This is a genomic window from Methylovorus menthalis, from assembly GCF_020523625.1.
GTDB classification, from domain to species: domain Bacteria; phylum Pseudomonadota; class Gammaproteobacteria; order Burkholderiales; family Methylophilaceae; genus Methylovorus; species Methylovorus menthalis.
Window position 1 is genome coordinate 1,468,520 of sequence record NZ_JAJAQH010000006.1, and the last position, 113,946, is coordinate 1,582,465.

The following is a 113,946-nucleotide window of genomic DNA, read 5'->3' on the forward strand; positions in this document are numbered from 1 at the left end:
CCAGACACATATGGTCAATGTGCGTTTGCTGGCGAGCAAGCAGATCAATGGCCGCAACCTGCGCATTATCGAACCGGCCAACCGGGATGCCGCTGATTGCCAGTTACTTTACATCGGCGAAACGATGGCCCCCGGCATCCGCCAGACCCTGTCCAGACTTGCCAACAGCCCCGTGCTCACCGTGGGTGAAGGCAGTCAAAGCCAGGCCATGATACAAATGAACGTAGAAAACAAACGCCTCAGCTTTAATGTGGACCTGGCACAGTCCAGGCGCGCCAATCTCACGATCAGCTCAAAACTGCTAAGGCTTGCAAAGACTGTACGCAAGGAAGACGATGGCTCTTAAAGGATTCAACATCAGCTCGATACGCACCAAGCTGCTGATTTTACAATTTATCGTCACCGCTACCGCGCTTGTGGTTGTCTTTGCCGTCATGCTGGTATTCCAATATCAGAGCGCGCTGACCGATATCGAAAACGACCTCAACGCCCAGGCCGAGATCCTGAAAAGTAATCTCAGCGCCGCCGTGGTATTTGAGGATGAAAAGACCGCCGATGAAATATTGTCCAGCCTGCGACTGGTGCCCAGCATCAATCGCGCCGAGGTGTATCTCAACAATGGCAAGCGCTTCAGCCAATACGCCAAAGTAGCAAACCCCCATGCACCAGATATCCGGGTTCCCTATACCGGCCTGCATCGCATGAACCGCCGATATGTGCTGATACTGGAACAAAAACCGCTGGCGATTCTGTATATCGAGATCAACCTTAACAAGCTCAATGCACGTCTTGGCCTGTTTGCCCTGGTGGTATTGATGGCTGGCCTGCTCGCCATGCTGGCCGCCCGCCTGATTGCCGCGCGGCTTAACCTGCTGATCACCGAGCCCCTGAGTTCGCTGACGGCCTTTGTCAGTCGCGTCTCGGCGGAGCAGAACTATGGCCTGCGTTCCAATATGGCCAGGCGCGATGAATTCGGCACGCTAGCCCGCGGCATAGACGGCATGCTGATGAGCCTCTACAACCATGGCAAGCGCCTTGAAGACGAGCTTTCCCAGCGCAAACTGGCCGAAGAGCAGCTAGACAAACTGGCCTATTACGACACTGTCACGTATTTGCCCAACCGGCATTTTTTCAATGAACAACTGGCCCTGCTGCTGGAGCATGCCGCGCAGCGCCAGCAGTCCTGTTACCTCATGTTTATTGACCTGGATAACTTCAAGACCGTCAACGATACGCTGGGGCATCTGGCGGGCGACAGCCTGCTACGGGACGCGGGTAGCCGCATCCTGCAAACCCTGGTGGCGGGCAGCATTCTGTGTCGCATAGGCGGGGATGAATTCGCCATTATTCTGCGCGACCAGCCGCTCTCGGCAATTGATGCCACGGCCAGCGCCATCATCGCGCTGTTCTCGGAGAAGTTCGTCATTAATACGCACGAGGTATTTGTCGGCGCCAGTATCGGCATCAGCAATTTCCCCGCCGATGCCGACAATGTATCCGGGCTGTTGCGCAACGCCGATACCGCCATGTACTGGGCCAAGGCCGATGGCAAGAATACCTTCCGCTACTACTCGCGTGAGCTTGAAGAGTCTGCCCATCAGCAGGAAAAGCTCATGTCCATGCTGCAAAAAGCATTGCCTGCGCACGAGTTGGAGCTTTGCTACCAACCAATTATGGCGCTGGAAACCCGCAAGATCGTGGGCTTTGAAGCCTTGTTACGCTGGCGCCAGCCCGAGCTTGGCAATATTCCGCCTGATGTCTTCATCCCGCTGGCAGAGGCTTCCGGGCTCATCATGCAGATAGGTGACTGGGTACTGGAAACCGCTTGCCGCCAGGCTAAAACCTGGCAGGAACGTTATACAAGCGACTTGATCATGAATGTGAATTTTTCCGGGCGGCAGTTTCAGCATCCGAATATCGTACAGAACATCGTCAACATGGTGAACAAGGTGGGGCTGGATTCCAGCCTGCTCAATATCGAGCTGACGGAAAGTGTGCTGATGGACCAATCCAGCGTCATGATCGAGAAAATGCATATGCTGCGCCAGGCCGGGCTGGGCATTGCGATTGATGATTTCGGCACCGGCTACTCATCCATGAGCTACCTGCGGCAGTTTCCCATCAATACCATCAAGATTGATCGCAGCTTCATCAAGGGCTTGCCCGATGACCCGGAAGGCAGTGCCATTGCCCAGGCGATACTGGCGCTGGCAAAAACACTCAAACTCAGCGCAGTGGCTGAAGGCGTGGAAACCCTGGCACAAGCTGACTTCCTGCGTGCCAACGGCTGCGAAAAAATCCAGGGTTATCTGTTCAGTCCGCCGGTAACGGCGGACGATGCCGAGCGACTGATTTGCCAGCAGCTCGGCCGGGAGATGGTGTAGTTAAGGACTTGCGGAAGCCAGCTTAACGCTTGGTCGCGGGCCGACGCGAACGTGGTGCGGGGATATCTGCATCCTGGCGGATACGGCGTGATTGCGTTGGTTTGCGCGCAGGGCTGGTGCTGGTTTTTCTGCCATCGGCACGGCCTGCTGCATCCGGGCGAGCACCATATGCCGGACGAGCTGCACTGCCTTCGGGACGTGGTTCACGCTCAGGCGCAGCACGACGCGCTTTCGGGGTAAATACCTGACCGGCTTTTTCTTTTTCGCGTGCGGTACGCTGGCGCAAAGGAGCGGTAGGTAAAGGGAGGCCAGCCCATTCCAGAAGGCCCAGCACTTCCTTGGGGTCCAGATTCAGCATCTGACCACGCTTCAAACGTGGAGGCAGATTGACCGGGCCAAAACGCACGCGCATCAAGCGGCTCACTGGCTTCTGGAAAGCATCAAACAAACGGCGTACTTCACGGTTACGGCCTTCGCGCAAGACCACCTGATACCAGTGATTGGCACCTTCACCGCCCTGGGGACGAATGCTGTCAAAACTGGCTGGGCCATCTTCCAGCTCAATGCCTTGCGTCAGCTGCAGCATTTCACCTTCAGTCAGCTCGCCAAAAATCCGCACGGCATATTCACGTTCCACTTCGTAACGCGGATGCATGAAACGGTTGGCCAATTCGCCGGAGGTAGTAAAAATGAGCAAGCCGGAAGTATTGATATCAAGACGGCCAATGGCAATCCATTTGGCACCACGCACACGTGGCAGCTTGTCGAACACCGTGGCCCGTTTTTCCGGGTCATCCTGGCTAACGATTTCGCCTTCGGGCTTGTGGTAGATCAACACCTGCGCCAACTCTGCTTCAAACGGCAGATGCACTGGGCGGCTATCAAAACGCACCACATCCCCGGGAACCACCGCAGCACCGACTTCGGCCACCTTGCCGTTGATGGTGATGCGGCCGCTTAGGATCAGTTCTTCCATTTCGCGGCGTGAGCCTAGGCCCGCCAGCGCGAGCAGCTTGTGCAAACGCTGTGGTACTGCATCCGGGTCTACACTGACAGAAGCGGCGGGTTTGATATTTCCGGGGTTGCGTTGCTGTTTGAAGGGACGTGCCATCTGAATCTTGCCTGAATAATTAAGTGCTTATTATACGGGCAACCAGAGCGCTAAAAAATTAAAACTTGCAGGACCTACTCGGGTTGCGGCGGCTCAAACAGAATATCCTGCTGGCTGAAGTTCTCCATGGCGGGCAATTCAGACAGCGAACGCAGGTTCAGATCATCCAGAAAGGTCTTGGTGGTGGCATATAAAGACGGCCGCCCCGGCACATCGCGCTGGCCGACCACATCGATCCAGTTGCGCTCAATCAGCTGGCGCATGATATTCGGGTTAACCGCCACGCCACGAATTTCCTCAATATCGCCGCGCGTCACCGGCTGGCGATAAGCGATGATGGCCAGCGTTTCCATCGCAGCGCGTGAATAGCGCTGCTGGCGCTCGGGATTAATGCGGGAAAGATAAAGCGAAAACTCCGGCCGCGCCTGAAAGCGCCAGCCGCTGGCGACTTGCACCAGCTCCAGGCTACGCGGCTGCCAATCAACCTTAAGCTCATCCAGCAGCATGCGCAAGGTCGCACGTTCCATGCGGCCATCAAAAGGGCGCAGCAACTCGTCCAGCGAAAGCGGCTGCCCGGCGGTGAGCAAGGCGGCTTCCAGTATCTGTTTCATCTGCGCCGTATTCAGCGGTTCCTGCAACACCTTATCGCTCCTGTGCCTGCAAATAAATAGGCGAAAATGAGGCCTGCTGCGTGATCTTGACCAGCCCTTCGCGCGCCAGCTCGAGAATCGCCAAGAAATACACGACCAGCTTGGGCAGGCCGTCATTCACCACGTCAAACAGCTCCATGAATTCCACCATGCCATCGCGCTGCAATCGGCGCAACACCAGGCTCATGTGCTCGCGCACCGAGAGTTCGGCACGGCCGACCCGGTGATGCTGAAAATGGCTGGCGCGTTGCAATACCGATTGCCAGGCCGTCATCAGGTCTTCAAAACTGATGCCGGGTGGCCCTGCCACGGCAATCTGCTCAAAATAGGAATGCGCCACCAGAATCTCCTGCCCTACCTGCGGCATGTCATCCAGTCGCTGCGCGGCTAGCTTGATGGCTTCGTACTCCATCAGGCGGCGAACCAGCTCGGCACGGGGATCATCTTCCTGTTCAATATCGGCGGGCTTGGGCAGCAGCATGCGTGACTTGATCTCGATCAGCATCGCTGACATCAACAAATAGTCAGCCGCAAGCTCCAGCTTGGTGGTCCGCATTTTTTCCACATAATCCATGTACTGGCGCGTGAGCTCCGCCATGGGGATATCCAGAATATCCAGATTATGTTTGCGGATCAGGTAGAGCAGCAGATCGAGCGGACCTTCAAATGCCTCAAGATAGACTTCCAGCGCATCGGGCGGAATATAAAGATCCTGCGGGATGGTATCGAGTTGCTCGCCATAGATACGAACGTCAATTGCGAGCTGGGTCTGCATCAGTGAGCGACGGTGTGCGAAAACACGTGAATGACGATAACACCGCTGATGATGAGCGCAATGCCGAGAATGGCGGGCCAATCAAGCGATTGCTTGTAGAACACCCAGCCCAGGATGGCCACCAGCACGATGCCCACGCCAGCCCAGATGGCATACATGATGCCTACCGGAAACACACGCAGGCTGACCGTCATGAAATAAAACGCGGTGCCATAGCCAGCCACGACCAGCAGTGAGGGCACCAGGCGGGTAAAGCCCTCGGTAGATTTGAGGGCCGTGGTGGCAATCACCTCGGCCACAATCGCAATGCTGAGCGCAAGCCAGTGGTTCATATCCGGTTCAAGAGTAATTCAGGCCCATGACCTCGCGAACATCCCGCATGGTCTCGCGTGCCAGTTTGCGCGCGCGCTCGCAGCCTTCGGCCACCACATTCTTGACCAGGGTCGGGTCCTCAGCATACTGCGCGGCACGTTCCTGTATGGGCTTCAGTTCTTCCAGCACGCTCTCAATCACGGGTGTCTTGCACTCAATGCAGCCGATACCGGCGCTACGGCAGCCTTGCTGCACCCACTCGCGGGTTTTATCGTCGGAATACACTTCATGCAGCTGCCATACCGGGCATTTTTCCGGATCACCCGGATCAGTACGGCGAATACGTGCCGGATCGGTCGGCATGGTCTTGATCTTCTTGGCGACCACGTCCGGCGATTCGCGCAATGAAATCGTGTTGTTATAGGATTTGGACATTTTCTGACCATCCAGCCCAGGCATCTTCGAGGCCGGGGTCAGCTTGTATTCCGGTTCCAGCAGGATGATCTTGCCGCCGCCTTCGAGGTAACCCAGCAAACGCTCCTTGTCGCCCAGGCTCATGCCCTGCTGCTCATCGATCATGGCACGGGCCGATTCCAGCGCTTCATCATCGCCGCTTTCCTGATAACGGGTGCGCAGCTCTTCGTACAAGGCACCGCGCTTGTTGCCCAGCTTCTTGATCGCGGCATGGGCTTTTTCTTCAAAGCCTTTTTCGCGGCCATAGATGTGATTGAAACGACGGGCGATCTCACGCGTGAATTCAATATGCGGAATCTGGTCTTCGCCCACCGGCACCTGGCTGGCCTTGTAAATCAGGATGTCGGCACTTTGCAGCAAGGGATAGCCCAGGAAACCGTAGGTGGAAAGATCCTTGCTGGCGAGCTTTTCCTGCTGATCTTTATAGGTAGGCACGCGCTCCAGCCAGCTCAAGGGAGTGATCATCGACAGCAGGGTATGCAGTTCGGCATGCTCAGGCACGCGCGACTGAATGAAAATGGTGGCGCTGGCGGGGTCCACACCGGCAGCCAGCCAGTCAATCACCATTTCCCAGACACTTTCCTCAATGACTTCGGGGGTGTCGTAATGAGTGGTCAGGGCATGCCAGTCAGCCACAAAAAACAGGCACTCATGCTCGTGTTGCAAGCGTGTCCAGTTTTTCAGCACGCCATGATAATGCCCAAGATGTAGATTGCCTGTGGGACGCATCCCCGATAAAACACGCTCAACCGCCATGATGTCTAGAAGTCCAAAAAGTGAATTGTTATTTGAATAGCCAAGATATTAAGCCGATCGAGGCGTTTATGAAAGGATGCATGATCTGCGAAAGCACGCCGGTAAACAGCAGCACCAGCAAAATAACGAAGCCGTAGCGCTCAATGCCTGCGTACTTCTCTGCCAGGCGATCGGGTAGCAGACTGACGGCAATACGCCCGCCATCGAGCGGTGGCAAAGGCAACAGGTTAAGGACCATCAGTATCACATTGATCATGATGCCGGCCTGCGCCATCAGGCTTAAAGGCACCGCCATGCTCGGTGAAAGTGCGGGGGCAAATTTCCAGATCAGGGCCCAGATGAGCGCCATGATGAGATTGGAAGCGGGGCCTGCGGCAGCCACCCACAACATGTCTTTTTTAGGGTGGCGCAAGCGCGAAAAGTCCACGGGCACGGGCTTGGCCCAGCCAAACAGGATGCCACCGAAAAACAGGGTGAGTGCCGGGATCAGGATGGTGCCGATCGGGTCGATATGCCGCAGCGGATTCAGCGTAATGCGGCCAGCCTGATGGGCCGTCATGTCGCCAAAATAGCGCGCGGCATACCCATGCGCTGCTTCATGCACGGTGATGGCAAAAATGACAGGCAGCGCATAAATCGCAATTTTCTGGATGAAAGTGAGTTCCATGGCGAACGAGGATTTCCTTAAAAGGGTAGGCTTTATTCAGTGAGGCCAAAAGGTGCCAGACTCCCGGCACCGGCTCTGACCAATATGGGGCTGTCGCCGGTGAGATCAATCACCGTGGTCGGCGTGGCGGAGCAGGCGCCGGCATCGATCACCAGGTCCAGCTGGTGTTCCAGCCGGTCACGGATTTCCCAGGCTTCATTCAGCACATCTTCCTCTCCGGGCAATTGCAGCGACATACTCAGCATGGGCTCATCCAATGCCTCTAGCAGGACTTGCGTCACGGCATGATCCGGCACGCGCAGGCCAAGGGTGCTGCGCTTGGGATGCTGCAGACGACGCGGTACTTCACGGGTCGCCTTGAGGATAAAGGTGTACTGCCCCGGCGTATTGGCCTTGAGCAGCCGAAACTGGCTATTGTCCACCTGGGCATACACAGCAAGTTCGCTCAGGTTGCGGCATACCAAGGTAAACAAATGGTCTTCATCCACGCCGCGGATGGCGCGGATTCTATCCTGCGCATCCTTGTTACCCAGCATGCAACCCAAGGCATAACTGGAGTCAGTAGGATAGGCGACTACCCCACCATTGCGCAGAATCTCCACGGCCTGCGCAATCAGGCGCGGCTGGGGGTTCTGCGGATGTAAAACAAAATATTGGGCCATTCAGACGTGCCTGTCGTTAAAGTGGGGTGACTACAGAAGGTAAGGGAGTGAGCTTTTCCAGCTCTGGCCAGTCCTGCCAGACCGGCACGCATCCATGGGGAAGATCGGGCAAGCGCCCCATCTCGATATAGGTGTGGCCGGGACCATGATAATCCGATCCCAGCGAGGCTCGCAGGCTGAATTGTCGCGCCAGCTTGCCAAATTCCTGAAACTGGTCCGGCGTGTGGCTGCCAGTGACCACTTCAATCGCGCTGCCGCCCAGCGCGCGAAACTCTTCCAGCAGCAACAGCATGTTGGTGCGGCCAAGATCATAGCGCCCGGGATGCGCCAGCACAGCAACGCCACCGCTCTCAATGATCCAGCCCAGCGCTTCATCCAGGTCAGCCCAGTGATGTTCGTAATAGCCCGGTTTGCCTTTGACCAGAAAGCGCTTGAATACCTTGCGCGTATCGGCGGCATAGCCAGCCTCGACCAGATAGCGGGCAAAATGGGTGCGGCTGATAATACCCTTGGCATGCCGATAAGCGCCTTCTAGGCTGCCCTCGACACCCGCCGCCTGCAAGCTCGCCGCCATGCCTTGCGCCCGGATATGCCGACCAGCGCGAATACGGGCCAAACCTTCAGCCAGCGGCTGGTAAGCCGGATCGATGCGCAAACCCACAATATGCAGCGTGCGGCGTTTCCAAGTCACCGAGATTTCAACACCGGAGATAAATTGCATGCCGTGCTCATGAGCCGTCTGGCGTGCCTCTTCCAGGCCAGCAACATCGTCGTGATCGGTCAGCGCGAGCAGTCTGACCCCTTGCGCTGCCGCGTGGCGCACCAGTTCTGCCGGGGTCAGTGTACCGTCGGAAACCGTGGAGTGGCTATGCAGATCAATCAAGAAACGCGTCTCGAAAACATCTTGCAGCAGGCCATGTCAGGCTGGCAATGAAGAACATGAAGTGTAAAGTCTTGTGGCACAAGACGAATCATAGCAAAATACCGATAGGGCTAATACCTCACGCATGCAAATGCGACAACTCATCCTCACGCGTAAGGCTTGTTATGAAGTTTCTTTTTGACCTCTTCCCGGTCATTCTGTTTTTCATCGTCTTCAAGATTTCGGGCATATACGCCGCGACAGCGGTAGCGATGATCGCCACCGTGTTGCAAATTGCCTGGGTGAAGTTCAAGCATGGCAAGGTAGATAACATGCTGATTGCTAGCGGTGTAATCATCATTGTCTTCGGCGGCGCCACGCTATTGTTGCACGACGAAAACTTCATCAAATGGAAGCCGACCATTCTTTACTGGGTATTCGCCATTGCCATGGTGGTATCGCAATTTTTCTTTGGCAAGAATGCCATGCGCGGGCTCATGGAAAAACAGATCACCATGGCCGACAGTGTATGGAGCAAACTCAATCTGGCCTGGGCGCTATTTTTCACCCTGCTGGGATTCCTCAATCTGTATATCGCCTTCCACTTCCCCACGGATATCTGGGTCGATTTCAAACTGTTCGGCACCATGGGCCTGATGTTCCTGTTCATCATCGGCCAGACCCTAGTCCTCAACAAATACATGGAAAGCAACGAGTAATGTGGTATGCCATTGTGGCGCAAGACACGCCTGAAAGCCTGCAAAAACGCCTGCAAGCCCGGCCAGAACACCTGGCAAGGTTACAAGCCCTGCAAGATGCAGGGCGCCTGCTGCTGGCGGGGCCCTTCCCCGCTATTGACAGTATAGACCCAGGCCCGGCGGGCTACAGCGGCAGCCTGATCGTGGCTGAGTTTGCCACATTGCAGGAGGCGACAGACTGGGCCAATGCAGATCCTTTTGTGGCCGCCGGTGTCTATCAGCATGTCAGCGTAAAACCCTTCCGCAAGACCCTGCCCGCCTGATGACTCTGCTCGAAGAAATCCGCAGCCGCCTGGCGGTACTGGAGCCTGTTGATCTCGTCATTCAGGATGACAGTGCACTGCACGCTGGGCATGCCGGGAATGGCGGTGGCGGTCACTTTAATGTGCGTATCGTCAGCTCGCAATTTAGCGGCAAATCACCCATAATCCGACATCGGATTGTTTACCAGGCACTCGCAGACTTGATACCCACCAGAATTCACGCGCTCAGCATTCGTGCCGTCGCGCCCGATGAAACCAATCCCTAATCAACACCTCTCATTAAAATGACAAGGAAGCCTTACATGAAAATCACTTTAAGCGCCCTGCTGGCATTCGTTGCCATCAGCATGTCCACCGCAGCCATTGCGGCTGACACTGCCGTTGCCACCGTCAACGGCAAGCCGATCAAGCAGTCGCTCTTTGATTACATCACCAAGGATGCGGCTGCCCGCGGCCAGAATGTGGATGACAATGTACGCAATGTCATCATCAATCGTCTGGTGAGCAGCGAACTGATCTACCAGGAAGCCCAGCGCAGTGGTTACGACAAGCAAGCCGACTTCGTTGCGAAGCAAGAACTGGCAGGTCGTGAATTGCTGGTAAACAGCTACCTGGAAGACTACCTGAAGAAAAATCCGGTGAGCGACGCCGCCGTCAAAGCCGAGTATGAGAAATACAAACAGGAAGTCGGCGACAAGGAATACAGCGCACGCCACATCCTGGTATCCACCGAAGCAGAAGCCAAGGACATCATTGCCCAACTGGGCAAAGGCGCTGATTTCTCAAAGCTGGCCAAGGAAAAATCCAAGGATCCAGGCGGCAAGGAAAATGGTGGCGATCTGGGCTGGTTTGCACCAGGCAGCATGGTCAAGCCATTCAGCGAAGCCGTTGCCAAGATGAAAAAGGGTAGCTACACCACAGATCCAGTACAAACCCAGTTTGGCTGGCACGTGATCAAGCTGGAAGATGTGCGTGATGCGCAACCCATGCCGTTTGAAAAAGTACAGGCCGCGCTGAAGAAGCAATTGCAACAGCGTCAGCTGGAAAAACTGCTCTCTGACCTGCGCAGCAAGGCCAAGATTGTAGAAAACCCTGCCAAGAAGTAAGCCTGGTAAACTTGGGTTTTCTCATGCTTGACGAGTAGCAAGATAAAAAAGACCTGCTGAAGCAGGTCTTTTTTTATGTGTCGCTTTTATGGTCGCGCAAATGATGCATGGCTTTGCAATACCGCGCTTGCAGATGTCGCCGGGTGCTTTACACTTGAGCTCATCCTTTTCTTATTAGCCAGTCCCCTCTATTTATGTCCGCCATCCATTATCAGGTTCATCTCAATCAGCCCACCACCCATCTGTTTGAAGTGGAGTGCACCATCAGCAAGCCTGCCTCGCAGGGCCAGCAGGTGTCTCTGCCGACCTGGATACCGGGCAGCTATCTGGTGCGGGACTTTGCGCGCCATATTGTCAGCATGGAGGCCATGTCGCACGGCAAGTCCGTCGCGATTGAGAAAATCAGCAAACATCGCTGGCAGTGCGCGCCCTGTAAAGGCCCGCTTACCCTGCACTACCAGGTATATGCCTATGATCTCTCGGTACGCACAGCTTATCTGGATGGCGAGCGCGGCTACTTCAATGGCTCCAGCCTGTTTGTATGCGTGGATGGTCAAGAACATGCCCCTTGCCAAATAACCCTGCACGCTCCGGATATCAAGGGTTGGCAAGTCGGTACCGCACTCCCCGCCATCAAGGTGAATCGGGCTGGATTCGGCCTGTACGAAGCGCCTGACTACCGAGCGCTCATCGACTACCCGGTGGAAACAGGCAAGCTCGATATCGTGACGTTCAAGGCGGCGGGTATTCCACATCGCCTGATTGTTTCAGGCGAACATCAAGCGGATCTGAAACGGATTGCGCGTGATCTCAAAAGGCTGTGCGAAACGCATATCGGTTTTTTTGGCAATGCACCATTTGATCGCTACGATTTCATGCTGTATGCCGCGGGCGATGACCAATATGGCGGGCTGGAGCATCGCGACTCCACCAGCCTGATCTGCCCGCGCAGCTGGCTGCCTTCAGCAGGAGTTGAGACTGACACCAGCCGCTATCAGGATTTCCTGGGGCTATGCAGCCATGAGTATTTTCATGCCTGGCATGTGAAACGCATGCGACCCCAGGCCTTTGTGGAACCAGACCTGGGGCGGGAAGCCTATACGCGACTGCTCTGGGTGTTTGAGGGGTTTACCGCGTATTACGACACCCTGATGCTGGTGCGTAGCGGCCTGATGTCGCCGGAGGAATACCTCAAGGACTTGGCAAAAACCATCACCCGCTACCTGCGTACCCCGGGCCGCCATGTGCAGCGCGTGGATGAGTCCAGCTTTGATGCGTGGATCAAGCTCTACAAACCGGATGAAAACACACCCAACGCGCAGATCAGCTATTACCTGAAAGGCTCGCTGGTGGCACTGGCGATCGACCTCACCCTGCGCAGCAAAGGCAGCTCGCTGGACGTGTTGATGCAGGGTCTATGGCGCGATTACCAGCTGACTGGCGCGGCCGTACCGGAAGAGCAGATGGATGCGCTTATCCTGAAACACACCGGGCACAACCTGCGGAAAGCCCTCGAAAAACTGGTACGCGACACAGAGGACCCAGCCTTCCGTAAACTGTTTGCCAAACTGGGCATCAATTATCAGGAGACTGCAAAACCCGCAGGCAATCAAAGCCTGCGCAGTGCCTGGGGCCTGCAACTGGCGAACGAACAGGACACCCGCATTGCGCATGTTTACCGCAACAGCCCCGCCGAAGAAGCCGGGCTGGCCGCACAGGATGTGATTATTGCCGCCGACGGCATCAAGGTCAGCGCCAAACAGTTACAGGATCAGGTTACCAGACTGGCAGAAGGCGCCAGCCTCAAGCTGCATTTTTTCCGGCGCGATACCTTAAAACAATCCCGCATCGTCAAACGCACCGAAACAGTGGCCGAATGTGCTCTGACCATCCTCGCCGAAGATAATCCATTGCGTGCCTCCTGGCTGGCCACGCCAATGATTTCGCGCCAGCAGCAAGACCGCAAACGCAAATCCGGCATGCCAGCCTGATCAAATTGTGAAATAATAAGAATAATTATCATTTGTTGAACAAACCGATGTCCGACCTTTCACAACTGCAGCCCGGCACCCATGCCGTGATCTGCGGGATAGATGCTGATGAATCCCTGTTTCAACGGCTTGCCGCCCTGGGATTCCGCATCGGCAAAAAAATTGAAGTCATCCGTCGGGCCAGCTTTAACGGCCCCTTGCATGTTCGCATCGGCACGACCGATATCATCCTGCGCATCACTGAAGCGCGTCGCATACAGATTAGCCAACAATGAAACGTATCGCCCTGCTCGGCATGCCCAATACGGGCAAATCCACCTTTTTCAACCGCGTCAGCGGCGCCTCGGCGCGTGTCGGCAACTGGCCGGGCATCACGGTAGACCTGATGGCCGCCAAGCTGCTACTAGGCGGCCATATTGTCGAGATCATTGATCTTCCCGGCATTTATGACCTGCATGGGTTTTCGGACGATGAGTCTGTGGTCAGGCATTTTCTTGAAAACAATGACGTCGATCTTGCCGTGATCGTGCTCAATGGCTCGCAGATAGACCGCCAGCTTTCACTGGCCTTGCAGGTAAAAGCGCTGGGCCTGCCGTGCATTCTGCTGCTGAACATGAGCGATGAGGCAAAAAAATCCGGCATCACCTTCAACCTGCCGGGCATGCAGCAGCAATTGCAGATGCCGGTCATGCAGATCAGCGCCAAGCACGGCAACGGTTGTCCGGAGGCCTTGAAAGAAGCAGCCCGCCATCTGGCCGAGCAACATCCAAGCCCCGCCGAGATTCGCGAACAATTGAAAAACGACGACACCATCGAAAACCAGATGGAAGCCATCGTCAAAAGCACCGTGCATTACCCTGCCCAGCTGGATGACCTGGTCACCTCACGGATAGACCGTGTGCTGCTGCACCCATGGTTTGGCCTGCCTTTGTTTTTTGCCGCCATGTATCTCTTGTTCCAGCTGATCTTCACGCTGGGAACGCCCCTGCAGGAAGGCATCGCCTGGGCGCTGGATCTGTTCCGTGCCGATGTACTGGAACCATTACTGCAGCATGCACCCAGCTGGTTCAGCGGCCTGATGCTGGATGGTATCTACAACGGCATAGGTACGGTCGCTGCCTTCATCCCCATTATCGTTCTGTTTTTCCTGGTGATGACCATGGTGGAAGATAGCGGCTATCTTTCGCGCGCCGCCTTTCTGGTGGATGCGCTGATGGCCAAGATGGGCCTGGATGGCCGCGGCTTTGTGATGATGCTGATGGGCTTCGGCTGTAATGTACCAGCCTTGATGGGCACCCGCGTCATGCGCTCACGCAATATGCGCCTGCTGACCATGCTGGTCATTCCGCTCTCGCTTTGTTCGGCACGCCTGCAGGTATTCCTGTTCATGACGGCCACGCTATTCACACCCAAGCAGGCACCGCTCGTGCTGTTTTCGCTCTACATGGTGAGCTTTGCCACCATCTTCCTCACCGCCATTATTTACAAGGGCCGCTATAGCAGCACGGAGCCCTTTATTCTGGAGCTGCCGCCTTACCGCTTTCCTACCCCGCGCCAGATCTGGCTGCGCGGCTGGCAAGAGGTGCGCCACTTCCTCACCCGCGCCAGCAAGTTCATCATCATTGGTGTGCTGCTGGTCTGGGCACTGACCAATTTCCCCAGCGATGTTCCTGCCGCCAGCGCAGGCACCATTGCCGGCATGATAGGCACCTGGCTCGCGCCAGTGCTGAACCCGGTTGGCATTGATGGTCAACTGGCGATCGCGCTGATTTTCGGCTTTGTGGCGAAGGAGATCGTGGTAGGCGCGCTTGCCGTGATTTACGGCCTGCAAGGCGATGCCCTGATGCAAGTAATGGCCACCAAGCTCGACTGGGTGCAAGGCATGAGCTTCATGCTGTTTACGCTGATCTACACCCCTTGCCTCTCCACCATTGCCACGCTCAAGAACGAGTCCAAAAGCATAGGCTTCATGATGCTCTCGCTGCTATGGTCGCTGGGCCTGGCGTGGGTAGTGAGCTTTGTGTTTTACCAGACGGCGCGCGCACTCGGATATTAGCCGCTAGCAAACACCTTGTCTAAACCACAATGGCAAAAGGCCCGAGCCGCCATGGCGTCGGGCCTTTTGTTTTATTGAACGGGTATTCCTGACGGGCGCAGGTCACTTACAGATCATTTAACTTACAGATCACTTAACTGCGGAACATGAAATACACCGCTCCCAGCAGGCACAAGCCCGCCCACAGATAATCCAGCTTGAGTGGCTGATGCATGTAATACACGGCAAATGGCACAAACACCATCAGCGTGATGACTTCCTGCAATACCTTGAGCTGGCCCAGGGAAAGAACGGTAAAGCCTGCGCGATTGGCAGGCACTTGAAACATGTATTCAACAAACGCCACCAGCCAGCTGAGAAACGCAGCGACATACCAGGGTTTGTCGTTCAGACTTTTAAGGTGGGCATACCATGCAAACGTCATGAAGACGTTTGACATGGTCAGCAACAGCACTGTCTTGGCAATGACCGGCATGGAGATGATCTAGCCCACCCGACAGGCCAGCCTAGATGGCCGCCTCGTCCGTTTCGCCAGTACGAATGCGCACCACTTGCTCGACATTGGATACGAAAATCTTGCCGTCACCAATCTTGCCGGTGCGCGCGGCCTTGATAATGGCTTCCATGGCAGCTTCCAGCAGGCTGTCAGCGATGATCAGCTCGACCTTGATCTTGGGCAGGAAATCCACCACGTATTCAGCACCGCGATAAAGTTCGGTATGGCCCTTTTGACGGCCAAAGCCTTTAACTTCGGTCACGGTCAGGCCATTTACGCCAATTTCGGACAGCGCTTCACGAACCTCATCCAGTTTGAACGGTTTGATGATTGCTTCAATCTTCTTCATTTGCTTAATCCCCTAGCCTCTTTTTAGTTGATTCAGTTTTTACTCACGAATCTGGAAACAACAGGATAACGCCGGTCCAGACCGAACCCGCGCTCTGTCACTCTAACGCCTAGCGGCGACTGCTGCCGCTTGTATTCATTGCGATCAATCAGGCTGAGTACACGCGCCACATCCTGCTCGCGATAACCCATGGCGACAATTTCCTGACGGCTGGAGTCACGCTCGACGTAAGCCTCCATGATGGCATCCAGCACATCGTATGGCGGCAAGCTATCCTGATCAGTCTGGCCATGCCGCAACTCGGCCGATGGTGGCCGGATGATGATGCGCTCAGGGATCACCGGCGATAGCGTATTGCGATAGCGTGCCAGCCGATACACCAGCGTCTTGGAAATATCCTTCAACACGGCAAAGCCGCCCGCCATGTCGCCATACAAGGTTGAATAGCCTACGGCCATCTCGCTCTTGTTGCCTGTGGTCAGCACTATGCTACCAAACTTGTTGGATAATGCCATTAAAAGCGTACCGCGTATGCGGGCTTGCAGATTCTCTTCCGTCGTATCAAAGCTGGTACCAGCAAACGGCTCAGCCAGCGTCTCACAGAACTGGTCAAACAGCGGCTTGATCGGTAACTCGGTATATTTGACACCCAGTTGACGTGCCATTTTGCGCGCATCGTCCACACTCATATCCGCCGTAAACTCCGACGCCATCATGACGGCATGCACCTTGTCTGCCCCCAGGGCATCCACGGCAATCGCCAACGTCAGCGCAGAATCGATCCCGCCGGACAAGCCCAGCACCGCGCCGGGGAAACCATTCTTTTGCACATAATCACGTAGGCAGAGGGTGAGCGCCTGATAGGCAGACTCCTCGCGCGTGAGGCCAGGGGATATTTCCGCAGGCAGAGGATTGGCACGGTTTTTGGTACTCAAATCAATACTTACCAGTGCCAGCTGCTCGGTAAAGGCTGCCAATTGCTGCACAGGCGCACCGCAGCGATCAATCACCACCGAGTTGCCATCAAATACCAGTTCATCCTGCCCGCCCACCATATTGGTATAAATCAGCGGCAAGCCGGTTTCTTCTACCCGTTTGCCCAATACCTTGTAGCGTTGCTGCTGTTTTTCCAGATGGAAAGGCGAGGCATTCAGCACCAGCAACAGTTCGGCACCCGCCTGCTTGCTGGCTTTGGCCGGACCGGGCTCCCAGACGTCCGCACAGATCAGCACACCACAGCGTACGCCCCGATGTTCAAACACCTCGGCTTTATGGCCCGGCGAAAAATAGCGCACCTCATCAAACACACTGTGATTGGGCAAGGCATGCTTGTGATAGGTCGCTACAATGTGTCCGCCCTGCAATACCGAAGCGGCGTTGTAACAGCGACCATGCTGGCGATGGGGGTGCCCGACCACCACGGTGATATCCGGCAGCGCCTTTGCCAAAGCCTGCAATTCACGCTGGCAATGGCGGGTAAAGTCTTCGCGCAACAACAGATCTTGCGGCGAATAACCGCTCAAGGCCAGCTCTGGCGTTAACATCAAGCTGGCTCCGGCCGCCTTGGCCTCATGCGCATAACTCAATATTTTGGCAGCATTTCCGGCGAGATCGCCCACCACACAATTGATCTGGGCAATGGCGATCTGCATCAGCGATTTACTAATAGCTTCCACCTGCATCTTTGATGAGTTGTACGATTTCTGCCTTACCGCCCTTGAGGGCATAAACCAGGGCTGTCAGTCCGTATTGATCCTTGGTTTTCACATTGGCGCCACGTTCGAGCATCAGCTTGACCATGGAAACCGAGCCGTTGTCCACCGCCAGTTGCAACAAGGGCGTGCCCTCAGAATCACGATGGTTGACGTCAGCGCCGTTGTCCAGCAGCACCGTAGCAGCATCAACGTTGGATTTCTTGACCGCCCAGGTGAGCGCTGTCCATTTAGAACTATCTTGCTCATTGACCTTGGCACCACGCTCCAGCAGCAGCTTCACTGCCTCGGCATTGCCTTCGCGAGCCGCCCACATCAAGGCAGTGGCACCGAAACGATCCCGGGCACGCAGGTCTGCACCGTTATCAATCAAGGTAGTGATGGTGGGCAAGTCGCCATTTTTTGCGGCATACATCAGCACGCTTTTGCCATCGTCACTCTTGGCGCTGGCGTCTACGCCGTTTTTCACCAGCAGGTCCACCATCTCGCTATAGCCAGAGGTAGCAGCCATGCCGAGCGCACTCCAGCCCGATTCATCGCGAATCTTGGGGTCGGCACCATGCTCGAGCAGCACTTTTGCGGTCGCTACAAAGTTCTTTTTGGCGGCCATCATCAGTGCCGTCCAGCCGCCGTTATCTTTGGCATTAACGTTGGCGCCCTTTTGCAACAGCAGCTTGACGACCTCGGCCTTGTCCTTACGCGCGGCATACATTAGTGCGGTAACCCCATCGGCATCCTTGGTGTTGGGGCTGGCACCGCTATCCAGAATGGCCTTGACCGTGGCGATATCGCCTTTGGAAGACACCGTCAGCAGATACGGAATCTGTTCCGCTGCCTGCGCGGTTGGCAAGGCCATTGGCAGCACCAGCGCTGGCGCAATCAGGGCCAGCAGAAGTTTTCGTGCAAACTTTTCAGGATAGCGCCGCATGTAATTCCTTTGTCATCAATTCGCTGAGGTCGCGGCCTTGATGGCCGCTTGTACTGCTTCGCCGAGTCCGGCCGGGGAGCTGGCGACGATAACGCCTGCCTGCTCCAGCGCGCGTATCTTGTCTTCTGCCTTGCCGCTGCCACCGGAGATAATCGCCCCGGCGTGGCCCATGCGCTTGCCCTTGGGTGCCGTCTGGCCAGCGATATAGCCCGCCACCGGCTTGGTCACATGCTGTTTGATGTACTCGGCAGCGGCTTCTTCATCGGCCCCGCCAATTTCGCCCACCATGATGATGGCTTCAGTCTCGGGGTCTTGCTCAAACAATGCCAGGCAATCAATAAAATTCATGCCGCGTATCGGGTCGCCGCCTATGCCGACACAGGTCGATTGACCAAGACCAAGTGCGGTGGTCTGGTGTACAGCTTCATACGTGAGGGTGCCGGAGCGGGAAACAATGCCCACCTTGCCACGCAAGTGGATGCTGCCCGGCATAATGCCGATCTTGCACGCATCCGGCGTGATCACACCCGGACAGTTGGGGCCGATCAGGCGCGTGCCATTTGCCTTGAGCGCGGCCTTCACATTCAGCATGTCCAGCACGGGAATGCCCTCGGTAATGCAAATGATGAGCGGCACGCCTGCATCACATGCTTCGAGGATGGAATCGGCGGCGAATGGCGGCGGCACGTAGATGACCGAGGCATTGGCGCCGGTTTCACGCACGGCATCGCGCATGGTATTGAATACCGGTAAATCCAGATGCTGCTGGCCACCCTTGCCGGGCGTCACGCCGCCTACCATTCGGGTGCCATACGCCAGCGCCTGCTCGGAATGAAAAGTACCCTGCTTGCCGGTAAACCCCTGGCACAGGACCTTGGTATGTTGATCAACCAGAATTGCCATGATTACGCTTTCACTGCTGCATGATTGACGGCACGCACCGCCTGTTGGGCGGCATCGGTGAGACCGGCTGCCGAGATAATCGAGAGACCGCTTTCGCTCAGCATCTTTCTGCCAAGCTCAACGTTTGTACCTTCAAGACGGACGACAACGGGAATCTGGATGCCAACTTCTTTCACGGCGGTGATGATGCCCTCGGCAATAATGTCGCAGCGCATGATGCCGCCGAAGATATTCACCAGGATAGCCTTGACGTTACTATCAGCCAGAATGATTTTGAACGCGCGCGCCACGGTGGCAGCCGTCGCTCCACCGCCCACATCCAGAAAGTTGGCCGGCGCGCCACCATGCAGCTTGATCAGGTCCATGGTCGCCATTGCAAGCCCAGCGCCGTTGACCATACAACCAATGTTGCCGTTGAGTGCAATGTAATTTAGGCCGGCGTTGTGTGCTTCGGCTTCCTTGGCATCGTCCTGGCTCCAGTCGCGCTGCTCGGCCAGGGCTTTCTGACGGTAAAGCGCGTTATCGTCGACGCTCATCTTGCAATCCAGTGCCACCAGCGCACCTTCGGCAGTCACCACCAGCGGGTTGATCTCCAGCAGGGCCAAGTCGTTTTCCTTGAAGAGCTTGTACAATCCCTTGGCAAGACGCACAAAGGCGGCAATCTGCTCACCGGCCAGACCCAGGCCAAACGCCAGGTTGCGCGCCTGAAAATCGACCAGACCATTCAAGGGGTCGCACACTTCCTGCAGAATTTTTTCAGGCTGGGTAGCGGCGATTTCTTCAATATCCATGCCGCCCGCAGCAGAGGCTACCATCACCACACGCTCCAGGCTGCGATCCACCAGCAGGGAGAGATACAGCTCACGCGCAATCGGCAAGGTCTGCTCCACCAGCACTTGCAATACAGGCTGACCATCCGGCGCGTTCTGATACGTGACCAGCGGCTTGCCGAGTAAGCTGGCGGCCACCGCTTCAACATCCTCATACGACTTCACCACCTTGACGCCACCCGCTTTGCCTCGGCCACCCGCGTGAATCTGCGCCTTTACCACCCAGGCATCACCACCAATGCTCTTGGCGGCCTCAACGGCGGATTGGGGATTCTCTGCGACCTGACTCTGGGGAATGGGCAAACCGTAGCGCTGCAATAGGCTTTTGGCCTGATACTCATGCAAATTCATAGAAGGGGCTTAGTGTGGATGCAATACCGCATTTTCGCGCAATTCGGCCTATTGCGCCAGTGCAGATAACGCCCGGGAAGCCGCATGCAGAGCCCGCGCAATGTATAATGCCAGCCTTACTCACTTAAGCTTATCACCGCCATGCGTCTCGTTGTTCAAGGCTCCGCCATCAGCTTCTCGCACCTAGCGCACCTGCACCAGCTCAGCAGTGCCCAGCAGGGGCTGCAATTCACGCAACTGGCCGAACACGCCTACAGCCTGCCGCGGCAAACCGAAGCCCTGCAAGTGGTCGTCGATTTTTGCCGCGAACAGCAGATAGACTGCGCCTACGTCGATGACAAACACACGCTCAAACGCTTTGCCCTCGCGGTGATGGACATGGACTCCACGCTCATCAGCATTGAGTGCATAGACGAAATAGCCGATATGTACGGCCTGAAACCGCAAGTCGCCGCCATTACCGAAAGTGCCATGCGCGGTGAAATCGAATTCGCCGAAAGCCTGCGCCGCCGGGTGGCTCTGCTGGAAGGTCTGGAAGACTCTGCCCTGCAACGCGTCATCGACGAGCGACTGCAACTCAACCCCGGCGCCCAGACCTGGATAGACGCCTGCCGCGAAAACGGCATCCACACCCTGCTGGTCTCCGGCGGCTTTGACTTTTTCGCCGACAAGGTAAAAGCCATACTGGGTCTGGATTACGCCCAGGCCAATTCGCTTGAGATCATCAATGGCAAACTGACCGGCAAGGTATTAGGCAGCATCGTAGACGCCCAGGCCAAGGCCGATTTCCTCATCGCCACCCGCAACAAACTCGGGCTGAACGCTGACCAGGTAGTAGCGATAGGCGACGGTGCCAATGACCTCACCATGATGTCGGTTGCCGCCGCGGGCGTCGCCTACCACGCCAAACCCGTCGTGCAGCAGCAAGCTAGCTATGCGCTGAATCATGTGGGGCTGGAGGGCTTGGTAGCATTGTTTGCCTGAAGTAAGAACGCTCTTGCTCCATAAAAAAAGCGCCTCATCGAGGCGCTTTTTTTACAACTTGATTTCAAGCTACATGACTGATCAATGCTTCTTTGGATGCAAAGGCAACCACACTACTTCGCCTGCTTTCATATCAGGCACGATGAGGTATTTTTCATCCTTGCTAAGGGCAATATCAGCAGCTGCCTTGAAACCGTCTTTCAGTAGTTTCACTTCGTCGTCGTGGCCCAGCTCAAATACCTTGCCGTTTTTCCAGTCGCTGACGTAGATAACGCCTGAGCTGGCGTGCACCAGGCCATCACCACCGCCGAACCCTTCCGCGAGCTTGGTGAGTTTTTTGGATTTCATGTTGTAGCTGTAGAGGATGCCGGAGGCAAAGTCGACTTCCAGCAGTACATCGCCGGTGTCATCCACGACCAGGCCATTCGGGCTCAGCACCTTGGGGTCCTGCTTGCCGTCGATCACCAAGCTTACCTTGCCTGCCTTGTCCAAACGGTAAATGGCGCCACCGCTGCCGGTATTGATGTCGCCGCTGTCACTGACATAGAGATTGCCCTTGGGATCAGGCTCGATGTCGTTGAGGAATTGCGGGGTGACGGGGAAAGCGGTGGCCGCGGCAAACACTTCCCACTTGCCGTCGGGTTTGACTTTCAGCACCCGGGCCTTGTCGGTAACATAAATATCCTGCCCGATGATGGCCAGACCTTTGGGGTCGTCCATGCCGGTCGCGAATACGCTGACTTTGCCATCGGGTGAGATCACGCTGATCTGGCCGTCGCCATCTTTGCCGAATTCGCCAATTTCAGAGACAAATACGCGGCCATCCTTGGTTTGCAGCACGGATTCCGGCGTTTTGAAGCCACCGATTTTCTTGCCTTCGTGGGCATGCGCGAGGGGCGCGAACAGCACGGACAACGCGAGTACAAGCGGGGTGAGACGTAGAATGCGGGTCATGGCGTATATCTCCTGGGTTGGTTATTTAGGACTTTTTATGGAAGGCAGCACGCTTACCATGGAACATGGGGTAGCCGTTTCGTTTGAGGGAATGCCATTCCTCACGGCATCGCTGAATGCGGGGTCGGCTTTCATCTTGGCCACCACTTGTTGCATGGCGAGCTTGTAGGATTGCTCCACCTGATAGGCAGGTACTACATCGAGAAAACCGCTTTTTTCTGATTCGCCAACGTAGGTGCCAATCGGCTTGCCGCTACCACTATAAGCGCTGGCAATAATGGTGCCGTAGAAAATCTTCATGTGCGGGTTGTAGAACATCTTGGGTTGCAACTTGACCAGCGTATTGCCCACCAGATTGCTCTCGCACATGCCCACCTTGCCAAACTCGGCACCCATCACTTCTTTGGCAACCGGCTCTACCGCCGGGCCCTGGGCAAACCAGTAGTCGTTGTAAAACTGCCAGAGCTTGATGGGGTGCTGGTATTCCTGCGGATTGATGTAGATCAGCATATCGGCGGGCTTGGCGGCTTCATCCGCCAGCGCCATGGCTTGCATGGGCAAGAGCCCCGCGACCAGCCAGGAGAGTAAATGCAGTCTATGGTTCATGGTACTTTCCTTCATTAAAAACGATTATTTGCCCTGATAGCGTATGCGATACACCAAGCCAGAACGGTCATCCGACACATATAACGCACCATCCGGGCCAATCAGTGTATCTACCGGGCGGCCCCAGGCGGCATTGCCTTGCAGCCAGCCAGTAGCAAAATCCGTGACTTCAACGGGTTGATTCTGCTTGAATTTTACACGTACCAGTTTATATCCCGAGGGATTTACCCGATTCCAGGAGCCATGCAAAGCCACAATGGCATCCTCCTGGTAATCCTTGGGAAATCCGCTTTGATTCAGGAAAGTCATGCCCAGTGGCGTCGAGTGCGCGTCAAACGTGATCGCAGGCGGCTGCATGGCAGCGCAGAATCCGGCTGGCCCTTCAAAGTTGGGATCCGGCACGCGCTGGCCCCAGCAATGCGGCCAGCCATAATTCTTTCCTGATTCAATCTGGTTCAGATGCTCAGGCGGAATATCATCATTTACGCGCCCACCACGGGTTTCCGAGCGCATATCTGCGCCATTATTGGTGGCAAACATGGCCTGGGTTTGCGGATGCCAGGCAAACCCTTGCGAATTGCGCAGCCCGCTCGCCCATACGGCTGACTGGGCATGCCGCCCCAGTGTTACTAGTGCACCGGCAGGCTTGCCCTCTGCGGTATAGCGAAGAATAGCCGCGCGACCAGGGTCTTGCTCCCGGCAAACATTGCAACTTGAACCCACATTGAGATAAAGATAGCCATCCGGCCCCTGCTTGATGGTCTTGAGGGTATGTCCACCCGTTGCCAGTCCGCTGATAATGGGCTGGGCTTTGGCAGGCTGGGTTTGCGCAGCGGGCCATTTGCCGCCCTGCTGCTCAAGCCGGACCACACCATCTTGATTTGCCACCAGCAATTGCTTGCCAATAAACGCAATGCCGTTCGGTGCATTCAGCTTGTCTGCCACCACCACCGTTTCGTCGGCTTTGCCGTCCTTGTCGCGATCAGGCAGCATCAGCACCTGGCCGCCCATACCCGTGGTGAGATACAGATTGCCATCCGGGCCGAATGCTATCATGCGCGGCCCGCTGAAATAGCCTTCACCCGGATTTATGCGGGCAAAGACATTCAAGCTGAAGCCAGCGGGCAATCGCACGGCACTCGACACATCTGCCGGAACTGGCGCTTCGGCTGCCTGATCAGCATAGCTGCAGGCAGGCGTTACGCTCATGGCTATCGCCAGCAGCATGAAAAATTCGACTAATGGCCGGTGGATACTCGGCTTGGACATTCACTTACTCCTGTATCAGGTACTTAGACTTGATTATGTCAGTACGTCGGACCAGATATTCTGTGCCCAGTAGCGGGCATAGTCCGCCTCAAGTTCGGAAGGCGCATCAGAGACACCCCCGCCCTCGGCTGACAGCATGATTTTTTTTGCCGGGTTGTAGCGATACACATTGGCGACGTGCATGGCCATGTGGTCACTGACATAGCTGTAGCAGGTGTTGGCAAACACGGGCGATGTATCCACGGGCTGCTCGGTCAGCGCTGCCAGCACGGCGTTGGCACACACCCGGGCTTGCGATGTGGCCATGTGTGCTGACTTGGGCAAAGCCGCCGATACCGCATCACCTATGATATGGACATGCGGAACCACCATTGATTCATATGTCAGAAAATCCACCTCGCACCAGCGCTTGTCGATATTGTTCGCCTGCGCCAGTTGCGCGGGGATTCCAGCACGCTGTGGCGGGATCACATTCAAGACATCACCCTTGATGCTTTCAAACTCGGTCATCAAGGTGCGTCCAGCAACATCCACTTCAATGACTACGCTATTGGGCCGGTAGTCAATCATGTCAGGGTAGAGATCAGCCCAGGCTTTGGTAAACAAGCCCTTCTTGGAGACAATTTCCGGATTGGCATCCAGCACGATAATGCGGGCCTTGGGCTTGTGCTGCTTGAAGTAAAACGCCACCTGGCACACCCGCTCGTAAGGCCCGGGCGGGCAGCGGTAAGGCGCTTTGGGGATACTCATCACAAACACGCCATCGTCCGGCATGCTCTCCAGCTGGCGGCGCAGATTGACGGTCTGCTCACCAGCTTTCCAGGCATGTGGCACCTGCTTGCGCGCAGCGTCACTCTCCATTCCTGGCAGCGCATCGTAAATAAAATCCACGCCAGGCGCGAGGATGAGTTTGTCATAGCCAAAATCACTACGACCCAGTATCACCTTTTTACGCTCAGGATCAATGGCCACCACTGAGTCACGCACCCACTGCAGACCATGATTTTTCTTAAGTGCGGCATAGCTGAAGGTGAGGTCATCCATGGTTTTGCTGCCGCCCAGCACCAGATTACTCAGGGGGCAGGAGACAAACTGCGAGCTTGGCTCTACCACCACCACATCGACCGTATCACCGCCCCACAGCTTGAGATACTTGGCCGCAGCAGCGCCCGCGTAGCCACCGCCAACCACCACCACTCTGGGCTTGGGCCTTTCAGCAGCACGCAACAAAGGAGAGCAGCCGGTCAGCAGCGCAGCCGCCGACCCGAGCTTGAGGAAATTGCGTCTATCAATGGTCATGAGAAGGCTCCAGCTTCATGGAGGGCGGGAGCTTGCCAGCGACCCGAGGCTGCGTGGCAAAAAACGCGGCCAGACCCACAATTTCATCTTCCGTCAGCCCTTTGGCATGGCGTTGCATCACGGTAGCTTGACGCTCGCCGGAGCGAAACGCCTTCATCTGGCGAATGAAATACAGGCTATCGAGACCGGCCAGCACGGGCGTTCCACCCACGCTATTACCATCGGTGCCATGGCACGCAGCGCAGGAAGCAGCCAGCACCTGGATATGCGGAGAATATTGAGGGGTTTGCGCAAAGGCGCTGCCAGACATACACATGAGGACTCCCAAGACAGGAATCCGGTAAGGAGCTATCAGTTTCATGGGCTACCAATCGTTGCAGGATTGGGCCAAGCGGCCGGGAAATGCAAAAGAGCGAAGCCTGTGATCGAGTACGGGCTTCGCTCTTTATGATTATAGCGGGTTAAACACCAGCTTTAACTGCATGGGCTTGATAACAAGCCTAGTTACATTGGCCTTCGCAACCATCATCCTTGGCGCCAGCGGCTTCCAGCACTTCCACCATCTTGGTATTGCCAGTGTCTCTTACGGCACGCACGATGGAAACACCACCACGCATCTTGATATTAACGTCAGCGCCCTTGGAAATCAGGTATTTGACGACATCGGTATAGCCATCATAAGCCGCCAGATGCAGAGGCGTCATTTTGGTCATGGGGTGCTGGTAATTCACATCAGCGCCTTGCTCAACCAGATATTTCACCACGGCCAGCTGACCTTTGTTGGCGGCAATCTGCAATGCCGACCAGGCGAAGTATTTGTCGTTGATATCCACCTTGTGTTCGCTTACGTATTTCTTTACCAACTTGAGCTTGCCGGTACCCAGTGCATCGGTGTACTCAACCTGCTCATCGCCTGTCAGCGCAAAGGCCGAAAACGGAATACAGAGTGCTGCTGCCAACAGGATTGCCTTGATTGTTTTCATGCTGTTCTCTCTCTAATCTTATTATCGTATTTTAATTAACATCCACGTTCACACATCAACCGATGAACTTGCGTGCATTACGGAACATACGCATCCACGGCCCATCTTCACCCCAACCATCAGGATGCCACGAATGCTGCACAGTACGGAATACACGCTCCGGATGCGGCATCATAATGCTAAAACGCCCATCGCGCGTAGTGAGACCGGTAATGCCCTGTGGCGAACCATTGGGGTTGAATGGATAGGTTTCCGTCGCACTCCCCGTATTGTCAACGAACCGTATACTGACCAGTTTGTCGGCAAGTACGCTGTTGACCGCACTTTCACCAGAAAATTCCGCAAAACCTTCACCATGCGCGACGGCAATCGGCATGCGACTCCCTGCCATGCCGCTGAAAAACAGCGAAGGTGAGTCCATGATTTCCACCATGGCAACGCGTGCCTCAAACTGCTCGGAACGGTTGCGCACGAAATGCGGCCAGTGGCTAGCGCCGGGGATAAGATCACGCAGGTTGCTCATCATCTGGCAGCCATTGCAGATACCCAGCGCGAAAGAATCCTGACGCTGGAAGAACGCTGAAAACTCGTCGTTGGCGCGGCTATTGAAGAGAATGGACTTGGCCCAGCCTTCGCCAGCACCCAGCACATCGCCATACGAGAAGCCACCACAGGCCACCACACCGGCAAAATCCTTGAGGCTGACGCGGCCACTGATGATGTCGCTCATGTGCACATCCACCGACTGGAAGCCAGCACGATCAAACGCTGCCGCCATTTCCACCTGGCCATTGACGCCCTGCTCTCGCAGCACCGCCATGCGTGGACGCACACCGGTAGCGACATAAGGCGCTTCGATCTTGTTGGCGATATCAAAGGTCAGGTACTGGTGCAGACCGGGGTCTTGCACATCGAGAATACGATCGTATTCCTGCTGGGCACAGACCGGGTTATCACGCATCTTTTGCATCTGGTAAGTGGTCTCGGACCACATGCGATGCAGATCGGTACGCAGCTCGGCAAATACCACTTCACCATGCTTGCGGATGATGATGCCGTGATTGTTGTTCACTGGCGCGCCGAGCACATGCGCACAGCCTTGCAAGGCCTGATTGAGTTGCTCGGCAATCGTCGATGCTTCGGCGGCTGGCACCTGAACCACGGCACCCAGCTCTTCGTTGTAAAGCACGCTGACGGCATCCCCAGACAACGCAGAAAGATCAATATCAATGCCACAGCGACCAGCAAACGCCATTTCCACCAGGGTGACAAACAGGCCGCCATCCGAGCGGTCATGGTACGCCAGCAGCTTGCCAGCGGCATTCAGCGCCTGAATCTGCTCAAAGAAAGCCTTCAGCTGCTCTGGTTTATCCAGATCGGGCGCTACGTTATCGGTAGCACCATACACCTGGGCCAGGGCAGAACCGCCCATGCGGTTGCGGCCATTGCCCAGATCAATCAGGATAAGCTTGCTATCGCCCAGATCGGTCCGCAGTTGCGGCGTCAGGGTCTGGCGCGCATCGGGTGTCGGGGCAAATGCGGTGACCACCAGCGAAATCGGGGCAGTCACGGCTTTTTTGTCGCCGCCCTCTTCCCACACAGTTTTCATGCTCATGGAGTCCTTGCCGACAGGGATGCTGATGCCAAGTTGCGGGCATAGCTCCATGCCAACGGCACGCACGGTATCAAACAGTGCAGCATCCTCCCCGGGATGTCCGGCAGGGGCCATCCAGTTGGCAGAGAGTTTGAGGTCAGACAGCTGCTCAATGCGGCTGGCAGCAATATTGGTAATGGATTCGGCAATCGCCATGCGGCCGGAAGCCGGGGCATCAATCAGCGCCAATGGCGCTTTCTCGCCAATGGCAAAGGCTTCGCCACGGTAAGTTTCGTAACCCGCCAGCGTCACCGCCACATCGGCCACTGGCACCTGCCATGGGCCCACCATCTGGTCGCGGGCGATCAGGCCCGTCACCGTGCGGTCACCAATCGTGATCAGGAAAGTCTTGTCGGCCACACCCGGCAGGCGCAGCACGCGCTCGGCCGCTTCTTTCAGCGACACCTTGGCATCAAATGGCCTGAGATCACGCTCCAGATGCGTCACGGTGCGCGTCATCTTGGGCGGCTTGCCCAGCAACACGGACAAATCCATATCCACAGGCTTGTTTTCAAAATGGCTATCGGCCACGGTCAGGTGGCGTTGCTCGGTGGCATGACCAATCACCGCAAACGGGCAGCGCTCACGTTCGCAAATCTCGGCAAAGCGCGCCAGATCTTCCACCGCCACCGCCATGACATAGCGTTCCTGCGCCTCGTTACTCCACAGCTCACGCGGCGCCATGCCAGGCTCTTCGTTATGCACATTGCGCAGCTCAAACAGGGCGCCCACACCGGCATCATTCACCAGTTCGGGGAAGGCATTGGAAATACCACCGGCACCGACGTCGTGAATGCTGAGGATAGGATTGTCATCCCCCAGCTGCCAGCAGCGGTCGATGACTTCCTGCGCGCGACGCTCAAGTTCAGGGTTGCCACGTTGCACCGAGTCAAAGTCCAGGTTTTCGGTATTGGCGCCGGTATCCATACTGGATGCCGCGCCACCGCCGAGGCCAATCAGCATGGCAGGACCGCCCAGCTGAATCAGGCAGGCGCCCGAAGGAATCGGATTCTTTTTCGAATGCTTGGCCGAGATATTGCCCACACCGCCCGCCAGCATGATGGGCTTGTGATAGCCACGCAGCTCACCCGCGGCTTCCAGCTCCAGCGTACGGAAATAACCGGCGATATTGGGGCGGCCGAATTCGTTGTTGTAGGCAGCGCCACCCAGCGGTCCGTCGATCATGATCTGCAGGGCAGAAGCAATACGCGATGGCTTGCCGTTATCGGTTTCCCATGGCTGCTTGAAGCCAGGAATATTCAGGTTGGAGACAGAAAACCCGGTCAGGCCAGCCTTGGGCTTGGAGCCTGAACCCGTGGCACCTTCGTCTCGAATTTCACCGCCAGCACCGGTAGCAGCACCGGCAAATGGCGAAATCGCCGTGGGGTGGTTATGCGTTTCCACCTTCATCAGGAAATGCATGTCTTCTTCGATGTAGCCATATTCGCCATCGGCCTGCGGATAAAAGCGGCGGGTGCTTTCACCCTGCACAATCGATGCGTTATCGGAATACGCCACGACGGTATTGCCGGGATTCAGCTGGTGGGTATTGCGGATCATGCCAAACAGCGATTTGTCCTGCTTGACGCCATCAATCACCCAGTCGGCATTGAAAATCTTGTGACGGCAATGCTCGGAGTTGGCCTGGGCAAACATCATCAGCTCAACATCGGTCGGGTTGCGGCCGATGCGGGTAAAGTTTTCCAGCAGGTAATCCACTTCGTCCGGCGACAGCGCCAGGCCCATCTCGCTATTGGCCGCTTCCAGCGCAGGCTTGCCGCCAGCGAGAATATCCACCGTGGCCAGCGGAGCTGGCTCGGCAATGTGATAAAGACGGGCCGCATCTTCGAGCGTCGGGAAAACAGCTTCGGTCATGCGGTCATGAATCACCGCTTTCAGCGCCTGTTTTTCAGCCTCGGTCAGGGGAGTGCCATCGGCTGTGGCGGCATAGTAGGCCACACCGCGCTCCAGGCGCTGCATGCTTTCCAGCCCACAGTGGCGGGCAATGTCGGTAGCCCGTGATGCCCATGGCGAAATCGTGCCGGGGCGTGGCACCACCAGCAGCAACTCGCCTTGCGGCTGCTCTTCGTGCAGCGTGGGGCCATAGGTGAGAATCTTCTTCAGGGTGTCCTGCTGGACGGTCGTCAGCGCGGTTTCGGACCAGGCAAAATGCCAGAACTCGGCATAGAGATGGCTGATACGCGGGGCAGTTGCCTTGAGCGCAGTGAGAATTTTATCGAGACGAAAATCGGAGAGTGCTGCGCTGCCGCGAAGGCTGATCATTTGGAGGCTGGACATGAATAAATTCAGGACGTTGGCAAAAATGTAATTTTACCAGAAACCGCCGCCTATTCCTCGCCTGTTGCCTGCTAAAATCCAGCGCATCATGACCGCCCTGCGAGGACATCGCCATGCATCAAGGCCACAGCACCTGCACACTGGTTTTTGCCAGCCGGCTGACCCCACTGCTGTTAACCGGCTGTGCCAGCAACACACCGTAATCCAGCACCATGCTGCTGAAGCCATGCTACCAGTTTGCTGATAGCAGCAAAAATGCGAGTTGGTGCGTGCTGCAAAGGTTGGCAGAATCCTACCCCAACCGCACCAGCACGGTGGATCAGACCGAGCATGGCTGGGATATACGTCTGCGTGCCGATCAGCGCGTGATGCTTGTGCTGAGCATGTCTGGCGCCAAAGGCCAGAAAACGATAGGGGAATTGTTTTTGGCAGAGGAAGATATGGCACAGGCGGCCTGGATTGGCCGCATTACCTCGGCTGCCCTGCCCTGCAAGGGCAAACCGGTCTATTGATCAAGCAGCCCCGCCTTGGATTGCACGAGGATGGCAAAGCATTTGTGCGCTAGCCTTCCGCCTCCGGCGGCACTTGATAGGCGGTGTATTTGGCATTGCTGCCACGCGCCAGGTCAGCCGGATATTTCTTCGCGTTGAGGTCTATCTTGGCGTTGGCAGCGGCGATCAGGTCTATGCCGCACACTTCGGCAATCCGCAGCAGGTAGACGAAGGTATCCGCCAGCTCATGGCCAATCTCAGTCTTGCGGGCATCCTCCATGGTAGCGCTTTCCGCCGGGGTATCCCATTGAAAATGCTCCACCACTTCCGCCGCTTCCACGATCATCGCCATCGCCAGGTTTTTGGGCGTATGAAACTGCGCCCAGTCGCGCTCGGCAACGAAGGCATTCACCCGGGCGCGCAGTTCATCCAGGCTGTCACTCATCGGCAGGCTTCTCCTTGCGGTTACTGCCCGCCACCATGCGGATCTCAAACAAACGACATTCCAGCGGGCCGTTGAACAAGGGCGTACGCTTGGAAGGCGCCAGTCGCATCAGCTTGGGCATGCGCAGGTCGTTGGTCAGAAAGTAGGCATTCCAGCCGGCAAACTTGCGTTTGAGCGCTTCGCCCATTTTCGGATAAAGCGCGGCCAGCTCTTCGTCTTCACCAATACGCACACCATAAGGCGGGTTGGCAACCAGCACACCAGCGTCGGCAGGTGGCGGCACTTCAACCATATCGGCATGGCTCAATTGCACGGCTTCCAGCAGCCCGGCCTCTTGCAGATTTTGCTTGCTGACGCGCACGGCGCGCAAATCCTGATCACTGCCGTAGATTTTCTGGAAGGTCACAGGCTTGGCCTGGCTTTGCGCTTGCTGACGCAGGCTCTTCCATTTGTCTGCATCAAAATTCTTCAGTTTTTCAAAGCCGAAATGACGGCGGCTGCCGGGCGCAATGTGCAAGGCCATCATGGCGGCTTCGAGCAAAAATGTACCGCTGCCGCACATCGGGTCTAGCAGCGAGGTGCCCGGCTGCCAGCCGGATAGCTTGAGAATGCCCGCGGCGAGGTTTTCACGCAGCGGCGCTTCTATGCTGGCTCGGCGCAAACCGCGCTGGTAAAGCGCATCACCGGAAGTATCCAGGTAAAACTGAAAATGCTCGGCGGCCAGATAGGCGTGTATGCGGACATCAGGCTCTTTGGTGTCAATATAGGGGCGGCTGCCCACGGCCTGGCGGAATCGGTCGCACACGGCATCCTTGATGCGCAAGGTGGCGAATTCCAGACTTTTCAATGGGCATTTGACGCCGGTAACCTTGACCATGAAGTTGCGACCCACATCAAACCATTCGGGCCAGTTGAACTTGAGCGCGGCCTGATAAAGATCATCTTCGCTGGCATAGTTGCCACGCACCACTTCTAGCAGCACACGCGTCGCCAGGCGACTGTGCAGGTTGACGCGGTAGCATACCGCCATGTCGCCGCCAAACGAGGCGCCGCCATCGGTCACTTGCACGGCGCGCGCGCCCTGTTGCTGCAGCTCTTCGGCCAGCAGCGCTTCCAGCCCGCGTGGGCAGGTGGCAAAAAATTGATGGGATTTCATTCCGCGGACTCTCTTTCCAGCAGCAAACGATTGGGGGTATTCGGATTATGGTCGCGCAAGCGCTCAATGAAATCCATGAATTCGATCTTGTATTCGGCTTCCAGCGCACGCGCGCGTTCGCGCAGCGAGCTCCAGCGCAGATCCTGCGGCGCACGCTTGAAGGCAAATACGATGATATTGCCAGGGCGGCCGGTCGGCATGACCAGCACGCGCTGATGAAAACTTTGTTCGATGCGTTGCAGGTAGACATCAAAATTGCGGTCCGAGCCCCACAGATTGACCACCAGCATGCCATCCAGCGTGATCGCTTCAAAGCAGTCGTCAAAGAAGGACTGGGTACAGAGGTCTTGCGGAATGCCGCGGCTGTCAAAGGCGTCGATCACCAGCACCTGCATGCTGTCAGCGTTTTCGGCGACATACACGGCACCATCGGCCTGCACAACTTCAAAGCGGGCCTCGCCCGAGGGCAGGTATTCGTCATGCGGCACAAAAAAGTGACTGCGCGCCACCTCGATGATACGCGGGTTGATCTCGATCACCTTGCAGGCAATCTGCGGCAGATATTGGTAAATGTACTTGGGCACCGAGCCGCCGCCAAGACCTATCATGACCAGATTGCGCACCTGCTTGTTGAACAGCAGAAACACCATCATGCCGCGCGTGTATTTCAGTTCAAGATCATAAGGTGCCTTGACCCGCATGGAGCTCTGTACGGTATCCGAGCCCAGGTGCAGCGAGCGCACGCCGTCGATCTCGCTCACATCCACGCTGTCTTCATGCGTAATCGCCCGGTGTATGCTGCGTGCGATATTGCGGCCCATCCTAAACATGGTCCACCTCGGCTACGGGTGCCTCCACGCCGTTGAATCTGGTGTCCAGTTCCATCATGAGCGTATCCACCTGACGAATTTCCAGCTTGACGCGGGTACCCGGCGCCAGCTCAGGCAGACTGTGCACCTTGGTGATGTAAGGCAAGTTATCCAGCCGCACCAGATTTTCGCGCCATACCGTGGCGCCTATTTCCTGGACGTTTTCCTGCACCAGATATTGCAGGCACCAGTAGCGCTCCATGCGCGTCTGGAATTCGTTGTAGGCATTGTAAGTCTGGTCAAAATTACGCATGGCCGAGGCCAGCAGATCGCTGTTCGGCGGATACACCGGCGGCTCAGCGCGCAATACCGATATCACCTGGCGCTGGTTGATCAGGTCCACCGCGCGACGCAGAGGCGAGGTGCTCCAGGCATATTGCCCCACGCCCAGGCCCTGGTGTGGCTCAGCCTGCGTGGTCATGTAAACCTTGCCACCATTCTGGGCGCGGTAAATGCCGGGAATGGCATGTTCTTTCAGCAGCAGACCCCACTGGCTGTTGGCTTCTATCATCAGCTCGGCCACCAGCTTGTCCATGGGCGAACCACGACGGCGCGCCCCGATCTGCACCTTGCCGTCAGTGACATAAAAGTTGTAATCGAGCTGTGGCGGGCGGGTCGGGTCGTACTTGCCACGGGCTTTTTCCAGCGCCTCGGCCAGGTTGAACAGGAACAGCAGGCGCGCCCAATAGGGATGGCCGCTATCCTCCGCCAGCGTAGCTTCGTTGAAATAGGGTTCCAGCGCATCATGGCGCAGGTTTTCCACAATACGCACGCGCTCCACGCGACTTTCGCGATGCACAATGCTGAAATCTGCCGCCACATCCAGATACAACGACAGCGCAGGCCGCGCATGGCCTGCATTCAGGCTGAAAGGCTCAATGGCTTCTTCCGGCAGCATGGTGATCTTGTTGCCCGGCATGTATACCGTGGACAAACGATGCAGCGCGATGGCATCCAGCGGTGAATCCGGCAAAATACCCAGCGCCGGAGCGGCAATATGAATGCCGACACGGGTGAGGCCATTGCCCAGCGGCGTTACCGATAGCGCATCGTCGATTTCGGTGGTCGTGCTGTCATCAATGCTGAAGGCCTCGACCTCGGCCAGCGGCAGGTCGTCGACTAGCGGCAAGGCTGCCACCGCATCGAACCCAGTGCCTTTGGGGAAGTATTCGCGCAGGAAAGCGCCCAGGTGGTAATCGTGTATGGAGGCAATGGCGCCGGCAGCGGCCAGCACTTGCACGTGCCCGGTATGTGTCTCGGCTGCCGCCTGCTCCAGCGCTTTCCATTCCATGCTGTTTTTGTCTGGGTCGTAAAACAGCATGTCCAGCTTGCTGCGGAACTCTTCGGGGAATTCACCCGCCTTGAGCTGCTCGGCAAAGGTGGCAATTTTTTCTGCTTGCAGGCGCTTCTTTTCAATCGCCGCCAGCGCCGCATTCAGGGTATCGGCAGGCGCGGCCTTGTAATGTCCTTTGCCCTTGCGATAAAAATACACAGGCGCGCTGTGCAGGCGAATAGCCACCGCCGCCGATTGCACCGGCGTGGGTTTTTGTCCGTAGTAATCCTGGGCCAGCTCATCAAAGGCAAACTCGTCCTCGCCGCAGCATTCCCACAAAAACGGGATATCCAGCTGCTCGGCCTCGGCATTGGCGGCTTCCATGAAACCGGACAGGGATTGCTCAAATTTCATGAGCACGTTGGCAGACTTGATCTTGGAGCGTTTGCCGGTCAGGGCCTCGACCTGCAAGGAGCCGGGATTCTCGGTCATGATGGCGGCAACCTTGAAGCCACCATCCTCTTCGTAAAATACATTCATGCGTGTTTGATTCTTTTTCCGCCCTTGTGGGCATGTGGTTGACGTTTCCGGCGTTATCTCTGACACTTGAAGGCTATGTAATCCCTTAAAGCCTATGGAAAACGCAGAACAACTGATTCGGGACGCCGGACAACGTCCTACGCCTTCACGTATTGCCGTACTCAATGTACTGGCGGGCGCTCAGCACGCCCTCACCCATCCGGAAATCCTGCAGGCTCTGGGCAGCGAGGCATCCTTTGACCGGGTCACTCTCTACCGCGTTCTGGACTGGCTGCTGGAGCATGGCCTGGCGCACGCTATTATGGGGCATGACCGGGCTCGCCGCTTCCAGCACACGCAAAAAAATACGCTGCATCAACATGCTCACTTCAAATGCACCTCCTGTGGCAAGGTATTTTGCCTGGAAGGCGTGCATGCCAGATTGCCTGCGCAGATACCCGAGCATTTTACCGTCGATTCCATCGAACTCAACATTAAAGGCTGTTGCGCCGACTGCCAGCGCGCGCAGGCCTGAGTCTCACCCCCCTGCCACTGAAGCGTGGCAGCCAGTTCCAGCCTCCTGTCACCGCCCTATCCACTGCAGCGTTTTCACCTCCAGCAACAGCACGCCAAAAATGCAACTATGTTGCATTTTTTAACAGCAGACATTAGCATGCACTTAATCGCAACATTGTTGCAAAACCATACAACCCCAGCTCATCCACATGCCACAAGACCTGACACCGCAACGGCTACTCGCCATGCCCGCCAACGACTATATGAACGGCGAGCAACTGGCGTACTTTGCCCATCTGCTGCAAAGCCTCAGGGCGGAAATCAGCGATAACGCCGCGCATACCGGCGAGCACCTGCGCGAAACCGAAGATGCGGCTGATCCGGCCGACCGGGCGACCCAGGAAGAAGTCCGCACGCTGGAACTGCGGGCACGCGATCGCGAGCGCAAATTGCTGAAGAAGGTCAATGCTGCCCTACGCCGGATTGAAGATGGCAGTTATGGCTACTGCGAAGAAACTGGCGAAGCCATCGGCCTTGCGCGCCTGCTGGCACGCCCCACTGCCACGCTGTGCGTGGAAGCCCAGGAAAGACACGAACGTCGCGAACGCCAGTTCGGGCATTGAGCACCACCGATACCAGCCACATTCCCTAGCGAAAGACATCCCATGAAAAAACTTCCCGTGACCGTGCTCTCCGGCTTTCTCGGCGCCGGCAAAACCACGTTGCTCAACCACATTCTCAATAATCGCGAAGGTCGCCGCGTCGCGGTGATCGTCAACGACATGTCCGAAGTCAATATTGACGCCCGCCTGGTACGCGAAGGCGGCGCGGCACTATCGCGCGCCGAAGAAAAGCTGGTGGAGATGAGCAATGGCTGCATCTGCTGCACCCTGCGCGAAGACCTGCTGGTGGAAATCCGCCGCCTGGCCGCCGAAGGCCGCTTTGACTACCTGCTCATCGAATCCACTGGTATCTCGGAGCCTTTGCCAGTCGCCGAGACCTTCACCTTCCGCGATGAAAACGATGTCAGCCTGTCGGATGTATCGCGTCTGGACACCATGGTCACCGTGGTCGATGGCTACCATTTTCTGCGCGACTACAGCTCGCGTGACTTTCTGGCGGACCGTGGAGAAACCATGGGGGAAGAGGATACGCGCACCGTGGTCGACCTGCTGGTCGAGCAGGTGGAATTCTGCGATGTGATCGTCCTCAACAAAACCGATCTCATGACGCCTGCCGACATCGGCCAACTGGAAGGCATACTCAAGACACTGAATCCGCGTGCCGGCATCGTGCACAGCAGTTTCGGCAAGGTGCCGCTGGATCGCGTGCTGAATACCGGCCGCTTTGACTTCGAAGCCGCACAGGATGCCCCTGGCTGGCTGAAGGAGCTGCGTGGCGAACACGTGCCTGAAACCGAGGAATATGGCATCAGCAGCTTTGTCTACCGGGCGCGCAAACCGTTTCATCCAGAACGCCTGTGGGCATGGCTGGGCCAGGAGTGGCCAGGTGTGGTCAGGTCCAAAGGCCATTTCTGGCTGGCCAGCCGTCCTGATTTCTGCGCCAACTGGTCACAAGCGGGCGCGATTTCACGTAATGAACTTGCGGGCATGTGGTGGGCAGCCACGCCGGAAGACTACTGGCCGCAGGATGAAGAGGCCCTGACCATGATCAAGAGTCGCTGGCTGGACCCATGGGGCGACAGGCAACAGGAGCTGGTACTCATCGGCATGAACATGGACGAATCCGCGATACGCGCAGGCTTTGATGCCTGCCTGCTGACCGATGAAGAAATGGCCAGCGGAATATCCGGCTGGCGCAACCTGCCCGACCCTTTCCCGCCGTGGCATGCCGCGCATGATGTGGAACAAGACGCGGCATGACGCGTTTTCCAGCGCGAACTTCTGCGGCTACAATAGAACTTGAGCGATCACGCCAGGTCAGGTAACAGCCTGGTTTGATGCAAGTCCCGTAACCGACAACACTCGGCTGCCCCTTTAAACTTTGCCTTTTGGCCCTCAGCAACAGGTCACCCATGAGCCACGATCCCCGCATTCCCGTCACCCTGCTCACCGGTTTTCTCGGTAGTGGCAAAACCACCCTGCTCAACAAGCTGCTCAACAACCCCGGCATGAAGGATACGGCGGTGGTGATCAACGAGCTGGGCGAAGCCGGGCTGGACCACATATTGGCCCGCACCGTGGAAAGCGAGCATGTCGCCGACAATACCGTGTTGTTGAGCTCGGGTTGCCTGTGCTGCACGCTGACCAATGAGCTGGCAGATACCCTGCGCGATCTCTTCTTCAAGCGGGCGCTTTCCGCCATTCCCGAATTCAAGCGGCTCGTGATCGAAACCACCGGCATGGCCGACCCCGGCCCTATCCTCGCCAATCTGATGAATGAACCGGTGATCAGCTCCACCTACCGACTGGATGCCGTAGTCGTCACCATCGACAGTCAATATGGCATCCAGCAGATTGAAAAGCACGGTGAAGCACGCAAACAGGCCGCGGTGGCCGATGTGCTGTTGCTGACCAAATCTGACCTAGCCACACCCGAACAGCAGGAAGCGCTGGCAGCGATGCTCACTGAGCTCAACCCCGGTGCCACACAGCATCTGATCAGCCATGGCGAGATTGACCCCATGCACCTGATTGATGTTGGCCTGTTCAGCCAGGATGGCAAGCAGGCGCAACCTCAACGCTGGTTGCGCGCACCCACGCGCTCCAAGGCGGGCCGCGGCATGTTGCCCAAGGCCGTGCACGATGATGAGATTGTCAGTTTCACCGTCACCCTGCCCAAGCCGCTGACCTGGGATCAACTGGAGCCGGTGCTGAAATGGCTTTGCGCGACGTTTGGCGAGCAATTGCTGCGACTCAAGGGCATTATCCACGCCGAAGATCAGCCTGCGCCGATTGCCGTGCATGCCGTGCAACATACGCTCTACCCGCCTACCTTGCTGGAAGGCTGGGACGAAGACGAGCCACTGACGCGCATTGTCTTCATCGGCAAAGGCGTCGACGAATTGCGCGTGCGCGATGCGCTGATGCAACTCTAGGACAATTGCCCCGAAGATATGCCCAGGCTTTAATTTCGCCTGGGCTGGTCAGGCATACCCAGACCACCTTGGACACACCCCCTGAAAAGCAGCAATTTTGCCCCCGCCGGCCTCCAGAAAATGCATACGCCAATATGACATTTTTATGAACGTTCGGCCGCTAAGCCGCTCCAATCCGCATATTCGATTCCACACGGACAAAGCTTTACTGCTCAAAGGCTTGTCACGTCACGAAAACGTGCTATATTCCGCTCCTTTCGCCATTTCGGGCAGCCTTCGGAGGCCTATATGAAGTTCAGATTTCCTGTCGTCATCATTGATGAAGATTTTCGCTCGGAGAACTCCTCCGGTCTCGGCATACGCGTGCTGGCCAAAGCCATCGAAGAAGAAGGCTTTGAAGTGCTGGGCGTGACCAGTTATGGTGACCTGACCTCCTTTGCGCAGCAGCAAAGTCGCGCCTCGGCCTTCATCCTGTCGATTGACGATGAAGAGTTCGTCGAAGAGAAGCCCGAAGCGCTGGATAACCTGCGCAAATTTGTTGACGAAATTCGCTACCGCAATGAGGAAATCCCGATTTTCCTGCATGGCGAAACCCGCACCAGCCGCCATATCCCGAATGAGATCCTGCGCGAACTGAACGGCTTCATCCACATGTTTGAAGATACGCCGGAATTCGTGGCCCGCTACATCGTGCGTGAAGCGCGCACGTATCTGGACAGCCTGCCGCCGCCGTTCTTCCGCGCGCTGACCCACTACGCAGCCGATGGCTCCTATTCCTGGCACTGCCCCGGCCACTCCGGTGGCGTGGCCTTCCTGAAATCCCCCGTCGGCCAGATGTTCCATCAGTTTTTTGGTGAAAACATGCTGCGTGCTGACGTCTGCAATGCCGTAGACGAACTGGGCCAGCTGTTGGACCATACCGGCCCGGTTGCCGCTTCCGAGCGCAATGCGGCCCGCATTTTCAACTGCGACCATTTGTATTTCGTGACGAATGGCACCTCGACCTCCAACAAGATCGTGTGGAACTCCACCGTCGCCCCCGGCGATATCGTGGTGGTGGACCGCAACTGCCACAAGTCGGTGCTGCACTCCATCATCATGACCGGCGCCGTGCCGGTGTTCCTGATGCCAACGCGCAATCACTTCGGCATTATCGGGCCGATTCCCAAAGAGGAATTCGCTTGGGAAAACATCCAGAAAAAGATTGAAGCCAACCCGTTCGCCACCGACAAGAATGCCAAGCCACGGGTACTGACGATTACGCAGTCCACCTACGACGGCGTGCTCTACAACGTGGAAGAAATCAAGGAAATGCTGGATGGCAAGATCGACACCCTGCATTTTGACGAAGCCTGGCTGCCACATGCCACCTTCCATGACTTCTACGGTGACTATCACGCCATTGGTGCTGACCGCCCACGCTGCAAGGACTCCATGGTGTTCTCCACCCAGTCCACGCACAAGCTGCTGGCGGGCCTGAGCCAAGCCTCACAGATTCTGGTGCAGGATGCGGAAGACAACCGCCTGGACCGCGATGTGTTCAATGAAGCTTATCTGATGCACACCTCCACCAGCCCGCAATATTCGATTATTGCCAGCTGCGACGTGGCAGCCGCCATGATGGAAGCGCCGGGTGGCAAAGCCCTGGTGGAAGAATCCATCATGGAAGCCCTGGATTTCCGCCGCGCCATGCGCAAGGTGGACGAAGAATGGGGCAGCGACTGGTGGTTCAAAGTCTGGGGCCCGGACGATTTGTCTGAAGAAGGCATTGAAGAGCGCGAAGCCTGGATGCTGAAAGCTGGCGAACGCTGGCACGGTTTCGGCAATCTGGCCGAAGGCTTCAACATGCTGGACCCGATCAAGGCCACCATCATCACCCCCGGCCTGGATGTCGATGGGTCGTTCTCGGACGAGTTTGGCATCCCCGCGGCCATCGTCACCAAATACCTGGCCGAGCACGGTGTTATCGTGGAAAAGACCGGCCTTTATTCGTTCTTCATCATGTTCACCATCGGCATTACCAAAGGCCGCTGGAACACCATGGTCGCCGCCTTGCAGCAGTTCAAGGATGATTACGACAAGAACCAGCCGCTGTGGAAAGTATTACCGGAATTTGTTGCCAAGCAGCCACGCTATGAGCGTATTGGCCTCAAGGAGTTGTGTACCCAGATTCACGAGGTGTATCGCGCCAACGATGTTGCACGCCTGACCACCGAAATGTATCTGTCCAACATGATTCCGGCCATGAAGCCGACCGATGCCTTTGCCCGCATGGCGCATCGCAAGATTGACCGTGTGCAGATCGACGAGCTGGAAGGCCGCATTACCGCCGTGCTGCTGACGCCTTACCCACCTGGCATTCCATTGCTGATTCCCGGGGAGCAGTTCAACGCAATTATCGTGAATTACCTGCGTTTTGCCCGCGATTTCAATGAGCGCTTCCCTGGCTTTGAAACCGATGTGCATGGCCTGGTAAAACAAGTGGTGGATGGCAAAGCGTATTACTACGTGGACTGCGTCGCTGCTTAACCAAACCCATGACGCGCTGACCGTTCTGGTCGGCGCGCCTCATGCGGCACATTCAACTTCGCTTGATATATCAGGCGAGTGCTTCATACTTCCTGCAAGCAAATTTCTGCACTCCCCTATTCGCGGGTATCTTTCGCCTCAAGTTTGGCCTGCAAGGCCAGAGCAATGCACATTGCGACGTAGACCCAGTGCCCCCGTACCTCCTGACGAAACAGCCGGAGAGTGGGATACCAAGGGCTATCATCCCGGGTCGTCATCCAGCGCCAATCAGCCATGTGATGCGGCAACATCAGCCAGCATGGCTTGCCGAGGGCCCCTGCGAGATGGGCGACAGCGGTATCCACCGAAATGACCAGATCAAGGCCGGTGATGACAGCAGCCGTATCTGCAAAATCCACCATGACCTCGGGCAACCCCTTCATCCCTAACGCCTTTTCACTGGCTTCACTCGCAGGGGTTTGCTGCAGACATATGAAATGCACGTTGGAAAATTGACGCAAAGGACTCAGGGTAGTCAACGAAGGGAGGGAGCGATCGGTGTCATTTTCAAATTTGGGATTACCTTTCCAGACTAGGCCGACTCGAAACCCATCGAGAGGCAGCAATGCTTGCCATTGCGCGGCAAGTTCTTCATCTACCCGCAAATAAGGCGTATCTGCGGGAATATTATCGATACGGGTGTCGAATAAGCCCGGCAGGCTCAGGAGCGGGCACCAGTAGTCGCATTTCGCCTTGCTCGCCTTTGTCCATACCTGCTCGAATAACGATTGCATGGCAAACAAGCGCTCCAAGGCGGGCGGGCAGACAATATGCAAACGCACAGACCATTGCTGCTGCAGCAAAATGGCGTAGCGGCAAAACTGCAGCGCATCGCCATGACCACCTTCGCAGACCAGCAGGAGGGTTTTACCGCTGAGCGGCTCTCCTTTCCAGCGTGGGGCATCAATGAAGCCCGCCTGCGCTGGCATGGTACGCGCTTCAAGGCAGGCCCAGCCTTCTTCAAACCGGCCTTGCCTCAGCAGCAGATAACTCAGATTGAATCGCGCTTTGCGATAATCCGGGTCCAGCGTCAATGCCTGGCGATGACAACGCTCGGCCTCATGATCGCGCTGCATGGCAGTGTAGAGAATCCCCAGATTAGTCCATGGCCCCAACTGGTCAGGATGCTGCTGAATAGCTTGCTGATAAATGGCCTCAACCTCATCAAACCGGCTCTGGCTCTGCAACATGACTCCCAGATTCAGTGCCGCATTCAGCAAGGAGGGGGCCAGCGCCATGGAGCGCCTATATGCTTCTTCCGCCGCATCAGGGCAACCCCGCTGTTCCAGCACATAGCCAAGATTACAATGCGCTTCAGCATAGTCAGGATCGCTCTCCAGCGCCTGGCGCAATGCCTGCTCAGCCTCTTGCCAATGCTTGATACGCATGTAAGCCAGGGCCTGAGCAAACCAGGCGGTGGGCTCAGCCTGTGACTTCTTCTCAATATCGGTCATATTTTCAGCCACCATGATGAATCATCCGTGATTAAGTCTGGATCAAACGATCGTATGTCAGGTACCGATAGATGAGACCATTCACACTGACATGGCGTTCTTCTTCCACCTGCTTCCACTGAGAGTAATCAATGGTGGGGAAAAAAGCATCACCAGAAAAACTGGCCTCAATCTCAGTAATATACAGCCTGTCTGACTGTGCCAGGCCTTCGCGGTATAGTTCAGCGCCCCCGATCAGGAACACTTCGTCATCCCCTGCGGACTGCGAAATGGCATCCTGCAGGGAGCTTACAATCCGAGCGCCTTCAACGCGATAGTCAGCATTGCGCGTGACAATGACGGTGGTGCGGCCCGGTAACAGGCGGTTCAGCGACTCATAGGTTTTGCGGCCCATGATGATATGATGGCCCATGGTCAAGGCGCGAAAGCGTTTAAGATCTTCAGGCAAATGCCATGGCAAGGTATTATTAACCCCGATGACGCCATCATGCGCGATGGCTACGATAAGAGATAGTTTAGGCATGTCGGTATTATAACGGCTGCCTGCTCGCTAGAAATCGAATTACTGATGATAAATCAACACATCACCGATCTCCCACCCAGCTCATCACCTGGTTTTAGCTTGGAGATCTACCCGAACATGGATATTGCCCCCAACATGGAGATTGATTAGTTGCGCATTGCTTATCCCAGATCATTCCTGAAGTTGCTGTTGTTTGGTTTTGCCCTGACCATGCTTCCCTTGTTGTTTGCCTTTGGTAATGCCGCCGTTTACCTGGACCGGCTAGCCGACAAAAGTCGTACGACAGTCGCACAGTCCGTGCAGGCCACCCGCGCAAGCCGCGCCATTGCCGAACAACTGATGCTGATGGAGCGCAGTGCCCGCCAATATTTTGTACTGCACGACGTGCAATTACTGGTGAACTTCACCCGCGCGCACGAGCAATTTGCTGATGCTATTGAAGAACTCAGTGGGCTCAGCATCACCGCCAGCCAGGCGGAGGCGCTAAGAGCGATCAACCAGCAGGAAGACAAGCTTTACGACACCGTAGTGCAACTGCAACCCACCCCCGAAACCGCCAAGGCAGCCATTGCCGAATTCCTGGATTTATCCGATCAGGCGCAGAATATCCTGCGTGAAAACAATCGCCTGATTGATCGCGAATCCGCGATTCTGGCGCGCACCGCCGAACAAACGCAGGAAATGCTGATCAGCCAGACCATGACGCTGATTCCCGTCGCCCTGCTGGTCGCAGCCGTCATCACGTTTCTGGTCGCCCAGCCGATCAAACGCATGGATGCCGCCATCAGGCGGTTGGGAGAAGGCAAATACGATGAACCCATCAGCATCGATGGCCCCGGCGACCTGCATACTCTGGGCATACGGCTGGACTGGCTGCGCGCCCAACTGGACGAACTCAACCAGCAAAAACAACGCTTCTTGCGCCATGTATCGCATGAGCTGAAAACTCCTCTCACCGCGATTCGCGAAGGCAGTGAGCTACTCAGCGACGAAATTGGCGGTGCCTTGAGTCCGCAGCAGAAAGAAATCGCCAACATCCTGCGTGAGAGCAGCATGCGCCTGCAAAAAATGATAGAAAACCTGCTGAATTACTCCGCGGTGCAATATCAAAAACCACAGCTGGTATTAAGTGGGTTTGACTTCCCCACCCTGCTGGAAAATGTATTGAATTCTTATGCCTTGACCATGAGCAGCAAGCAGATCACCATCGAGCGCGATTGTGAGACCGTGCACCTCAAAGCCGACGCGGAAAAAGTCGCCACCATCGTCGACAACCTGATCTCGAATGCCATCAAGTACACGCCAAAATCCGGCACCATCCGCTTGCGCACACGGCAAACTGATGACAGTCTGGTGTTTGAAGTCCATGATGGCGGCCCGGGTGTCATGGCGGCAGATAAGGCAAAACTGTTCGATCCTTTTTACAAAGGGAACGGCGTGTATGAAAGCCTGGTCAGTGGAAGCGGGCTAGGCTTATCGATTGCCAAAGAATATGTAGATGCGCACGGCGGCGAGATCATGCTGCTGCCTTCGGAACATGGCGCCCACTTCCAGGTGCGCCTGCCGCTGCATCCGGCCAGCAAAGCCGCCTAGCAAACCAAGCCTTGCCCTTATTGCCGTCCTTCATGGCATGTCAGCAGTATGTCTTGCCGCCGTTTTCGGCCCAGACATATCGGCGTTTATACGAATTTTTAGGAGAATATTCCATGAAGACTACCGTCCCTTATGGGGGCCTGCCCCGATTAGCAGTGCCGCTATTTGCAGCTCTGCTGTTAAATGCCTGTGCCCCCGCCTCCACAAAACCCCAGGCACCGATTGCCGAGCCTGCGCAGACGCATCACGAACATACCAGCAAAACCGAGGTCAAATCCGAGACTCCGGTAGTCAGCAATAATGCATTGCTGGATTACGCGCAGTATTTCACCGACTTGCCAGCCGATACGCAAAAAAAGGAAGTCGCGATCCTGAGCACTACCAATGGCAAGGAAAAACTGCCCCTGCTCACCCGTAGCAAGCTGGCGATTGCCTATGCATTGCCTTCCAGCAAAACGCGTGATTCGCAGAAGGCCCAAATCTTGCTCGATGAATTATTGACCGAGAAAACGCTGTCTGCCGACGAAAAGAACCTGTTTGGCGTATTGCGCGACTTTGTCGGCGAAAACATCCGGCTGCTGGGGCGTCTGCGCGACGAGCAAAAGCGTGCCGACACAGCGCAGACCGGCATGATGAATCTTCAGAAAAAACTGGATGACCTCAAGGATATTGAAAAAACCATGATAGATCGTGACCAAGGACCCAAAAAATGAGTGCTTTGGCTTTATCGCCCGTGACTGGCCGCAAGATTCTGGCAGTAGACGACGACCCCGACATTCTTAAATTGCTGGAAATGCGCCTGGTGGCCGCTGGTTACCAAGTTGTCACTGCCGCCAACGGCGAAGAGGCGCTGGCGCATATCGGCGTCAGCAGGCCTGCCCTGGTTATCAGCGATTTGCGCATGCCCCGTATGGATGGCCTGGCGCTGTTTGATGCCATTCATCAGGCTGACCCAGCCCTGCCGGTGATCCTGCTTACCGCGCACGGCTCCATTCCAGAAGCGGTGGATGCCACCCGGCGCGGCGTTTTCGGCTTTTTGACCAAGCCTTTTGACAGCAAATCCTTGTTGCAACAGGTTGAAGCCGCGCTGCGGTTGACCGCTGGTGCCCATGTGGCCGCCGATAGCACGGAAGATCAAAGCTGGCGCGAAGCCATCATCACGCGCAGTCCGCACATGGAAAACCTGCTGAGTCAGGCAAAGCTGATGGCGATGTCGGATGCCAGTGTGTTTATTCAAGGCGACAGTGGCACTGGCAAAGAGCTGCTGGCCCGCGCCATACACAAAGCCAGTCCACGCAGTCGCCGTCCCTTTGTGGCGATCAACTGTGGCGCGATCCCGGAAGCCCTGCTCGAGTCTGAGCTGTTTGGGCATACAAAGGGGGCGTTTACCGGCGCCGTCAGGGATAATAAAGGCCTGTTCCAGAGCGCGGAAGGCGGCACGATTTTCCTCGATGAAATCGGCGACATGCCCATGCCCTTGCAGGTCAAGCTGCTGCGCGCGCTGCAAGAGCGCGTGATACGGCCTGTGGGTTCCAACACCTCGATTGCAGTGGATGTGCGGATTATTTCGGCTACCCATAAAAATCTGGCCGAGGAAATGAAAGCCGGGCGCTTCCGTGAGGACTTGTATTACCGCATCAATGTGGTCTCGCTGGATATTCCGTCCTTGGCTGGCAGGCGCGAAGACATTCCCCTTCTGGCCAATAACTTCCTCAATGCCTTGAGCACCAAATACGGCAAGAATCTGAATGGATTTTCACCCGATGCCATGGAACTGCTGATTGCGGCACCGTGGCCGGGCAATGTGCGTCAACTGCAGAACATCGTCGAACAGACGGTGGTGCTCTCGACTACCCCACTTGTGTCCACCTCGCTGGTGCAAAAAGCCCTGCAGGACGATATTGGCGGCATCGTGCCATTTGAGATTGCGCGCAAGAATTTTGAGCGGGATTACCTGATCAAACTGCTGAAAGCAACCAACGGCGGCGTCACGCAAGCTGCGAGACTGGCACAACGCAACCGCACCGAGTTCTACAAGCTTCTGCAACGGCATCAATTGACCCCGGCGTTGTTCAAAGACGACACCAGCGGCCAAGCTGCCTAGTTTTCGCGACACCCATACCTCTTTAAATTCAATACCTTAAAAAAACACCCAAGTGGAGCGTCGCTATTCAGCGACGATTTCACGGTGGCTCAAAATCCCACGAAATACATTAATCATTTGATTTAAAACAATATTTTCATGTTGGCACGCTACTTGCCATATCTCTTGTGAGCAAAGCGTAACGCTAAAGTAAACAACATGAAAAACGAGCCACACACATTCACTTCAAACACTCGAGCCCTGACGCTCGGTCTCGCCCTGTGCGTTTACAGCGCCTCTGGCATAACAGCCAACGCTGATCGCCCGCTGGTGCAACCGTTTGCCAGTGCCTTCAGCAAGCTGGACAACAATCGGGATCATCGCCTGAACCATGATGAGGCCGTTCAAGACCAGGACCTCGCACAACACTTTGAAAATGCCGATATCGACCGTAATGGCAGCTTGAGCGAGCAGGAGTTTGAACAATTCAAGCAGGCTGCCCAGCAGTCGCGATTGGAAGCTTTTCTGGACGATACCGAAGTCACCGAAAAAATTCGCGATGAGTTGGTTCACGACAGCCGCACCAAGTCGCTCAACATCAGCGTGGAAACTTACAAGGGTGAAGTAATACTGAGCGGTTTTGTCGATACAGATCAGCAAGCGCACCGTGCCGTAGAAATTGCATCTTCGGTACAGGGTGTGCAAGCGGTTAAAAACAGTTTGGTTGTTAAGGGGTAAATCCACATGCTTAAAAACAAGATGAAAAAAACACTCACACACGCCTGCGCGGCCTTCGCACTGGCATGCGCATTCAACGGCACAGCACAGGCCGATGGTTTCATGGAGGTCAATGGGCCATCCATTCTCGGTGGTGCACTGGGCGGCGGTGCCGGAGCCATCGTCGGCTCCTCCATCGGTGGTCGCGATGGCGCGATCATTGGCGGTGCCATCGGTGCAGCTGCTGGCGTCGCAATTGCTTCACAGACGCCACGCTATCAGGCCGAGCCTCGCTATCGCCCAGCACCACGGGTTTACTACCAACCTGCGCCTCGCGTCTACTACCAGCCAGCTCCACGTGGCTACATGGTTTACGAGCGCGATTGGCGCGGCCCACGCCATCATGATCATGGGCACGACAGGCATTACCGTTATGGACATCAAGGTTACGGATACTAAGGGAGGGCATTACTATGAAAAATCCAAATCCACGCAAGACGCATCCACTGGTACTGGTTGCTGCCGTTGCACTGACCATCTTCAGTTTGCTTGGCAGCGCAGCAATTACTGGCCTGATCCCAGTGCATTCAGAAAAACAGGATGCGGCGCAAAGCCTGACTGATGGCCGTCACCATGACGCCGCCATTGCCAAGCCCCAGGCCGCTGCTGCGCCGGTTCCAGATCAGCATTCTTCAGCTTGCAGCAGCTGCGGCACGATTGTTTCGATACGCACCGTAGAGAATGAAGCCATGGACCATGTATTGCAGAAACCAGCCTTGCAGGCTCGTGATAACGACAAGCTGACGGCTTACATCATCCAGGTGCGCATGGTGGATGGCGTCACCCATACCATTACGCAATACGACCGCCCACGCATGGCGGTGGGTGAGCAAGTCCGCCTCAGCATAGGCCGCCAGCTTAACGCCTGATCGTTTCCCCGTGGCGGGCCTCTAATCCCCGAGGAGGTCCGCCCTTTTTCTTCCCCCGCTGCCTGGCGACAGGCAATAAAAAACGCCCTCACGGGCGTTTTTTATTGGATAGCATCAATAGCGATCGAGCTGCTGATTATTCCTTGCCGATTTGATAGATCTCGCTGTGCGATTCCACGATCTTGCCGGAAGTCGCGTCTACTTCTACCTTGATTTCCTTGCCATCCTTACCCACGATGTCGAACTCGTAAGTGGCAGCGCCATCTTCTTCGATTTCGTATTCGACTTCGGTGATTTCACCTGGATGGGCTTCCAGTGCAGTCTTGCGTGCATCTGCTTCGCTGACCTTCATCTTGGCTTTGAACAGTGGGTCTTCAGCAGACTTCACTTCTTGCTCGATTTCAGTCACTTTGCCGCTCAGCGCGTTGCACTCAACATCCCAAGCCTTGCCATCAGCGGCTTCGATATCGAATTCATAAACCGGAACCTTTTTCTCCAGCTTCATTTCCACCTTTACCACGGTACCTGGCTTGGCCTTGGTCGCAGCAACTAGGCACTTCTCCAGGCTAACCTTGGTCTTTGGGATCACCAGATCGGCAGCAACCGCGCTATTTGCGGCAAATGCCAGGGCTACCAGTGCAGCACCAACAGATAATTTTTTCATAGTAACAACTCCATAGTGATTAAAAAAACAGTCAGCAAGAATTTGCAAGCAAAACCAATGCCGACAACAGCTTACAGCCAGATTATGGCATTTATTATAGTTATTGGAATGTGATGCCTGTGCAGGAAAAGTAAAGCTTCCCGCCAAGCTCAAACAGCGACAGGTGCCTTGATGGGCGGATATGGATCGTAATTCTGCAAACTGAAATCATCGTAGCGGAATGCGAAAATATCACGCACGTCCGGGTTGATCTGCATGGTGGGCAAGCTGCGCGGCGTACGCGACAATTGCTCTTTTACCTGATCAAGATGGTTCAGATAAATGTGTGCATCCCCCAAAGTGTGCACAAAATCGCCCATCTTAAGCCCACACACCTGCGCCACCATCATGGTCAGCAAGGCATAGGAGGCAATATTGAAAGGCACACCCAGGAAGATATCCGCACTGCGCTGGTACAGCTGGCAACTCAGCTTGCCATCAGCCACATAAAACTGGAAGAAGGCATGGCAAGGCGGCAGTTTCATCTGGTCGACATCGGCCACATTCCAGGCGGATACGATCAGCCGACGCGAATCCGGGTTGCGCTTGATGGCTTCCACCACATGAGTGATCTGGTCAATATGACTGCCATCAGGCTTAGGCCAGTTACGCCACTGGTAGCCATACACCGGCCCCAGATTGCCTGCGGCATCGGCCCACTCGTCCCAGATGGTGACGCCGTTTTCCTTGAGGTAGGCAATATTGGTACTGCCCTGCAAGAACCACAGCAACTCATGGATGATGGACTTCAAATGCACTTTTTTGGTGGTGAGCAGCGGAAAACCAGCCGCCAGATCAAACCGCATCTGGTAACCAAATACGGACAGGGTACCGGTACCGGTTCTGTCTTCTTTCTTGTGGCCATGCTCAAGCACATGGCGCATCAGATCATGATAGGTTTGCATAAGGTGACGGCTTTCCGCGTAAATCCAGCCTAATCGGCGGTGTGGTCAACAATGAATTGCTTGATGGCCTGCACATCGGCATCCATCACTTCAAAGCGCTGCGGCAAGTCTTCCAGACCTTGCAGGCTGGCGGGGCGCTCAGGCTTGTGGCCCAGAGCCTCCTGAATGGCATCTTCAAACTTGACCGGCAATGCCGTTTCCAGCACCAGCATGGGCGTGGCGGGATCGCGCACTTGCAACGCCACTTTCAGGCCATCGGCAGTGTGGGTATCAATGGTGACGCCATACTTGGCTTGTGTATCACGGATGGTCTGCATGCGGGCAGCATGGTTGCTGCTGCCCGAGACAAACCCGTAATCCGCTACCTGGGCGAACAGGCCATCCTCATTCAGATCAAAGGCACCGCCCTGATCTACCTTGCTCCACAAGTCACGCACCTTGGCGGCATCGCGTCCGGTGAGATCAAACACAAAGCGCTCAAAATTGGAGGCCTTGCTGATGTCCATGGAGGGGCTGGAGGTGTGATAGGTATTGGCCGAGCCACGCGGACGGTACACGCCGGTCTTGAAGAACTCGTCCAGCACGTCGTTTTCGTTAGTGGCGACCACCAGTTTATCGATAGGCAAGCCCATCATGCGCGCCACATGGCCGGCACACACGTTACCAAAATTGCCGGAAGGCACGGAAAAGCTGACTTTTTCCGGGTTGCTGCTGGTCACCGCAAAGTAGCCCTTGAAGTAATACACCACCTGCGCCGCAACGCGTGCCCAGTTGATGGAATTCACAGCGCCGATCTTGTGCTTGGCCTTGAAAGCAGCGTCATTGGAGACCGCCTTGACGATATCCTGGGCGTCATCAAACACGCCGTTGACGGCGATATTGAAAATGTTCTCATCCTGCAGGCTGAACATCTGGGCCGTCTGGAAGCGGCTCATTTTTTTGTGCGGCGACAACATGAACACCTTGACGCCTTTTTTGCCGCGCATGGCGTACTCAGCCGCGGAGCCGGTGTCACCAGAGGTGGCACCCAGAATATTGGTGGTCTCGCCTTTTTTCGCCAGCACATATTCAAACAGATTGCCCAGCAACTGCATGGCCATATCCTTGAAGGCAAGGGTCGGGCCGTTGGACAAGGAAAGCAGATAAAGATTGTCTTCCAGTTTGAGCGTAGGCGTGATGTCCTCCGCGCTCTGCTCAGCGCGTGTGTAGGCATACACGTCCGCACGGTAGGTCTTGTCGACAATCGCGCGCAGATCGGCTGGCGGAATATCATCCACCAGCAGCGAAAGAATGCTGAATGCCAGATCACTGTAATTCATGCCGCGCAGGCGTGTCAGGTCCGCATCGCTCAGCTGTGGATAGTGCTCGGGCAAATACAGGCCGCCGTCCGGCGCCAGGCCACCCAGCAGGATTTCGGTAAACGAGAGTGCAGGCGACTGCCCGCGGGTACTGATGTACTTCATTATCGGCCCAGTTCTTCCATACGCAATTTGGTGATCTTGCCTGCAATGGCAGGCAAGGCTTCAATCGCAGCGATCGCGCTATCCATGTTTTTCTCTACCGTGACATGGGTGAGGATGATGATATCGGCCTGATCCTCGCCCTCTTCCGGCTCTTTCTGGATCATGGCGTCGATCGAAATATCGCGATCCCCCAGTATGCGAGTTACTTCCGCCAGCACGCCGGGCTTGTCCATGGCGCGCAGGCGCAAGTAATAGGCGCTGCTGATGTCGCTGATTGGCAATACCGGTAGATCCTGCAGTTGCTCATCTTGGAAAGCCAGGTAAGGCACACGCTGGTCAATCGCCGCATCCATCATGCGCGCCACATCCACCAGATCAGCCACCACGGCACTAGCGGTAGGCTCGGCACCGGCACCGGCGCCGTAATACAGGGTAGGCCCTACGGCATCACCCTTGACCACCACGGCGTTCATGGCGCCATTCACATTGGCGATCAGGCGCTTTTCAGGAATCAGGGTCGGGTGCACGCGCAACTCCACACCGGCTTCGCTGCGTTTGGTAATGCCCAGCAGCTTGATGCGATAGCCCAGTTCTTCGGCATACTTGATGTCGATAGCATCCAGGCGGGTAATGCCTTCGGTATACGCTTTATCAAACTGAGGATGCGTGCCAAAACCAATGGCAGACAGAATCGCCAGCTTATGCGCGGCATCAATGCCTTCCACATCAAAGGTGGGGTCGGCTTCGGCATAACCCAGGCGTTGTGCTTCTTTCAGCACATCGGCAAAGGTCAGCCCTTTTTCACGCATCTCGGAAAGAATGAAGTTGGTGGTACCGTTGATAATGCCGGCAATCCACTCAATGCGGTTGGCACTCAGGCCCTCACGCAGCGCCTTGATGATGGGGATACCACCAGCCACCGCCGCCTCAAAGGCCACGATTACGCCCTTGGCGCGCGCTGCAGCAAAAATCTCCTTGCCATGCAGTGCAATCAGCGCCTTGTTGGCGGTGACGACGTGCTTGCCATTGGCAATCGCCTGCAACACCAGTTCGCGGGCAATGGTATAGCCACCAATCAATTCCACCACCACATCAATCGTGGGGTCACTCACCACGGCAAATGCATCATCCGTCACCTCGGCCTTGCCCTGCGTGATTTGTCGGGCCAGCTCAAGATTGCGGTCAGCTACACGGGTAATGCGGATATCACGACCGGAACGACGTGCAATTTCTTCATGATTACGGGTCAGCACGGTGTATGTACCGCCGCCTACCGTACCAATACCCAACAAGCCTACATTGATTGATTTCATATTCACGCTGATCTTCTGAATTAAATAGTTGTTCTCGCGCGGCCAGTCTGGCCACGCGAGCGGCCGCTTCAAGCGGCGATACTGTCTGTGCCGTGTTTCTTGCGATAGCCCTCAAGGAAACGGGCAATACGCTTGATCGCTTCGGTCAGGTCATCCACATTGGGCAGGAAAACGACGCGGAAATGATCCGGTTTTTTCCAGTTGAAACCACTGCCCTGCACCAGCAGGACTTTTTCTTCCAGCAACAGGTCAAGAATGAACTGCTGGTCATCCTTGATCGGATAAATCTTGGGGTCCAACCGCGGGAACAGATACATGGCGGCTGCCGGTTTTTCACAGGTAACACCAGGAATAGCCGTCAGCAACTCATAGGCCAGGTCACGCTGCTTGCAGAGTCGTCCGCCCGGGGCCACCAGATCGTTAATGCTCTGATAGCCACCAAGCGCTGTCTGGATAGCCAATTGCCCAGGCACGTTCGCACAGAGGCGCATGGAGGCCAGCATGTTCAGGCCTTCAATATAATCGCCAGCATGCCGCTTTTCACCGGACACCACCAGCCAGCCCGCACGATAGCCACAGGTACGGTAATTCTTGGACAAGCCATTGAACGTCACGAACAACACATCATCAGCCAGTGAGGCAATGGACGTGTGCGTGTTGCCGTCGTACAGCACCTTGTCGTAAATCTCGTCGGCAAAAATCACCAGGCCATGATGACGGGCAATCTCGATAATGCCTTCCAATGTTTCACGCGGATACAGCGCACCTGTCGGGTTGTTCGGGTTGATGATGACAATGCCGCGCGTGTTGGCGGTGATCTTGGACTCAATGTCCTTGAGATCAGGCAGCCAGCCGGTGTTTTCATCACACAGGTAGTGGCGAGCCGTGCCGCCAGCCAGGGTCACCGCCGCTGTCCACAATGGATAGTCGGGCATGGGCACCAGTATCTGGTCACCGTTATTCAGCAAGGCCTGCATCGCCATCACGATCAGCTCGGACACGCCGTTGCCGATGATGATGTCGTCAATGGTCACGCCCGCAATACTCTTCTGCTGGGTGTAATGCATGATGGCTTTGCGTGCAGCAAACAGGCCCTTGGAATCGGTATAGCCGGAAGCCTGATCCATATTGTGGATCACGTCCTGCAGAATCTCTTCGGGTGCCTCAAAACCGAACGGCGCAGGGTTGCCAATATTGAGCTTGATGATGCGGTGGCCGTCTTCTTCCATTTCGCGCGCGCGCGCCAATACCGGGCCGCGAATGTCGTAGCACACGTTATTGAGTTTGGAAGACTTGAGTAATGGATCCACGGCGGAAAACCTGACGAAAAAAATGTGTTATCTTACATTGTCATAGCCTTATCAGGCAATTTAAAGCCAGGACTGACAACCAATGAAACTGCATTTGACCCAGGCGGCTGGCAACCAGCTGATTACCGGACATGCGCCCGAGTGGGTAGAGGTGAATGCCCAGCGCTATCACAGCAGCCTGCTGGTGCTCCCCAACCTGCTGGTGACCGATTGGCAGGTGACCGAATTTGATGCGCTGACCGTACAGGATTTTGAACGCATCGCCGAGCTGGCGCCCGAAGTCGTATTGCTGGGCACTGGCGATAAGCACCGCTTCGTACATCCCCGCCTGACAGCATCGCTTACCGCACGCGGCATCCCGGTGGAATGCATGACCACGGCCGCCGCCTGTCGCACTTACAACATCCTGATGGCAGAAGACCGTCACGTCGCAGCGGCCTTGCTGGTCAACCCCACGGCCAACTGACTGAACGACTGAACCTTTGTCAGCGCAGCATGCCTGCGCTTTCATTTTGCTTGGAGTTTACCCGGCGGCGCACTCTCGGAAAATCAGAGGCGCACAGCCGGGAAGGGGTTACAGACCGCGACGCGAGAACGTCAGCGTGGCGTTGGTACCGCCAAAGCCAAAGCTGTTGGACAGCGCAGTCTGGATATTGGCGTTATCAATACGCTGGCGCACGATATTCAGGCCTTCAGCAGCCGGATCCAGCGTTTCAATATTGGCAGAAGCTGCAATGAAGTTGTTTTCCATCATCAGCAGCGTGTAGATCGCTTCATTCACACCCGCAGCGCCCAGCGCATGGCCGGACAATGACTTGGTAGAAGCAATCGCAGCATTGCTATCGCCAAACACGGCGCGGATAGCTTCCAGTTCCTTCAGGTCACCCACGGGGGTGCTGGTACCGTGAGTATTGATGTAATCCACACCACCTTCCACGCCCTGCAAAGCCAGGCGCATGCAGCGCTCGGCACCTTCACCACTTGGGGCCACCATGTCGTAGCCATCGGAAGTCGCACCATAACCGACCACTTCCGCATAAATCTTGGCGCCGCGCGCCTTGGCGTGCTCGTATTCTTCAAGCACCACAATACCGCCGCCGCCAGAGATCACGAAACCATCGCGGTTGGCATCATAGGTACGCGATGCTTTTTCGGGCGTGTCGTTGTACTTGCTGGAAAGCGCGCCCATGCCGTCAAACATGAAGGACAGCGTCCAGTGCTCTTCCTCGCCGCCACCGGCAAACACGATATCCTGCTTGCCAAGCTGAATCTGCTCAAGCCCGGCGCCTATGCAATGCGCGCTGGTTGCGCAGGCAGAACTGATCGCGTAATTGATACCCTTGATCTCGGCACCGGTTGCCAGGCAGGCGGAAACACCGCTCGCCATGGCCTTGGTCACCATGTAAGGGCCAACACGACGCACGCCCTTTTCACGCAAGGTATCAATCCCGTTCATGATGCTTTCATGCGAAGCACCACCCTGTCCCACGATCAGGCCAGTACGAATGTTCGAAACCAATTCCTTGGGCAGGCCAGCATCCGCAATCGCCTCCTGCATGGCCAGCCAGGCATAGGCGTGACCCTTGGCCATGAAGCGCATCAGCTTGCGGTCAATCAATTCCTCCACGTTCAGGTTTTTGATCGACCCGGCAACGTGCGAACGCAGCCCCTGATCAGCATATTCCTGCTGAAAAGTAATACCGGAACGGCCTGCATGCAGGCTGTCCAGCACTTCGGATTTATTATTGCCTAGGCTGGAGACGATCCCCATGCCAGTTACTACAACACGACGCATCTCGTGATTCCTCACATTATTGAGTTCAGCTTGCCAGATGAACCTTTGAGTCTAGGGTAACCGTGTGACAAAGTCGTTTTTTCATGTCCGGGCTCGAATAATCAGCCCCGGATGCAGACGATGATACAGCCACCCTGCTTTGCTCTGTTAAGTTAGTCTGCTCTGTACTTCAGAGCATTAGTTTAGAAATTGTCGGTGCGGGTGAACAAACCTACGCGCAGATCCTGCGCATTGTAAATTTCACGCCCATCAATTTCCATATGGGCATCGGCGATGCCCATGACCAGTTTACGCATAATGACGCGTTTCAGATCAATACGATACGTGACCAGCTTGGCGGTAGGCAATACCTGACCGGTAAACTTCACCTCGCCAGCGCCCAGCGCACGGCCGCGGCCAGCACCGCCCATCCAGCCCAGATAGAAGCCTACCAGTTGCCACATAGCATCCAGACCCAGGCAGCCAGGCATGACAGGATCACCTTCAAAATGGCATTGAAAGAACCAGAGATCAGGCTTGATATCCAGCTCAGCCACGATCTGGCCGTGGCCGTATTTGCCGCCATCTTCGGTAATCGACACAATGCGATCGAACATCAGCATGGGTGGCAAGGGCAGCTGCGCATTGCCAGCGCCGAACATTTCGCCCCGGCCACAGGCCAGAAGCTCTTCAAAAGTGAAACTGTTTTGTTTTTGCATGTAATTCTGCTTGTAGGATGCTGATCGGTAAAAAAACAGTATTTTCGCCGGAAACGCTTCGAAACGAAAGCCCTTTGAAAATAAACTATATTTTGCAAGGGGTATACCGATCTGTTTACACCCCTCGGGAATCTGGCTAAGATGCCGTAACATTTTTTTACATTCACCTCTATCTACCATCAGGATCAAGTCAATGAGTGACCGTCTTTTAGCCGATTGGCAAGCGCATGCGTTAAACCTGGAATCCGAAATCAACAAGGTGGTCGTCGGTCAGGAGTCGCCAGTGCGGCTGATTACCACCGCCATTTTTGCGCGCGGTCACGTGTTGCTGGAAGGCGATGTCGGCGTAGGCAAAACCACCCTGCTGCGTGCCTTTACCCGCGGCATTGGCGGCGGTTACCAGCGTATTGAAGGCACCATCGACTTGATGCCCAACGACCTGGTATACCACACTTATCTGGGTGAAGATGGCCGCCCGCATGTCAGCCCTGGTCCACTGCTATCTGAAGGCGAAAACCTGGCCGTATTCTTCTTCAATGAAATCAACCGCGCCCGCCCGCAAGTGCACTCGCTGCTGCTGCGTGTCATGGCAGAGCGCACCTTGTCCGCCTTCAACAAGGAACACCACTTCCCGCACATGCTGGTATTTGCTGACCGCAACCAGGTGGAAAAAGAAGAAACCTTTGAAATCCCGTCCGCCGCGCGCGATCGCTTCATGATGGAAATCCCCATCGTGGTCCCTAGCGATGCCGATGTGATGGAATCGCTGATGTTTGATACGCGCTTCCACAACGTGGATGCGCTGGTAGAACGCGTTCCCGCAGGTATTCTGCAGTTTGATCAATTGAATGAATTTGCGGCACTGGTGCAGGATAAGGTGCAAGCCAGCCCAGCCCTGCGTCGCTACGCCCTCAATCTGTGGCTGGCGACCAAGACACCAGGACAATATGGCATACAGATCAGTGGCGTGGATATCAACCGCCTGGTGATCGCAGGCGCCAGCCCGCGTGGTATGGCAATGATGCTGCGCGCTGCGCGCGTCAATGCCTGGCTCAATGGGCGCGATGCCGTGCTGCCGGAAGACATACACGCCGTGTTCCACGAAACCGTGGCGCACCGCCTGGTATTCAGCCCGGTCTATGAAATGCGCCGTACCGAGATTGCACGCGAATTGCTGTCCGGCATCGTCAATGCCATCAGTGTTCCTTAAGTTAAGCTGTGCTGATGCCAAGAATGTCCCTGACCACCGCCATGCACCACATGAGTGAGCAGAGCAGACACGTCAGGAATGACGCCATTGATATTTACGCCATAGTTGACCGCACATGACCCACGCACTTGCCAAGGAATTCACCTACCAGATCGGCTGGCGCTCACGTGGCCGCCACGCTGGTCGTCACGCCAGCGTGCAGCGCGGGCTGGGCATGGACTTCGTCGGTCATGCACCACTGATCTCCTACCCAGACCCTCGCCGCATCGACTTGCGCCTGACCTTGCGCGATCCTGCCGAGCAGGTTTTTGTGCGTATTTTCAACCAGCGCAGTGCCACGCCCATTTATGTGGTGTGCGACCTCTCTGGCTCCATGGGCTTCAGCGGTGAGCACCACAAGCTGCAGATTGCCGCTGAGATTACCGCCTCGGCGGCTTATTCGGCCTCGCGGGTCAACGACCCATTCACGTTCATCGGCTTTGACCAGCAGGTGCGCGAGGACTGGATTTCCCACCCCAGCACCCGGCTGCAAGGCGCTTACCAGATGGCCGAACGCCTGCGCGATTACCAGCCGCCACAAATCGGTGGCGATGGCCTGGCGCAAGTGGTGCCCTACCTCGCGCGCGAGCGGGCACTGATTTTCCTGGTATCCGACTTTCACATGCCATTGAATGTGCTGGAAGAAGCCCTGGTCGGCATGCAACGCCATCACGTGGTGCCCATGGTGCTGTGGGATGCAGCGGAGTATCGCAAGCTGCCAGAGTTTGGCGTGACGCACATTACCGACAGTGAAACCGGTGAGCGCCGCACGGTATTTTTGCGCGGCGACATGCACGCACGCATACAGGCAGCCTTTGCCGAGCGCCGCGCGGCGCTTAGCGCACTCTTCATGCGCTACGACCTTCCACCCTTTTTCATGGAAGACGGCTTCAAGCCTGACGCCTTAACCGACTATTTTTACCAGTTTGTGGCTGCTTAATGATGATCAACTCCCGGATGCTATCCCTGATATTGGTACTGCTCAGCTTGCATGGCATGCCCGCCGCGCTCGCCGACAACAAACCCAACCCACAAGTCCTGGTGACCGAAATCAACCCGGCACGCGACGTCGGCTACCACGTCGGTGATATCCTGCATCGCACCATCATCCTGAAGGCACCCGCCAGCTACAAGCTGCTGGACACCTCACTGCCCCTCAAGGGCACGGAAAAAAAGTATCGCGGGCAGAATCAGGGCGTGGAAGTCCGCTCGGTAGATATTAGTGAAAAGCAGCAAGGCGCATTCAATATCTACACGCTCAAACTGCAATACCAGGTATTTACCAACAATGTGGTGGTGAAGCCGAGCCAGCTGCCTGCCGAATACGTCAAGTTTGGTGGCGAAGGCCGTGTATTTCAGGTGCGCATACCGTACTGGAGCTTCCGGATTTCTCCGCTGGCGGTATATGGCTCGGTAAAAATTGAGAACGACATGAGCCAGTTACGCGGCCCCTTGTTGCTGGATAACAGCCAGCAACGCCTGAGATTGTGGATTGCGCTCGGCACGCTGGCATTATCGCTGCTGGGGCTGCTTTATATTCTGGGCAACCGCCGTTGGCTGCCTCGCATGGGCGGTGAGTTCGCTCGCGCCTATCGCGACATCAAGAAAATCCGCAAACAGAACCTGGGCCTGGAAACCGGCATGACGCGCATGCACCATGCCCTGAACCAGAGTAGCGGCGGCAGCGTGTTCAGCGCCGATGAGATCATTGCTCGCAAGCCTGCGTTTGCCAGCATGCGCGATGAGCTGAACCAGTTCTTCCGTCTGTCGCGCAGCGTGTTTTTTGATGCCACGGCCAAGCATCAGGTGCAGGGTGACCCCCAGCAATGGCTGCAACAGTTTTGCCGCCATTGCCGCGATTGCGAACGAGGGTTGAACAAGTGAATTTCGTCACACCCTGGGTGCTGTTGTTTTTGCCGCTGGCACTGGTGCCGCTGCTACTGGATCGCCAGCACAGCAAGAGTTATTCGTGGATGCAGCTGATCCCGCGCGATGGCTTGTCAGACTTGCTGGGGCTGTTGCTCAAGATACTGGCGGCCATGGCGCTCATGTTCATCATCCTGGGCATCGCCGGACCTGCCACACCTTCCCAGCCGATTGAGCGCACCGGTATCGGCGCCCAGCTGGTGCTCATCATCGACCGCAGTGCGAGTATGGACGACCCGTTTTCTGGAGCAATTGCCAGCGGACGTGCAGGTGAATCCAAAGCCGCCGCCGCCGAACGCCTGATTACCCGTTTCGTTAACGAACGCAAAAACGATATGTTTGGCATGGTGACCTTCAGTAACTCCGCCATGCATGTGCTACCGCTGACGGAGAGCAAGGAAGCCATTCTGGCCGCCATCCGAGCAGCTGGTGGCTCAGCCCTGTTCCAGACCAATATCGGTAGCGGCCTCACCACCGGCTTAGCCCAATTCGACAAGACGCCCGACTCTGGCTCGCGCGCCATTATCCTGCTATCGGATGGCGGTGGCCGCATAGGCGCAGCCACGCAGGAGAAAATTCGCGACTGGCTCGACCGCATGCATGTCACGCTGTACTGGATCGTGCTACGCCAGCCTGGCTCCATCAGTATTTTTGATGAGACTTACAAAACGCCGGATGACAGGCCACCGCCACCCGCGATTGAGTTGAATGATTATTTCAAGACCCTGCGTTCGGGCTACCAGCCGTATGAAGCGGAAGACCCGCAATCGCTGGCTGCCGCGATACAGGACATCAATCGCAAAGAGAAAAAACCCATCAAGTACATCGAGCAGATTCCGGGCAAGGACTATGCGCCATGGTGTTATGCCATCGCCGCTTTTTTGATTGCCCTGTTGCTTGCCGTTAAATTTATCGAGGTCAGAACATGGCATTGAGTGCTAAAAAATGGACGCTGATCCTGGGCATCGCCGCAATCGCCAGCGCAGGTGTGGCTGCGAGCGAAGCTTACCGAATCAAGCAAATCGCAGCGTTTAATGCGGCCATCGGCAAAGGCGATCCGCCACAAACCGACAAGCAATCATACGAAGCCAAATTTGCCGTCGCCTACTGGCAAGCCAAGAACGGCAGGTTACAGGAAGCCACCTTGTTGTTCAGCCAGCTCAATGACCAGGGCACGGATACACAGCGCTCAGCGGTGCAATTCAATATGGGCAATATATTCTTCCTGCGTGGGCTCGCCATCAACGGCACCAACATGACCGTGCGCGACCAGACCGAATATCTGCTGACTCAGGCCAAAACCGCCTATCAGCAATCCTTGCGGCTGGATAACCACTTCTGGGATGCCCGCCATAATCTGGACCGCGTGCTCACCATGCTGCCAGCGCACCCGACGCCAGGTGTTGGCGATTCTGATTCGCCCGGTCTGATCATGGGCAATATTCCGGTTGGGCTACCTTGATCATGTGGCGCACTGAGCTGCTTAAACGCTTTGGGTATTACCTCTGGCACCGCCGCGATGCCGCCATGCTGGCAATGGCGTTTGTGCTCGTGCTGGCAGCGGCATTCAAACCCACGGTGCCTATCCCTCGCAATATCTACAGCTATGTGTTTGTGGTGGATATCAGCCAGAGCATGAACGTGAAAGGCATGTACTGGCATGGGCAGGAGGTTTCGCGCCTCGATTACACCAAGAATATGCTGCATGACATTATTGGCCGCCTGCCCTGCGGCAGCCGGGTCAGCATCTCGCTGTTTGCGGGGGTCAGTGTGGCCGCGCTTTATACACCGATTGAGGTTTGTGCCAACTACTCGGCTATCCAGGACACCATCGACCATATGGAATGGCGCATGGCCTGGTCCGGCAATAGTCGACTGCGTGATAGCACAGAGTCACTGAGCCGTTTGTTGCGCGCCCTGCCTGAAGCTTCGCAAGTGGTGTTTTTTACCGATGGCGAAGAAGCTCCCAAGCTGCATGCCTTCAACACGCGCGATCTGAGTACCTTTCAGGGCGGCGGCTGGTTGATGGTGGGGATCGGCAGTATGGACCCGCACCCCATCCCAAAAATGGATGAATCCAACAAGGTCATTGGCTACTGGTCAGCAGAGAATTTCACCATGCAACCGGGGATCGCCCAGATTTCGCAACAGAATTTTGGTAACCGCGATGACAATGTGGCCCCGTCAGAAAATGACCGTTACGCTTCCCGCCTGGACGAGGAATACCTGCAGCAGCTTTCCAAGGAAATCCACGCCACCTACATCCGCGGCGATAGCCTGCAAGCGGTGCGTAGCGCCATGAGCGAACTCAAGCCTTCCCGCCGTGATTTTTCGCCCATGCAGATCGACTGGATACTCGCCTCGTTGGCTGCGCTCGCCATTATTGGTGCCTACACCCCGCAACGGCTGGTGCATCTATTCAAGCGGCTGCGCTCAGCCAGAGCCGAACGTCGTCAGCGCGGCGCGGGCTCGACAGGTGTCCGCTCGTAAGCCCAGCGCAATTGCACGCGTAAACGGCGCAGGGCTTCAGACTCTGCGCTATCAGCAAGCAAAACAACCACCTGCGGCCAACGCTGGCCTTCACAGCGAAAACGGATCACGCTGAGCGCACTGGTTACCGTGCTATCCGGCAATATTACGATTTGCAGCGCTTCATCGTTCAGGCGCCACGCCTGCCAACCATGTTCTACTGACCAGCGCAAACCAACCCAGGCTTCCGGCACAGATCGCCAGGCTTGACGACGCAGGTGCCACACGCTTGCGACTACGATACCCACGCCTCCCACCAGCTTCATCCACCACACTACAGGCACGATCAACAATAGAAGTAGCGCACTGCTGCAGGCCGCCATGAGGATGGCCGCGAGCCGGGGCGATGGACGAAGGTCGACTTGCAGGGGCTTCACGCTATAATGTCCCATTCGATTATTGATGGCTTACTATCATGACGCAATGGCAAGAATTCTTACAGTCCCGCGGCGCCTCCGTCGTCGATGGTCGCATACATGACTTCGGTGCCCCGGCCAAAGAGCTGGCCGCCACCCGCCACGATCATGTCATGGCCGATCTCTCACATCTGGGTTTGCTGCAGGTGGATGGTGAAGATGCCGTCACATTTCTGCAGGGCCAGCTCACCAATGATATCAACCTGCTGAACGGAAGCACCAGCCACTATGCAGGCTATTGCACGGCAAAAGGCCGTCTGCTTGCCTTGTTTCTCGTCTTTGCCCATGAAGGCCATATCCACCTGCAATTAAATGGCAGCTTGCTGGAGCCCATACTCAAGCGTCTGAAGATGTACGTGCTGCGCTCCAAGGTTGTGATTCAGGATGTCTCAACCAATATCGTGCGCATCGGCGTCGCAGGCAGCAATAGCGAGGCCATTCTGGGGGCCATGTTTGAGTTTGTGCCAAAAGAAATCCACGGCATCAGCACGCAGGAAAACGCCACCCTGATCCGCTTGCCTGGCACGCTACCCCGCTTTGAGATTTTCACCGCACAGGATAATGCGCAGGAACTGTGGCAGGAACTGGAACAGCACTTCGACCCGGTAGGCCAGACCGGTTGGGACTGGCTGGAAATCGAAGCAGGCATTCCCGAGATATACCCGGCGACACAGGAAGCCTTTGTACCGCAGATGGTGAATCTGGATGCGCTGGGCGGCATTAACTTCAAGAAAGGCTGCTATACCGGCCAAGAAATCGTCGCCCGTACTCATTATCTGGGCAAGGTAAAGCGCCGGTCGCTGATTGGTAGCCTGCCGGCGGCGGATCAGATTCCCGCGCCAGGCGATGAAGTGTTTGTCGGGGAAGGTGAAGCCGCCGTCGGCCAAGTGGTCCGTAGCAGCGGTATTGCCGGAACAGAGGGCCGAGTGCTGGTGGAACTGCGTCAGGAAGCTAGCGAGGGTAAAACCGTGAGCTGGCATCAACAGCCGATCACCTGGTTGCCTATGCCTTACCCTTTCCCCCCAGACAGAAAATAAGGCAGAATAAAGAAGCCCGCGGTTAGCGGGCTTCTTTATTCTGGATGATGCTTGCGTCAAGCATCTAGCAAGACGGTTCAGCCATTTTTGAAATTACTGAAAATCACTTGATTACGGCCCAGCGCCTTGGCCTGATACATGGCGTAGTCCGCCCGTTCAAGTACCTGCTCGATGCGTTCGCCATTCTGTACCATGGCAACGCCCAGGCTGGCGGTAAGGTGTATCGGTAGATCCTTGTGGGCCACGGGGCGGGTTTCGAGTGTCTCACGTATCTTCTCTGCCAGAAGGCGGGCATTCCGCTCATTGCAATCCTTGAGCAGGATGAGGAACTCTTCTCCGCCCCAGCGGCAGACAAAGTCCACTGATCGCAAGCAGGAGCTAATAATCAGCGCAACTTCGGTCAGCACATGGTCACCGGCGAAATGGCCATGGCGATCATTAATCTGCTTGAAGTGATCAATATCGAGCAGGATCACCGCCAGGTCTTTGCCGTAGCGTATGCGCTCCTGCATGATGACATCAATAATGATCTCGAAAGCCTTGCGGTTAGGCAAGCGCGTCAGCGAGTCCGTGGTCGCCATGGTTTCAATCTGGGTCTGATAGCGTTTCAGCGCGAGGTTGGTGAGATACACCGTCAGGGCCGTTAACAACAGAGACACGCCAAGATTGAGATACAAGGTATTGCGAATAACTTGCGTGGCTTCGCTCTCATTTTTTTCTACGATGAGATACCACTTGAGCTCGGGAATATAGCGGGTATTGATCAGGCGATCACTGCCCTTGTAGCGGTACTCAAATGAGCCAGTCTCTTGCGAAGTAATTTGTGGCAACAGTGCATGCAACTCGGGCAATTCGCGCACATGGCTACCGGAGATATGCTGCTTGCTGCCAGACAGCATGACGGTACCTTCTGAGGTGATGAAATACACCGAGCGACGGAATTTTTCCTGGTAACCGTCAATCAGGGCTTTGACCGAATCCACCGTCAGGCCAACACCCACCACGCCAATATAGTTTTTCGCATAATCGTAAACACGGTAATTCACGAAAATCGTCAGTGCATCCTGATGCGCAAGGTCTTTGTCTACATTGATTTCATAGGGCTGATTGAGATCACGCACGCGGAAATACCATAAATCACGTGGCTCGTTCTCCTGCACTTTTTTCAGAACACCGTTACCGTAATAGTATTGCCGGGTTTTTTCTGACACGAAAAAGCTGATGAACGTACCGTAGGTACTCTGGATTTCCTGCAGATATTTGCTGATGGACTCCACGCGGCGCTCGCCATCCAGCACCCAGTCGCGCAGGAAGGTATCCGATGCCATCATGGATGAAATAAAGACTGGCCTGACCAGATCGCGCTGAATCTCGGAATAGACATTGTCCGCCGTGAGCGGCAACTCGTTATCGCTGATGGCACGGTGAATAGAGGATTTGGACACGGAATAGCTCATCAGCGAAATGCTGATGCCGCCCATCGCCAAGACAAGCGTCAATAAAAAAATGAGCTTGTGTCTATTCATGATGAATTTACCCATGAAGTCGAACTCTTATTTTTGTGGTGCAGTGGCTGGCGCAGGCGGCGTTTTATCAATCACCTGATAAAACACTTCATCCTGCTTGATCATCCCCAGCTCACTACGGGCGCGCTCTTCAATGGCAGCAAAGCCCTGTTTCAGATCACGCACTTCTGCGTCCAGTGTATCATTTCGCGCTTTCAACTGAGCGTTCTTGTCTTTCTGCTCACTGATTTGCCGGTTCAAGTCCCACACCCGCAACCAGCTGCCTTTGCCCAGCCACAGGGGATACTGCAGCGTCGCAATCAGTATGACAAAAATAAGGGTTAAAAATCGCATGGATACGTTTTAAATAACAATGCGCAGTCTGCCAGGCAAACTGCGCATGTTGATTTAATCCGGCAAGTGCTTAGCGAGCCAGATGATAGAAGGCATCGATGCCAGCGTAGCTGGTTGCGTCGCCCAGCTCTTCTTCAATACGCAAGAGCTGGTTGTACTTGGCGATGCGTTCGGAACGCGACAGGGAGCCGGTTTTGATCTGCAAGGCATTGGTTGCTACCGAGATATCGGCAATCGTGGTGTCTTCGGTTTCACCGGAGCGATGCGAGATCACTGATGTGTAACCAGCGCGCTTGGCAGTTTCAATAGTCTGGAAGGTTTCGGTCAGGGTGCCGATCTGATTGACCTTGATCAGCACAGAGTTGGCCACGCCCTTCTGGATGCCTTCACGCAGAATCTTGGCATTGGTCACGAAAAGATCATCGCCCACCAGCTGCACGTTTTTGCCCAGACGGTCGGTCAGCAGTTTCCAGCCATCCCAGTCGTGTTCGGACATGCCATCTTCAATGCTGATGATGGGGTACTTGTCTGCCCAGGTGGCGAGATAGTCGGTGAACTGTGGGGAAGTCAGTTGCAGGCCTTCGGATTCCAGGTGGTACATGCCATCCTTGTAGAACTCGGAGCTGGCGCAATCCAGACCAAGCAGGATGTCGCGGCCTGGCTCGTAGCCCGCAGCGGAAATGGCTTCCAGAATCAGCTGGATAGCGGATTCATTGGATGGTAGATCAGGGGCAAAGCCGCCTTCATCACCTACTGTCGTGGCCAGACCCTTTTTGTGCAGGATTTTCTTCAACGCGTGGAATACTTCAGCACCTGCGCGTAGCGCTTCACGGAAGCTTGGCAGGCCAGCTGGAATAATCATGAACTCTTGCATGTCTACGCTGTTTTCAGCGTGGGCACCGCCGTTGATGATGTTCATCATGGGGGTAGGCAGTTGCATGAAACCGGAACCACCCAGGTAACGGTAGAGTGGCAGGCCGGATTCTTCTGCGGCAGCACGGGCACATGCCATGGAAACCGCGAGGATGGCATTGGCACCCAGACGGCTCTTGTTTTCAGTACCGTCGAGATCAATCAGGGTGGTGTCGATAAAGCTTTGCTCTTCCACATCCAGGCCAACAATCGCTTCGGCGATTTCGGTATTCACATTTTCAACCGCTTGCAGGACGCCCTTGCCCAGGTAGCGACCAGTGTCACCGTCACGCAATTCCACGGCTTCCTTGGTGCCAGTAGAAGCACCGGAAGGCACAGCAGCACGGCCAATAATGCCGGACTCCAACAGCACATCCGCTTCTACAGTCGGGTTACCGCGGGAATCAATAATCTCGCGGGCAATGATGTCTACAATTGCGCTCATGCTTTTTCTTCCTTTATATAAAAACTTGAATGGTTCTGCCCCGTGGACAGCTACATGCCAATAAACAAACGGTACTTAGGGTATGACGTATGGGAATTCCGGTACTGCCTGCGGACCTCTCCGCCCCGGCAGTCCACTGCTATAAAGTATGCTCGATAAACCCGGCTTTTTTAACCACCCGGTCCAAGTCGACCAGCACCTGTAGCAAGTCTTTCATCTTGGGCAATGGCCAGGCATTCGGGCCATCGGACAGCGCCTTGCTTGGGTCTGGATGGGTTTCCATGAACAGACCGGCAATCCCACTGGCCACGGCCGCACGGGCCAGAACAGGCACAAACTCGCGCTGGCCACCGCTCTTGTCGCCCTGACCACCGGGCTGCTGCACCGAGTGGGTGGCATCAAACACCACCGGGCATTGTGTCTCGCGCATGATAGCAAGTCCGCGCATATCCGACACCAGCGTGTTGTACCCAAACGAAGCACCGCGCTCGCAAACCATGATGGTATCTGCGCCGCCGTTGGCTTCCTTGGCTTTTTGCACGACCTGCTTCATGTCGCCTGGCGCCAGGAACTGGCCTTTCTTGATATTCACCGGCTTGCCGCAAGTGGCAACCGCGGTAATGAAATCCGTCTGACGGCAGAGGAATGCGGGCGTCTGTAATACATCAACCACCGCAGCCACATGCGGCACCTGCTCCTCGGTATGCACATCGGTCAGAATAGGCACGCCTATCTGCGCACGCACATCGTCCAGGATACGCAAGCCTTCTTCCATGCCAAAGCCGCGAAACGTCTTGGTCGAGCTGCGGTTGGCCTTGTCGTAGGACGATTTGTAGATAAACGGAATCCCGATCGCCGCGGCGATTTCCTTGAGCTGGCCAGCGGTATCAATCGCCATTTGCTTGGACTCAATGACACATGGGCCAGCGATCAGAAAAATCGGATGCTCGATACCAACATCAAAACCACATAATTTCATACATTTACGCCTTTAATAATTGCCCATGCTCACCAGAGCAGATCCCCCATCATGCAGTCTGCGATGGAAGACTCAGGGGAGACATGCTCCCCTTTAAACCAGCCTATTTGTTTTTTCTGGCTAATGCTGCCTTCACATAAGCCTTGAACAGCGGATGCCCGGTACGCGGATTGGACGTGAACTCCGGGTGGAACTGGCATGCCACGAACCACGGATGCACATCCTGCGGCAACTCGATCATTTCACAGAGATTTTCCGTGGGTGTACGTGCCGAAATCACCAGGCCTGCTGCCTGCAATTGCTCAACGTAATGATTGTTGACTTCATAGCGATGGCGATGGCGTTCATTGACTTCGCTGCCATAAATGGCGGCCGCCATGGTGCCCGGCTCGATAGGGCACTTCTGCGCACCCAGGCGCATGGTGCCGCCTAGGTCTGAGTCTTCGCTGCGCACTTCCACATTGCCACTGGCGTCTTTCCACTCGGTGATCAGGCCAACCAAGGGATGCGGCCCTTCCGGATTGAACTCGGTGCTGTTGGCATCGGCAAGACCGGCCACATCACGGGCAAATTCAATCACCGCCAGCTGCATGCCAAGGCAGATACCCAGATAAGGTACCTTGTTTTCACGGGCATAGCGGATAGCGGCAATCTTACCTTCAGTACCGCGCTTGCCAAAGCCACCGGGGACCAGAATCGCATCCATAGCCTTCAGCGCACCGGTGCCGCTTTTCTCGATATCTTCCGAATCAATATAGTGAATCTTGACCTTGGATTCGGTATGGATACCTGCGTGTATCAAGGCTTCAGTTAACGACTTATAGGATTCGGTCAGATCAACATATTTGCCGACAAAGGCAATATTGACTTCATAGCGCGGGTTTGCCAGCGCATGCACGATCTTGTTCCAGCTGGAAAGATCGGCGGCGCGCGCCAGAATATTCAGCTTGTGGCAGACAATCTCATCCAGCATCTGGTCATGCAGTAGACCGGGAATCTGGTAGATAGAGCTAGCGTCGATAGCCGAAATCACGGCTTCTGGTGCGACATTGGTAAAGAGAGCAATCTTGCGGCGCTCATCATCCGGAATCGCACGATCAGCACGGCACAGCAGGATGTCAGGCTGAATACCGATTTCGCGCAACTCTTTTACCGAGTGCTGCGTAGGCTTGGTCTTCAGCTCGCCTGCTGCTGCAATCCATGGCAACAGGGTGAGATGGATATAACAGGCGTTGGACTTGCCCTCTTCAATTCCCATCTGGCGAATCGCCTCCAGGAATGGCAGGGACTCGATATCGCCCACGGTACCGCCCACTTCGACGATGGCGACATCGGCACCTTCGGCACCACGCTTGATGTGAGCCTTGATCTCGTCGGTGATATGCGGAATGACTTGTACCGTCTTGCCCAGATATTCACCGCGACGTTCTTTTTTTATAACGGTTTCGTAAATCTGGCCAGTAGTGAAGTTATTGCGTTTGGCCATGCGGGCGCTGATAAAGCGCTCATAGTGGCCAAGGTCGAGGTCGGTTTCAGCGCCGTCGTCGGTGACAAACACTTCACCGTGCTGAAACGGGCTCATGGTGCCCGGGTCGACGTTAATGTAGGGATCTAGCTTGAGCATGGTAACTTTGATACCACGCGATTCGAGAATTGCGCCTAAGCTTGCGGCTGCAATGCCTTTACCAAGTGAGGAAACAACCCCGCCGGTAACGAATACGTATTTGGTCATGTGATGGAGCTTTTCGGACATTGCGGACGGAAGCGTATTTTACTGGAAACGGCCATTCGCCACAAATGACAATTGGCCTTGCCCAGCGCCCCCATGCGTCCAGCCATCAGGTGTGCGCGGCACTCACCCAGCGATTGAGCAAGCGCCTGGCAGACAGCATGACTTCGGTGGCGGTGAGGCCGACAGGCCCCTGACCATGGGCCACTGCCGCATCGGCAGCCGCCCCATGCAAGTACACCGCCAGCAAGGTAGCTTCGAGCAAATGCATGCCCTGTGCCGCCAGCGCGACAATGATGCCAGTCAAGGTATCCCCCATGCCCGCACTGCCCAGCCCGGGGTTGCCGCTTGCGTTGATCCACCAGCGCCCATCCGGTGTCGACACCACCGTGCCGCAGCCCTTGAGCAGCACAATGGCCTGATAGCGCACTGCCAGCGCTTGGGCAGAAGCAATGCGGTCTGCCTGCAGGTTGGCAGTATCGGTAGCCAGCAAGGTCGCTGCTTCGCCAGGGTGAGGTGTCATCACCACCGAACCGGCTGCTCGCTCAGCCAAACGCCGTTGCAAATCGGTATCCGCCGCCAGCAGATTCAGTGCATCGGCATCCAGCACCAGCGGCGCCGGGTTTGCCAGGGCCTGCTGCAAGGCAGCATGCGCTTCACTGGAATGCCCCATACCGGGCCCCACCGCCAGCGCATGCACAAATGGCAACTGATCAACTGCGCGCAGCATCAATTCCGGATAATCCGCATCCAGCGCAGGAGCAGCCGGGTCCAGCAGAACGGCATAAACGCGCCCAGCGCCAAGTAGCAGCGCCGCACGGGCCGTCAGCAATGCAGCACCTGTCATGCTGGCAGCACCCCCAATCACCCCCGCACTGCCATTGCTGCCTTTGTGACTATTCAGGCGCCTGCGGGCAGGCAAGGTGAAAGGCGCATCCAGCAAGGTACCGTCGGCTTCTGGCAAAGGCGGCAAGCCGAGCAAATCCACATGCACTTTCCCGGCATGGTCCGGGCCATCGAGCGTATAGAGCCCGGGTTTGCGGCCGAGAAAGGTAATGGTATGGGTCGCACGAACAGCGGCACCCAGCACCACGCCGGTATCTGCGGCGAGGCCGCTGGGAATATCAATCGCCAGCACGGGCACCGGCAGCGCATTAATGCGAGCCACCAGGTCTGCCATGTCGCCGGTGAGCGGCCGTTGCAAGCCAATGCCAAACAAACCATCAATCACCAGCTGCCATGACTGCGAGCCCGCCGTCGGCCACTGACTCAGCACCTCACCACCGCACTCCAGCCATCCATCATAAGCATGCGCGGCATCCGGCGGCAGACTATTGCGTTGCCCGGTAAATACCACCGTCACCTCATGCCACCAGGCCTTGAGATAACGCGCGGCGACAAACGCATCGCCGCCATTGTTGCCGGGGCCTGCCACCACCAGAATGCGGTGATGGCCTTCAGCCAATAGTGAGCGCGCCAGGGTAGCCACCGCATGCCCGGCCCGTTCCATCAAAGGTTCTGCTTTATGCTGAAGTTCCAGCGCACGCAGGGTGTCTGTCAGATATAGCGCTTGCATGTTGACTCTCGAATATTCGTTTTTGCCTGGCCTGTAAACACCATGTGCAACGTCATGCGGATGACGATACGGACAAGGGCATTGACTCTGCCCAAGCCCCATAGCCCTTGAACTGTTCAAACACCTCCGCCATTTCGGCTTCAGTAAGCAACACCGGCTCGCCAATCTGCAAGGCTCGCCAATATTGCTCACACAGGGTTTCCACCTCTTGCGCGACATCCAGCGCCTGCTTGAGGGTGGCGCCGAGGGCGATCATGCCGTGATTTGCCAGCAGGCAGGCCCGCCTATCCTGCAAGGCCAGCAAGGCTGCATCCGACAAAGCCTGTGAACCAAACAGCGCGTATGGCGCACAGCGAATGTTGCTGCCACCAGCCACGGCAATCATGTAATGAAAAGGGGGAATGTCGCGACGCAGGCAAGCAAGACTGGTAGCAAAAGTGGAGTGCAGGTGGATCACCGCGCCGACCTCGGGCCGCGCCTGCAAGATATCCCGGTGAAAACGCCATTCGCTGGAAGGCTTGCAGCCCGCCTTGTGTTTGCCCGCCATGTCCATCAGCACCATGTCGTGCGGGGTCATGGCATCGACTTCCATGCCCGAGGGCGTGATGAAAAACCCTTTATCGCTACGCACGCTGACATTACCGGAGGTGCCGCGATTAAGCCCCAACTCCACAAGCTTGCGGCAGGTGTTCAACAGGTTTTCGCGCTGACTGAGCATGATGGTGTTCACTCCCGGAACGTGAACTGCGATCTTACACGGATTGCCGCCGCTTGACTGCGGGATACCCGCGGGCTGGGCATACGCAATATGCTAGCCAGGCATGCCCCGACCATCCGCACTGAAAAGCTGGCGCAATACCGCCGGGGTGGCGATGCCACGTTCGGTAATAATCCCCGTGACCAGCCTGGCAGGCGTCACATCAAATGCGGGATTGGCGGCCTGACTGCCTAGTGGCGTAATCCGTATGCGCTGCATGGCATGGCCTGTCGGCTTGTCATGCAGGCCATCACTGGCACTATCCATCACCAGCCCTTGCATGTAGTGCACCTCATCTGCATCGCGCTCTTCTATCGGAATCTCGCGGACGCCATCCTGCATGCCCCAGTCTATGGTGGGTGATGGCACCGCCGCATAAAACGGCACGTCATTATCATAGGCCGCCAGCGCCTTGAGATAGGTGCCGATCTTGTTGCAGACATCGCCTGTCGCCGTCACCCTGTCCGCCCCCACGATCACGCAATCCACCTTGCCATGCTGCATCAGGTGCCCACCCGCGTTGTCGCTGATGATGGTATGCGGCACGCCATGCTGCGCCAGCTCCCAGGCGGTCAAAGCCGCGCCCTGATTGCGCGGCCGGGTTTCGTCTACCCACACATGCACCGCCAGCCCGGCCTCATGCGCGGCATATATAGGTGCCAAGGCTGTTCCCCAATCCACGGTTGCCAGCCAGCCCGCATTGCAATGCGTGAGTATCTGCAAGGGCTGCGCCGCAGAGCCGCGACCACGCGCACTCGCCAACGCACGCAGCATTTCCAGACCATGCTGGCCTATGGCCTGATTCAGCGCGACATCTTCATCGCAAATCACCACCGCCTCTCGCCAGGCAGCCGCTGCACGCTCATCCACCGGCAATGCCAGGAGCAAGCGCTGCATGCGCCGCACCGCCCAGCGCAGGTTTACCGCCGTTGGCCGACTCTGCAACAAGGCTTCACCTGTGCGCTCAATGTCGGCATCTTGCGCCCCATCCCCATTAGCCAGACCCAGCGCCATGCCATACGCTGCTGCCGCACCTATCAACGGCGCACCGCGCACCTGCATGTGCTTGATGGCATACACCATGGCATGCAGTGTAGCGATACGGACGATATGCAAACGGTGCGGCAACTGGGTCTGGTCGATAATCTCCACAGCCCCGCCCTCTACTACCGGCCAAATTGTGCGAAAAAAAGCTTGATTTATTTTCATTTCAAGGGGCGCCCAATACGAAATATTCCTATCCACAAAATCTGTGGATAATTGTGTGGATAGCTGTGACTTAAAAATGTAACCATTGCATTTATAAGGACTTTTTAAAATCGCTTATTTTTTGAACTTATTTTCAACTTATTGATTTGTATAAGTAAATTCGTATGTTATTGGATTTGTATCATTTTTTTACAAGAGTTAATGTAACACTTTAGGTGGTGTGTATAAATGAACCGCAAAGATCACCTTTTGGTGCAGGTTGCAAGTGTTTTTTGAGCATGTGCTACATGTTTCCTAATCTCTCCAAACCACCATGCCTCTCCTTCGAACTAATGAGTTTTCTCCCCCACATCCCGATACACTAATTCTAATCATACTGCCCGTTTACTCCACTTGGCATTTGCAAAACCTAGACTTGGCACATGCATAATTCGGGAAAAATTCCCGACCCGTCTTTAAAAGCCTATTAGTTTAAAAATGGCTGTTAGCAACCAAACTGGTTGGATAAAAACAACCAACTTGGTTCAAACCAACCAATAAACCTCGGTAGGTGTTTACAAGTTTTTACAAACAAAAAATGTCAAATCTATTTGAATATTAAAGAATATTTACCATTATAGTTACATAATTTTACATTTGGCACGGCTTTTGCCCCTTCATTCTCATAGTGGAGGGATGTCAATGCTAAACAATAATACTCATAACCAATCAACAAAAAACTATATAAACATCAGCTCAAGCCCTGCCCTAAAGGGCAACGTGATTAGACAACGGGAAAGCAGTCAGCCATTACCCACTCGCCAGAGAACCGGGAAAATTTCCCGAGCTGTAGGTGCCTATTGCATGGCCCTTTGCGCACATGCTTACGCACAAGACATTGAGGCAGAATATTTGGCTGAATCTACGCAGCCGACGGTAAACCTACCCAGAACCGCCGAAAGCTATAACGTTTCAAAGGGCGTGCTACTTGCTGCAGGCACTGACGAAACTAATGGCATGCCAACTCAGGCGACAAAAGACGCCAATACCTTGCCCGGCGAAAAGCCCGAACTAAAACTCCAGGCCATAGAAGTTCGCGCCAAGCGCTTTTATGAAATTGGCCCCCTGCCTGGCCTGGGACTGACCAAAGAAGAGATCCCCGGCAATGTCCAAAGCCTTAACGCAAAAGACATCAAGGATGCACATGCGCTCAGCCTGACCGATTTGATGAATTCGAGACTGCAATCCGTTAGTGTCAATGATTACCAGAGCAACCCTTTTCAGATGGATCTGAATTACCGTGGCTTTACTGCAAGTCCACAACTCGGCACTGCACAAGGCATTTCTGTTTTCCTCGACGGCATCCGGGTTAACGAACCTTTTGGCGATGTGGTCAACTGGGACATGCTTCCGCTAAATGCACTGGCGGGGATGGATATTTTCCCAGGTTCCAATCCCATTTTTGGCTTGGGGACCTTGGGTGGTGCGCTATCCATGCGCACTAAAAGCGGTTTTTCTGAGCCCGGCGTCAATGCTGAAATAGTGACAGGCTCCTTTGGGCGTAAACAGTTGCAAGCGTCTGGCGGTTGGAATAATGGGGTTATTGCTGGTTTTCTTTCAGGTAATTTTTTCCTGGAGGATGGCTGGAGAGATGACTCGCCAAGCCGCGTAAACCAACTCTTTGGTAAAGCTGAATGGCAAAATGAAAAACTCAGGTTCGGCCTTTCCATGCTCTATGCCGGCAACAAGCTGACAGGCAATGGCTTACTGCCACAGCAAATGGTAGACCAGGATCCTAGCCAGGTTTACACATCTCCAGATGTAAGTCGCAATCGGCTCATGCAGTTTCAAGCAACGGGAACCTGGGATGTCAGCGACACCTTCAGCATCACCGGGCAGATATATAACCGCAACAGCAAACGCAAAACCAGCACGGCTGATGTCAATGAAAATTTTGGTGGCGCGGGTGCAGATGCCAATAGATCAGGCAATGTGGTGACAGACAAATCCAGTGATCAGCAATTATTGCCAGGGTTGTCTGATATCAACCAGGATGGCAGACCTGACTACAACAACTATGCCGTCAATGTGGCTGCAGATGAGTTTGGCAACCCCCTGACAAAGTCGGGACAAATCTGCACGGACCCCGCTGACGCTTGCGTGAATGATCTGGCTTATGGCACTCGTTTTGATACTCCGGCCGTGATTGGTCAGGGGCAGGTAGACGCTGTGGACGGCTCAGGCGCCAAGGTCTGGAACTGGACCACAGACCCGCGAGTAGGATTGGAAGATACGAATGTTCGCTCGAATCTTCCTGATGTATTCAATGCTCCCGCCACGGCTACCTATAATCAGTTGATTGACGCCGCCCGGAAAAACCGCGCGATAGTCTATGCCACAAATATCGACAGATCCGGCCTTGTTTATGATTCTCCTACCGTGCATCCGGGTACAGGACAGCCCACGTATAACTACAACCCCATCCTCAATCCGCAAAACGTCATTGGGGGGTATACAGACGACAAGGGATTTTATAACTATTACTATGAGCTTCCGGTGATCGCTTCCACGGGTCAAACCGTGCTGGGCATAGGACAAGGGGTATATCTAAATGGCATTGTCACCCCTGTCAAACGCGATGCAAATGGTCAGATTATTTACCGTGACGGTAAGTATGCAACGCTGGCAGGCTTATCCAATGCGACCGGTTCCGCTGATGGAACGCCTACCGCCCTTTTTACGGATACCCAGATTGATCAGATAGGCAAGGGAGCCTCGCTCCAATTCAACTGGAATCTGGATAAGCATAAGTTCATGGTAGGCACGTCCATAGACAAGGCCGATGCAACTTATGACAGCAAACAGTATTTAGGATTGCTGGATAGAAACCGCCATGCATATACAGACCCCAGCCAATTGGGCTGGGAATATGACAAAACCACCGCAGACAACGGGTTTGGCCTGAATGACTTTGCAGGTAACTCCACGACTAAAAGTATTTATGCCAGCGAAACCTGGAATCCCATCAAGAGCCTGAGCATCACTACATCTGCGCGTTTTAATCATACCCGAGTCAATAACGAACTTGCCGTTAATAACCTTTTCCGCTTTTCTAGCGTCAACGATGTATTGAGACTCCTGCAGAACCTGCAGGTCTTGTGTCCAGACACCAATCAGAATGGTGTCGCCGAAGCTTCAGAATGCCCCACTGGCTTAGGCACCATACTCCCCTTTGACCCCAATAATGCTGCGGGTATCGGCAGCTTGATAGGCACGAGTACGGGAGAAACACTTGCCTCCATGCGCGCAACAGAAAAGGAAAGTTTTACTTATCGCTCATTTAATCCTGCGTTAGGCGCGACCTGGCAAGCCAATGAGCGGCTAAATGTCTATGGCAACATAAGTCGTGGCGCTCGCACACCAACGGTCATCGAACTTGGTTGCGCTTACGACGACACACCAATTGCGACTAAATTCTCTAACGGCGTTCCCGTCGAGTTCAGACCTCGCTCCATTGCGGAGCAACGCACATGCACATTGCCAGGGGCCATGTCCGGCGACCCTTATTTAAAGCAGGTGCGCTCGACCAGCATGGAGGTGGGAGCTCGCGGTGCGCTCACGCAAGACCTGGAATGGAATGCAAGCCTTTACCGTACCGATTTGCAAGATGATATTTACTTCGTGAGCGTAAATGCCCAGAGCAGTTTCTTCCAGAATATAGGTGAGACCCGCCGCCAAGGGCTCGAAATGGGTTTGAAAGGCAAAATGGGCAGAGCCAGTTTCTCCCTGAACTACAGCCTGACCGATGCAACCTTCCAGTCTGCCTTTGACATGCTAAGCCCCCATAACAGTAGCGCGGGCAATGTGATTGATGTCAATGAGCGAACCGGCGAAGGCTCCTATGGCAGGATAAGGGTCAATCCTGGCAACCGGATTCCCGGCATTCCACTTCATAACTTCAATGCCAACTTCAGTTACAACCTCACCGAAAAATGGGTTGTCAGCCTGGGCGCGGTGATGCACTCCAGCATTTTTGTACGTGGCAATGAAAACAATGAACACCAGGCGGGAGCAGCGAAACCCATTGTAAGCCCCTATTGCGTAGACCCGAACACCTCTCAGCAATACACCTGTGAAATTCCCCGTGCAGATTTCGGGCCCGGCAAGCTGCCTGGCTATGCCGTATTCAACTTCAAAACAAGCTACAAGCTTGCTCCTGAGTGGACGCTAGGCTTGATCGTCAACAATCTGTTTGATCGCGAATACGCCAGTGCCGGGCGTCTGGGGCTCAATGCGTTCTCCCCCTCGATCCGTGGCTTTGTCGGAGCCAATGGTTTTAATTACAACAGCAGCGATTGGCAAGGCTCGAGTTTTGTCGGCACGGGAGCACCGAGAGCGGCTTGGGTATTTCTTAGTTACGAGTTTCAGCCTCAAGGCCGGTAAATTATGACGAATGAATTGTAAATGGCATTTACAGCCACCTTCCGGATTCATCCCACATCAAACTTAGAACTCGCAAAGCACTAATGGTGATGTTGGTGAATTGGTGCTGCAGGCAGCCATAAATGCCTGCCAATTGTAATGTATTGGAGACAAGAATGAAAAAGTCGATTATGCAAGCTGCCATTTTGGCCGCCTTGGGTATCAGCGCTACACAAGCCTCCGCAACTGGCTTTGTAACCCTGCCTACCTCTGGTACCAGCGCTTATGTTCAATGCAGGGTAGCAGGGAACTTCGGCTCCCAGTCCGACAACACTCTACCGACAACAACAACGGACAATGCTTGCGCCATATTGGATGTCGCATCATCACCATACAATGCAGTATCTACCATTAACAGCGTTCCCGAAACAGGTTACAGCCTGGTGGTTGGCTCTGCAGTCACAAGTAGCATCACTGCATTTTCCGAAACCGTTGCTACATTGAATGAGCGTGTTTTTCGTAACGCGACAACTGGTGAGTGCATCTACGCAAAACAAGTGCTGATGTCGTCCAGCACGACTCATGATTACAACCCACAGTTATCAGGCACGCAAGGTCTTGAAGTCAATGACTTTGCCTTTGGTGGCTATAGTGGCACCGTGTCTGCGGCCTACTCCAAGGGGAATACATCTACCTTATCGTCGGCGTATCGTATTGGGCGTACATTTACCTCAGTGCAAATGCAATCTGCTTCCCCATTCACCTCTCCAGCAACTGGGTATTTGGTATTGCCCACCGCAGGTGGGACAGCTGGCACCGAGATAAATGGTGTGGGCCAAACACTGTCGCCTCCAGGTAGCCCAACAGCGGCCCAACAGCAAGCTCCGTTTAGTGCTAACTGGGTCGACTACACTGTAGATACATCTGGTGTAGCGGATGAAGATGGGTTCCCCAACATTAATTCGCCCATTATGTATATCAAGCAATCTTGCACCAGCGGCAGTGCTCCAGCCTTGGCTAATAGCTTCAAAATTCGCCAGACCGGTCAGGAAAGCCAGCCATGGGTCACCATCACGACCTCATCGCGCGCTCCAGGTACTACTCTCACCCCCTAATCTTTAGTTATTAACGGGAACGTTCGCGCAGCGGAAACACTACGCTGCGCGAACATTAACTGGATGATGTCTGGAATGACTTTATTACGTATGAAGTTTCTATTGAAAACACTTGCCATTGCATTTTTCAGCATGATTGCCAGTACCAGCGCCCTTTCGCAATCAGGCTTTTCACCGCTGCCGAATGCGGAAAATGGGCAATCAGCCTACATATTATGCAATCCAAGCGGCCGTTTTGGGCTTGGGGAGTCGCTGCCTCCGCAGGGGCAAAATAACGATACCTGCTCAGTGAGTAGCCCTGCGTTAATAAACAGCGCCGCCAGTGCGCCAATGAGTGGTTATCGACTGATTGGGGTTCTTGTCAGCGATGTACAGATACCAGCCAAATTTGCCGGATCTAATGATGTTGCAGCCATCATGACTGATGCTATTTGGAGGAATGATGCCAATACCGAATGTATTCTTGGCATCCAATTAGAAATGAAAGATGCGCCATTGAATAATGGTGATTATTTTGAAATTAACGATATCGTCCGTAGTGGATTTAGCAATAAACAGATATCTGTAGCCTACTTTCACAAACCCCATACAGGCTCGTCTGGTGGTAATACGGAAGTATTGTTTCGCGCTGGCAGATCCTTCACTAGCTCCCTGCCAGAAGAAGCTAATCCATTACCGATGATAACTGGAGCGCCAATAGCCAGCTCAGCATTCAGTGACACGAATTCTGCTGCATATAGTGATAACTGGGTGACTTTCACAACCGATATTAGTTTTCACGATATTGACGGCTCCAGCAGGGCTATCTCATCAATTTTTTATATTCATTACCCATGCGACGCACGCGATCCTGTTGTAAAGCCTGACGCGATACGGCTGAGGTCCGCAGGACATGGCAAGCAAGACAGAATTGAAGTCGCCGTGGCAGGTTTGGTTCCAGCCGATGGGGAAGTAGAGAAATACTAATGGTACGCAGACTGAGGATTACTAGAATGAAAAAAGTGCATTTACGGCCACATTAAGCATTCAGCCGGCGTCTTCCCAGAGCATTGTTCAGACACTTGTGGAGAAACTGGCGGAATTGGTGCTGCAGGCAGCCATAAATGCCTGCTCATTGTAACGAGAGATCGCATGAATAAAAACTGTATTTCGCGCATGCGAATTACTTCATTCCCTATCAAGTTTGGTTAGGTAGTGAAATGCTTTTAATCAACGATCTTTAAAACTGACTATGAGGATGGAAAAAATGGCTATCAAAATATTTAACCCCACCGAAACGACATATACAGGGACAACATCCGCCGATCTGATTATCGGAAATAACCTAGGTAACGAAATATATGGTCTAGGCGGAAATGACCTGATTTTGGGGTTGGGTGGTGATGACTTTATCGACGGTGGTGAAGGGAATAATGTCATTGATGGTGGTACTGGCAATGATTACCTTCAAACAGGTAGCGGAAACGATGTCGTTTTGGGCGGCGAAGGTGACGACATTGTTGAAGCTGGAGATGGTAATAACATCATAGATGGTGGAAGCGGAAATGATTTCATTTCGTCAGGAAGTGGCAATGATCTTGTAAATGGCGGCGATGGTGATGACCAAGTGTTTGCTGGCGCTGGAAATAATGTCGTTTACGGCGGCGATGGCAACGACTCTATCAATAGCCTTGAGGGTGATGACATCATTTATGGTGGTGACGGGAATGATCAAATCCTCGCGGGTGATGGTGACGACATCATCAATGGCGGTGCCGGTGCAGATCTTATCACTGGCGAAGGCAGCACAGCAGGCGACGAATCCGTCGTGGGGAATCAATATTACGTTACTGACAATGACACCATTCAGGGCGGGGAAGGCAATGATACATTCCTGATCACCGGAGAGTTTGATGGTGTTTCCGTGATCAATGGTGGCACCTCAGAATTGGATAATGAAGGCGAAGAAGCCATCTATGTCGATGTTGAGGATGATGAGGAAACCGGTGTCCTGTCTGCATTTAATACAGAAACCGGGGAAATTGAACCACTAACCACCCTCGCACAAGCAGAGCAAGCCGAAACAGATGTTCGTCTTAATATTGTCACTCGTCCCGGTTCTAGTGCCATCAGCACTTTTGGAACGACTGTTGCTGGTTACAACGCAGTAGACACTATTGAGTTCAACCACAGTGGTGATTATGACGAGTCACTTGAATTCACAGGGATCGAACGTATTGAACTGGCGAGCGGCGTCAATATCACCCTCTCCGCCGAGCAACTGGAAGAAAACGGCGAATCCTTGAGCCTGGGTGAATTGAATCCAGGCACCCATATTTATGGGGTTGCCGGTGGTCCTACTGAGTCTGTGACTATTGAGCTCGAGTATGAAGAAGCAGAGTTCGAGCCTGCCAGCACTATTGTGGGAGCAGAGGAAGTCACCTACGAAAAAGCCGCTGTCGAGTTTGACGACTTCTCGGTGGCCGAGCTTTTCCATAACGTCGATATTATCTATGACGCTAGCGAAGGCGAGGCAGGCAGCTTTACTCGTATCGACGGTGCCAATGAGTCCGCCGGTGCGCACGAGATCGTCTATGGTAGCGAAGGTGTAGATTACGCGACCATGCGTCTGGGCGATGACACCTACTATGGTAACGGCGGCAACGACCTGTTGATCGGCCATGGCGGTGCGGACCATCTGGATGGCGGCGAAGGCGATGACATTTTCGTGATCGGTGGATTTGGCAGCGGCGTGCAGGGCACAACCTCCAAGGCAGATGACGGTAATCCCGAGTGGATTGCCACGGGTGCCAAGCATGATGTGATTATTGGTGGTGAAGGTACCGATACCTTGCGCGTGACTACCGGGATTGGCGCTAACAGCCAGGCAGCAGGCACTGTGGTGCTCAACGACGACAACTTCCAGGAAATGGAAGTAGTACAAGTGGGTGGCACTGTTGGACGCTTAAATGTGGAAAACACAGACCTGCAATTGCTGAACGACCATTACTACTTCAACGCCAATGGTAGCGTGTCCAATCTTTCCAATACGCTGGGCAACAACGGCGGCACCATCAACAATGTAGTGATTGATGCTTCCGGTGTTACCGCCAATGGCCTGACCTTTGAAGGTAATGCCAATACCCAGACCTTCATCGGCACGACCCAGGATGACCGTTTCGTCGGCAACGGCGGCAACGACACCCTGACCGGCAACGATGGCTCTGACACCTTTGTCTTTGGCAAGGTGCACACCCAGGTCGTTACTGGTGCGTCGACTACCGTGCAGGAGTATGTCGATACGGCGTTCAACCTGACTGGCGTAGACACCATCACGGACTTCCTCAGCGGCACGGATTTCCTGGAGCTGAATACTGACCAGTTCTCTTCCCTGGTTGGATTTGGCGCAGGCAATTTTGTGGTGGGTGCGGGCGCGACAGCGGCCGATGCCAACGACTACCTGCTGTTTGATAGCAACACACACACCCTGAGCTACGATGCCGATGGTAACGGCGTTGGCGCTGCGATCAACATCGCGGTGCTGACTGGCGTGACCTCGCTTAGCGTGGATGACATTGTTGTAGTTTAACAAGCGGTATGGGGCGGGCATGCGTGCCTGCCCCTTTACTGATGTGATGAAGATACCAGTCGCGCGTTTACAAGCACTGCCCCATGGGCAATCCATAAGTCTGGCATCCGCCATGCTGCATATTGCTTTTGCCTGGATTACATATTGATGCACCCATACAGAATACTACTGTTGCTCCTCTGCCTGCTGGCTTGCCCGTCTGCCTGGAGCGCAGGTTTTGAGCCTATGCCGCTGAAGGGCTTTACCGATGAGCATGGGCAAAGTGCCTATCGCCTGTGCAATGCCAGTGGCAACTTTGGTTTTGGTCACACAATTAGTCCGCAAGCTGGCCGATACGACACTTGCGCAGTGTTTCCACATTCGCCGCTTGAGGCACCACTACCCGGATTCACGCTGGTTGTTTCTGCCATGCGGGAAGCCACTCTTCCAGCCTCGCCTGATGCTAGCGAGAAAACCCTGGCCACCCTAACCGACATGCTATGGCGCAATGCCGACAAAAGCGCTTGCCTCTATGGAACGCGCCTCATCATGCGGCATGGCGACCATGCCGACTATCAGCCAGATACGCCTGGCACCCAGTTACTGCATGTGCAGGACATCACGCGCGGCGGCTTTAAAGACCAACCGGTGGACATTGCATATAGCCCTCAGCCCAACATTGCCAAGCCACTTTACCGGGCAAGCCGCAGCTTCAGTTCGGTACAGTATCGCGGTAAGCATGAAGACGCTGCTAGCGGATACCTGGCGTTGCCTGCCTTGGCGCCCCATCCAACCCCGGCGATTGTCGGACTTGCCGATGTTGATTCCGGCAAGGTACCCAGCCTCGCCGAACAGTCAGCCGCCGTCGACAGCAATTGGGTAACGTTTACCACCTATCTGACGGCAGCCCGGCAAAGCAAAAAAATAAGCGCTGTCTCAAGCCTGTTTTATATCAAGTCGACCTGCCCTGCCGAACCGCTTGAGGCGAAGGCTGGCGCGATTCGATTGCGCCAGACCATGCCCCCATTCATGGAGCTGAGCCTGCCTGGATTTGTGCCAGCTGGCGGCCATGTTGACACCCCTTGAACTGTTAATTGAAAGCTGATTGCCATGCTGCATACCCCTTTACTTTGCCTTTCCAGGTCTTTGCCTATCCGTCACACAGCGCAAGTCACCCAGCGTGCACGCGGCTTCACCCTGCTCGAACTCCTCGTCGTCATGGTCATTATCGGTTTGCTGGCAGGCTATGTCGGGCCGAAATACTTCGCCCAGATTGGCAAATCGGAAGTAAAAACCGCCAAGGCGCAGATAGACGCCCTGGGCAAGGCGCTGGATCAATATCGGCTGGATACCGGGCATTACCCGACGACAGAGCAAGGGCTGGCGGCACTGAATGGCGCGCCTTCGGATGAGCCGAACTGGCAAGGGCCCTATCTGCAGAAAACCGTGCCGAATGACCCCTGGGGCAAGGCGTATCAATATAAATACCCGGGCGAGCATGGCGAGTATGACCTGTGGTCGTTTGGCAAGGATGGCCAGGCGGGTGGCAAAGATGAGTTTGCCGATGTGGTGAACTGGTAGATATGGCATGCCATGTCGCTCGATTAATGGTGCAGGCGCTGTATGAAATTTGAACTGAAAGTGGCTCGCGGCCAGCAGATTCAATCGCTGGTGCTGGATGCTGGCGATGCCTTGCAGGCACAGCTGCAGGCCGAGGCACAGGGCTATAGCGTGCTGGCGACCAAAGCGCAGGGCAAGCTGGCCGTGGCGCGGGGCTTTAGCAAGCAGAAATTCAACCTGATGCTGTTCAGCCAGGAGCTGTTGTCGCTGCTGGACTCAGGTTTGAGCCTGGTGGAGGCGATAGAGGCGCTGGCGGAAAAAGAAGCCAATGCCGAATCCAAAACCATCCTCACCCAGGTAATGGCAGCGTTGTATGAAGGCCTGCCGCTATCGAGCGCGCTGGAGCGCTTTCCGCAAGTATTCCCCGCGCTGTATGTGGCGCTGATCCGAAGTAGCGAACGCACGGGCGACATGGTGCAGGCACTGGGTCGTCATGTGACGTATCAGGGCCAGCTGGATGCCGTGCGCAAGAAGATCGTCACCGCCTCCATTTACCCGGTGCTGCTAATTATTGTCGGCGGGCTGGTGATGCTGTTTTTGCTGGGGTATGTGGTGCCCAAGTTCAGCACGATTTACGAGAGCGCAGGCAATGACCTGCCGTGGATGTCGCAAGTATTGCTGGCCTGGGGCCGTTTGCTGCAAGAGCACGGCCAGGAGGTATTTCTCGGCTTTATTGCCATGGTCAGCGTGCTGGCCTATGTGCTGAGCCGCCAATCCGTGCGGGCGGCCATCATGAATCAGGTGTGGAAGATCCCCGCGCTGGGTGAAACCATGCGCATTTATCAGTTGGCGCGTTTTTACCGCACGCTGGGCATGCTGCTGCGCGGCGGCATTCCGCTAGTCACCGCCATGCAGATGGTGTCTTCACTGTTGCAACCGGCGCTACGTAACAGCCTGGCATTGGTCGAGCGCGACATCCGCGAAGGCAAGCCGCTCTCCAGCGCCATGGAAGAACATGGCATGACAACATCCATCGCCATCCGCATGCTGCGCGTGGGTGAGCGCACCGGCCGTATGGGCGAGATGATGGAGCGCATAGGCGTGTTTTATGACGAGGAAATCGCCCGTGCCGTCGACTGGTTCACCCGCTTGCTGGAACCACTCTTGATGGTGGTGATCGGCCTGGTGATCGGCGTGGTGGTGGTGCTGATGTATATGCCGATTTTTGAACTGGCGGGGAATATTCAATGAATCAACCTATGGACGCCATCTTATCGCCCGTGCTCGATCAGCTTGCCACGGAAAGCACAGCCAACGACACCATGAGCCCGCCTGCCACGCTCACGCTGACACCTCTCACGCTGACCCAAGTGGAGCAGGCGCGCCAGCTCGCCAGCCAAAGTCAGCGCCATGTGCTGGATGTGCTGGAAGAACTTTCCACGCTGGATGCCGATAGCTTTGCCCAGGCACTGGGCGCCTTGCTGCACTACCCCGTGTTGCCCATGGCCGAGCTGCATGCGCTGACACCGGATTTTGCGCTGCTGCCGTATGCCGAAGCCAGCAAGCAGGAATGCATTGCCCTGCGCGATGATGATGGCCAGCTGCATATGGTCTGCGCCAACCCGCTGGACCCTTATCTGCATGGTCGCATGGAGCTGCGCCTGGCGGAGCCTGCCCGCTGGGCGCTGGCGCACCGCAAGGATTTTGCTGCCTACCTCGCCCGCTTTGAAGAAAGCATGCGTGCCATGGATGGCATTTTGCCGGAGCATGGCGATGCTGAAAGCGGCAACAGCGGTATTGAAGATATTTCGCTGCGCTCCATTTCTGAAGACACCAGCCCGGTGGTCAAGCTGGTGCGCTCGACGCTGTATGACGCCCTCAAAGCCGGTGCCAGCGATATCCACATGGAAACCGACCCGCACGGCCTCACCATCAAATACCGCATTGACGGTGTGCTGAACATGGTGGGCAGCGTGCAGGGGTTGACGCAGGCCGAGCAAGCGATTTCGCGCATCAAGGTCATGTCCGAGCTGGATATTGCCGAGCGGCGCGTGCCGCAGGATGGCCGCTTCAAGGTGATGGCGATGGGACGCGAGGTGGATTTGCGCGTCTCCATCATGCCCAGTGTGTTTGGCGAAGACGCCGTGTTGCGGATTCTGGACCGCAAGGCGGTGACCGATCAGGCCAAGGGGCTCAGCATGGAAGTGCTGGGCTTTGAAGAATCCATCATGGCCCGCTTCCGCCTGCTGGCGGAGGAGCCCTATGGCATGCTGCTGGTCACGGGCCCTACTGGCTCGGGCAAGACCACCACGCTGTACGGCATCATCTCCGAAATCAATAACGGCCAGGACAAGATCGTCACCATTGAAGACCCGGTGGAATACCAGTTGCCGGGTGTGCTGCAGATCCCCGTCAACGAGAAAAAAGGCCTGACCTTTGCCCGTGGCCTGCGCAGCATTTTGCGGCACGACCCGGACAAGATCATGGTGGGCGAAATCCGCGATTCCGAAACCGCGCAGATTGCTGTGCAGTCTGCCCTCACCGGCCACCTGGTGCTGACCACGGTGCACGCCAACAATGTATTTGACGTGATCGGCCGCTTTACCAATATGAACGTCGACCCCTACAGCTTTGTGTCCGCCATCAACGGCATCATGGCGCAGCGGCTGGTACGCATCATCTGCCCACACTGTGCGGTGGATGACACCCCGGACGACGAGCTACTGGCCAAATCCGGCGTGACAGCAGAGATGTTGCCCGAATTCCACTTCCGTACTGGTCAAGGCTGTGGCCATTGCCACGGCACCGGCTACAAGGGTCGCAAGGCGGTGGCCGAATTGCTGGTGTTCAATGATTTGATCCGCGAACTCATCGTCACCCGCGAACCCGTGCGCAAGGTAAAAGAAGCCGCCCGCATCAACGGCACCCGCACCATGCGCGAAGCCGCGCTGGATATGGTGCGGCGTGGCGAAACCACCCTACTGGAGATCAACCGTGTCACCTCGCTGGTCTAGCCTTCCCACTGGCTTCTCCTCTGGCCTCGCCTCGCGCCTGCCAATCATCGGCGACATCTGGCGCGACGAATTGCGCGTGCTGGTACAGCCGCACCAGCTGGTGCTGACGCGCCTGAGCGGCTGGCGAAAAACGCGAGTGGTTTACGAAGATGTCATCGCCGTTGTCCGGCAGTCATCCGTCCATAGTGAGTCGAATACCCCTGGTATGGTGAACGGCGTGCCCCCTACCCCATGGCAAGCTGCACTGCATCAACTGGCGGTCACGATGCGTGATGCCCAATGGCAAGGTTGCCAGCCGCGCGTGATCCTTTCGAATCACTTTGTGCGCTATGTGCTGATCCCATGGAATACCAGCCTGAGCAAGCCGGATGAGCAGCGTGCATTTGTAAGGCACTGCTTTACGCAAGCTTATGGCGAACCAGCTCGGCAATGGGACATCCGCACCAGCGCAGCGGGGTATGGCAAACCATCTATGGCCAGTGGCGTGGAGCCCGATCTGCTACAAGCCTTGCGTCTCTGCTTTGCAGAGGCAGGCATGCATTTACAAAACATACATCCGCTCATGATGCAGGCCATCAACGAAACACGACGCCAGTTAGGCAAACAGACCAAAAGCCAACAGGCTGAAAAAAGTCTCTGTCTAGCCGTGCTTGAACAGGGAAGACTGGCTGTGCTACTTCAGCAAAACAATGACTGGCGCAGCCTGCAATGCCACGCCGCGAGTATTGATGCCTTGCCCGCCTTGATCCAGCGCGACGCCATTATCTCCGGGCTCGAAAGCGATCACTGGCCACTGGTGGTGTATAACGCCGAGCCTGGCATGCCAAGGCTGAATATCACAGGACGAAAATTGCATCAGCTTAGCCGTGAAATTCCGTTTCTACGTCAACCTGACCTAGCAAAGGTCGCTTCATGAAAACTCTGGCACTCAATCATGGACGCACGGTTTATCCTCAGGCCTCACTGAGCCGCATGCTGTTGTTAATCGGCGGGGCAGTTGCTGTGACGAGCCTCATTGCTCTGCAGCAACTGAGTGAGCGTCAGCAAAAGCTGGAACAGGACATGCAGCAACTACAGCAACCCCACACCGCCAGGTCAACGCTGAATCTGAGCGGCAAGGAAAATGCCGCCAAACGTGATGAAATCGCTGCCGTCAAAACCGTGATGGCCGAGTTGGCCCTACCATGGCAGCCGCTGTTCAAAACCCTGGAAAGCCTGAATACCTCCGAGGTCAAGCTGCTCGCCATTGAGCCCAATGCCAGGCAACGCAAATTACGCATCACAGGTGAGGCCAAGGATATCAATGTGATGCTGGCGTATGTACAAAAACTGGCGATTCAGCCTGTCCTGCAGGATGTATTTTTGCTGACGCATGAACAGTCGGAGGGCAGCGCCATGTCCGTACATTTTGTTGTGGAGGCTGCATGGGTTCAGTAAACCAGCAGGCCATCATGACATGGCTGCATTACCATGCACGCCAGCTAGGCTGGCAGGGCATGCTGGGGCTGGCCTTGCTATTACTCAGCGGCGTGCTGCTCCTCTTCTGGCTATTGCCGGGTAAAGCACATATAGAGCAGCGTGAGCAGGAGCTCGTCGTGCTGCGCGAGTCCATGCCGCAACATCAAGGCCGCTTTGCTGATCGCTCACCGCAAGCAACACTCAATACCTTTTATGGCTTTCTGCCCACAGAAAATGAGGCAACGCGCCTCTTGGGTGTCATGCTGACAACGGCCAGCGAGCATGGCCTCACCCCCGAGAAAGCCGACTATGCACTGGTACGTAGCCCGGCAGCCGCATTTACCCGCTACCAGATCAGCCTGCCCGTGCGCGGTAGTTATGTCGAGATTCGCATGTTTGCTAACCAGGTATTGCAACGTATACCGTCGGCGGCGCTCAACGAAATTACTCTCAAGCGGCAAGACATCCACGCGGAAGCCCTGGAAGCCCGGCTGCGGTTTACCGTTTTTCTGCGTAGAGGCCAGCCATGAGTGAACGCAAGCCTTTATCGCGCTATGGGATATGGATTGCGCTTGCTTTAACGATAGGGGCGACCCTATGGACCTCATTCACTGAGCCAGAACCAGAGGTCGCAAACATAACGCCCAGAGCCTATAGCCATAAACCTGCTCCCAGCAAACTGGGAGAGCAGTTATTCGCCTCTGGCTCGCGGGCCGACGACACCAGTCAGGATACCGATATTGATATCAGCAGACTTGCAGGGCGTATCTCCGATGAACCTGTTGGCAACTTGTTCGGCTTGGACGTGCCCTCAATGCAGCAAGCCTCTCAGCCACAAGAAGCGGCGGTGATTCCGCAGACACCAGCCCTGCCATTTACGTATGCAGGCAAGCTGGTCGATAACGGCAAGCTGATCATATTCATCAGTGAAGGAAACCTGAACTACACGGTTCGCGAAGGTGATGTGATTGGCCAATGGCGAGTAAAACGCATAGACCCGCCACGCATGATCATGAGTTACCGCCCCCTGAATACTGAAGTTCCCATGATGATTGGAGATATCAATTGAGTATGCCCCGCCCTTACCGCGCTATTGTCGTTGCATTGATGCTGGGGCTGGCTGCCTGTTCTGCACAGGAAAAAAAGCTGCAACAAGGCAATGCTGAATTTCAGGAAGCACGCTCCCTGGTCAATGCGGGCGACATTGAAGGTGGCATTGCCCGTTTGCGCGAGCTGGTGCGTACCTTTCCCGATAATCCGCAATATCGCGCTTATCTGAAACAACAGCAGGATATGCAATTGACATTGCTGCTTAAAGAAGCTGACCAGCGCAAACAACAAGGCCGCATTAGCGAGGCAGAAATCGCCTACCGGCGCGTATTGGCATTGGATGAACAAAACCAGCGCGCACTGGACGGCTTACGCCAACTCACCAGCGCCAGTCGCCATCAAGCCATGATAGAACGGGCGCAAGCCCTGTTTGTCGGCGGAGATAGTGAGGGTGCGCAGAATATTGCCCGCGCAGTATTAGCTGAAGAAAGCGGCAACTCAGCTGCCCGCGCCTTGTTTGAACTGATTGAGCAAAGACGCATCGACAAGATTGCCAACCCGCCACTGATCAAATCTGCTTTCAAGCAGCCGATTACCCTGGAATTCAAGGACGTGCCGATCAAGTCCGTATTTGAGTTTATTTCCAAGGCCGCGGGCATCAACTTCACCTATGACCATGACATGCCGAATGACCAGCGCACCAGCCTCTTCCTGCGGAATACCCCCATCGAAGATGCCATCGAGGTCATCCTCATCAGCAACCAGCTGGCAAAAAAAGTCCTGAACGAAAACACCCTGATGATTTACCCACTCAGCCGTAGTCAGGAATATCAGGAACTGTATGTGCGCAGCTTCTACCTTGGCAACACCGAAGCCAAGAAAGCGATGAACATGATCAAGACCGTGGTGAAGACCAAGGATGTGTATATCGACGAAAAGCTGAATACGCTGGTTATGCGCGATACGCCCGAAGCCATCCGCACCGCGGAAAAACTCATCACCTCGCAGGATATGGCGGAGCCGGAAGTGGTGCTGGAAGTGGAAGTGCTGGAGATCAACCGCCGCAGCCTGGAAGCCATCGGTATACGTTACCCGAGCTCGGTCAGTGTGGGCGTGCAGGGCCGCGATACAGTGAATGGCACCACGACATTGAGCCCAGGAAAACTGACGGTAAGCGAGCTCAAGAACTTCAACTCGGACCTTGGGGTATTCAGCATCAGCGACCCGGTACTGGCACTCAATCTATTGCAGCAGGATACCGATACCAACCTGCTGGCCAATCCGCGCATCCGCGTCAAAAACCGCGAAAAAGCCAAAATTCATGTCGGCGACCGCATTCCGGTGCTGACCAGCATCGCCAACTCCACCGGCTTTGTTTCCCAATCCGTAAGCTATATCGAAGTGGGCATCAAACTGGATGTGGAGCCCACCATCCTGCTCAATGACGAGGTTTCCATCAAGGTGGGATTGGAGGTCAGCAACCAGACCGACAAGATCACCTCCAGTTCAGGCACCGTGACCTATACCATAGGCACGCGCAACGCCAATACTATGCTTCGCCTCAAAAACGGCGAAACACAGGTATTGGCGGGCCTGTTGCGTGACGATGAACAGAAAATCGCCAACCGCGTCCCGGGGCTGGCGAATCTGCCGCTAATAGGCAAACTGTTTACCGACCGCAACACAGACCGCAGCAAGAAAGAGATCGCCTTGCTCATCACGCCCCGCATTGTCAGCAATATCACCCCGGCTGAAGCCCTTTATACCGCTTTTCCGGCGGGGGTGGATCGAAGCATGAACAAGGGTGCGCGATCTGTGCCGGAGTCCTTGCCACAGCCTCAAGCTGCCGCAGTAACGCCGCAGGAAGTGCAAGCGGCACGTGCCCGAGATGACAAGGCGTTTGCTGACTCGGTGATGAAGCCAGTTGACCAAATCAGCGCACCACCAACGTCAACGACACCCTGAGCCAACCATGAAGATGCAACGCCTGCGCGGCTTCACCCTGATTGAACTGGTCGTGACGCTGGTATTGCTAGCACTCATCCTGACATCGGCTGCGCCCATGGTGCAAATGACCATCAAGCGCAGCAAGGAGCAAGAGTTGCGGCGCGCGCTATGGCAGATTCGCGATGCACTGGATGCTTACAAGAAAGCAGGCGATGACGGCCTTATCAAGAAGAGTCCGGAACAATCTGGCTACCCACCTAATTTGCAGATTCTTGTGAAAGGCGTGGAAAATCAGCGTGATCCAAAAAAGCGCAAGCTCTACTTTCTGCGTAGCATCCCGCGTGATCCGTTTGCCCCGGCGAGCGAAGAAAATGCTGAAGCGACCTGGGGAAAACGCAGTTATGCCAGCTCATTTGATGAGCCAGAGCCAGGTGATGATGTGTATGACATCTACTCCCTTTCACGCGAAAAAGGGCTGGATAAGCGGCCCTATCGGGAGTGGTAATAATGGATAAATCCAAAGGCTTTACGCTAATTGAAGTATTAGTAGTGCTAGCCATCATCGCTACCCTGCTCAGCCTGGTGGCGCCACGTTATTTCGACACAATCGTCCGCGCACAGGAAACCTCGCTCAAGCATGACCTGATCACCATGCGCGAGGCCATCGACAAGTACTACGCTGATAACGCCGCTTATCCGGACACACTGGAAGACTTGGTACAAGGAAAATACCTGCGCAGTATCCCTGAGGACCCCATCACCAAAAGCGCACAAACCTGGACTGTGGTTGCCCCTGTAGACTCGGAAACCAAAGGGCTGATCTACGATATTCATAGCGGTTCAACCGATATTGCCGAAGATGGGAGCGCCTATGCTGACTGGTAACGACAAGCAGTCAGGCTATACGTTTCTAGGCCTGTTACTGGTGATCATGATAGCGGGGCTGGTACTGGCACAAGCGGGCAATACCTGGAGCAACCTGCGTCAGCGAGAACGAGAACAAGAGCTCCTCAAGGTAGGGGACAAGATACGTGAGGCCATAGGCAATTATTACCAGCGCTCGCCCGGCCTAGTTAAACAGTATCCGCGCACGCTGGAAGCCCTGCTTAGAGATGACCGTTTTCCACAACCTCAGCGCTATCTGCGGCAATTGTATGCTGACCCATTGACGGGCATCGTCAACTGGGGCGTGCTCGAAGCTCCCAGTGGCGGCATCATGGGCGTGTATAGCCTCGCCCCAGGCAAACCATTCAAGCAACGTAACTTTCCACCGCTCTACGAAAGCTTTGAAAAAAAGAAGCTCTATACGGAATGGATGTTTGCCTATTTGCCAGAAGCGGATGCACAACTCAACCCGGGGCAAAGCAATAACCCCTATGGATTTTAAACACTGGCCAACTCATCCACAATTTCTGTGGATAAAACTGTGAACATCTGTGACTTAAAACTGTAACTACGGCTGGCGTAAGGGATTTTTCAAAACGCCCAAAAAATAGACTGAAAAATAACCATTTAAAAACAATGACTTATTTTATGTCTTTGGATTGTTAAGGTTTTTTGCTTGAAGTTAATGTAGCACATGAGGTGATGTGCATAACTAGGCAATGGCAGGCAAGGCTACGAGGGCATTTTTACCTGTTGCAGCAATGACTTCGGCCAGCGGCAGGCTACGCAAATCAGCCAACACGCTGGCAATCGCCGGCAGCTCGTGCGGGCTGTTACGGCCACGATGCCCCAGCCATTCGGGTGCAATATCCGGGGCATCGGTTTCCAGCACGATGGCTTCCAGCGGCAATTGCCGAGCCAGCTCGCGAATATGCAGGGCGCGATCATAGGTCATGGCCCCGCCAAAGCCCAGCTTTAATCCCATCTCCATGAAACGCTCTGCTTGTTGAAAACTGCCATTAAAGGCATGAGCAATCCCGCCCTTCACGCCAATGCGGCGCAGGTGTTTCAGGATCAGATCGCTGGATTTGCGTACATGCAGGATGACGGGCAGATCAAAGTCACGCGCCAGTTTGAGCTGTGCCACGAAAAAAGCCTGCTGGCGTTCGATATCCGGGTTGGGGATGAAGAGATCGAGGCCGATTTCGCCTATTGCCACGGGCAGGCGTTGCTCCAGCTGCTCTTTCAGCACCTCAATATCCTGTTCTTTGGCGCGGCCAACAAAGAGCGGGTGTATGCCCAGCGCGTAGCGACACCAGGAAAACTCAGCGGCCAAGGCTTCAACCACAGAAAAATTCGCCGCCTCCACCGCGGGTACGACGATACGCGCCACCCCAGCATCATGCGCACGCACGGCGATGTCCGCCCTGTCGGCATCAAACTCTGGCGCATCAAGATGGCAATGGGTATCGACGAGCACGTGCTGCTTCTCCCGTAGTGAGGTGTCCGTGTGGCGGACATTGGTGATTTAAGGCTGTGGCTGGTGCGGGGTTGCCAGCAAGCGGATGTCACGGCCAAACTGCCGCATGTCGGTAATATCCAGATCAATGCGCGCTGCCATGCTCTGCAGCGTAGGCAGGCCAAACATGCCACGTGCATTGGCGCCCAGCAGCTTGGGGGCATAGTACAAAATCAATTGATCAATGAGACCTGCATCCAGCAGGGCACCATTCAGCGTTGCGCCGGCTTCCACCATCACATCATTGATGCCACGGCTCGCCAGGAGTTCCAGCAAGCTATCGAGACTGACGCGCGATTGATGGTCCGGCAAGTGCATCAACTCTACCCCATGCTGGCACAGGGCCGCGATACGATCCGCGCTGGCACTGCCGTAGACGATGAGGGCATTGCCGCCTTGCAGCATGCGCGCTTGCGGCGAAATCTGCAGATGGCTATCCACAATCACGCGTAGCGGCTGGCGGCCTTGCAGTTCTCCGGCCTCATCTCGCACGCTCAGTTGCGGGTCATCGGCCAGCACGGTGCCTATGCCGGTGAGCATGACGCAGGATTGGGCGCGCCAGTGCTGCACGTCTTTGCGTGCCTCAGGGCCGGTAATCCATTGGCTGATGCCATTTTGCAGCGCAGTGGCACCATCCAGGCTGGCGGCGATCTTGCTGCGCACAAACGGACGGCGGCGCGTCATGCGCGAAATGAATCCGGCATTCAGGCTGCGCGCCTGCGCTTCCAGCAAGCCGGACTGCACGGCAATCCCTTGCGCTTGCAAGCGCTGCAATCCGCTTCCTGCGACTTGGGGGTTAGGGTCCTGCATGGCGGCGACCACGCGCTTCACACCGGCCTTGATCAAGGCGTCAGCGCAGGGCGGTGTACGTCCATGGTGGCTGCAGGGTTCAAGCGTGACATAAGCATCGGCGCCTTGCGCGAGATCGCCTGCCTGGCGCAGGGCGTGCACCTCGGCATGGGGCTCGCCTGCTTTCAGGTGCGCACCTTCGCCGACAATCTGACCGTTTTTGACGATCACGCAGCCTACACGGGGATTCGGAGTGGTGGTGTAGAGGCCCTGCTCAGCCAGCCGCAGGGCTCGCGCCATCATCTGATGATCCAGCGCGCTGAACACGAGCTTATTCTCCGGCAGGGTCCGTCAGGCGACGGTGAGGTTTATCCAGATCGCGGATCACATCGCTGAAATCGTCGACATCCTGGAAACTGCGATATACCGAAGCAAAGCGCACATAGGCCACCTTGTCCATCAGGCGCAGCTCCTGCATCACGCTCTCGCCGAGATCGCGCGCCATGATTTCGCGCTCGCCCTTGGCCAGCAGCTTTTGCACGATGTGCTCGATGGCGCGGTCTACATATTCGGTGGGTACGGGGCGCTTGTGCAAGGCACGGGTAAAAGAAAGCCGCAGCTTGTCGCGATTGAATTCCTCGCGATTGCCGTTCTGCTTGACCACTTGCGGCAGATGCAGCTCGGCGGTTTCGTAGGTGGTAAAACGCTTGTCGCAGGCTGCACAACGGCGACGGCGACGGATGGAGTTGCCTTCTTCATTCACCCGGGAATCAATGACCTGGGTGTCATCGGTACCGCAAAAAGGACACTTCATGAGAGTTGACCAGGCAAGTTAAATGCAACGCGGTGAAAGGGATGAAACCCAGGCAGCAGACCTTCTGCCCATGAACGAGGTTTACCCTCTTCCATGGATATGGACACGCCAGCCTGATGTTTCACATGTCCCCTTTCATGTGTCGCGATGGTGATGGGCGGGAATTACGCGCCGTATACCGGGAAGCGGCTGGTCAAGGCGTGTACCTTGGCCTTGGTCGCAGCAATCACGGCTTCATCGGTCGGGTTGTCCAGCACATCGGCAATCAGGTTGGCCACCAGACGGGCTTCTTCTTCCTTGAAGCCGCGCGTGGTAATCGCTGGCGAACCGATACGTATGCCGGAGGTAACAAACGGGCTTTCCGGGTCATTCGGGATCGCATTCTTGTTCACGGTGATGTGGGCTTGGCCGAGATAAGCATCAGCCGCCTTGCCGGTCAGGTTCTTGGGACGCAGGTCCACAAGGAACACATGCGACTCGGTGCGGCCGGAGATAATGCGTAGGCCGCGCTCTGCCAGGGTTTGCGCCATGATGCTCGCATTCTTCAGCACTTGTTCCTGATAAACCTTGAAATCCGGTTGCAGTGCTTCGAGGAAAGCCGTGGCCTTGCCTGCGATCACGTGCATCAGCGGGCCGCCTTGCAGGGATGGGAACACATTGGAATTCAGGGACTTTTCAAACTCGGCCTTGGCGAGAATGATGCCGCCACGTGGACCACGCAGGGTCTTGTGGGTGGTGGAGGTCACAAAATCCGCATGGGGTACCGGGTTAGGGTAAACACCCGCGGCGATCAGGCCGGAGTAATGCGCCATATCGACCATGAAATAAGCACCCACCTTTTTGGCGATCTCGGCCATGCGTGCCCAGTCAAAGCGCAGGGCATAGGCAGAAGCGCCACCAATCAGCAGCTTGGGCTTGCACTCGATGGCAATGCGCTCCATCTCGTCGTAATCGATTTCTTCCTTGTCGTTCAGGCCGTAAGGCACGATGTTGAACAGCTTGCCGGACAAGTTGGCAGGGGAACCGTGGGTCAGGTGACCACCGTGACCGAGGTTCATGCCCATGACGGTATCGCCTGGCTTGAGAATGGAGAAATACACCGCCTGATTGGCCTGAGAGCCGGAGTGCGGCTGCACGTTGGCATATTCAGCACCGAACAGTTGCTTCACACGGTCAATCGCCAGTTGCTCTACCTGGTCGACAAACTCACAGCCACCATAAAAACGCTTGCCTGGATAACCTTCAGCATACTTGTTGGTCAGCTGTGAACCTTGCGCCTGCATGACGGCAGGGCTGGTGTAGTTTTCAGAGGCGATCAGTTCAATATGCTCATCCTGGCGCTGACGCTCGGCTTCAATATGCTGCCAAAGTTCAGGATCTGCGACGTTCAGGGTTTTTGCCGTGCTAAACATGTTCAATTTTCCAAGGGCTTAAAAAGTAAATAGGCAGAATTTTAACATGATCAGCCACTTAAAGAATGAATACGCTTCACTCATTGCGGAGTGCATCGGTGGTGGCTATGTACAGCCATGTGGCTGATTACAACCACCAGTGAACTATACTAAAAAATCAAGCGACTGATTATAAAAGAATAAATAGTTGGCACGCGCCTTGCGTTACAGTTAATAGCAATCTCCGAATGTATATCTCATAGGTCTCTTCACCCGCCGTGCATGGATTAGGCCGCACGGCGGTCTTTTTTTGAGGCATACGGGTTGAGCGCTATAATGGCCCTGCATTTATCCCCCCGGGCGCTTCCATGACCACGATTCGGCAAGACGACTTCATACAAAGCATTTACCAATCCCTGCAATACATTGCCTGCTACCACTCCCCTGATTTTTTGCAGGCGCTGCATAAGGCATGGCAACGCGAGCCCGCGCCCGCCGCACGCGATGCCATGGGGCAAATCCTCATCAACTCCTACCTGTGCGCGCAGGGGCAACGCCCGCTGTGCCAGGATACCGGCATCGTGGTGGCCTTTATCCAGGTTGGCATGCAGGTGCAATGGAATGCCAAGCTGAGCCTGCAAGAGATGGTCAATGAAGGCGTGCGCCTGGCGTATGGCGATCCGGATAACCGCTTGCGCGCCTCCATCGTCTCCGACCCCGCAGGCAAGCGCCTGAACACACGGGATAACACGCCTGCCGTGGTGCATGTGGAACTGGTGCCCGGCGACAAGGTGGAGATCAATATTTCCGCCAAGGGCGGCGGCTCTGAAAACAAGGCCAAGCTCGCCATGCTGGAGCCTTCGGACAATATCGTCGACTGGGTCCTGCGCACGGTCCCTACCATGGGCGCAGGCTGGTGCCCACCGGGCGTGTTGGGCATAGGCATAGGCGGTACCGCGGAAAAAGCCGTGCTGCTGGCCAAACAATCGCTGTTTGCGCCGATAGATATTCAGCAGTTGCGCGAGCGCGGCCCGGCAGACCGCGCCGAAGAGCTGCGACTGGAGCTTTATGAAAAAGTGAATCGCCTCGGCATTGGCGCCCAAGGCCTGGGCGGGCTGACCACGGTATTGGATGTCAAAATCCTGCAAACCGCCACACACGCCACCTCGCTCCCGGTCGCCATGATCCCCAACTGTGCGGCCACGCGTCATATTCATTTCACGCTGGATGGCAGCGGCCCGGCCGTGTTGCCAGTGCCACGCCTGCAAGACTGGCCGCAGATTGCGCAGGAATCAGGCACGCCCATGCGGCAGGTCAACCTGGACAGCCTGACCAAAGCCGACATCCTGCAATGGCAGCCTGGCGAACAGCTGCTACTGAGCGGCAAATTGCTGACCGGCCGCGATGCAGCCCATAAACGCATTGCTGACCTGCTGGCCTCGGGTCAACCTTTGCCGGATGGCCTCGATTTTCATAATCGCTTCATTTATTACGTCGGCCCCGTAGATCCGGTGCGCGACGAGGTTATCGGCCCTGCAGGCCCGACCACCGCCACCCGCATGGATCGCTTCACCGACACCATGCTGGGTCAAGCCGGGTTACTGGGAATGATAGGCAAAGCCGAGCGCGGTGAAGCCACGGTTGAGTCCATACGCCGCTATCAATCGGTGTATCTGATTGCGATAGGCGGTGCGGCCTTTCTGATTTCGCAAGCCATCAAAGCGGCACGTGTGGTGGCGTTTGCCGACTTGGGAATGGAAGCGGTATATGAATTCACCGTGGAAAACATGCCGGTCACCGTGGCCGTCGATAGCCAGGGCCATTCGGTGCATGAAACTGGCCCGGCAGAATGGCGTCCAAAGATTGCCGACATCCCCATTTTTACTGCCTAGGAAGCGAGCCCCGTCATGGCCCATCTTTTTACCCCGATTACGCTGCGCGAGTTGACCATCAGCAATCGCATTTTTGTATCGCCCATGTGCCAGTACTCCGCCATTGAGGGCATGCCGAATGACTGGCATCTGGTGCATCTGGGCAGCTTTGCCCGCGGCGGTGCCGGGCTGGTGATGGTGGAAGCCACCGGCGTGCTGCCAGAAGGCCGCATCACGCCACAGTGCCTGGGCTTGTGGAATGATGCCCAGCGCGATGCCTTGCACCGCATCGTGGATTTCATTCATGGACAAGGCGCCGCTGCCGCCATTCAGCTGGCGCATGCCGGACGCAAAGCATCGTCGACCCGACCTTGGGAAGGCAGTACCGGCATTCCTGTCGATCAGGGCGGCTGGAACACCGTCGCACCTTCCGCGATACCATTCAGCCCGCAGCATGCAACTCCGCAAGCACTGGATAAAGCAGGCATCGCCCGCATTTCCGATGCCTTTTTGGCAGCGGCTGAACGAGCGCTGGCAGCAAGCTTTGACGTGATTGAGCTGCATTGCGCGCACGGCTACCTGCTGCATGAGTTTTTGTCACCGCTTGCCAATCAGCGTGACGATGAATACGGCGGCTCACTGGAAAACCGTTGCCGCCTGCCATTGGAAATTGCGAAGCGCCTGCGCGACTTCTGGCCGCAGGACAAACCTGTGTTCGTGCGCATTTCCGCCAGCGACTGGATAGAAGGCGGCTGGGATATCGCCCAGTCCGTGCAATTCGCACGCTGGCTCAAGGAGATCGGCATTGACCTGATTGACTGCTCCAGCGGCGGCCTGATTTATGATGCCGTGATTCCCACTGGGCCTGGCTATCAGACAGAATTTGCCAGCCGCATCCGCAATGAAGCCGGGATTGCCAGTGGTGCAGTGGGCATGATCACCACATCGACGCAGGCCGAACATATCCTTGCCACGCACCAGGCCGATGTTATTTTCATGGCGCGCACCCTGCTGAGCGACCCGCACTGGCCGCTGCATGCCGCGCGCGAATTACGGGCAGATCATCCCTGGCCGTTGCAGTACGAACGTGCCAAAAGTTTTTGATATTCACTCTTACCCAAGGAAAACACATGAAATGGACTGACAGCCTGCGCATCGCTGAAGCGCTGTATGACGCACATCCGGATATCGCCCCCAAGACCATCCGTTTTACCGACCTGTATCAATGGGTGCTGGATCTGGAGGAGTTTGACGATGCGCCGGAAAAATGCGGCGAAAAGATACTGGAAGCCATCCAGCTGGCCTGGATAGAAGAAGCGGAATAAGGACCCATATCACCAAGGTTAAGCGTAGTCGCTGGTTGACCAGTGACCACGCTTAACGCGGCGGGACTATCAAAATTACCTGTATGCCGAGGTGGCAGTTCAGATACTGTTGGAATACCGTGGCTGAACCTGAATAGTCTGATCGCTACTCAGGGGTTTGGCCTCCATCTGCCTGCCATCAAACAGCATGGCTATATTGCGCAGGAATAAACGGCCGATCTCGGTCACGCGAAGTTCATCGCTTTGCAATGTCAGCAAACCATCCTGTTGCATCTCCTCGATTTGAGGCAAGGCCGCAGCAAAATAGTCATCAAACTGAATATTCCACGCGGCTGAAAATGCACGCTTATCCAGGCGTAAATCACACATCACCCGGGTAATGGCGGCACGGCGCAGCTGGTCTTCCGACGTGACGTGCAAACCACGTTCAATCGGCAGTCGCCCTGCCATCACCGCATCCCGATATTCCGACAGCACCTTAGTATTTTGCGCGTAGGCGTTTTCCGTTTGCGAAATCGCCGAGGCGCCCATGGCCAGAATGTCGCAATCCTTGTGCGTGGTATATCCCTGGAAGTTGCGATAAAGCGTACCCTGCTGCTGGGCACGCACTAGCTCATCATCAGGTTTGGCGTAATGATCCATGCCGATGTGCACATAGCCTGCCGCCGTCAGGCGATCCAGCGTCATCCTCAACAGTTCCAGGCGTTGATCCAGGGTCGGCAATGCAGCCTCAGGAATCAGGCGCTGATGCTTTTTCATCCAGGGCACATGCGCATAATTGAAGACCGCCAGTCGATCCGGCGCCATGGCGATCACGGCGTCCAGCGTATGGGCAAAGCGCTCGGGGGTCTGGTGCGGCAAGCCGATGATCAGGTCAAAATTGATGCTGTTGATCCCGGCATCGCGTATCCATCCGTACACCTGCTCAATCAAATCCTGCGACTGAATGCGGTTGATGGCCTGCTGCACCTGCGGATCCAGATCCTGCACACCCAGGCTCAGGCGGTTGAAGCCGCAGGAGGCCAGTGCATCCACATGCGCACGCGTGAGTTCACGCGGATCCATTTCGCAGCCGATTTCGGCATCGTCTGCGATGCGAAAACGACGGGCAAATGCCTGATGCAGCTTCACCAGATCATCCGGCCTTAAATAAGTAGGTGTGCCGCCACCCCAATGCATCTGGCGCACCAGCCGATCCGCTGAGGCACTGTCTGCCACCAGGGTCATCTCTTGCAATAAGACCTCAAGGTAGCGCTCGGCCTTGCTGTAATCACGCGTGGCCACCATATTGCAGCCGCAGTAATAACAAAGCGTGTCGCAAAACGGGATATGCGCATACAGCGAGATATCGCGCCCGCTGTCGCGGCTGGCTTGGAGCTCATGCTGCCAGGCTGTTGCGTCAAAGCCGGTATGAAAATGCAAGGCCGTGGGATACGAGGTGTAACGCGGCGCAGCCTTGCTGTATTTGTGCACAAGTGAGGTCGGGAATTCCATAATAACCATTATATATTTATGGTTAAAATTTTCCAGCCTTAATCCATCTGGACTATTGCCCGGCGTATTGCCTGATTTGGGCAAGCCGCGATATCGGAATCCCGTTTAGAATAGGAGCAATTCCATTCAGCAAAGGGCACGTCGCATGCTTGCACCCAAAGAGATTTTCAAGGCTTATGATATCCGCGGTATTGTCGGTAAAACATTGACTCCCGAGATTGTCGAACAAATCGGAAAGGCCATTGGCAGCGAAGCCGCCAAACTGCACCAAAAAGCCATTTGCATCGGCTACGATGGCCGCCTCTCCGGCCCTGAGCTCGCTGAAGCCTTGGCACGCGGCATTCTGAGTACGGGCATTGATGTGATACGCCTGGGGCTAGTGGCAACGCCTATGGTGTATTTTGCCGCGCATCAGCTCAAGACCGGCTGTGGCGTCATGGTCACGGGTAGCCACAATCCGCCTGACTACAATGGCCTGAAAATGGTGATCGCCGAAGAAACGCTTTCCGGCGAAAGCATCCAGCGTTTGCGCACCCGCATTGAGCAACAAGACTTTGCCACCGGCAGTGGCCAAGCCAGCGATTACGACATTGCCGATGACTACATCAACCGCATTGCCTCGGACATCAAGCTGAGCCGCCCCATGCGCATTGCCGTCGATTGCGGCAATGGCGTGCCAGGCGCCTACGCGGGCAAGCTCTACCGTGCATTGGGTTGCGAAGTGGAAGAGCTGTTCTGCGAGGTTGATGGTCACTTCCCTAACCATCACCCAGACCCTTCCGTGCCAGAAAACTTGCTGGACCTGATTGCAGCTCTTGGTAAAGGCAACTCCGAAATCGGTCTGGCGTTTGATGGCGACGGTGACCGCCTCGGCGTGGTGACCAAGGATGGCAAGATCATCTACCCTGATCGCCAGCTGTTGCTGTTTGCAGAAGATGTACTGCAGCGCGAACCCGGCGCCACCATCATTTACGATGTGAAATCCTCACGCAACCTCGCGCCTTGGATCAAGGCACGCGGCGGCTTGCCGCTGATGTGGAAAACCGGCCACTCGCTGGTCAAGGCAAAGATGAAAGAAACCAGCTCAGCCCTGGCTGGCGAAATGAGCGGCCATGTGTTCTTCAAGGAGCGCTGGTTCGGTTTTGATGATGGCCTATACAGCGGCGCGCGCCTGTTGGAAATTCTAAGTCGCTCGGCTGACCCATCTGCTCTACTGAATGCTCTGCCAGACAGCGTGAGTACGCCAGAACAGCACATCCACATGAATGAAGGCGAGCCGCATACCCTGATCGCCGGGCTGCAAAAAACCGCCGAATTTGCAGGCGCTACCGAAGTCATCACCATCGACGGCCTGCGCGTGGAATACCCGGACGGCTTTGGCCTGATGCGGCCTTCTAACACAACGCCCGTGATTGTGCTGCGCTTTGAAGCAGACGATGAAGCCGCCCTGCTGCGCATCCAGAACGCCTTCCGTAGCGTGATTCTGGCGGCAGCACCGCATGTGCATCTGCCCTTCTAAGCCAGCTTTATCTTGAGTAAAACAGCATGGCTAGCCGCCGTGGCTTGGCTGCTAGCCGCCGCCGGAATTTATTACGTAGTGGATGGCCGGATGAATCCGAACAGGAATCCCGGCAGCCAGGGCGGCGAAGTCACCCTGCAACGCGGCATGGATGGTCATTACCGTGCAACAGCGCTGATTAATGGCGAAAAGGTAGATGTACTGGTGGATACCGGCGCCACCGGAGTTGCGATCTCAAGCCGCACCGCCGAGCGCCTGGGCCTCAGCAGCCATGTTGCCGCCCGCACCACCACCGCCAATGGCGATGCCGTGGCTTATGTCACGCGCCTGCGCAGCGTCAAGATCGGTGAGGTGGAAGCACATGATGTTGCCGCCATGATCACGCCAGGCCTGCAGGGCGAGGCGCTACTCGGTATGTCATTTCTGAGTCGAATGGATGTCCGCCTGTTTCGCGGCAAGATGACCATCAAACAGGGAGATGAGGCAATCTCCGCGCCGACAGCCGGGGATTTTTAAGTCTGACGGATATTGAATTCAGCCCACATCCGTTGTATATCCCGTTAGGCATCAGCCACGAATATACACACGCAAAAACCATCACCTAAAGCGCAGACACTCTCCGGCACTACTCACTACTCTTCGCGGAAGGTATGCCGCATACGCTGGGTAATAGGTGATATCAAGTATTCCAGCATGGTGCGCTCCTGCGTTTTGATAAAGGCCGTCACGGGCATGCCCGGTTCAATCTTCACGTGCTGCACGCTCTGTAATGCTTCCTTGTCTATGCGCACGTGTGCCGGATAGGTCAGCAGATGGGTTTGCGGGTCTTCAATCGCGTCGCCGGCCACATATACAACCTCTCCCTTCACCATGGGGGTCGTGCGCTGATTGTATGCATTCAACTGCACCTCAGCAGGCTGACCAGGATAGACGGTATCAATATCCAGATTACGCACATTGACTTCTACCACCAAATCTTCGGACACCGGCACAATATCCATCATGACCTGCCCCGGGCTGACTACGCCTCCCACTGTCGTTACCTTCATTGCAATCACCTGACCATCTATCGGCGCAGTCACGGTACGCCGATGCATGGCATCTTCCGCCGGACGCAACCGCTCCAGCACCTCACGTAACTGATTTCCAGTATCCTTCAGATCTGCATCGGCATCCTGAATATAGCGATTCTTGACATCAATCACGCGCAGCTCAAGCTCGGCAACACGTGAACGGGTATTATTAAGCTCGGCAGATTGTGCTGCCAGCTGTTCGTGCTTTTCGGTGAGGGACTGCCGGTAATTCAGCACATCCGCCTTGCCAACAAAATTCTTCTGCATCAATCCTTCGCGCATCGAAAGTTGCTCATGCCGATATTTGATATTCTCTTCTATCGCTTTTAGCTGATCCTCATAAGCAGCAGACTCGGCTCGAGAGTGGCCCAGTTCGGCGCGCAAAAGTGCAATCTGGTCATTCAGCATTTTTCGCTTGGATAAAAATTGCGCCCTTTCCTTATTAATCAGCTCCTGATGCTTGCTACTCAATGGTTGTAGCAAATGCTGCGGGAAAGTAATAGATGTTGATAATGTCTTCTCAGCCACCAGCCTGGCCTCCTTCGCCAGCAAAGCATCCTGTTGGTCACGCAAGATATTCAGCTCAGCACTATTTCGGGTATCTTCAAGCAGTACCAAAGCCTGACCAAGCTTGACGCGATCTCCATCACGCACCAGTATCTGTTTGACGATTCCACCTTCAAGATGCTGTACCGTTTTGCGATTGGTGGCGATCTTGATCTTGCCTTCTGCAATCACAGCACCACTTAATGGCGCAACGCTAGCCCAAGCAAAAAAGCCACCTACGATCACTACCGTCATGAACATGCCCTTGCGCGCAATACGCGTGGCCTGACCGGATTCATCAAGCGGCAATGAAGGAACCAACATCGAGGTTATCAGACTCATGCGGGTTGCGCTCCTTTCACCAGCGCTACCTGACCAGTATTATCTGAGGGCACTGTGTTATGCATGATGTCATCGCGACGACCGAAATTCACCTGTCGTCCTTGCTCTAGTACCAGTAACTTATCCACATCGCGAAGCACACTGGGTTTGTGACTCACAATCACCAGCGTAATCTTGCGCGCCTTGACCTCTCGTATCATGCGCATGAAGGCCAGTTCCGAAGGGCCATCAAGATTGGCATTCGGTTCATCCAGCACGACAAGCTTGGGAGTGCCAAATAGCGCACGTGCCAAGCCTACGAGTTGGCGCTGACCAGACGAAAGCAGCCGCCCTCCTTCACCAATCTCGGTGTCATACCCTTGAGGCAGACGCAAGATGAAATCATGAGCACCTACCAGCCTGGCGGCCTCGATCACTTTATCGACATGGGCTCCTACTTCTGCCATGCGGGCAATATTCTCGGCAACAGTGCCAGAAAACAATTCCACCGCCTGTGGGAGGTAGCCGATATGTGGTCCCAGCAAACCTGTTTGCGACCACTGAAAAATATCAGCACCATCCATACGCACTGCCCCGGCTGTGGGTTTATACAACCCGACCAGAAGGCGAGTCAGAGTGGATTTACCCGCTGCACTATTGCCAATCACGCCTAGAGCCTCACCCGCAATCAATTCAAAATTGAGATTGCGCAGAATTTCACGTTCGCGACTGACGGCAAAAAACAACTTCTCTACCCTCAAGTGGCCCTCGACATGCTGCAGGGTCACATTTATGGTGTCAGGGTTGTAGTCCGCCAACATTTTGTTAAGGCGGCTGTAGGCATGGCGTGCCTTGATGAAAAAACGCCAGCCTGAAATCACTCGATCAATTGGCACCATGACTTTACCCATGATAATCGTAGCTGCGATCATCACCCCTGGCGTGACTGTTCTATCATTGATCGCCAGCCAGGCAGCCACAGCCAGCGCCAGCGTACTCAGCAGATTGCGCACCAGACGCGACCAGGCTGCAATGGATGCTGACTTGGTGGCCGATTGAATGTTGTGCGACAAGGCTTTGTCATGCACCTTGGACCAGCGGCTGGTCACGGCTTCGCGCATGCTCATGGCGTTGATCGCCTCAAGATTGTTAAGGGCGGAATCCAGCATATCCTGCGACTGGCGCAAGGCATCTTGCCCTTGCTTCTGACTTTCGGCACTAACCTTTTCTTCCAGATAGGTCAGCGCCACCAGAATAAGAGTGCCCACCACGGCCATCAGACACAACCAGGGATGAAACAGGTATAGCACAAAGAAATAGACGGGAATCCAGGGCACTTCAAATACGGCTTGCACCCCAGAGCCAGAGAAAAAAGATTGCACGGTGTGCACATCATCAAGGCCACGACGATTTGCGCGCGACTGGCTTTGCATATTAAGCATGCAGGCTAGCACCGTTTTCTGCATCAGGCGCTGCATGGTGGCGGAGGTACGAAGAAACAGGCTTTGCCGCAGATACTCCACGTAATACTGAACCAGCAACATAAACACCACCAGGATAGTCAGCATCACCAGGGTTTCATTGCTATGGCTGCTCAGCACACGGTCATAAAGCTCCAGCATATAAAAAGCCGGCATCAACGTCATCAGGTTGATGACAAAGCTGAAAATACCGGCATAAATAAAAAACTGCCTGCACTGCAGGATGTAATGCTTGATGGCATTCATGACCAGACTCACCCCCCAATAAACCTGCGGCCCCCAACACGCAGGGGCACCTTATCATCTGCATGCCATTCTTATTTATTGTAATTAGTCCACACTTGGAGTCTGGAAGATAAATATGGCGAAATGCATTAGCAAAAACAGGCATTTCAATGCAGCAACGCCCGCATTATAGCTAGCGGGCGTCATCTGCACATTGGGAAAAATTCCCGAACTCAGGTAATCACAGTGGGCGTGTCCCGTCCGGTTCGGGTGACTAATTCCGAGATCGTGAGCGCAATCTTGATCATGTCACCCAATGCATCCTGCGCATCCAGATCATGCTTGGCGCTGTCAGGCTCATAGGCTTCCAGGTATATACGCAAGGTTGCGCCTTCAGTGCCAGTGCCCGAGAGACGGAACACAATACGAGAACCGTCTTCAAACAGAATGCGTACGCCCTGTTTGGTACTCAGGCTGCCGTCGATGGGGTCGGTATAACTGAAGTCGTCGCAGCTAGCGATGGTATAGCGACCAAACGTCTGCCCAGGCAAGCTGCCAAAGCTGTCTCGTAGCAAGGTCATGACACCCTGGGCAGCTTCGGTGGGCAGGTTTTCATAGTCGTGCCGCGAATATACATTGCGCCCAAACTGCCGCCAATGACGCTTGACCAGAGTAGCCACCGACTGACGCTTGATGGCAAGAATATTGAGCCAGAACAGCACGGCCCACAGGCCGTCTTTTTCACGTACATGGTCAGAGCCGGTACCGAAGCTTTCTTCGCCGCACAGGGTCACCTTGCCTGCGTCCATCAGGTTACCGAAAAATTTCCAGCCGGTAGGTGTCTCATAACACGGAATACCGAGCTCGGCTGCCACACGATCCACCGCAGCACTGGTGGGCATGGAGCGCGCTACCCCGGCAATACCACTCGCATAGGCAGGCACCAAGCGTGCATTGGCAGCCAGCAGGGCAAGGCTATCTGAAGGTGTCACAAAGAAGTGATCGCCCAGTATCATGTTGCGGTCACCATCGCCATCCGAGGCGGCACCTAACTCAGGCGCATTGTCGCCGTACATGATCTCGACCAGCTCGTGGGCATACGTCAGGTTAGGGTCCGGGTGCCCCTGACCAAAGTCTTCCAGCGGCACGCCATTCATCACGCTATCGGCACTTGCGCCCAGACGCTTGACCAGAATCTCACGCGCATAGGGGCCGGTCACCGCATACATGGCATCAAACTTCATGCGGAAGCCGCTCGCCAGCAGGCTGCGAATGGCAGGAAAATCAAACAGGGACTCCATGAGCTCAGCATAATCTGCCACCGCATCAATCACTTGAACCACCATACCGCCCAGCTGGCTTTCGCCGATGACATCCAGTGCCACATCAGGGGCATCCACGGTGCGGTATTCGTTGATGATCTTGCTACGGGCATAAATGGCTTCAGTGACGGTTTCCGTCGCCGGGCCGCCATTTTCCATGTTGTATTTGATGCCGAAATCGCCATCAGGACCACCGGGATTATGGCTGGCGGAAAGAATAATGCCGCCGAAGGTGTTGTATTTGCGAATCACGCATGAGGCTGCAGGCGTGGAAAGAATGCCGCCCTGCCCGACCAGCACACGGCCAAAGCCGTTGGCGGCCGCCATTTTGAGGATGATCTGGATGGCCTGGCGATTGTAGTACCGGCCATCGCCGCCAAGTACCAGCGTCGCACCAGGAGCTGCCTGTATGGTATCGAAAATACTCTGCACAAAATTCTGCAGGTAATGCGCCTGCTGAAATACCGGCACGCGTTTACGCAGGCCGGAAGTCCCTGGCTTCTGGTCCTGATAGGGTTGGCTGGCAACAACTTGTACTGTCATGAATACTCTTCCTGATTTTGGTGACTTAAGGTTGACAGAGGTCACGTTTATATTGATAATTCGCCTTCTTCGCGATTTTGAAGTCGCAAAGGGAGATTAGCTCAGCTGGTAGAGCAGCGGACTCTTAATCCGTTTGTCCGGGGTTCGATCCCCCGATCTCCCACCAAAAACAAAGGCTTGTGCTCTGCACAGGCCTTTTTATTTGCCTGGTTTGCGTGCATTCACGGGCAAACCCGGCCGGCCATCGTCAACATGCAAACCTGATTTACGCATCCGATTCATCGATCGATAAACCTTTATCCATAACACCAGTCTGATACGACAATAGCATCACCAGTATAATCGGTTTTTCAGGAAATCACGTCAGGAGCAATGCGCATGGAGACATTCAAGGTAGAAGGCATGGTGTGTGGCGGCTGTGTGAATGCCGTTACCCGAGCCATCCAGAACGAGGATGCCGGGGCTAAGGTGGAGGTCGATCTTGCCAGCGGCAAGCTGACCACCGAGAGCAAGCTCAGCAAGCAGCAGGTAGCGAGCATTATTGAGGAAGCAGGCTATACGGTAGTAGGATAAGCGGCGCAATGCGCGGTTGCTACCTACCGCGATACACGCGATCAGATAGTCAACCCCATTTCCCCGCGCATAAAAAAAGCCGACGTTTCAGTCGGCTTTTTTCATTCAATACTGCTGTAAAGATCATGCGGATGAGCTGCCGCCAGCGCGCGGGACTTCAGAACCCCAGGCTATCGAGCAGATCATCCACCTGTGCCTGACTCGCCACCACATCCACTGCAGTAGGGTCGATCTGGGGACCGTTGAGCAAGCCCGTGTCCGCTTCTTTCTTGGGCGCATTGATATGCCCTGGCGAAAAGTCGATCAGTACCTGCACCAACTGCTGCTCCAGATCTTGCGCTAGCGTGGTGATTTTCTTGATCACCTGACCGGTCAGATCCTGAAAATCCTGCGCCATCATGATTTCCATCAGGAGATCCTTGGTTTCAGAGGTGTTCTTTACCGTCTGGTCCAAAAAAGCCATGGTGTCCGTGGCAATCGCATCGTATTGGCTTTTGAGCGCGGGCGTTGCCAGCAAGGCATCCCAACGTTTCTGCAAATCGGTGGCCTGAGTGGACAAGGCATTTTGCAGCGGGGTTGCCACGTCGGTGGCATTCAGCACGCGCTCAGCCGCTTGCTCGGTCATCTTGGCCACATAATTCAGGCGTTCCCTGGCATCAGGGATTTCTGAGGCGGCTTTTTCCAGTATCTTGTCAAAGCCTAGGCCAGAGAGATTGTCGTGCAGGGCGCGCGTGACATGGCCGATACGGTTGAGGATTTCGTCGTTGGTATTCACTGGGGCTGCCGACGAGCTGTTGTCTTCAGAAGTAAGAGGCTCGCTCATGTTATGCCCCTGACTTTTCCAGTTTTTCAAAGATTTTCGCGAGCTTCTCATCCAGGGTGGCGGCGGTAAAAGGCTTCACCACATAGCCATTGGCCCCTGCCTGGGCGGCGGCGATGATATTTTCCTTCTTGGCTTCAGCCGTCACCATCAGCACTGGCAACGATGACAAGGTGGGATCGGCACGAATTTCCTTCAGCATGGTCAGGCCATCCATGTTCGGCATGTTCCAATCGGAAACAACAAACTCAAAATTACCGCCACGCAGCTTGCTGAGTGCCATGACGCCATCTTCGGCTTCATCGACATTGGTATAGCCCAGCTCCTTGAGCAGGTTGCGCACAATCCGGCGCATGGTTGAAAAGTCATCAACCACGAGAAATTTGGTATTTGGATTAGCCATCTAAAACTCCATAGTTATGTGCTGCCATGATTCAATCAGGCTGATCCGTGATATTAGCGAATTGAATCATGTTACCGAGCATTGATTAAGGTCTTACCTTGTTTATCGTCCAAAACGGGGCAAGCTTTAATGCTCATCTTAGCAAAATTACACGCGCAGCGACTGCGAGCTGTTGGCCATCAGGTATGCCAGCACGCGGGAAGGCATGTCGCGTAGGTGAAGTTCTTCATCCACACCACCATGCGCCACCGCTTCGCGCGGCATGCCATAGACCACGCAGCTCTCTTCATTCTGCGCAAAATTGTAGGCACCAGCCTCTTTCATGGCGCGCATGCCGAGGGCGCCATCCTTACCCATGCCCGTCATGATCACGCCAATGGCATTCTTGCCGGCCTGTGCAGCCGCCGAGTCAAACAGCACATCCACCGATGGCTTGTGACGGCTCACCGGCGCAGCATCGCTTAATTCAGTAACGTAATTGGCGCCGCTGCGTGCCAGCAGCAAATGCTTGTCGCCGGGCGCAATAAAGGCATGCCCAGGCAGGATACGCTCGCCACCCTGGGCTTCTACGACCGAAATCTGGCACAAGGAATCCAGGCGATTGGCAAATGAGCGGGTAAAGCCAGCCGGCATGTGCTGGGTGATCAAAATACCGGGACAGTCTGGTGGCATTTCCATCAGGAAGGACTTGATCGCTTCTGTCCCCCCTGTCGAGGCCCCAATGATGATCAGCTTTTCACTACTGATCAGCGGGTTGCGAATCGAGGCATTCTGCTGTGGCACGCCGGCTGTCGGCGTGGCGCTACGTGGTGCCAGGGTGGAAATACGGGCTTGTTTAGCAGCGCGGATCTTGTCCGCAATAAGGTCTGCGTATTCGCGGATACCTTCGCTGATGGCGAGCTTGGGCTTGGTGACGAAATCAATGGCGCCAAGCTCCAGTGCGCGCATGGTAATTTCCGAGCCACGCTCGGTCAGGGTTGAGACCATCACCACCGGCATGGGTCGCAGGCGCATCAGGCGCTCAAGAAAATCCAGCCCGTCCATCTTCGGCATTTCCACATCCAGCGTCAGCACGTCAGGATTGGTTTGCTTGATCAAATCGCGCGCGATCAATGGATCCGGCGCTGTGGCTACCACTTCCATGTCGGGCTGACTGTTAATGATCTCCGTCAACAGGCTGCGTATCAATGCGGAATCATCTATCACCAATACTTTGATCTTCATTCTGCTTAATCTCTTCCCTAAATTTTTTTTGTTATATGTTGATTATCTTTTAAAAAAGCTCAACCTCACCACCCACACTGTCCGTCTTGAGGCGGCTTGCGTAAGTTTCTTCGCGTTTGATAAGCGTGTAATTGTTCAACTGCTTGAGCTTCTTGACCAATACTTTACCCGTTTTCGGGAAAAAGTAGACTTTACGTGGAAAGATATCATTGAGGTCTTCACCGGTGACCTTGATGTTTTCATCCTTGAGGAACTGGCGTACAAACAGCGCGTTCCGTTCGCCCACATTCATGGAGGTAAAACTGCGCAGCACATTGCCGCCGCCAAAAATCTTGGCTTCGAGGTTCTCGCGGCGCGCGCCATTGCGCAACAACTGGTTGATCAGCACTTCCATGGCATAGGCACCATAGCGCATGGATTCGGAAGCAGGGTTATCTTTATCGGCACTGCCGCCATCGGGCAACATGAAATGGTTCATGCCACCTATGCCGGACACCGTATCACGTATGCAGGCCGATACACAGGAACCCAGCACGGTGACTATCACCATGTCTTTATCGGTGTAGTAATACTCACCAGGCGATATCTTGGCGGCGTCGCAATCAAAGGTGCGATCGTAGTAAAGCGAGGTCGAGATTTCTTCATTTACCACCATGGCTACACCGTCTCCCTTGCCAGTCTGCTCATGGCGGACTCGGTAGCAGCCCCTGCGGTGGCAGGATTCAACTCATAAACGGTTTTTCCACGCAGCTTGATGTCGTGTGACACATACAGGAAGTTTTCGGAATGCCCGGCAAACAGCAGGCCATGCGGCTTCATCAGGGGCACAAACTTGCTGATGATCTTGGCTTGGGTTGGCTTGTCAAAGTAGATCATGACATTGCGACAGAAAATCGCATCAAATGGCTCTTGCAATGGCCATTCATCCGCCAGCAGATTTACCTGCTGAAACGTGATCAGGTCACGCAGCTCATTGCGCACGCGCACCAGGCCTTCCTGCGCGCCCTTGCCGCGCAAGAAAAAAGCCTTGCAGCGTTCCGGTGACATCTTGCTGATGCGATCTTCCGGATAAACCCCACGCGCGGCAGTGGCCAGCACATTGGTATCAATATCAGAAGCAATAATGGAAACGGGAGGATGCATGGTGCCAAACGCCTCGCAGGCAGTCATGGCAATCGAATATGGTTCCTCGCCGGTCGAGCTGGCAGAACACCAGATGGTAATCGGCTTTTTGAGGTGGGCCAGATGCTCGGCCAGCACCGGAAAATGGTGCTCCTCGCGAAAGAACGAAGTCAGGTTAGTGGTAAGCGCATTGGTAAAGGCTTCCCACTCGTCCGGGTTGGCATTGCTTTCCAGCGCATCCAGGTAATACTTGAAAGAGTTCATGCCGAGCGCGCGCAATCGGCGACCAATCCGGCTATACACCATGTCGACCTTGGCTTCGGACAGCGAGATGCCGGCACGGGCATAAATCAGTTTGCGGACTTTTTCGAAGTCCTGCTGCGTAAACTCGAACTCGCGCTCACTACCTTGGCTGGATTTCGTTACCATATTTAACCTTGTTTTCTTTTCAACCCATCAAGCGCCTGGGGGATCAGCTTACGCTGGTCAAGCATCCACATACATGCAGATTCGCAGACAGCAGCATTGCATGAATAAGGGTCAGCGGGAATCAGACACTGCCGCAAATTGCGCTCCCGAAGACCAATGGCACATAGAAAAAAACATGACACATGGAAGGTCGCTCGTCACGTCGCATGTAACATAGATAAGCAGCGCGGTCTTTACCTGCGGACCCTGCTCAGAAATGTGATGATGCATGGCTATCTCCACCTGGCATTGGGCAATGTCCTGTGTTGGCATTACCTCTCGTTTATTGCGCTGACAGACCTTGGCCTGTCAGCGTACAACCTTATTGCGTTAAAACTCTTCCCACTCGTCATCGGTCCCGGTTTTGGCCGGCGCTTGCAGTTTGGGTTGCGGCGCAGGCACAGGGCGGCCACTCACCGGCGCGGCAATAGCCGGGCGACGGGTTGCGGCGGCCGGGGCAGATGATTGCCCATCCAGTACAAACACGCTGACGGAATTCAATAGACCGTTAGCCTGCTCCATCAGCGATTCGGCAGCCGCAGCAGCCTCTTCCACCAGGGCCGTGTTCTGTTGTGTCACGTCGTCCATCTTGATCACCGCGTCGTTCACCTGCGCAATACCGGCGCTCTGCTCTTGCGAGGCGGCGGCAATTTCACCAATGATGTCCGATACACGCTTC

108 protein-coding genes, 1 tRNA gene and 1 pseudogene (1 of these 110 running past the window's edge) are annotated in these 113,946 nt (G+C 55.4%); 53 read left to right on the top strand and 57 right to left on the bottom strand.

Annotation, left to right across the window (positions count from 1 at the left end):
- Positions 1–346, top strand: partial view of a YfiR family protein gene (locus LG204_RS12770; RefSeq protein ID WP_230337635.1) — the 3' portion only. Its footprint begins 197 nt before the window's first position; only the last 346 of its 543 coding nucleotides appear in the window; its start codon lies beyond the left edge, outside the window; it ends in the stop codon at positions 344–346.
- Positions 336–2,384, top strand: coding sequence for a bifunctional diguanylate cyclase/phosphodiesterase (locus LG204_RS12775; protein ID WP_230337636.1), 2,049 nt, complete (start codon positions 336–338; stop codon positions 2,382–2,384). Before LG204_RS12770 ends, LG204_RS12775 begins: the two co-directional genes overlap by 11 nt.
- Before the next feature lie 22 nt (positions 2,385–2,406).
- Here the strand turns inward: LG204_RS12775 and rluB are convergent, their stop codons facing one another.
- The 8 genes from rluB to LG204_RS12815 form a co-directional block, all read right to left on the bottom strand.
- Positions 2,407–3,495 (bottom strand): 23S rRNA pseudouridine(2605) synthase RluB, encoded by a 1,089-nt coding sequence (rluB, locus tag LG204_RS12780; protein ID WP_230337637.1) that lies wholly within the window; start codon positions 3,493–3,495, stop codon positions 2,407–2,409.
- A 74-nt stretch (positions 3,496–3,569) separates the two neighbouring features.
- Positions 3,570–4,133, bottom strand: coding sequence for an SMC-Scp complex subunit ScpB (gene scpB / locus LG204_RS12785; RefSeq protein ID WP_230337898.1), 564 nt, complete (start codon positions 4,131–4,133; stop codon positions 3,570–3,572).
- Between the two features lie 4 nt (positions 4,134–4,137).
- Entirely contained in the window at positions 4,138–4,920 is a 783-nt protein-coding gene (locus LG204_RS12790; RefSeq protein ID WP_230337638.1) for a segregation and condensation protein A, read from the bottom strand.
- Complete coding sequence (locus tag LG204_RS12795) at positions 4,920–5,252, bottom strand: DMT family transporter (RefSeq protein WP_230337639.1); 333 nt, start codon at positions 5,250–5,252, stop codon at positions 4,920–4,922. Before LG204_RS12795 ends, LG204_RS12790 begins: the two co-directional genes overlap by 1 nt.
- A gap of 7 nt (positions 5,253–5,259) precedes the next feature.
- The gene (locus LG204_RS12800; protein ID WP_230337640.1) at positions 5,260–6,462 is read right to left on the bottom strand and encodes a tryptophan--tRNA ligase; all 1,203 of its coding nucleotides are present in this window, start codon (positions 6,460–6,462) and stop codon (positions 5,260–5,262) included.
- Positions 6,463–6,490: 28 nt separating this feature from the next.
- Positions 6,491–7,129, bottom strand: a complete 639-nt coding sequence (locus tag LG204_RS12805) for a site-2 protease family protein (RefSeq protein WP_230337641.1) — start codon at positions 7,127–7,129, stop codon at positions 6,491–6,493.
- 32 nt (positions 7,130–7,161) lie between these two features.
- A complete protein-coding gene (locus tag LG204_RS12810) occupies positions 7,162–7,791 on the bottom strand; it encodes an L-threonylcarbamoyladenylate synthase (RefSeq protein WP_230337642.1) in 630 nt (209 codons plus the stop codon).
- A gap of 16 nt (positions 7,792–7,807) precedes the next feature.
- A complete protein-coding gene (locus LG204_RS12815) occupies positions 7,808–8,704 on the bottom strand; it encodes a 3',5'-nucleoside bisphosphate phosphatase (protein ID WP_230337899.1) in 897 nt (298 codons plus the stop codon).
- A gap of 134 nt (positions 8,705–8,838) precedes the next feature.
- On the opposite strand from LG204_RS12815, the gene LG204_RS12820 reads away from it, so the two are divergent.
- From LG204_RS12820 to feoB, 7 genes are all read left to right on the top strand, one after another.
- Complete coding sequence (locus LG204_RS12820) at positions 8,839–9,372, top strand: septation protein A (RefSeq protein WP_230337643.1); 534 nt, start codon at positions 8,839–8,841, stop codon at positions 9,370–9,372.
- A complete protein-coding gene (locus LG204_RS12825; protein ID WP_230337644.1) occupies positions 9,372–9,674 on the top strand; it encodes a YciI family protein in 303 nt (100 codons plus the stop codon). The genes LG204_RS12820 and LG204_RS12825 overlap by 1 nt, the downstream gene beginning before the upstream one ends.
- Positions 9,674–9,940, top strand: coding sequence for a BolA family protein (locus LG204_RS12830; protein WP_230337645.1), 267 nt, complete (start codon positions 9,674–9,676; stop codon positions 9,938–9,940). The genes LG204_RS12825 and LG204_RS12830 overlap by 1 nt, the downstream gene beginning before the upstream one ends.
- Before the next feature lie 36 nt (positions 9,941–9,976).
- Positions 9,977–10,780, top strand: a complete 804-nt coding sequence (locus tag LG204_RS12835) for a peptidylprolyl isomerase (RefSeq protein WP_230337646.1) — start codon at positions 9,977–9,979, stop codon at positions 10,778–10,780.
- A 194-nt stretch (positions 10,781–10,974) separates the two neighbouring features.
- Positions 10,975–12,771: a M61 family metallopeptidase gene (locus tag LG204_RS12840; RefSeq protein ID WP_230337647.1), complete on the top strand. Its 1,797-nt coding sequence runs from the start codon at positions 10,975–10,977 to the stop codon at positions 12,769–12,771.
- 47 nt (positions 12,772–12,818) lie between these two features.
- Entirely contained in the window at positions 12,819–13,046 is a 228-nt protein-coding gene (locus tag LG204_RS12845) for a FeoA family protein (protein WP_015829706.1), read from the top strand.
- Positions 13,043–14,827 (top strand): ferrous iron transport protein B, encoded by a 1,785-nt coding sequence (gene feoB / locus LG204_RS12850; RefSeq protein WP_230337648.1) that lies wholly within the window; start codon positions 13,043–13,045, stop codon positions 14,825–14,827. The genes LG204_RS12845 and feoB overlap by 4 nt, the downstream gene beginning before the upstream one ends.
- Before the next feature lie 133 nt (positions 14,828–14,960).
- Here feoB and LG204_RS12855 read toward each other — a convergent pair whose 3' ends face one another.
- The 6 genes from LG204_RS12855 to sucC are packed head-to-tail and all read right to left on the bottom strand — an operon-like array spanning position 14,961 to position 20,396.
- On the bottom strand, positions 14,961–15,302 hold the full coding sequence (locus LG204_RS12855) for a DMT family protein (protein WP_230337649.1): 342 nt from the start codon (positions 15,300–15,302) through the stop codon (positions 14,961–14,963).
- A gap of 31 nt (positions 15,303–15,333) precedes the next feature.
- The gene (locus LG204_RS12860) at positions 15,334–15,672 is read right to left on the bottom strand and encodes a P-II family nitrogen regulator (protein ID WP_230337650.1); all 339 of its coding nucleotides are present in this window, start codon (positions 15,670–15,672) and stop codon (positions 15,334–15,336) included.
- 32 nt (positions 15,673–15,704) lie between these two features.
- A complete protein-coding gene (locus LG204_RS12865; protein ID WP_230337900.1) occupies positions 15,705–17,324 on the bottom strand; it encodes an NAD+ synthase in 1,620 nt (539 codons plus the stop codon).
- 10 nt (positions 17,325–17,334) lie between these two features.
- Entirely contained in the window at positions 17,335–18,312 is a 978-nt protein-coding gene (locus LG204_RS12870) for an ankyrin repeat domain-containing protein (protein ID WP_230337651.1), read from the bottom strand.
- Positions 18,313–18,327: 15 nt separating this feature from the next.
- Positions 18,328–19,215, bottom strand: coding sequence for a succinate--CoA ligase subunit alpha (gene sucD, locus LG204_RS12875; RefSeq protein ID WP_230337652.1), 888 nt, complete (start codon positions 19,213–19,215; stop codon positions 18,328–18,330).
- 2 nt (positions 19,216–19,217) lie between these two features.
- Positions 19,218–20,396, bottom strand: a complete 1,179-nt coding sequence (sucC, locus tag LG204_RS12880; protein ID WP_230337653.1) for an ADP-forming succinate--CoA ligase subunit beta — start codon at positions 20,394–20,396, stop codon at positions 19,218–19,220.
- A 141-nt stretch (positions 20,397–20,537) separates the two neighbouring features.
- On the opposite strand from sucC, the gene serB reads away from it, so the two are divergent.
- The gene (gene serB / locus LG204_RS12885; RefSeq protein ID WP_230337654.1) at positions 20,538–21,380 is read left to right on the top strand and encodes a phosphoserine phosphatase SerB; all 843 of its coding nucleotides are present in this window, start codon (positions 20,538–20,540) and stop codon (positions 21,378–21,380) included.
- Between the two features lie 81 nt (positions 21,381–21,461).
- On the opposite strand, the gene LG204_RS12890 is transcribed toward serB, so the two are convergent.
- The 7 genes from LG204_RS12890 to purL all read right to left on the bottom strand — a co-directional run bounded on the left by LG204_RS12890 (position 21,462) and on the right by purL (position 30,443).
- Positions 21,462–22,334 carry an SMP-30/gluconolactonase/LRE family protein gene (locus tag LG204_RS12890; protein WP_230337655.1) on the bottom strand — a complete coding sequence of 291 codons (873 nt, stop codon included), beginning with the start codon at positions 22,332–22,334 and terminating at the stop codon, positions 21,462–21,464.
- 21 nt (positions 22,335–22,355) lie between these two features.
- Positions 22,356–22,940 (bottom strand): hypothetical protein, encoded by a 585-nt coding sequence (locus LG204_RS12895; protein ID WP_230337656.1) that lies wholly within the window; start codon positions 22,938–22,940, stop codon positions 22,356–22,358.
- 24 nt (positions 22,941–22,964) lie between these two features.
- Entirely contained in the window at positions 22,965–24,209 is a 1,245-nt protein-coding gene (locus tag LG204_RS12900; RefSeq protein ID WP_230337657.1) for a PQQ-dependent sugar dehydrogenase, read from the bottom strand.
- A 33-nt stretch (positions 24,210–24,242) separates the two neighbouring features.
- The gene (locus LG204_RS12905) at positions 24,243–25,508 is read right to left on the bottom strand and encodes an NAD(P)/FAD-dependent oxidoreductase (protein ID WP_230337658.1); all 1,266 of its coding nucleotides are present in this window, start codon (positions 25,506–25,508) and stop codon (positions 24,243–24,245) included.
- Complete coding sequence (locus LG204_RS12910) at positions 25,498–25,869, bottom strand: c-type cytochrome (protein ID WP_230337659.1); 372 nt, start codon at positions 25,867–25,869, stop codon at positions 25,498–25,500. The genes LG204_RS12905 and LG204_RS12910 overlap by 11 nt, the downstream gene beginning before the upstream one ends.
- Positions 25,870–26,008: 139 nt before the next feature.
- Positions 26,009–26,491, bottom strand: coding sequence for an ankyrin repeat domain-containing protein (locus tag LG204_RS12915; protein WP_230337660.1), 483 nt, complete (start codon positions 26,489–26,491; stop codon positions 26,009–26,011).
- A 55-nt stretch (positions 26,492–26,546) separates the two neighbouring features.
- Positions 26,547–30,443 carry a phosphoribosylformylglycinamidine synthase gene (gene purL, locus LG204_RS12920; RefSeq protein WP_230337661.1) on the bottom strand — a complete coding sequence of 1,299 codons (3,897 nt, stop codon included), beginning with the start codon at positions 30,441–30,443 and terminating at the stop codon, positions 26,547–26,549.
- Positions 30,444–30,655: 212 nt separating this feature from the next.
- Between purL and LG204_RS12925 the strand changes: the two genes are divergently transcribed.
- Positions 30,656–30,955 (top strand): hypothetical protein, encoded by a 300-nt coding sequence (locus tag LG204_RS12925; RefSeq protein ID WP_230337662.1) that lies wholly within the window; start codon positions 30,656–30,658, stop codon positions 30,953–30,955.
- A 49-nt stretch (positions 30,956–31,004) separates the two neighbouring features.
- Here LG204_RS12925 and LG204_RS12930 read toward each other — a convergent pair whose 3' ends face one another.
- From LG204_RS12930 to LG204_RS12945, 4 genes are read right to left on the bottom strand one after another with little or no spacing between them, the layout of a single operon-like run.
- Positions 31,005–31,379, bottom strand: a complete 375-nt coding sequence (locus LG204_RS12930; RefSeq protein WP_230337663.1) for a nucleotide pyrophosphohydrolase — start codon at positions 31,377–31,379, stop codon at positions 31,005–31,007.
- Positions 31,372–32,535 carry a THUMP domain-containing class I SAM-dependent RNA methyltransferase gene (locus LG204_RS12935; RefSeq protein WP_230337664.1) on the bottom strand — a complete coding sequence of 388 codons (1,164 nt, stop codon included), beginning with the start codon at positions 32,533–32,535 and terminating at the stop codon, positions 31,372–31,374. The genes LG204_RS12930 and LG204_RS12935 overlap by 8 nt, the downstream gene beginning before the upstream one ends.
- Complete coding sequence (locus tag LG204_RS12940) at positions 32,532–33,365, bottom strand: polyamine aminopropyltransferase (protein ID WP_230337665.1); 834 nt, start codon at positions 33,363–33,365, stop codon at positions 32,532–32,534. The genes LG204_RS12935 and LG204_RS12940 overlap by 4 nt, the downstream gene beginning before the upstream one ends.
- Positions 33,358–35,217, bottom strand: a complete 1,860-nt coding sequence (locus tag LG204_RS12945) for a ribonuclease catalytic domain-containing protein (protein WP_230337666.1) — start codon at positions 35,215–35,217, stop codon at positions 33,358–33,360. The genes LG204_RS12940 and LG204_RS12945 overlap by 8 nt, the downstream gene beginning before the upstream one ends.
- A gap of 94 nt (positions 35,218–35,311) precedes the next feature.
- Between LG204_RS12945 and LG204_RS12950 the strand changes: the two genes are divergently transcribed.
- From LG204_RS12950 to LG204_RS12970, 5 genes are all read left to right on the top strand, one after another.
- Positions 35,312–35,731, top strand: a complete 420-nt coding sequence (locus LG204_RS12950) for a Fur family transcriptional regulator (RefSeq protein ID WP_013441720.1) — start codon at positions 35,312–35,314, stop codon at positions 35,729–35,731.
- 190 nt (positions 35,732–35,921) lie between these two features.
- Positions 35,922–36,335, top strand: coding sequence for an RNA polymerase-binding protein DksA (dksA, locus tag LG204_RS12955; RefSeq protein ID WP_230337667.1), 414 nt, complete (start codon positions 35,922–35,924; stop codon positions 36,333–36,335).
- 42 nt (positions 36,336–36,377) lie between these two features.
- Positions 36,378–37,595, top strand: a complete 1,218-nt coding sequence (gene zigA, locus LG204_RS12960) for a zinc metallochaperone GTPase ZigA (protein WP_230337668.1) — start codon at positions 36,378–36,380, stop codon at positions 37,593–37,595.
- Between the two features lie 152 nt (positions 37,596–37,747).
- Complete coding sequence (locus LG204_RS12965) at positions 37,748–38,770, top strand: CobW family GTP-binding protein (RefSeq protein ID WP_230337669.1); 1,023 nt, start codon at positions 37,748–37,750, stop codon at positions 38,768–38,770.
- A gap of 288 nt (positions 38,771–39,058) precedes the next feature.
- Complete coding sequence (locus LG204_RS12970; protein WP_230337670.1) at positions 39,059–41,299, top strand: arginine/lysine/ornithine decarboxylase; 2,241 nt, start codon at positions 39,059–39,061, stop codon at positions 41,297–41,299.
- Positions 41,300–41,415: 116 nt separating this feature from the next.
- Here the strand turns inward: LG204_RS12970 and LG204_RS12975 are convergent, their stop codons facing one another.
- Positions 41,416–42,807 (bottom strand): tetratricopeptide repeat protein, encoded by a 1,392-nt coding sequence (locus tag LG204_RS12975; RefSeq protein ID WP_230337671.1) that lies wholly within the window; start codon positions 42,805–42,807, stop codon positions 41,416–41,418.
- Between the two features lie 16 nt (positions 42,808–42,823).
- On the bottom strand, positions 42,824–43,315 hold the full coding sequence (locus tag LG204_RS12980; protein WP_230337672.1) for a dihydrofolate reductase: 492 nt from the start codon (positions 43,313–43,315) through the stop codon (positions 42,824–42,826).
- Between the two features lie 150 nt (positions 43,316–43,465).
- Here LG204_RS12980 and LG204_RS12985 point away from each other — a divergent pair, with 150 nt between their 5' ends.
- From LG204_RS12985 to LG204_RS13010, 6 genes are all read left to right on the top strand, one after another.
- Positions 43,466–44,908 carry a sensor histidine kinase gene (locus LG204_RS12985; protein ID WP_230337673.1) on the top strand — a complete coding sequence of 481 codons (1,443 nt, stop codon included), beginning with the start codon at positions 43,466–43,468 and terminating at the stop codon, positions 44,906–44,908.
- 113 nt (positions 44,909–45,021) lie between these two features.
- Entirely contained in the window at positions 45,022–45,621 is a 600-nt protein-coding gene (locus LG204_RS12990; protein ID WP_230337674.1) for a hypothetical protein, read from the top strand.
- Positions 45,618–47,012 (top strand): sigma 54-interacting transcriptional regulator, encoded by a 1,395-nt coding sequence (locus tag LG204_RS12995; protein WP_230337675.1) that lies wholly within the window; start codon positions 45,618–45,620, stop codon positions 47,010–47,012. Before LG204_RS12990 ends, LG204_RS12995 begins: the two co-directional genes overlap by 4 nt.
- Positions 47,013–47,210: 198 nt before the next feature.
- On the top strand, positions 47,211–47,729 hold the full coding sequence (locus tag LG204_RS13000; protein ID WP_230337676.1) for a BON domain-containing protein: 519 nt from the start codon (positions 47,211–47,213) through the stop codon (positions 47,727–47,729).
- Positions 47,730–47,735: 6 nt separating this feature from the next.
- Positions 47,736–48,167 (top strand): glycine zipper domain-containing protein, encoded by a 432-nt coding sequence (locus LG204_RS13005; RefSeq protein ID WP_230337677.1) that lies wholly within the window; start codon positions 47,736–47,738, stop codon positions 48,165–48,167.
- A gap of 14 nt (positions 48,168–48,181) precedes the next feature.
- Entirely contained in the window at positions 48,182–48,637 is a 456-nt protein-coding gene (locus LG204_RS13010) for a hypothetical protein (RefSeq protein ID WP_230337678.1), read from the top strand.
- A gap of 136 nt (positions 48,638–48,773) precedes the next feature.
- Here LG204_RS13010 and LG204_RS13015 read toward each other — a convergent pair whose 3' ends face one another.
- The 5 genes from LG204_RS13015 to LG204_RS13035 form a co-directional block, all read right to left on the bottom strand.
- Complete coding sequence (locus LG204_RS13015) at positions 48,774–49,301, bottom strand: PepSY domain-containing protein (protein WP_015829681.1); 528 nt, start codon at positions 49,299–49,301, stop codon at positions 48,774–48,776.
- A 149-nt stretch (positions 49,302–49,450) separates the two neighbouring features.
- On the bottom strand, positions 49,451–50,245 hold the full coding sequence (locus LG204_RS13020; protein ID WP_230337679.1) for a thymidylate synthase: 795 nt from the start codon (positions 50,243–50,245) through the stop codon (positions 49,451–49,453).
- Positions 50,246–50,274: 29 nt separating this feature from the next.
- On the bottom strand, positions 50,275–51,708 hold the full coding sequence (gene thrC / locus LG204_RS13025) for a threonine synthase (RefSeq protein WP_230337680.1): 1,434 nt from the start codon (positions 51,706–51,708) through the stop codon (positions 50,275–50,277).
- Positions 51,708–53,021: a homoserine dehydrogenase gene (locus LG204_RS13030; RefSeq protein WP_230337901.1), complete on the bottom strand. Its 1,314-nt coding sequence runs from the start codon at positions 53,019–53,021 to the stop codon at positions 51,708–51,710. The genes thrC and LG204_RS13030 overlap by 1 nt, the downstream gene beginning before the upstream one ends.
- Positions 53,022–53,089: 68 nt before the next feature.
- Positions 53,090–54,331: a pyridoxal phosphate-dependent aminotransferase gene (locus LG204_RS13035; protein WP_230337681.1), complete on the bottom strand. Its 1,242-nt coding sequence runs from the start codon at positions 54,329–54,331 to the stop codon at positions 53,090–53,092.
- Between the two features lie 82 nt (positions 54,332–54,413).
- On the opposite strand from LG204_RS13035, the gene LG204_RS13040 reads away from it, so the two are divergent.
- The gene (locus LG204_RS13040; RefSeq protein WP_230337682.1) at positions 54,414–54,797 is read left to right on the top strand and encodes an Mth938-like domain-containing protein; all 384 of its coding nucleotides are present in this window, start codon (positions 54,414–54,416) and stop codon (positions 54,795–54,797) included.
- Between the two features lie 108 nt (positions 54,798–54,905).
- Here LG204_RS13040 and fabB read toward each other — a convergent pair whose 3' ends face one another.
- Together fabB and fabA are read right to left on the bottom strand one after the other, a co-directional pair.
- A complete protein-coding gene (gene fabB / locus LG204_RS13045; RefSeq protein WP_230337683.1) occupies positions 54,906–56,126 on the bottom strand; it encodes a beta-ketoacyl-ACP synthase I in 1,221 nt (406 codons plus the stop codon).
- A gap of 182 nt (positions 56,127–56,308) precedes the next feature.
- Positions 56,309–56,824 (bottom strand): 3-hydroxyacyl-[acyl-carrier-protein] dehydratase FabA, encoded by a 516-nt coding sequence (fabA, locus tag LG204_RS13050; RefSeq protein ID WP_230337684.1) that lies wholly within the window; start codon positions 56,822–56,824, stop codon positions 56,309–56,311.
- Between the two features lie 193 nt (positions 56,825–57,017).
- Here fabA and LG204_RS13055 point away from each other — a divergent pair, with 193 nt between their 5' ends.
- The 6 genes from LG204_RS13055 to LG204_RS13080 all read left to right on the top strand — a co-directional run bounded on the left by LG204_RS13055 (position 57,018) and on the right by LG204_RS13080 (position 62,489).
- Positions 57,018–58,034, top strand: coding sequence for an AAA family ATPase (locus tag LG204_RS13055; RefSeq protein WP_230337685.1), 1,017 nt, complete (start codon positions 57,018–57,020; stop codon positions 58,032–58,034).
- A 115-nt stretch (positions 58,035–58,149) separates the two neighbouring features.
- The gene (locus LG204_RS13060; RefSeq protein WP_230337686.1) at positions 58,150–59,013 is read left to right on the top strand and encodes a DUF58 domain-containing protein; all 864 of its coding nucleotides are present in this window, start codon (positions 58,150–58,152) and stop codon (positions 59,011–59,013) included.
- The gene (locus LG204_RS13065; protein WP_230337687.1) at positions 59,013–59,957 is read left to right on the top strand and encodes a hypothetical protein; all 945 of its coding nucleotides are present in this window, start codon (positions 59,013–59,015) and stop codon (positions 59,955–59,957) included. The genes LG204_RS13060 and LG204_RS13065 overlap by 1 nt, the downstream gene beginning before the upstream one ends.
- Positions 59,954–60,934, top strand: a complete 981-nt coding sequence (locus tag LG204_RS13070; RefSeq protein ID WP_230337688.1) for a vWA domain-containing protein — start codon at positions 59,954–59,956, stop codon at positions 60,932–60,934. The genes LG204_RS13065 and LG204_RS13070 overlap by 4 nt, the downstream gene beginning before the upstream one ends.
- Positions 60,925–61,461, top strand: a complete 537-nt coding sequence (locus LG204_RS13075) for a hypothetical protein (protein WP_230337689.1) — start codon at positions 60,925–60,927, stop codon at positions 61,459–61,461. The genes LG204_RS13070 and LG204_RS13075 overlap by 10 nt, the downstream gene beginning before the upstream one ends.
- A 2-nt stretch (positions 61,462–61,463) precedes the next feature.
- On the top strand, positions 61,464–62,489 hold the full coding sequence (locus tag LG204_RS13080) for a VWA domain-containing protein (RefSeq protein WP_230337690.1): 1,026 nt from the start codon (positions 61,464–61,466) through the stop codon (positions 62,487–62,489).
- Here LG204_RS13080 and LG204_RS13085 read toward each other — a convergent pair.
- Positions 62,453–62,905: a protein YgfX gene (locus tag LG204_RS13085; RefSeq protein ID WP_230337691.1), complete on the bottom strand. Its 453-nt coding sequence runs from the start codon at positions 62,903–62,905 to the stop codon at positions 62,453–62,455. The genes LG204_RS13080 and LG204_RS13085 overlap by 37 nt on opposite strands.
- Before the next feature lie 38 nt (positions 62,906–62,943).
- Between LG204_RS13085 and ygfZ the strand changes: the two genes are divergently transcribed.
- Positions 62,944–63,981 (top strand): CAF17-like 4Fe-4S cluster assembly/insertion protein YgfZ, encoded by a 1,038-nt coding sequence (gene ygfZ / locus LG204_RS13090; protein WP_230337692.1) that lies wholly within the window; start codon positions 62,944–62,946, stop codon positions 63,979–63,981.
- Between the two features lie 77 nt (positions 63,982–64,058).
- Here ygfZ and LG204_RS13095 read toward each other — a convergent pair whose 3' ends face one another.
- From LG204_RS13095 to mtnA, 8 genes are all read right to left on the bottom strand, one after another.
- Entirely contained in the window at positions 64,059–65,507 is a 1,449-nt protein-coding gene (locus LG204_RS13095; RefSeq protein ID WP_230337693.1) for a sensor domain-containing diguanylate cyclase, read from the bottom strand.
- Between the two features lie 27 nt (positions 65,508–65,534).
- Positions 65,535–65,840: a cell division protein FtsB gene (ftsB, locus tag LG204_RS13100; RefSeq protein ID WP_230337694.1), complete on the bottom strand. Its 306-nt coding sequence runs from the start codon at positions 65,838–65,840 to the stop codon at positions 65,535–65,537.
- Positions 65,841–65,910: 70 nt separating this feature from the next.
- Entirely contained in the window at positions 65,911–67,197 is a 1,287-nt protein-coding gene (eno, locus tag LG204_RS13105) for a phosphopyruvate hydratase (protein ID WP_230337695.1), read from the bottom strand.
- Positions 67,198–67,336: 139 nt separating this feature from the next.
- Positions 67,337–68,176 (bottom strand): 3-deoxy-8-phosphooctulonate synthase, encoded by an 840-nt coding sequence (gene kdsA / locus LG204_RS13110; protein ID WP_230337696.1) that lies wholly within the window; start codon positions 68,174–68,176, stop codon positions 67,337–67,339.
- Positions 68,177–68,279: 103 nt separating this feature from the next.
- Positions 68,280–69,908 carry a CTP synthase gene (locus tag LG204_RS13115; RefSeq protein ID WP_230337697.1) on the bottom strand — a complete coding sequence of 543 codons (1,629 nt, stop codon included), beginning with the start codon at positions 69,906–69,908 and terminating at the stop codon, positions 68,280–68,282.
- 106 nt (positions 69,909–70,014) lie between these two features.
- Entirely contained in the window at positions 70,015–71,481 is a 1,467-nt protein-coding gene (locus tag LG204_RS13120) for an NAD(P)H-hydrate dehydratase (protein ID WP_230337698.1), read from the bottom strand.
- Positions 71,482–71,533: 52 nt separating this feature from the next.
- Complete coding sequence (locus LG204_RS13125; protein WP_230337699.1) at positions 71,534–72,199, bottom strand: class II aldolase/adducin family protein; 666 nt, start codon at positions 72,197–72,199, stop codon at positions 71,534–71,536.
- Between the two features lie 93 nt (positions 72,200–72,292).
- Positions 72,293–73,447, bottom strand: coding sequence for an S-methyl-5-thioribose-1-phosphate isomerase (mtnA, locus tag LG204_RS13130; RefSeq protein ID WP_230337700.1), 1,155 nt, complete (start codon positions 73,445–73,447; stop codon positions 72,293–72,295).
- Positions 73,448–74,338: 891 nt separating this feature from the next.
- On the opposite strand from mtnA, the gene LG204_RS13135 reads away from it, so the two are divergent.
- The 16 genes from LG204_RS13135 to LG204_RS13210 all read left to right on the top strand — a co-directional run bounded on the left by LG204_RS13135 (position 74,339) and on the right by LG204_RS13210 (position 92,926).
- Positions 74,339–77,869, top strand: a complete 3,531-nt coding sequence (locus LG204_RS13135; protein ID WP_230337701.1) for a TonB-dependent receptor domain-containing protein — start codon at positions 74,339–74,341, stop codon at positions 77,867–77,869.
- Between the two features lie 155 nt (positions 77,870–78,024).
- Positions 78,025–78,963 (top strand): hypothetical protein, encoded by a 939-nt coding sequence (locus tag LG204_RS13140; RefSeq protein ID WP_230337702.1) that lies wholly within the window; start codon positions 78,025–78,027, stop codon positions 78,961–78,963.
- Positions 78,964–79,038: 75 nt separating this feature from the next.
- The gene (locus tag LG204_RS13145) at positions 79,039–79,929 is read left to right on the top strand and encodes a hypothetical protein (RefSeq protein ID WP_230337703.1); all 891 of its coding nucleotides are present in this window, start codon (positions 79,039–79,041) and stop codon (positions 79,927–79,929) included.
- 280 nt (positions 79,930–80,209) lie between these two features.
- Complete coding sequence (locus LG204_RS13150) at positions 80,210–82,531, top strand: calcium-binding protein (protein ID WP_230337704.1); 2,322 nt, start codon at positions 80,210–80,212, stop codon at positions 82,529–82,531.
- A gap of 147 nt (positions 82,532–82,678) precedes the next feature.
- On the top strand, positions 82,679–83,596 hold the full coding sequence (locus LG204_RS13155; RefSeq protein ID WP_230337705.1) for a hypothetical protein: 918 nt from the start codon (positions 82,679–82,681) through the stop codon (positions 83,594–83,596).
- A 24-nt stretch (positions 83,597–83,620) separates the two neighbouring features.
- On the top strand, positions 83,621–84,091 hold the full coding sequence (gspG, locus tag LG204_RS13160) for a type II secretion system major pseudopilin GspG (protein ID WP_230337706.1): 471 nt from the start codon (positions 83,621–83,623) through the stop codon (positions 84,089–84,091).
- Between the two features lie 42 nt (positions 84,092–84,133).
- The gene (locus LG204_RS13165) at positions 84,134–85,321 is read left to right on the top strand and encodes a type II secretion system F family protein (protein ID WP_230337707.1); all 1,188 of its coding nucleotides are present in this window, start codon (positions 84,134–84,136) and stop codon (positions 85,319–85,321) included.
- Entirely contained in the window at positions 85,318–87,084 is a 1,767-nt protein-coding gene (locus tag LG204_RS13170) for a GspE/PulE family protein (RefSeq protein WP_407664208.1), read from the top strand. The genes LG204_RS13165 and LG204_RS13170 overlap by 4 nt, the downstream gene beginning before the upstream one ends.
- A complete protein-coding gene (locus tag LG204_RS13175; RefSeq protein ID WP_230337708.1) occupies positions 87,065–88,000 on the top strand; it encodes a hypothetical protein in 936 nt (311 codons plus the stop codon). The genes LG204_RS13170 and LG204_RS13175 overlap by 20 nt, the downstream gene beginning before the upstream one ends.
- Positions 87,997–88,521 carry a hypothetical protein gene (locus tag LG204_RS13180; RefSeq protein ID WP_230337709.1) on the top strand — a complete coding sequence of 175 codons (525 nt, stop codon included), beginning with the start codon at positions 87,997–87,999 and terminating at the stop codon, positions 88,519–88,521. Before LG204_RS13175 ends, LG204_RS13180 begins: the two co-directional genes overlap by 4 nt.
- Positions 88,509–89,072, top strand: coding sequence for a type 4a pilus biogenesis protein PilO (gene pilO, locus LG204_RS13185; RefSeq protein WP_230337710.1), 564 nt, complete (start codon positions 88,509–88,511; stop codon positions 89,070–89,072). The genes LG204_RS13180 and pilO overlap by 13 nt, the downstream gene beginning before the upstream one ends.
- The gene (locus tag LG204_RS13190; RefSeq protein WP_230337711.1) at positions 89,069–89,611 is read left to right on the top strand and encodes a hypothetical protein; all 543 of its coding nucleotides are present in this window, start codon (positions 89,069–89,071) and stop codon (positions 89,609–89,611) included. Before pilO ends, LG204_RS13190 begins: the two co-directional genes overlap by 4 nt.
- Before the next feature lie 2 nt (positions 89,612–89,613).
- The gene (locus LG204_RS13195; RefSeq protein WP_230337903.1) at positions 89,614–91,557 is read left to right on the top strand and encodes a secretin N-terminal domain-containing protein; all 1,944 of its coding nucleotides are present in this window, start codon (positions 89,614–89,616) and stop codon (positions 91,555–91,557) included.
- 13 nt (positions 91,558–91,570) lie between these two features.
- Positions 91,571–92,044, top strand: coding sequence for a prepilin-type N-terminal cleavage/methylation domain-containing protein (locus tag LG204_RS13200; protein ID WP_230337904.1), 474 nt, complete (start codon positions 91,571–91,573; stop codon positions 92,042–92,044).
- A 2-nt stretch (positions 92,045–92,046) separates the two neighbouring features.
- Complete coding sequence (locus LG204_RS13205; RefSeq protein ID WP_230337712.1) at positions 92,047–92,424, top strand: type II secretion system protein; 378 nt, start codon at positions 92,047–92,049, stop codon at positions 92,422–92,424.
- The gene (locus tag LG204_RS13210; protein ID WP_230337713.1) at positions 92,411–92,926 is read left to right on the top strand and encodes a pilus assembly FimT family protein; all 516 of its coding nucleotides are present in this window, start codon (positions 92,411–92,413) and stop codon (positions 92,924–92,926) included. Before LG204_RS13205 ends, LG204_RS13210 begins: the two co-directional genes overlap by 14 nt.
- Positions 92,927–93,136: 210 nt before the next feature.
- On the opposite strand, the gene LG204_RS13215 is transcribed toward LG204_RS13210, so the two are convergent.
- The 4 genes from LG204_RS13215 to glyA all read right to left on the bottom strand — a co-directional run bounded on the left by LG204_RS13215 (position 93,137) and on the right by glyA (position 96,958).
- Positions 93,137–93,904, bottom strand: a complete 768-nt coding sequence (locus LG204_RS13215) for a TatD family hydrolase (protein ID WP_230337714.1) — start codon at positions 93,902–93,904, stop codon at positions 93,137–93,139.
- A gap of 48 nt (positions 93,905–93,952) precedes the next feature.
- Positions 93,953–95,059, bottom strand: a complete 1,107-nt coding sequence (ribD, locus tag LG204_RS13220) for a bifunctional diaminohydroxyphosphoribosylaminopyrimidine deaminase/5-amino-6-(5-phosphoribosylamino)uracil reductase RibD (protein ID WP_230337715.1) — start codon at positions 95,057–95,059, stop codon at positions 93,953–93,955.
- A gap of 4 nt (positions 95,060–95,063) precedes the next feature.
- On the bottom strand, positions 95,064–95,546 hold the full coding sequence (gene nrdR / locus LG204_RS13225) for a transcriptional regulator NrdR (RefSeq protein WP_015829640.1): 483 nt from the start codon (positions 95,544–95,546) through the stop codon (positions 95,064–95,066).
- A gap of 164 nt (positions 95,547–95,710) precedes the next feature.
- Positions 95,711–96,958 (bottom strand): serine hydroxymethyltransferase, encoded by a 1,248-nt coding sequence (gene glyA, locus LG204_RS13230; RefSeq protein WP_230337716.1) that lies wholly within the window; start codon positions 96,956–96,958, stop codon positions 95,711–95,713.
- Positions 96,959–97,305: 347 nt separating this feature from the next.
- Here glyA and LG204_RS13235 point away from each other — a divergent pair, with 347 nt between their 5' ends.
- The 3 genes from LG204_RS13235 to iscX are packed head-to-tail and all read left to right on the top strand — an operon-like array spanning position 97,306 to position 100,133.
- The gene (locus LG204_RS13235) at positions 97,306–98,829 is read left to right on the top strand and encodes a fumarate hydratase (protein ID WP_230337717.1); all 1,524 of its coding nucleotides are present in this window, start codon (positions 97,306–97,308) and stop codon (positions 98,827–98,829) included.
- Positions 98,830–98,844: 15 nt separating this feature from the next.
- Entirely contained in the window at positions 98,845–99,912 is a 1,068-nt protein-coding gene (locus LG204_RS13240) for an NADH:flavin oxidoreductase/NADH oxidase (RefSeq protein WP_230337718.1), read from the top strand.
- Positions 99,913–99,938: 26 nt separating this feature from the next.
- Positions 99,939–100,133, top strand: coding sequence for a Fe-S cluster assembly protein IscX (gene iscX, locus LG204_RS13245; protein ID WP_230337719.1), 195 nt, complete (start codon positions 99,939–99,941; stop codon positions 100,131–100,133).
- Positions 100,134–100,232: 99 nt separating this feature from the next.
- Here iscX and hemN read toward each other — a convergent pair whose 3' ends face one another.
- Positions 100,233–101,636 (bottom strand): oxygen-independent coproporphyrinogen III oxidase, encoded by a 1,404-nt coding sequence (gene hemN, locus LG204_RS13250; protein ID WP_230337720.1) that lies wholly within the window; start codon positions 101,634–101,636, stop codon positions 100,233–100,235.
- A 136-nt stretch (positions 101,637–101,772) separates the two neighbouring features.
- On the opposite strand from hemN, the gene LG204_RS13255 reads away from it, so the two are divergent.
- Both LG204_RS13255 and LG204_RS13260 read left to right on the top strand, forming a co-directional pair.
- Complete coding sequence (locus LG204_RS13255) at positions 101,773–103,146, top strand: phosphomannomutase/phosphoglucomutase (protein WP_230337721.1); 1,374 nt, start codon at positions 101,773–101,775, stop codon at positions 103,144–103,146.
- Positions 103,147–103,158: 12 nt separating this feature from the next.
- A complete protein-coding gene (locus tag LG204_RS13260; RefSeq protein ID WP_230337722.1) occupies positions 103,159–103,662 on the top strand; it encodes a retropepsin-like aspartic protease family protein in 504 nt (167 codons plus the stop codon).
- 116 nt (positions 103,663–103,778) lie between these two features.
- On the opposite strand, the gene LG204_RS13265 is transcribed toward LG204_RS13260, so the two are convergent.
- From LG204_RS13265 to LG204_RS13275, 3 genes are all read right to left on the bottom strand, one after another.
- Positions 103,779–105,107, bottom strand: a complete 1,329-nt coding sequence (locus tag LG204_RS13265; protein ID WP_230337723.1) for an HlyD family type I secretion periplasmic adaptor subunit — start codon at positions 105,105–105,107, stop codon at positions 103,779–103,781.
- Entirely contained in the window at positions 105,104–106,813 is a 1,710-nt protein-coding gene (locus LG204_RS13270; RefSeq protein WP_230337724.1) for a type I secretion system permease/ATPase, read from the bottom strand. The genes LG204_RS13265 and LG204_RS13270 overlap by 4 nt, the downstream gene beginning before the upstream one ends.
- A 212-nt stretch (positions 106,814–107,025) precedes the next feature.
- Positions 107,026–108,657: an alpha-D-glucose phosphate-specific phosphoglucomutase gene (locus LG204_RS13275; RefSeq protein ID WP_230337725.1), complete on the bottom strand. Its 1,632-nt coding sequence runs from the start codon at positions 108,655–108,657 to the stop codon at positions 107,026–107,028.
- 90 nt (positions 108,658–108,747) lie between these two features.
- Here LG204_RS13275 and LG204_RS13280 point away from each other — a divergent pair.
- A tRNA-Lys gene (locus LG204_RS13280) sits at positions 108,748–108,823 on the top strand.
- Between the two features lie 212 nt (positions 108,824–109,035).
- On the top strand, positions 109,036–109,230 hold the full coding sequence (locus LG204_RS13285) for a heavy-metal-associated domain-containing protein (RefSeq protein WP_230337726.1): 195 nt from the start codon (positions 109,036–109,038) through the stop codon (positions 109,228–109,230).
- Between the two features lie 157 nt (positions 109,231–109,387).
- Here the strand turns inward: LG204_RS13285 and cheZ are convergent, their stop codons facing one another.
- The 6 genes and pseudogenes from cheZ to LG204_RS13315 form a co-directional block, all read right to left on the bottom strand.
- The gene (gene cheZ, locus LG204_RS13290; RefSeq protein WP_230337727.1) at positions 109,388–110,053 is read right to left on the bottom strand and encodes a protein phosphatase CheZ; all 666 of its coding nucleotides are present in this window, start codon (positions 110,051–110,053) and stop codon (positions 109,388–109,390) included.
- A gap of 1 nt (position 110,054) precedes the next feature.
- Positions 110,055–110,453 carry a chemotaxis response regulator CheY gene (cheY, locus tag LG204_RS13295; RefSeq protein WP_013441654.1) on the bottom strand — a complete coding sequence of 133 codons (399 nt, stop codon included), beginning with the start codon at positions 110,451–110,453 and terminating at the stop codon, positions 110,055–110,057.
- A 147-nt stretch (positions 110,454–110,600) separates the two neighbouring features.
- Positions 110,601–111,677 (bottom strand): protein-glutamate methylesterase/protein-glutamine glutaminase, encoded by a 1,077-nt coding sequence (locus tag LG204_RS13300; protein WP_230337728.1) that lies wholly within the window; start codon positions 111,675–111,677, stop codon positions 110,601–110,603.
- A 49-nt stretch (positions 111,678–111,726) separates the two neighbouring features.
- The gene (gene cheD, locus LG204_RS13305) at positions 111,727–112,332 is read right to left on the bottom strand and encodes a chemoreceptor glutamine deamidase CheD (RefSeq protein WP_230337729.1); all 606 of its coding nucleotides are present in this window, start codon (positions 112,330–112,332) and stop codon (positions 111,727–111,729) included.
- 2 nt (positions 112,333–112,334) lie between these two features.
- Positions 112,335–113,228: a CheR family methyltransferase gene (locus LG204_RS13310; protein WP_230337730.1), complete on the bottom strand. Its 894-nt coding sequence runs from the start codon at positions 113,226–113,228 to the stop codon at positions 112,335–112,337.
- Between the two features lie 369 nt (positions 113,229–113,597).
- A pseudogene (locus LG204_RS13315) lies at positions 113,598–113,946 on the bottom strand (methyl-accepting chemotaxis protein); the annotation flags it as partial.

Coding starts and splice junctions, on each gene's coding strand:
- LG204_RS12855 (WP_230337649.1), bottom strand. CDS start 15,302: ATGCCGGTCATTGCCAAGACAGTGCTGTTGCTGACCATGTCAAACGTC.
- fabB (WP_230337683.1), bottom strand. CDS start 56,126: ATGCGTCGTGTTGTAGTAACTGGCATGGGGATCGTCTCCAGCCTAGGC.
- cheY (WP_013441654.1), bottom strand. CDS start 110,453: ATGGCTAATCCAAATACCAAATTTCTCGTGGTTGATGACTTTTCAACC.
- ygfZ (WP_230337692.1), top strand. CDS start 62,944: ATGACGCAATGGCAAGAATTCTTACAGTCCCGCGGCGCCTCCGTCGTC.
- LG204_RS12990 (WP_230337674.1), top strand. CDS start 45,022: ATGAAGACTACCGTCCCTTATGGGGGCCTGCCCCGATTAGCAGTGCCG.
- rluB (WP_230337637.1), bottom strand. CDS start 3,495: ATGGCACGTCCCTTCAAACAGCAACGCAACCCCGGAAATATCAAACCC.
- LG204_RS13020 (WP_230337679.1), bottom strand. CDS start 50,245: ATGCAAACCTATCATGATCTGATGCGCCATGTGCTTGAGCATGGCCAC.
- LG204_RS12980 (WP_230337672.1), bottom strand. CDS start 43,315: ATGCCTAAACTATCTCTTATCGTAGCCATCGCGCATGATGGCGTCATC.
- glyA (WP_230337716.1), bottom strand. CDS start 96,958: ATGTTTAGCACGGCAAAAACCCTGAACGTCGCAGATCCTGAACTTTGG.
- LG204_RS12895 (WP_230337656.1), bottom strand. CDS start 22,940: ATGAACCATAGACTGCATTTACTCTCCTGGCTGGTCGCGGGGCTCTTG.
- LG204_RS13195 (WP_230337903.1), top strand. CDS start 89,614: ATGCCCCGCCCTTACCGCGCTATTGTCGTTGCATTGATGCTGGGGCTG.
- LG204_RS12865 (WP_230337900.1), bottom strand. CDS start 17,324: ATGCAGATCGCCATTGCCCAGATCAATTGTGTGGTGGGCGATCTCGCC.
- LG204_RS13235 (WP_230337717.1), top strand. CDS start 97,306: ATGACCACGATTCGGCAAGACGACTTCATACAAAGCATTTACCAATCC.
- sucD (WP_230337652.1), bottom strand. CDS start 19,215: ATGGCAATTCTGGTTGATCAACATACCAAGGTCCTGTGCCAGGGGTTT.
- dksA (WP_230337667.1), top strand. CDS start 35,922: ATGCCACAAGACCTGACACCGCAACGGCTACTCGCCATGCCCGCCAAC.
- LG204_RS12860 (WP_230337650.1), bottom strand. CDS start 15,672: ATGAAGAAGATTGAAGCAATCATCAAACCGTTCAAACTGGATGAGGTT.
- serB (WP_230337654.1), top strand. CDS start 20,538: ATGCGTCTCGTTGTTCAAGGCTCCGCCATCAGCTTCTCGCACCTAGCG.
- cheD (WP_230337729.1), bottom strand. CDS start 112,332: ATGGTGGTAAATGAAGAAATCTCGACCTCGCTTTACTACGATCGCACC.
- gspG (WP_230337706.1), top strand. CDS start 83,621: ATGCTGCATACCCCTTTACTTTGCCTTTCCAGGTCTTTGCCTATCCGT.
- LG204_RS13180 (WP_230337709.1), top strand. CDS start 87,997: ATGAAAACTCTGGCACTCAATCATGGACGCACGGTTTATCCTCAGGCC.
- LG204_RS13030 (WP_230337901.1), bottom strand. CDS start 53,021: ATGAAATCAATCAATGTAGGCTTGTTGGGTATTGGTACGGTAGGCGGC.
- LG204_RS13145 (WP_230337703.1), top strand. CDS start 79,039: ATGACTTTATTACGTATGAAGTTTCTATTGAAAACACTTGCCATTGCA.
- LG204_RS12890 (WP_230337655.1), bottom strand. CDS start 22,334: ATGACCCGCATTCTACGTCTCACCCCGCTTGTACTCGCGTTGTCCGTG.
- fabA (WP_230337684.1), bottom strand. CDS start 56,824: ATGCAAAAACAAAACAGTTTCACTTTTGAAGAGCTTCTGGCCTGTGGC.
- LG204_RS12845 (WP_015829706.1), top strand. CDS start 12,819: ATGTCCGACCTTTCACAACTGCAGCCCGGCACCCATGCCGTGATCTGC.
- LG204_RS12825 (WP_230337644.1), top strand. CDS start 9,372: ATGTGGTATGCCATTGTGGCGCAAGACACGCCTGAAAGCCTGCAAAAA.
- LG204_RS12900 (WP_230337657.1), bottom strand. CDS start 24,209: ATGTCCAAGCCGAGTATCCACCGGCCATTAGTCGAATTTTTCATGCTG.
- LG204_RS13200 (WP_230337904.1), top strand. CDS start 91,571: ATGCAACGCCTGCGCGGCTTCACCCTGATTGAACTGGTCGTGACGCTG.
- mtnA (WP_230337700.1), bottom strand. CDS start 73,447: ATGAAAATAAATCAAGCTTTTTTTCGCACAATTTGGCCGGTAGTAGAG.
- LG204_RS13210 (WP_230337713.1), top strand. CDS start 92,411: ATGCTGACTGGTAACGACAAGCAGTCAGGCTATACGTTTCTAGGCCTG.
- LG204_RS13150 (WP_230337704.1), top strand. CDS start 80,210: ATGGCTATCAAAATATTTAACCCCACCGAAACGACATATACAGGGACA.
- zigA (WP_230337668.1), top strand. CDS start 36,378: ATGAAAAAACTTCCCGTGACCGTGCTCTCCGGCTTTCTCGGCGCCGGC.
- LG204_RS13075 (WP_230337689.1), top strand. CDS start 60,925: ATGGCATTGAGTGCTAAAAAATGGACGCTGATCCTGGGCATCGCCGCA.
- LG204_RS12930 (WP_230337663.1), bottom strand. CDS start 31,379: ATGAGTGACAGCCTGGATGAACTGCGCGCCCGGGTGAATGCCTTCGTT.
- pilO (WP_230337710.1), top strand. CDS start 88,509: ATGGGTTCAGTAAACCAGCAGGCCATCATGACATGGCTGCATTACCAT.
- LG204_RS13120 (WP_230337698.1), bottom strand. CDS start 71,481: ATGCAAGCGCTATATCTGACAGACACCCTGCGTGCGCTGGAACTTCAG.
- feoB (WP_230337648.1), top strand. CDS start 13,043: ATGAAACGTATCGCCCTGCTCGGCATGCCCAATACGGGCAAATCCACC.
- LG204_RS12940 (WP_230337665.1), bottom strand. CDS start 33,365: ATGTTTAGGATGGGCCGCAATATCGCACGCAGCATACACCGGGCGATT.
- LG204_RS13140 (WP_230337702.1), top strand. CDS start 78,025: ATGAAAAAGTCGATTATGCAAGCTGCCATTTTGGCCGCCTTGGGTATC.
- LG204_RS12840 (WP_230337647.1), top strand. CDS start 10,975: ATGTCCGCCATCCATTATCAGGTTCATCTCAATCAGCCCACCACCCAT.
- ftsB (WP_230337694.1), bottom strand. CDS start 65,840: ATGCGATTTTTAACCCTTATTTTTGTCATACTGATTGCGACGCTGCAG.
- LG204_RS12810 (WP_230337642.1), bottom strand. CDS start 7,791: ATGGCCCAATATTTTGTTTTACATCCGCAGAACCCCCAGCCGCGCCTG.
- LG204_RS13005 (WP_230337677.1), top strand. CDS start 47,736: ATGCTTAAAAACAAGATGAAAAAAACACTCACACACGCCTGCGCGGCC.
- LG204_RS13300 (WP_230337728.1), bottom strand. CDS start 111,677: ATGAAGATCAAAGTATTGGTGATAGATGATTCCGCATTGATACGCAGC.
- eno (WP_230337695.1), bottom strand. CDS start 67,197: ATGAGCGCAATTGTAGACATCATTGCCCGCGAGATTATTGATTCCCGC.
- LG204_RS12970 (WP_230337670.1), top strand. CDS start 39,059: ATGAAGTTCAGATTTCCTGTCGTCATCATTGATGAAGATTTTCGCTCG.
- LG204_RS13285 (WP_230337726.1), top strand. CDS start 109,036: ATGGAGACATTCAAGGTAGAAGGCATGGTGTGTGGCGGCTGTGTGAAT.
- LG204_RS12775 (WP_230337636.1), top strand. CDS start 336: ATGGCTCTTAAAGGATTCAACATCAGCTCGATACGCACCAAGCTGCTG.
- LG204_RS13310 (WP_230337730.1), bottom strand. CDS start 113,228: ATGGTAACGAAATCCAGCCAAGGTAGTGAGCGCGAGTTCGAGTTTACG.
- LG204_RS12820 (WP_230337643.1), top strand. CDS start 8,839: ATGAAGTTTCTTTTTGACCTCTTCCCGGTCATTCTGTTTTTCATCGTC.
- LG204_RS12795 (WP_230337639.1), bottom strand. CDS start 5,252: ATGAACCACTGGCTTGCGCTCAGCATTGCGATTGTGGCCGAGGTGATT.
- LG204_RS12950 (WP_013441720.1), top strand. CDS start 35,312: ATGGAAAACGCAGAACAACTGATTCGGGACGCCGGACAACGTCCTACG.
- LG204_RS12910 (WP_230337659.1), bottom strand. CDS start 25,869: ATGAAACTGATAGCTCCTTACCGGATTCCTGTCTTGGGAGTCCTCATG.
- LG204_RS13165 (WP_230337707.1), top strand. CDS start 84,134: ATGAAATTTGAACTGAAAGTGGCTCGCGGCCAGCAGATTCAATCGCTG.
- LG204_RS12835 (WP_230337646.1), top strand. CDS start 9,977: ATGAAAATCACTTTAAGCGCCCTGCTGGCATTCGTTGCCATCAGCATG.
- LG204_RS12830 (WP_230337645.1), top strand. CDS start 9,674: ATGACTCTGCTCGAAGAAATCCGCAGCCGCCTGGCGGTACTGGAGCCT.
- kdsA (WP_230337696.1), bottom strand. CDS start 68,176: ATGAAATTATGTGGTTTTGATGTTGGTATCGAGCATCCGATTTTTCTG.
- LG204_RS13060 (WP_230337686.1), top strand. CDS start 58,150: ATGACCCACGCACTTGCCAAGGAATTCACCTACCAGATCGGCTGGCGC.
- LG204_RS13205 (WP_230337712.1), top strand. CDS start 92,047: ATGGATAAATCCAAAGGCTTTACGCTAATTGAAGTATTAGTAGTGCTA.
- LG204_RS12965 (WP_230337669.1), top strand. CDS start 37,748: ATGAGCCACGATCCCCGCATTCCCGTCACCCTGCTCACCGGTTTTCTC.
- LG204_RS12805 (WP_230337641.1), bottom strand. CDS start 7,129: ATGGAACTCACTTTCATCCAGAAAATTGCGATTTATGCGCTGCCTGTC.
- LG204_RS12995 (WP_230337675.1), top strand. CDS start 45,618: ATGAGTGCTTTGGCTTTATCGCCCGTGACTGGCCGCAAGATTCTGGCA.
- thrC (WP_230337680.1), bottom strand. CDS start 51,708: ATGAAGTACATCAGTACCCGCGGGCAGTCGCCTGCACTCTCGTTTACC.
- iscX (WP_230337719.1), top strand. CDS start 99,939: ATGAAATGGACTGACAGCCTGCGCATCGCTGAAGCGCTGTATGACGCA.
- LG204_RS13265 (WP_230337723.1), bottom strand. CDS start 105,107: ATGAGTCTGATAACCTCGATGTTGGTTCCTTCATTGCCGCTTGATGAA.
- LG204_RS13240 (WP_230337718.1), top strand. CDS start 98,845: ATGGCCCATCTTTTTACCCCGATTACGCTGCGCGAGTTGACCATCAGC.
- LG204_RS12905 (WP_230337658.1), bottom strand. CDS start 25,508: ATGACCATTGATAGACGCAATTTCCTCAAGCTCGGGTCGGCGGCTGCG.
- LG204_RS12945 (WP_230337666.1), bottom strand. CDS start 35,217: ATGAATGTATTTTACGAAGAGGATGGTGGCTTCAAGGTTGCCGCCATC.
- LG204_RS13065 (WP_230337687.1), top strand. CDS start 59,013: ATGATGATCAACTCCCGGATGCTATCCCTGATATTGGTACTGCTCAGC.
- LG204_RS13015 (WP_015829681.1), bottom strand. CDS start 49,301: ATGAAAAAATTATCTGTTGGTGCTGCACTGGTAGCCCTGGCATTTGCC.
- LG204_RS12915 (WP_230337660.1), bottom strand. CDS start 26,491: ATGAAAACAATCAAGGCAATCCTGTTGGCAGCAGCACTCTGTATTCCG.
- LG204_RS13040 (WP_230337682.1), top strand. CDS start 54,414: ATGAAACTGCATTTGACCCAGGCGGCTGGCAACCAGCTGATTACCGGA.
- LG204_RS13080 (WP_230337690.1), top strand. CDS start 61,464: ATGTGGCGCACTGAGCTGCTTAAACGCTTTGGGTATTACCTCTGGCAC.
- LG204_RS13095 (WP_230337693.1), bottom strand. CDS start 65,507: ATGAATAGACACAAGCTCATTTTTTTATTGACGCTTGTCTTGGCGATG.
- LG204_RS12975 (WP_230337671.1), bottom strand. CDS start 42,807: ATGGTGGCTGAAAATATGACCGATATTGAGAAGAAGTCACAGGCTGAG.
- nrdR (WP_015829640.1), bottom strand. CDS start 95,546: ATGAAGTGTCCTTTTTGCGGTACCGATGACACCCAGGTCATTGATTCC.
- LG204_RS13010 (WP_230337678.1), top strand. CDS start 48,182: ATGAAAAATCCAAATCCACGCAAGACGCATCCACTGGTACTGGTTGCT.
- LG204_RS12870 (WP_230337651.1), bottom strand. CDS start 18,312: ATGCGGCGCTATCCTGAAAAGTTTGCACGAAAACTTCTGCTGGCCCTG.
- LG204_RS13125 (WP_230337699.1), bottom strand. CDS start 72,199: ATGCTCAGTCAGCGCGAAAACCTGTTGAACACCTGCCGCAAGCTTGTG.
- sucC (WP_230337653.1), bottom strand. CDS start 20,396: ATGAATTTGCATGAGTATCAGGCCAAAAGCCTATTGCAGCGCTACGGT.
- LG204_RS12925 (WP_230337662.1), top strand. CDS start 30,656: ATGCTGCTGAAGCCATGCTACCAGTTTGCTGATAGCAGCAAAAATGCG.
- hemN (WP_230337720.1), bottom strand. CDS start 101,636: ATGGTTATTATGGAATTCCCGACCTCACTTGTGCACAAATACAGCAAG.
- LG204_RS13000 (WP_230337676.1), top strand. CDS start 47,211: ATGAAAAACGAGCCACACACATTCACTTCAAACACTCGAGCCCTGACG.
- LG204_RS12935 (WP_230337664.1), bottom strand. CDS start 32,535: ATGAAATCCCATCAATTTTTTGCCACCTGCCCACGCGGGCTGGAAGCG.
- LG204_RS13055 (WP_230337685.1), top strand. CDS start 57,018: ATGAGTGACCGTCTTTTAGCCGATTGGCAAGCGCATGCGTTAAACCTG.
- LG204_RS13115 (WP_230337697.1), bottom strand. CDS start 69,908: ATGACCAAATACGTATTCGTTACCGGCGGGGTTGTTTCCTCACTTGGT.
- LG204_RS13275 (WP_230337725.1), bottom strand. CDS start 108,657: ATGACAGTACAAGTTGTTGCCAGCCAACCCTATCAGGACCAGAAGCCA.
- LG204_RS13255 (WP_230337721.1), top strand. CDS start 101,773: ATGCTTGCACCCAAAGAGATTTTCAAGGCTTATGATATCCGCGGTATT.
- LG204_RS12800 (WP_230337640.1), bottom strand. CDS start 6,462: ATGGCGGTTGAGCGTGTTTTATCGGGGATGCGTCCCACAGGCAATCTA.
- LG204_RS12790 (WP_230337638.1), bottom strand. CDS start 4,920: ATGCAGACCCAGCTCGCAATTGACGTTCGTATCTATGGCGAGCAACTC.
- LG204_RS13155 (WP_230337705.1), top strand. CDS start 82,679: ATGCACCCATACAGAATACTACTGTTGCTCCTCTGCCTGCTGGCTTGC.
- LG204_RS13170 (WP_407664208.1), top strand. CDS start 85,318: ATGAATCAACCTATGGACGCCATCTTATCGCCCGTGCTCGATCAGCTT.
- LG204_RS13270 (WP_230337724.1), bottom strand. CDS start 106,813: ATGAATGCCATCAAGCATTACATCCTGCAGTGCAGGCAGTTTTTTATT.
- purL (WP_230337661.1), bottom strand. CDS start 30,443: ATGTCCAGCCTCCAAATGATCAGCCTTCGCGGCAGCGCAGCACTCTCC.
- LG204_RS13190 (WP_230337711.1), top strand. CDS start 89,069: ATGAGTGAACGCAAGCCTTTATCGCGCTATGGGATATGGATTGCGCTT.
- cheZ (WP_230337727.1), bottom strand. CDS start 110,053: ATGAGCGAGCCTCTTACTTCTGAAGACAACAGCTCGTCGGCAGCCCCA.